Raw genomic sequence first — 82,993 nt, 5'->3', positions numbered from 1 at the left:
GTGGGCTTCAGCCCACCGCCTTCCGCAAGCTTGCCGGTGGGCTGAAGCCCACCCTACGGGGCCGCGACGACATCTCCGCAACCGCTAGCCGTACCTCGAGCCCCGGAACCGAGTCCCCGGATAGCCGTCCGCCAAACGCCTACAGCAACGTTTCGCTGCATTGCAGCAGCGTTTGCCGTATCCTTTCGCGCCTCGCTTTTTCGTTCCCCCGAAGGATTCCCATGGGTCTGCATCACGTCCCCGCCGGCCGCAACGTGCCGGACGAAATCAACGTCGTCATCGAAATTCCCAAGGACGCCGAGCCGGTCAAGTACGAAGTGGACAAGGAAAGCGACGCGATCTTCGTCGACCGCATCCTGTCCACGCCGATGCGCTACCCGTGCAACTACGGCTACGTGCCGGGCACCCTCGGCGGCGACGGCGATCCGCTGGACGCGCTGGTGATCCTGCCCCTGCCGCTGATTCCCGCTTCGGTGATCCGCTGCGTGCCGGTAGGCATGCTCAGGATGAGCGACGAGGCCGGCAGCGACGAGAAGCTGATCGTGATCCCGGCGCCGAAGATCTTCCCGGGCTACGCGCACATCAGCGACATCAAGGGCGTCTCGCCGCACTGGCTCGAGCGCATCGGCCACTTCTTCGAGCACTACAAGGACCTGGAGAAGGGCAAGTGGGTCAAGGTCGACGGCTGGGTCGGCGCCGACGAGGCCAAGGCCGAGATCCTGGCTGGCGTCGAGCGCTACAAGGCTTCCAAGTAAGCCGCGCTCCTGCAGGGGCGCGTCGCCAGCGATGGCGGCGCGCCCTTTTTTCATGCTGCGCGCTCATGTCTGCGCCCCGCGCTCCCACGGTGGCACTTCGCCGAACCGCTCGGCGAGGAAGTCGATGAAGGCGCGCACGCGCGGCGGCATCAGCCGGCGCTGCGGCATTACCGCGTAGATGCCGCTCTCGGGCAGCGTGTAGTCCGGCAGTACCACCTCCAGACGGCCTGCTCGCAGCTCCTCGTGCACGTGCCAGTGCGAGTGCAGCGCGATGCCCTGGCCGGCCAGCGCCGCGTCGCGCACCAGCTCGCCGAGCGTGGTCTCGAAGCGGCCCTGCACGCGCACCACGTGCTCGCGCCCGCGGCGGTCGGTGAGTCGCCAGGTGTCCTGGCGGCCGTCGCGGCCGCTGAGCAGCACGCACTCGTGCTGCGCCAGATCGGCCGGCGTGCGTGGACGGCCATGCCGGCGCAGGTAATCCGGCGAGGCGCACAGCATCCGGCGGTTCGAAGCGAGCCGGCGCGCCACCAGGCTGGAGTCGCCCAGCGTGCCGATGCGGATGGCCAGGTCGTAGCCCGCGCCGACCAGGTCCTGCATTTCATCGCTCAGGTGCGCGAACAGGCGCAGCTTCGGGTAGCGCGCCAGGAATTCGGGCAGCAGCGGCGAGATGTAATGGCGCCCGAAGGCCGCCGACAGCGTCATGCGCAACGTGCCCGACACGCTGGCGGCGCTCTGGCGCAGGTCGGTGGTGAGCGCGTCGAGGTCTTCCACCAGCGCGCGGCCCTGCTCGGCCAGTAGGCGCCCTTCCGGCGTGGGATGCAGGCGGCGCGTGGTCCGCTGCAGCAGCCGCACGCCCAGGCCACGCTCCAGCCGCTTCAGGCGCTGGCTGGCCACTGCCACGGACAGGTCCAGGCTGCGCGCGGCGGCGCTGATCGAGCCCAGGTCCAGCACGCGCAGGAACAGCAACAGGTCGTCGAGGCGGTCCATGATTATCAACCGTTCTTTGAAAGCGATTCGCCATCCTGATGGTTTCTGGCGAAAGTGCAAGCGCCTAGCCTGCGCGCTTTCCGATCGGAACCCGAGCCGTGAATCCTGCTTCCCCCCGCATGCCCGTGGCGCTCTACGCACTGGCCGCCGGCGCCTTCGGCATCGGCACCACCGAATTCGTGATCATGGGCCTGCTGCTGCAGGTCGCCGGCGATCTGCACGTGGGCCTCGCCGCCGCGGGCCTGCTGATTTCCGGCTACGCGCTGGGTGTGTTCGTCGGCGCGCCGCTGCTCACCGCGGCTACCGGGCGGCTGCCGCGCAAGACCGTACTGCTCGGGTTGATGGCGATCTTCACCCTGGGCAACCTGGCCTGCGCGCTGGCGCCCAACTATGGCGTGCTGATGGCAGCGCGCGTGCTCACCTCGCTGGCGCACGGCACCTTCTTCGGCGTCGGCTCGGTAGTGGCGACCGGGCTGGTGGCGGCCGACCGGCGCGCCTCGGCGATCTCGCTGATGTTCACCGGCCTGACCCTGGCGACCCTGCTTGGCGTGCCGGCCGGCACCTGGCTCGGCCACCTGGCCGGCTGGCGCGCCACGTTCTGGGCGGTGGCGGCGATCGGCGTGGTGGCGCTGGTGGTGATCGCCGTACTGGTGCCGGCGGAGCGTGACCGGCAGGAGGCGACGCCGCTGCGCGCCGAGTTGCAGGCCATCGCGCAGCCGGCGGTGATGCTCGGCCTAGCGACCACGGTGCTGGGCTTCGGCGGCGTGTTCACCGTGTTCACCTACGTCCAGCCCCTGCTCACGCGCGTCAGCGGCTTTGTCGACAGCGCGGTGTCGCCGCTGCTGCTGGTGCTCGGCGTGGGCCTGATCGTCGGCAACCTGCTGGGCGGACGCCTGGCCGACCGCCGCCTCGCGACCGCCCTGGTCGGCAGCCTGCTGGCGCTGGCCGCGGTGCTCGCAGTGACCGGCGTGGCGCTGCACGCCCGGCTGCCGGCGATGCTGGCGATGGCGCTGTTCGGCATCGCCGCCTTCGCCACCGTGGCGCCGCTGCAGCTCTGGGTGCTGCACAAGGCGGCCGGCGCCCCCAACCTGGCCTCCAGCCTGAACATCGGCGCCTTCAACCTTGGCAACGCGCTCGGCGCCTGGCTTGGCGGCGTGGTCATCGAACACGGCCCCGGGCTGGCCGCGGTGCCTTACGCCGGCGCCTTGCTCACCCTCGCCGGCGCGGCGGTCGCCGTGGCCGGCCTTCGCGCGGCACGCCCCGCGCCGGTGCGGCTCGCTGCCTGCGAGCGCTGATCGTTACCTCCAACCGCAAGGATCCCCGTCATGGAATACCGCTTTCTCGGTGCCTCCGGCTTCAAGGTGCCCGCGCTCGGCTTCGGCGCCGGCACGTTCGGCGGCAAGGGCCCGCTGTTCGCCGCCTGGGGCGCGACCGACACCGCCGAGGCGCGGCGCCTGGTCGACCTGTGCCTGGAGGCCGGCGCCAACCTGTTCGACACCGCGGACGTCTATTCCGACGGCGCCTCGGAGGATATCCTCGGCGCCGCGCTGAAGGGCCGGCGCGAGCAGGCCATCATCTCCACCAAGCTGACCTTGCGCGCCGGCGACGGCCCGAACGACGTCGGCGCCTCGCGCCACCACCTGCTCGGCGGCGTGGAGCGCGCGCTCAGGCGGCTGGGCACCGACTACATCGACCTGCTGCAACTGCACCACTTCGACGCGATGACGCCGGTGGACGAGGTGATGGCCACGCTGGACGGCCTGGTGCGCGCCGGCAAGGTGCGCTACCTGGGCGCGTCCAACTTCTCCGGCTGGCAACTGATGAAGTCGCAGGCGGCGGCCGAGCGCCATGGCCGCGCGCGCTTCGTCGCCAACCAGGCCTACTACTCGCTGATCGGCCGCGACTACGAATGGGAGCTGATGCCGCTGGGCCTGGACCAGGGCCTGGGCGCGGTGGTGTGGAGCCCGCTCGGCTGGGGCCGGCTCACCGGCAAGGTCCGCCGCGGCCAGCCGCTGCCGCCCGGCAGCCGCCTGCACGAGACCGCGCAGTTCGCGCCGCCGGTGGACGAGGAGCGGCTGTACCGCGTGGTCGACGCGCTGGATGCGGTTGCCGCCGAGACCGGCCGCAGCGTGCCGCAGGTGGCGATCCGCTGGCTGCTGCAGCGGCCGACCGTCGCCACCGTGCTGATCGGCGCGCGCAACGAGGCGCAGCTGAAGGACAACCTCGGCGCGGTCGGCTGGTCGCTGGACGAGGCCCAGATGGCGCGGCTGGATGCTGCCAGCGCGGTGATGCCGCCCTATCCCTACTACCCGTACTGGAACGGCATGTTCGCCGAGCGCAATCCGCCGCCGGTGCCGGCCAGCCTGCCTGCCGGGGGAGATCCCGCATGAAAGCCGTCGCGCTGACCCGCTACCTGCCGATCGACGATCCCGAATCGCTGCTCGACGTGGAACTGCCGATGCCCGCCTTCGGCGAGCACGACCTGCGCGTACGCGTGGAGGCGGTCTCGGTGAATCCGGTCGACACCAAGCTGCGCGCGCCGAAACCGCAGGCCGAGGTCCACCCGCGCGTGCTCGGCTTCGACGCCGCCGGCACCGTGGAATCCGTCGGCGCCCGCGTGCAGGGTTTCGCGCCCGGCGACCGTGTGTACTACGCCGGCGATGCGACGCGCCCGGGCAGCAACGCGCAGTTCCAGGCGGTGGATGCGCGCCTCGCCGCGCACGCACCGCGCTCGCTCGATGCCGCGCAGGCGGCCGCGCTGCCGCTGGTCTCGCTGACCGCATGGGAGCTGCTGTTCCAGCGCATGCCCTACGACAGCGAACGGGGCGGCGAAGGCCGCACGCTGCTGGTGATCGCCGGCGCCGGCGGCGTCGGCTCGATGGCGATCCAGCTCGCGCGGCGTGCCGGCTTCAGGGTGATCGCGACCGCGTCGCGACCGGATACCGTCGAATGGTGCCGCCAACTGGGCGCAGCCGAGGTCATCGACCATCGCCAACCGCTGGCGCCGCAACTGGCGGCGCTCGGGATCGCGCAGGTCGACGCGGCGGTCAACCTGGCCGATACCGACGCCTACTGGGAGGCGCTGGGCGAACTGCTGGCGCCGCAAGGCCACGTCGGCCTGATCGTCGAACCGCGCGGGCCGCTGCCGCTGGGCGGCGCGTACAAGGCCAAGTCGATCGGCATCCATTGGGAATCGATGTTCACCCGGTCGCGCGAAGGCACCGCGGACCTGGCCGAGCAAGGGCGCATCCTCGCGCGCGTGGCGAAACTCGTCGACGCGGGCGAGCTGCGCGGCATCGCACGCGAGACGCTTTCGCCCATCGATGCCGCGAACCTGCGCGAAGCCCATCGACGGGTCGAATCGGGCCGAGGCATCGGCAAACTGGTGCTGGGCGGCTGGTAGAGGTCAGACCGCGCGTTGCCGGTCCAGGCGCTGGCTGCGCAGTCTCGCCTGCAGGCGCTTGAGGTCGCTGCTGCGCAGTTCGTCACGCAATTCGCGCGGCGAACGCCCGAACTGCTGCCGGAACGCGGCGCTCATGTGGCTGTGGCTGCTGAAGCCCAGGTCGCAGGCCAGCGCGGCGAGGTCGTCCTCGCCATCGGCGAGTCGGCCCAGCGCGGTGCCGAGGCGCTGCTGCAGGCGGAACCGGCGCAGGGACTGCCCGGTCCTCGCGCGGAACAGGCGGCACAGGTGGAACGGCGAGCAACCGGCCAGCGCCGCCAGTTGTCCGACGTGCAGGTTCTCGCCGGCCTGGCCGATGATCGCCTCCTCCACCCGCGCCAGCCGGCGCGAGGTACCGGAGGAGCGGCGCAGCCGCATCGACGCGGCGTTGCTGAGCAGGCAGCCGAGCGCGTCGTAGAGCAGTTCCTCCGGGTCGTCCGCATCGGCGGAGCCGTGGCGCAAGCCCAGCCACATCTCCACGTGCGCCTGCTGGAACTCCAGGTCGTGCGGCAGCTCGCGGCAGGCCGGCGGCGTGGCCAGGCCGAGCGCATCGAGCACCGCATCGTCGACCCGCACGTCGGTGCAGCAGTCGCATCCGGCCGCGTCCGGGTGCGCGACGCGGTAGTCGGCGTTCCGCTGCACCAGCACCGCCTGGCCCGGGCGCGCGTAGCACACGCGGCTGCCCACGCTCACCGCGAACGCACCGCGGCGGGTGAACAGGAAGTGTGCCGGCTCGTCGCCGTTGGGGCCGCCGCAGTTCACCCGCGGCGGCCGGCACACCTGGTCTATCACCAGGAACGACGGCGACCGCAACATGGTCTGCATGATCGACATGGCGCGGCTCCAGCAGCAGCCTGCCAGGAATCATACGCCCGCCCCGCGACTGCCGATCGCGCGAAAAGGCAATCCGTGCGCACGTTTCTGAAAGCGCGGCGATGCGATTCGTGCAGGGCCGGGTGGCGTCCGCGCGGCGCGCACGTTTCTGAAAGCATCCCGTCGTCGCCCGCGCCACGCTGGCAACGCATCCCGTCGAAGGATGCCAGGTATCCGGCGGCTCCCCCACTTCGACCGGACCTGTCGATTGGCATGCTGAGGAGATACGGCGATGACCAAGACACTGTGCACCCTGCTCGCCGCCTGCTGCGTCGCCGGTGCGGCGCACGCGGCGCAGCCCGCGTCCGTGCGGGACTGGCTCAATCCGATGCTCTATCCGAAGGATTCGCAGCCCTTCGGCAAGAGCATCTCCACCTGGGCCGAACTCAACTGGCAATGGATCTATGCCCAGCCGTTCGAGCACAACCCGTTCCTGGACACCAGCGGCGCGGACTGCGGCGTCGGCCAGAGCGGCCCGGTATGGCAGCTGGCGCCGATCGCATCGATGATGTCGGGTACCTCCACCCGCCACTGCACGATCCCGCGCGGCAAGGCGCTGATGCTCAACATCGGCAGCGTCAACGACGACTGGCCGTGCCCGGATCCGAACTTCCGCCCGCAGCCGGGGCAGTCGCTGTACGACTTCCTGGTGGCCGACGCGCTGACCTACAACATGGTCACCGAGCTCGACGTGAAGCTCGACGGACGGCCGATCTTCGACCCGATGCGCTACATCTACACCTCGGAGAACCTGTACGCGCTCAAGGGCGACCCGAGCGAGGTGCAGTTCGATCCGTGCATCACCGGCCACTGGCAGCCCAGTGTGGTCTACGGCTACTTCATGATGTTCCGGCCGCTGTCGCCGGGCGAGCACACCATCGTGCGGCACAACCACGACAGCAACGGCACCGACATGACCTACATCTATCGGCTGACCGTGCAGTAGCGGCGAGCCGCCCCGGGCGCCCGCATGGTCGGGCGCCCGACCGGATCAGTGCGCGCGGCCGGTGCGCGGACCGGCCTGGGTCTTCATCTGCGCCGGCCGTGCCGGCTCGCCCTTCTTGCCGAGCTGCTCGAGCAGGGTCGCCATGTCCTCGGCGTGTTCCTCTTCCTGTGCCAGCACTTCCTCCATGACGCGGCGGGTGGTCGGGTCGTCGCCGCCGATGTACTCGACGATGGCGCGGTAGGTGTCGATGGCGATGCGCTCGGCCACCAGGTCTTCCTTGATCATGTCGACCAGGTCCACGCCCTCGGCATAGTCGGCGTGGGCGCGGCTGACCAGGCCGTCAGGGTTGAAGTTCGGTTTGCCGTCGAGCTGCGTGATGCGCTCGGCGATGCGGTCGGCATGTTCCTGTTCCTGCTGCGCGTGCTCGAGGAACTCCGCCTTGACCGCCTGCGAGTTGATCCCCGAGGCCATGTAGTAGTGGTACTTGTAGCGCAGCGTGCAGACGATCTCGGTGGCCAGCGCCTCGTTGAGCAGCTTGATCACGGTCTCGCGGTCGGCGCTGTAGCCGGCGGTGATCGCGCCCTGGTCGATGTGCTCGCGGGCGCGCTTGCGGATGGCTTCGATATCGGTCAGGAACGGCTTGTTTGCCATGTCTGTCCCTCGGTGGTGGCGACCCGGGGCAGGCTAGTGGCGGCGGCGCGAAACCATGGTGAAGCGAGGGCGGCGGGGTTCCGTCGCGTGGGCTTCAGCCCACTTGGATCATGCCGGCAGGTTCGACGGCGGGCTGAAGCCCACCCATGTCCTCAGCGCGGCAGGTAGGCGCGCAGGAACATCTTCACGCCCGAGCGGGCGGTCGCCTCGATCTCGGCGGCGTAGCTGTCCGGGCATTCGCAGCAGCCGAACATCTGCCGCATCATCAGGTTGCCCTTGATCAGCGTGAGGAACTGCACGCAGGCGCGCGGCACGTCGTCGATCTCAAGCTTGCCGGCGTCAACCGCCTGCTGCAGCAGGCGTTCCATCAGGCCATGCGTACGGGTGGCGCCCTCTTCCCACATCAGCCGGCCATAGCGGGGATTGCCCTGGCGGCAGTCGGAAAGGATCGCGCGGAAGGTGCCGACGGTTTCGGCGTTGCAGTCGAGCTTCGCGTGGGTCAGCGCCACGCGCAGCAGCGTGTCGGCGATGTCCTCGCGCGGATCGAAGTGGTAGGTCTCCTCCGGCAGCAGGTCCTGCACGCGGGCGCGGATCACTTCGCGGAAGAGGTTGTCCTTGTCGCCGAAGTGGCTGTAGACGGTGAGCTTGGATACGCCCGCCTCGGCCGCCACCGCGTCCATGCTGGTGCCGGCGAAGGCATTGCGGATGAACAGCGCCTTGGCCGCCTCCAGGATCGCCGCGCGCTTCTCCATGTCCTTCGGGCGACCGGGACCGGGAGTCTTGGCGTGGGCGGGACAATTCATGGTGACACCTTGGACGGGAGCGGCTTCACAGGACGAGCGAAGAACTTTATTATACGGATCGGTTCAATTATTTCCAGTTCCCTTGGAAGTGAGCATGTCTTCGACCGCTGCGGGGCATTCCTTGAGCGCAGTGTACCGCCACGGGCGGTCCAGCCGGGTTGAGGCCGCCCGTGCGGCAGGCGCGAGTGTCCGCGGACACCGCGCCACGCATGACTTCCGTCAATCCGGCGCGATGACTTCCGGCACTTCGGGCACCCGCCTCCAGGCCGCAGGCTAAACGCACTGTCGCGGCGGCCTCCGAACGCTTATCCTTTTGATCTTTTTGATTCTTGCGGACGTAAGACCATGGCGATGAATTTCGAACAGGCACGGCAGAACATGGTCGAGAACCAGGTGCGCCCCTGGGACGTGCTCGATGTGCGTGTGCTCGATGCGCTGGCGCAGGTGCGCCGCGAGGATTTCGTGGCGCCGGCGCATCGCCGCCTGGCGTTCGCCGACGCCTGCCTGCCGATCGGCCACGGCCAGGTGATGATGAAGCCGGTGATCGAGGGACGCGTGCTGCAGGCGCTGGACCTCAAGCCCACCGACCGCGTGCTGGAGATCGGCACCGGTTCGGGCTTCCTTACCGCCTGCATGGCCAAGCTCGCCGCGCACGTGACCAGCGTGGACGTGCATGGCGATTTCACCGCCGCCGCGCAGCCGCGCCTGGAGGCGGCCGGTGTCGCCAACGCCAGCCTGGTCACCGCCGATGCGATGCAGGACTGGCAGCCGCAGGAACAGTTCGACGCCATCGTGGTGACCGGCGCGGTGTGGCAGGTCCCGCAGCGCTTCCTCGGCTGGCTCAAGCCGGGCGGCCGGCTGCTGGCCATCCGCGGCGAATCACCCGCGCAACAGGCGGTGCTGCTGACCCAGGCCGGTGCCGGCGGTTACCGCGAGGACTACCTGTTCGAGACCGACCTGCCGTACCTGCTCCACGCCGAGCCCCCCCGGCGTTTCGTTTTCTAATCTCCCAATCGATTGCATGAGGCAACCCACGATGCGCTTGAAGCTTCTGACCCTGGCCCTGGCCCTGTCGGCAGTCTCGCTGCCCGGCCACGGCGAGGACCTGATGGATGCCTACCGCCAAGCGCGCGCCAATGACCCGGTGCTGTCGCAGGCGGAGGCGACGCGCCTGTCGGTGGGCGAGGGCGTGACCCAGGCCCGCGCCACGCTGCTGCCGGAATTGTCCGGCCGCGCCACCTTCAGCCAGTCCAGCGGCGCCGACACGCAGACCACCACGACAGGTGGCGCGCCGATCAACGCCGGGCACCTGCGCAGCCGCGACGAGTCGCTGGAACTGAGCCAGACCATCCTGGACCTCAGCAAGATCGCCAACCTGCACGCCGCCGAGTCGCAGTCCGAGGCACAGGACGCGCAGTACAACGCCGCGTTGCAGGAGCTGTTCGTGCGCGTGACGGCCGCCTACTTCGGCGTGCTCACCAGTCAGGACGAACTGGCCTACGCCAAAGCCAACGAGGACGCCTTCCGGCAGTCCTACGAGCAGGCCGAGCAGCGCTTCAACGTGGGCCTGTCGGCGGTGACCGACGTCTACCAGGCCAAGTCCTACTACGAGTTGGCCAAGGCGCAGACGGTCGCCGCGAACAACGCGCTCAACGACGCGCGCGAGGCGCTGGCGCAGATCACCGGCAAGCCGGTCGGCGACCTCAAGAAACTGCGCGACGACCTGCCGATGGTGGCGCCCAAGCCGGCCGATCCGAACGCCTGGGTGACCGAAGCGCTCAAGAGCAACCCCAACGTGGCGGCGCAGCAGTACAACGTCGAAGCGGCCTCGCACAGCGTCAACGCCGCGCGTGCCGGCCACCTGCCGACGATCAACGCCTCGGTCAGCCGCGGCACCTCGGCCAACTGGCTGGAGAACCGACCCGGTGCCTTCGCCGCCTCCAACGGCCGCTACGGCACCACCGTGGGCATCACCCTGACCGTGCCGATCTTCTCCGGCTTCGCCACGCAGTCGCGGGTGCGCCAGTCGATCTACGAGCGTGACGCCGCCGAGGATTCGCTGGAAGCGCAGCGCCGCCAGGTCACCCGCGACACGCTCAACTTCTACCGCTCGGTGATCGCCGGCATCAGCCAGGTCGAGGCCAACAAGGCTTCGGTCGAGTCGGGCCAGAAGGCGCTGGAAGCGACCCGCGCCGGCTTCGACGTGGGCACGCAGACCATGCTCAACGTGCTGAACGCGATCCAGACCCTGACCCAGGCCGAGAGCAGCTACTCGCAATCGCGCCACGCGCTGATCCTGGACCAGCTGCAGCTGAAGCAGGCGGCCGGCACGATCGACGTGAAGGACATCGAAGCGGTCAACGCGCTGCTGCAGTAAGCGGCTCAGCGTTCCCCCGGCGCCGGCCGGGGGAACGGCTTCTCCCACCGCGCTACTCCTCCAGGACGCGGTCGATAAGCTCCATCACCCGCCCCACCGCACCGCGCTCGCTGTCGAACACTCGCCGTGCGTGCTTTCCCATGCGCTCGCGCTGGCGCTCGTCGCGCAGCAGAGCGAGCACGTCGTGGCCGAGCTGGTCCACCTGCGCCACGCGGCTGGCGCCGCCCTCGCGGATCAGCGTGAGGGTGATCTCCTCGAAATTGAAGGTATGCGGGCCGACCAGCACCGGTCGCGCCAGCGCGGCCGGCTCCAGTACGTTGTGCCCGCCGATCGGCACCAGGCTGCCGCCGACGAAGGCCAGGTCGGAAGCCGCGTAGAACGGCATCAATTCGCCCATCGCGTCGATCACGAATACCTGGTGCGCGCCCGGCACGCGCTCGACGCTGCGCGTGGCCACGGAAAAGCCAAGGCTGCGCGCCGAGTGCTCCACCAGCTTGAAACGCTCCGGATGCCGCGGCGCGATCAGCAGCAACGCGTCGGGCAAGCGCCGCAGGACGTCGAGGTGCGCCTCGAGCACCGCCAGTTCCTCGCCCTCGTGCGTGCTGGCCGCGATCCATACCGGGCGCCGCGGGCCCCACTGCGCGCGCAACGCCGCGCCCTTGTCCACTGCGCCGTCGGGCACCGGCATGTCGAACTTCAGGTTGCCGCTGACCACCAGTTGCGAGGGCTCGGCGCCCAGCAGTCGGTAACGCGCCGCGTCGGTGCGCGACTGCGCGGCGATCTGGCGCACGCTGCGCAAGGCCGCGCGCACCAGCGGCAGCAACGGGCGGTAGCCGCGCATCGAGCGCTCGGACAGGCGCGCATTGACGATCATCAGGGGGATGCCCCGATGCCGGCAGGCGAAGTACAGGTTCGGCCAGATCTCCGTTTCCACGATCAGCGCCAGCCGCGGCCGTACCCGCTTGAGGAAGCGGTGCACCGCGAACGGCAGGTCGTAGGGCAGGTAGACGTGGAACACGCTGTCGCCGAACAGCTGGTGCACGCGCGCCGAACCGGTCGGCGTCACGGTGGTGACCACCAGCGGCGCATTGGGGTAGTCGCGCCGAAGCGCCTTGATCAGCGGTTCGGCCGCATTGACCTCGCCCACCGACACCGCATGCACCCACAGGCTGCCGCTGAATTCCGGCTTCTGGAACAGGCCGAAACGCTCCGGCCAGCGCCGATGGTAATTGCCGTAGCGCGCGCCACGGATCAGCAGGCGCAGCACGATCAGCGGCGTCGCCAGGTACATCACGAAGGTGTAGAGGTAGCGCAACGGGAGGCCAGCCGGGAGGAATGGCGGGAAGTATAGGCCGTGCCCTTGCTCGCTCCCCTTCCCGGAAGGCGCCGGAGCGAGGAGACCAGGGCTGCGGGGAAGACGACGGCCGATGCATTCCCGCGAGCCCGCCTCCTCATTCCGGAGGGGACAGGGCCCCGGAGCCCGTACAATCCCCCGGATGCCCGGCATGCCCCGCCCTTCCTTCGATCCTTCGCTGCTCGCTCCGCGCCACTGGCCTGCCTGGCTTGGCGTGGGCGTCATCTGGCTGATCGCGCGCCTGCCCTATCCGCTGCTGATGGGGCTGGGCAGGCTGCTCGGCGCACTGATCCGCCACGTGCCCTCGCGCCGGCGCGGCATCGCCGAGGCGAACATCGCGCTGTGTTTTCCGGAGCTGGACGCGAAGTCGCAGGCTGCTCTGGTCGATGCGCACCTGACCGACATCGGCCTGATGCTGGTGGAGTTCGCGCTGGGCTGGATGGGCTCGAACCGGGCGATCGCACGCATCCCGACCCGGGTCGAAGGCCTGGAACACCTGGAGGCGGCACGCGCGCAGGGCCAGGGCGTGCTGCTGGTGGGCGGGCATTTCTCGCATCTGGAGCTGTGCGCGCGGCTGATCTCGCGACGCATCCCGATTGCCGGCATGTACCGGCGCATGGACTCGGCGGTGTTCGAGTGGACCGTGCTGCGCGCGCGGCTGCACTACGCGGCGGCGATGTTCGAGAAGGACGACATCCGCGGCACGGTGAAGTACCTGCGCGGCGGCGGCACGGTGTGGTACGCGCCCGACCAGGACATGCGCAGCAAGGAAAGCGTGTTCGTGCCGTTCTTCGGCGTGCCGGCGGCGACCATCACCGCGACCCACCACCTGGCGCGCATGGGCCAGGCGCAGGTGATCCCGTTCTTCCACCATCGCCTGCCCGAGGGCGGCTATGCGATGCGCCTGGGCGCGCCGCTGCCGATGGGTGGCGATGCGGCGGCCGACACGGCGCAGGTCAACGCCAGCATCGAGCAGATGGTGCGCGTGGCGCCGGCGCAATACCTGTGGGTGCACAAGCGCTTCAAGACACGCCCACCCGGCGCGCCGGAGGTCTACCGCTGACGCGGATGGCGCGGCGCGCCCTGTGCGGCACGCACGCGCGCCTCGTGCAGCTTGGCGTACTTGAGGAACGCGTAGAAGGCGTGCACGCGCGCGGCGATGAAGCCCGCCCAGCCGGCGCGCCAGTGTCCGCGCAAGAGGTAGTAGCGCAGGAACGCGATCGTCGGATAGGCGACCAGCCGCCAGCCCAGCCGGGCGCGCTGGCGACGGGCATCCTCCTTCGCCTGCAATGACGAATAGCGGTTGGCCTTGTCCACGCGGCCGGCGATGTCCGGCTCGCCGTAATGGTCGAGCACCACCTCCAGCCGGGCCACCGGTCCGTCGACGTGCACCGATTCGTGCACGCTGTGTCCGCTCATGCGCGCACGCTCGCGGTCGAACAGGCGCACGTAGTGGTTGAGCCGCGCGCGCGGCGACTGCCAGCGCCAGAACACCCATTCGCGCCGCCATAGCTGGTAGCCCGCGCAGGAGGGCGATTCGAGCGCGCGCTGGATGGTTGCAACGGCACCCGGCGGCAATGCCTCGTCCGAATCGAGCAGCAGCACCCAGCGGTGCCGGGCCAGGTCGATCGCCGCCTGCTTCTGCGTGCTGTAGCCGGCGAACGACTGCACCTGCACGCGCGCGCCGTGGCGACGCGCGATCTCGGCGGTGGCATCGGTCGAGCCCGAGTCGAGCACCACGATCTCGTCCGCCCAGCCCACCGAGGCCAGGCAGGCGTCCAGCGTGTCCTCGTTGTTGTACGTGGTGACGACCACCGACAACGGCTCACGCATCGCCTTCCTCCACGACGTACAGGGCCGCGCACCACAGTCCCAGCAGCCAGGCGAACAGCAGGCCCCACCAGGCCGAATAGAAGGCCAGGTGGGTGTTGAGCGGGAACAGCATCACGACCAGCGCCACCGTGGCAGGAAAGGCCCGCGCACGCTCGGGTCCATCGCGCCGATGCCAGGCACGGCAGGCCAGCACAGTGCCGGCCAGCCACAGCAGCAGCCCGAGCGTGCCGGTCTCGCTCAGCACTTCCAGCACCAGCTGGTGTGCATGACAGGCACCCTCGCCCACGCCGCAGGCCTCGGCGACCAGGAAATGGTCGTTGGCCGGCGCGTAATCCGGATAGGCGTAGCGGAAGCCGCGCACGCCCACGCCGTTCCACGGGTGGTCGGCGATCATCCGCGCGCTGGCGCGCCAGATCGCCGGGCGGCCGGTCAGTGCCTCGTCCAGCCCCTGCGGATCGCCGGCGAACACGGCCAGCGTGCGCTCCATCCGGTCGTGGAAACGGCCCGAGGTCTGCCAGGCCAGCGCGCCGGCCAGCACCACCAGCAGCCCGCCCAGGCCGAACCAGGGCAGGAAGCGCCGCGCCGAGCCGGCCTCGCGCCAGGCGAAGGCGAGCCCGGCCAGGCCGTAGCAGAGCCAGCCTGCGCGCGAGCCCGCCAGCAGCACCGGCCCCAGCAAGGCCAGGAAAGCCAGCACGAGGCCTGGCCGGCCCCAACGCCCGCGCGCCGCCCACAGTGCGAACGGCGCGAGCACGGCCAGGGTGGGACCGAGCTTGAGGTTGTCCGCACCGAAGATGCCGGAAATGCGTTCGGCTTCGGCATGTCCGCCCAGGCTCCAGCCGGTGAGCGCCTGCAGCCAGGCATCGGCGCCCCACAGGCCGATCACGATCGCCACCGCGCCATACAGCGCCCGCAGCCTGGACTCCCGGCGCAGCGCGAAGCAGGCATACAACCCCAGCGGAACGAAGCGCAGCAGGCCCGCCGTGCTGCCCCAGCTCTTGCCGGGCGCCACCGCATCGATCGAAGACAGCAGCGCCGCGCCCACGTAGCAGGCCAGCAACACCAGCAACAGGCGCGCGCCGGCGTGTCCCTGCAGCGCGTGCGGGTGGCGCACGAACAGCAGGAGGGTGCCGAGCAGGCACAGCAGCGTACCCAGTTCCGAGCTGCGCCCGAACGGCAGCAGCGCGATTACCAGCCAGAACGGCAGCAGCGGTGAGCGCAGGGCGTCGGCAAGCGGGCGGATGAGGCGCATCCGGACATTGTAGGGAGGCGCTGGAGGTTCCCGCGAGAGGCGGCAGTCCGGTCCTCCCTAGCAAGGGTTCGTGGGAGTGCTGCACCCCCAGGCGTTCCCGCGAGAGCGCCACTCAACCCAACCCTTTCCACGGGAAGGATGAGGAGGCGGTGCGGTCAGCCCGCGACTTCGCCGTACAGCGCCAGCACCGCCTCCTGCATGTCCGACAACCGGTAGCTCTGCAGCATCGGGATCGGCGGCGCGACGCGCAGCAGTTCGGCCGCGCGCTCGACCAGTTTCTCGCGGTCGCCCAGCGGCACGCGGCCGGCCGGGTACAACTCGGCCAGCAGCTCGCCCACGCCGCCATGGGCGTAGCCCAGCACCGGACGGCACAGCGAGAGCGCCTCGACCACGGTGCGTCCGAAGGACTCGGGCTTGACGGACAACTGCAGGATCAGCGCGGACACTGCGTAGATGTCGCGCACGTCGTTGCGCGCGGGGGTCAGCACCACTTGTGCCTCGACGCCACGATCGCGGATCAGTTGCCGGAGCTCTTCCACATAGGCCTCGCGGCCCGGCTCGATCACGCCCAGCAGCAGCAGTCGCGCCTCGATGCCGCGGCGCTTGAGCTCGGCGATCAGTTCGATCGCCTCGTGGTGCCCCTTGAGCCGCGTGCCGCGGGCCGGCAAGGTCAGCAGCGGCGCGCCGGCCAATTGCGGATACTCGGCGAAAAAGGTCTTCTGCCAGGCGTCGTCCGGACGGTGCCCATACGGGAAGGCTTCCGGATCGATGCCGCGCGGGATCACCCGCACGCGTGCGGGATCCATCCAGGGATAGTGGCTGAGCACGTAGTCGCGCATGGTCTGCGATACCGCGATCACCCGCTCGCCGCGCAGCATGATGCCGCTGTACATCCCGGGCGAATTGAGTCCGTGCACGGTGGTGACGAAATGCGGGCGCGGCGTCATTCCCTTCAACGCCCACCAGCCCAGCCATGCCGGCAGGCGCGAACGGGCGTGCACGATGTCCGGCTGCAGCTCGCGCAACCGCCGGCGCAACGCACCGAGGCGGAACAGCGTGCGCGGCGTCTTGCTGCCGATGTCCAGGCTGATGTGCTCGCTGCCTTCGGCTTCCAGTTGGGCCACCAGACGGCCACCGGCGGAGACCACGATCGAGCGGTGCCCCGCAGCCACCAGCGCGCGGGCCACCTCCAGCGTGGAACGCTCCGCCCCTCCCGAATTCAGCGCCGGGATCAGCTGTACGACAACCAGACGCCGGGGGGAGGTGACGACGGCAGACATGAGGGGTTGCTGGGTGGCCTTCATCCAAAAAAACAAGCAGCGATCGTGCCGATCGCCGCTCGTTCAGGTTCCGGCCACGGGCGCCGGCTAGTCGCGCAGGACGTAATGCGCGCCGCAGTAGGGACAGACGGACTCGCCGCCGTCCTCGACGATCGGCAGATACACCTTCGGATGCGAGTTCCACAGGGACATGGCCGGCATCGGACAGGACAAGGGAAGGTCCCTGCGCGTCACTTCGTAACGATTTTCGGCATTCGCCGGGATCGGCGCGGCCTCGGGCAGGGGGCGCGACATGGCAGGCTCCAGGAAGGGTATCGAAACCGCGCATGGTAGCAGGGGCACCCGCACGGGGCGCACTGGACTTCACCGCGCAGTTGGCCTCAACTGTACGCCGGCGGCGCCCGGAGGGGCGGGCGCCGCCATGGGAGGACGACCGTGGATGGGCAGGCCGCCGGGCTGACGGCCGTGGCCTGGCCGACGGCATCCGTCGCCAATCATCCTGTCGCAAGGGGAAAATCATGGACTTCGGAAAAACCATCGCGCGCGCCAAAGCCATCCTCGCCACACCCCGGACGGAGTGGCCGGTCGCCGCCGCCGAGCCGGCCAGCGTCGGCAGCCTGTACGCCGGCTACATCGTCTGGATCGCCGCGCTGCCCGCCATCGCCGCGTTCATCAAGGAGAGCCTGATCGGCACCGGCTTCCTGGGCGTGGTCGTACGCGTGCCGATCGGCGCGGGCATCGGTGGCATGGTGCTCAAGTACGTGCTGTCGCTGGTGGTGGCCTATCTCGTGGCGCTGATCATCAATGCGCTGGCCGGCACCTTCAACGGCCAGAAGGACATGGTGCAGGCGCTCAAGACCGTGGCCTACGCGTGGACCGCCACCTGGATCGCCGGCATCGCCGTGATCATCCCGTGGATCGGCTGGCTGATCGCCATCGCCGGCATCGTCTACGGCATCTACCTGCTGTACCTGGGCCTGCCCTTCACCATGAAGTGCCCGCCCGAAAAGGCCGGCGGCTACACGGCGCTGACCGTGGTGATCGCCATCGTGCTGAGCTGGATCGTCGCGATGATCGTCGCCGGCGTGATCGGCACCGCCGCCTATACCGGCGCCGCCATGACCGGCGCGCACCTGGGCAGCACCAGCGGGGACGACGTCACCGTCGATCCCAACAGCGCGCTGGGCAAGCTGGCCGCGATGGGCGAACGCGCCGAGCAGGCCAGCAAGGAGCTGGAGGCGGCGCAGAAATCCGGCGACACCGCCGCGCAGCACGCCGCCATGGGCAAGATGATGGGCGCGGCGATGGGCAACGACGGCAGCGTGCAGGCGCTGTCCACCGAGCAGGTCAAGGCGTTCCTGCCGGAGACCCTGCTCGGCCTCACGCGCACCAGCAGCTCGGCCCAGCGCAACAACGCGATGGGCATGCAGGTCACCGAGGCGCATGCCGAATACGGCGACGGCAACGGTCGCAACGTCACGCTGGAAGTCACCGACATGGGCACCGCCAAGGGCCTGATGGCAATGGCCGGCGCCATGTCGCCGGAGGAAGAGCGCAGCACCGACCACGGCTACGAGAAGACCTACACCGCCGATGGCCGGCTGACTCATGAGGCCTGGGACGACCAGTCCAAGAGCGGCGAGTACAGCGTGGTGGTCGGCCAGCGTTTCACGGTCAAGGCGCAGGGCGCGGCCGGCAGCATCGACGATCTCAAGCAGGCCGTGGCCAGCGTGGACCTGGCCAGGCTCGAGGCCATGCGCGAGGAAGGCGTGACCCGCAACTGACGCGCCGCCCACCCTGCAAAAGACAAAGCCCGCGCCATCACGGCGCGGGCTTTTTTTCACGTAGCGGCACCGCCTACTTTTCCACCGAACCCTCGGTGGTGATCTGCAGGCTGATCTCGTCGCTGACATTGGGCACGTACGCCGACACGCCGAAGTCCGAGCGCTTGAGCGTTCCGGTGGCGTTGAAGCCGATCGACGGCTTGCCGCTCATCGGATGCTTGCCGATCCGGTTGAGCGTGGCGTCGAGCACCACCGGCCGGGTCACGCCGTGCACGGTGAGGTCGCCGGTGACGCGGAAGCGGTCCTTGCCCAGCGGCTCGACCTTGGTGCTCTTGTAGGTCACCAGCGGGTACTTGGCGGCATCGAGGAAATCGGGCTTGGCCAGGTGCTCGTCCAGCGCCGGCACGTGCGTGTCCAGCCCGGACATGGGCAGCGTCACCTCGACGCGGGCCTGTTCCGGATGTTGCGGATCGAACACCAGCGTGCCCTGCCCCAGGCCCAGCTCCGCGGTCGGATGGGAGAAACCGAAGTGGCTCCAGCTGAACAGCACCATCGTGTGGTGCGGGTCGAGCGTGTAGGTGGCCGGTGCCGCCTGGACGAGCGCCGCGGCGCCGAGCAGGCCGGCGAAAAGTAGGGCTTTGAACGTACGCATGCGTGACTCCTGTGGGGTTTTTCAGACGATGCGGCAGGCTTCGTCGAACGCGAAGCGCTCTTCGCGCGGCCGCAGCACGGCGGGGTTGCCGTAGCCGATGTTGATGAGGAAGTTGGAGCGCACCTGCGTGCCGGCGAAGAAGGTCTCGTCCAGCATCGCGTTGTCGAAGCCCGACATCGGCCCGCAATCCAGGCCCAACGCGCGCGCGGCCATGATCAGGTAGGCGCCCTGCAGGCTGGAGTTGCGGAAAGCGGTGGCCTCGATCACCGCCGGGTTGCCGGCGAACCAGCCGATCGCGTCGGGAGATTCCTTGTACAGCCGCGGCAGGTGCTCGTAGAAGGCGTGGTCGGCGGCGACGATCACCGTCACCGGCGCGGCCATGGTCTGCGCCAGGTTGCCGCGGTTGAGCGCGGGCTCCAGCTTCGCCTTGCCCTCGGGCGAGCGCACGAAGACGAAACGCGCCGGCGAGGAATTGGCGCTGGTGGGCGCCAGCTTGGCCAGGTCATAGATCGCGTGCAACTGCGCATCGGTGACCGGCTTGTCCAGCCAGGCCTCGGCCGAACGCCGGTAGGTGCGCGCGGCGCGGAACAGCTGGTCGAGGGCGGCCTCGGAAAGCACTTCGCTCATGGTTATCCTTTGCGTCATGGCGCGCCGTCCGGCGCGGGCGATCCGCAAGTGTAAGCCCATGGGCGCGGGTGGTCGGGTGAGGAACGGAGAACCCAGCGTGCAGATTTCGCCAACAATCGCCCGGGCTGCATCCGCATGAGCGGATCGCGCGAGGAATGCTGGGCGATCACCGACGCCGCCGCCGGCAACCAGCGCCAGGCTCTCGCGCTGGCCGAGCGGCTTGGCCTGCCGGTACGGCCACTGGTGCTCGAACCGCGCGGGCCGTGGGCATGGCTGGCGCCGCGGCTGATCCTCGGCGGCGAGTGGGCGCTGCCGCCGGCCGAACGCGCGCGCTTCGCGGCGCCGTGGCCGCGGCTGGCGGTCGGCTGCGGACGCGCCGCGGCGCTGTTCACGCGGATGCTGCGGCCGTGGTCGGGCGGTGGCTGTCGCACCGTGCAGATCCTCGACCCGCGCATCGATCCGAAGCACTGGGATCTCGTCGTCGCGCCCCGCCATGACGGCCTGGCCGGCTCCAACGTGCTTACCCCGCTGGGTTCGCTCAACCCGGTCGACGCGGAATGGCTGGCCGATGCGCGCGACGCCTGGCCGCAACTGGCCGAGCTGCCCTCCCCGCGCATCGGCGTGCTGCTCGGCGGTCCGCGCCATGGCATCGCCATGGACGGCGCCTGGACACAGGCCTTCGTCAACGGCCTGCGCACCATGCACGAGCAACGCGGCGGCAGCCTGCTGACACTGGCCTCGCGCCGCACGCCACCCCGACTGGCCGGCGCCTTGCGCGAAGCCCTGGACGACGTGCCAGGCCTGCACTGGCAGGGCCGCGCCGATGGCCCCAACCCTTATCCGGGCGTGCTCGCCTGGGCCGACCGGCTGGTCGCCACGCCCGATTCGGTCAACATGCTCTCGGAGGCCTGCGCCGTCGGTTGCGCGGTACACACCTTCGCGCCGGAGCCGCTGCCGGACAAACTCGCCCGCTTCCATCGCACGCTGCGCGAGGCTGGCCTGCTGCATCCCTTGAATGCCGACGCGCCCGACCACCAGCCACCGCTGCGCGAAACCGAGCGCATCGCGGCGACCGTGCGGCAACGGCTTGGGGGGCGATAGCGCGTTTCGCTTTGCGCAGCACTGAGGCGAGCCCCGTCCCCTCACCCCAACCCTCTCCCCGGAAGCGAGAGGGAGCCGGTGCGCGGCACACGCTCATCACCCGCTAGCGCCCGCTTTTCGCTCTTGGCTCTGGCTTTTTCGCTCTTGGTTTTCCGCTCGGGCCTTGGCTCTTCTGAAAAGTGCGCGCGGGAAGCGCGCTGCCCTACCCGGGGCCCCTGGCGCGGCGGGCGGGTGGCGGAAAAGCCCGAAGGGTGGCCGGCAGGACGCCGGCCAGCTTTTCGTCGGGGCTTCGAGCCCCGTCGAAAAACCCCGCCATCCGCCCGCGCACCCGGAGGGCAGGATGCCCGCAGGGCGCGCCAATCGGGGTGCCCTTCTCTTTGGTTACTTTCTCTTGGGCAAGAGAAAGTGACTCGGCCGCCGACAGGCAACCGAAAGCTCTTCTCTCACCAGAGTTCCAGGCGAGCCCCGGCCCCTCACCCCAACCCTCTCCCCGGAGGGGAGAGGGAGCAGGAAAGGGTCAGGCGAAATCGAAACCCAGGGCGGCGGTCACCGCACGCACCTCGGCACACAGGGCTTCCAACGCCGGCTCGCGCGGCGCAATGCGTGGCCGCAAGTCGAGCGTGCATGCCAGTGCGCGCTCCAGCAGATCCGCGTGCACGCGTGCCAAGCTAGCCGCCTGCCCGTCTTCGAGCAGACCGACGCGTCGGCACGCCTCGATCAACGACGCATTGGCCGTCTGCGCGAGCAGTTGCGGATGCGCCGCCGCATGCGCCAGCACCAGCCCCTGCAGCGCAAACTCGATGTCCAGCAAACCACCCTGCCCCTGCTTGAGATCGAACCGCGCCGCATCCGAACGATCCCGCTCGGCCCGCCAGCGCTGGCGCATCTGGCCGACCTCGGCAAGCACCGCCGTACGCTCGCGGGGCACCGCCAGCACCTCGCGACGAACCTCCCCCAGCGCCTGGCCGAGCGCAGCATCGCCGGCCACCGCCCGCGCGCGCAGCAGCGCCTGGTGTTCCCAGGTCCAAGCGCGGCTGCGCTGGTACGCATCGAACGCTTCCAGGCTGCTCACCAGCAGGCCCTTGGAACCGTCCGGGCGCAGCCGCGTGTCGACTTCGTACAGGCGTCCCGCGCGGGTGAGCAGGGTCAGCCAGTTCATCACGCGCTGGGCGAGGCGCTGGTACCAGCGCGCGCCATCGATCGGACGGCCGCCGTCGCTGGTCAGTTGCGTGCGCGCGCCGTCGAAGACGAACACCAAGTCCAGATCCGAGGCGAAACCCAGTTCCTCGCCACCGAGGCTGCCGTAGCCGAGCACGGCGAAGCCCGAGCCCTCGCCGGGCAGGCGGCCGTGCTGCGCGGCGAGCTCGCGCTCGGCCAGCGCGGTGACGGCCTCCACCACCGAGCCGGCCAGCGCCGCCAGGCGGCGCGCGGTCGACACCGCGTCGGCGCGGCCGTCGTTGAAGGCCAGGCCGAGGCGGAAGGCGATGCTCGCCTTGAACTCGTTGATGCGCTCGAGCTCGGCCTCGGCCTCGCGCTCGTCCAGCGTCGCCAGCACGCGGCTGATCTCGGCGCTGATGTCGGCGCGCTTGAGCGGCAACTGGTCGATGCGTGGGTCGAGCACGTCGTCCAGCAGCAGTGGCTGGGCGATCACCCGCTCGGCCAGGAAGGCGCTGTCGGCGAACAGCCGCGCCAGGCGCGCGCGCGCGGCGGGCTGCTCTTCCAGCAGGGCGAGATAGGCCGAACGCCGCGCCACCGCCTGCACCAGCCGGCACAGCCGCAGCAGGCAGGGCAGCGGTGCGGCGCTGGCACGGGCCGCGGCGATCAAATGCGGCATCAGGCGGTCCAGCCGCTCGCGCGAGCGCGGCGACATGGCACGCACCGAAGCCGCCTGCGGCAGCTTGGCCAGCGCCTCGGCCGCCTCGATGCCGGGCACGAAGCCGGCCGCCTCCAGCGCACCGGGCTCGGGCGTGCCGTCGCAGGCCTGCCGCCACAGGGTCGTGTCGGCCACCGCCACGCGCGCCGCGCGCCCACTGGCCGGCATCAGCACGCTGGCGAACTCCTCGCTGACGATGCCGCGGTGGTGCGCCAGCTCGGCTTCCAGCGCCTCCCAGTGCTCGTGGCCCAGGCCGCGGGCGATGCGCTCGCGGCTGAGCGCGTCGTCGGGGATGTCGTGGGTCTGCGCGTCGCGCAGCATCTGCACGCGGTTCTCCACCCGGCGCAGGCAACGGTAGGCCTCGCGCAGCGCCTTGGCGCGCGCCGCGCCGATATGGCCGCGCGCCTCGCAGGCGGCCAGCGCCGGCAGCAGGCCGCGTACGCGCAAGGAGGGCTCACGGCCGCCGCGGATCAGCTGCTCCAGTTGCACGATGAACTCGATCTCGCGGATGCCGCCGGGACCGAGCTTGAGATTGTCCGCGAGGTCCTTGCGCGCGACCTCCGCATCGATCAGCGCCTTCATCTCGCGCAGGCCGGCGAAGGCCGTGTAGTCGAGGTATTTGCGGTAGACGAACGGGCGCAGCAACTCCTGCAATTGCTTGCCGGCGGCGCGGTCGCCGGCCACCGGGCGCGCCTTGATCCAGGCGTAGCGTTCCCAGTCGCGGCCCTCGACCTGGTAGTACTGCTCCATCGCGGCGAAGGACAGCGCCAGCCGCCCGGCGTTGCCGAACGGGCGCAGGCGCAGGTCCACGCGCGCGCAGATGCCTTCGTCGGTCGGCTCGTTGAGCAGCCGCACGAGCTGGCGGCCCAGCCGCACGAAGTATTCGCTGTTGTCCAACGGACGCGCGCCGTCGCTGTGACCGCCCTGCGGATAGGCCAGCACCAGGTCGATGTCCGAGGAGAAATTGAGTTCGGCGCCACCGAGCTTGCCGAAGCCGATCACCACCAGCCGCTGCAGCGCACCCTCGTTGTTGCGCGCCTGCCCGTAGCGCGCGCCCAACGCTCGCTCGGACCAGCCCAGCGCTGCGCCCAGCAGCGCCTCGTAGAGCACGCTGGTGGCCGACAGCGTTTCGGCCAGGTCGTCCAGCCCGTTGACGTCGCGGAACACCAGCCGCAGCGCCTCGGCCTGGCGGAACCGGCGCAGCGCGGCGAGCGTGGTGGCCTCGTCCTCCGGCAACGCCAGCGCGCCGACGCGGACGCCGGCGTCGCCGGCCGCACGCAGGCGCTCCAGGCCCGCCGGCGCCAACAATTGCGGCTGGCGCCGCCAGGCCTCGAAGGCGAAGTCGCTGGCGGCGAGCGTGCGGCGGATGCGCTCGGCCACGCCGGCGTCGTCGTGCAGCGCGATGCCGGCAGCGCGGCAGCGGGCGGCCAGTTCGGCGTAGCGGTCGTCGATCAGCGCGCGCAGCGCCGGGCTTTCGGGGGCGATCATCCGGGCATTGTGCCGCAGCAAAAGGCGCATGAACCGCCAGCAACCACCGCCGGCGGACCCAACGTATGATTCATTTCCGGCCAATTACAGTCACCTTCCCCTCACGCAGAGCCGGCGGACCTTCCCTCGCATGCCCTTCTTGAACCGTCCCACGCCCGGACCGTGGCGTCCGCTCGGCGGCCGTGTCCTGGCCGTGGCGCTGATGAGCCTCGTGTTCGTGCTCTTGACCGGCCTGCTCGATGGCGGCGTGGGCGTGGTCCCGTTGCGGGCCATCGACCAGTTCCGCTATCCCCTGGCCAACGCCCTGCCCGGCCTGCTGGCGGCATGGGCGTTGCTGGCCTTCAGCCGCCGGCTGGTGTTCTCGTTCGGGCTGGTGTTCCTGTTCGAGGCGCTGATCTACCAGGTCAACGCGCTGAAGGTCGCGAATCTCGGCAATCCGCTGATGCCGGCGGATTTCCTTATGGTCGACCAGCTCACCAAGGGCGGCGCGCACCTGCTGGTCGGCTACCTGCCGCACAGTCCGTGGCCTTACCTCGGGCTGCTTGCCGGCATCGCCCTGATCGTGGCGATGTGGCGCCTGGAGCCGCCGCTGTTCGCGCGTGGCGCCTACGGCAAGCGGCTGGTCGGCGGCGGTATCGCGGTGCTGTTGCTGGGCAGCCTGCTCGGCGGCGCGGCGGCCTGGAGCAAGGTCTACAACGCCCGTGTGCTGTGGCTGGAGCCGTGGTCGCCGAGCGTGACCGCGAACCACTCCGGCCTGTTCAGTTCGCTGATGCTGTTCCATCTGCAATACGGCCACGGCGGGCACAAGGCCGACCCGGCCGCCGCCAAGGCACTCATCGCCCAGTCGCAACAGGCGTTGCAGCAACGCCTGCAGGCCACCCAGCCGATGAGCGGCGAGCGGCCGGACATCGTGGTGGTGCAGAGCGAGTCGTTCTTCGACCCGGGCATCATGCGCGGCTACGAGAACAACCGCTTCACGCCCAACCTGCATCGCCTCGAGAAGCACGCCGCCAGCGGCCCGCTGCACGTGCCGACCTTCGGCGGCGGCACCATCCGCACCGAGTTCGAGGTGCTCACCGGCCTGTCGCTGCGCTACTTCGACGAACTGCAGTTCCCGTATCTGACGCTGGAGCAGAAGGTGGTGCCCAGCGTGGTGCGCACGCTGCGCGCGCATGGCTATGCGACCACCGCCATCCACGGCAACGACCCGGCGTTCTGGAACCGCGCAGCCGCCTTCAGGAAGATCGGCTTCGACCGTTTCGTCTCGCAGTCGGCGTTCCCGAAGAACGCGCCCAACGACGGCAAGTACATGGCCGACAGCGCGATGACCGACGAGATCATGCGGCAGCTGAAGGACAGCGGCCCACCGCAGTTCCTGTTCGCCATCAGCATCGAGGCGCACGGCCCCTACGACGTGCCGCCGGCCAACCTCGCCGCCCGCGATGCGATTCCGGTGCCGCCCGGCATCGCCGGCCGGGACAAGGTCGAACTGCAGACCTACCTCTACCACGCCGAGCACGCCGACGCGGAGCTCGGCCGGCTGGCCAAGCTGCTGGCCCAACGCGATCGTCCGACGCTGCTGCTGTTCTACGGCGACCACCTGCCGGCGCTGACCAACAGTTTCAACGCCACCGGTTTCGTCGACGGCGGCGACATGCTGAGCGAACCGGGCGTGTGGCTGCTGCTCGACCCGCGCAATCCCGGCCCGGCCACGCACGAGAGCCTGGCCTCGTGGATGCTGCCGGGCAAGCTGCTGGAGACGGCGGGCATCCGCGGCGATCCCTACTTCGCGCTGACCCAGGTATTGGCGCCGCAGGTGGCCGCGCTCACCCGTGCACCCGGCGCGCCGCAGCCGGAGATGACGGCCGAACAGAAGGTGATCGACCAGGACCTGGCCAGCGTCGCGATGCTGCGCCTGAAGGGCAAGCTCGATGCGCTGCTGCCGCCGCAGCTCGCAGCGATGGGAACCGCCGCAGCCGAGCAGGCGCCGGCACCGGTGGGCGCCCACGGCGCCCACCCTTGAGCGCGCGCGATGGCGCGCACCTTCATCCCGCGCTGACAGGAAAGCATTCAGCCATCTGTCCGTCCGCTTAAGCGGACGCGGGCGTGTTCAGAGTGAGGTAGGGAACGCCTGCCTACGGTCGGGGCAACCGCGAAGCGTATTCGCGGCTTTCCACGACTGGAGGCATCCCATGCGTAAGACTCTGCTTGCTGCTTTGATTGGTGCCAGCGTGTTCGCCGTGCTGCCCGCGCTGGCTCAGGTCAGCCTCGGCGGCGCCGGCCACGTCGGCGCAGGCGTGACCGCCGGCGCCAACGGTGCCGTGGGCGCCACCGCCGGCCAGGTCGGCACCCGCGCAGGCGACGCCCTGCAGCGCGCCGACCGTCAAACGCGCCATGCCGCCGACCGGACCATGGAGCGCAGCCATCGCACGCTCGACCGCCATGGCAGGGCCGACGCGGATCTCGGCGCGCAAGGCTCGGCCGCGGCCGCGACCGGCGAGCACCGCGCCGATGCGAACGCAGGTGTCCGCGCGGGCGCCAGCGTGGACGCCGGCGCCGCCGTCGACCATGCCAGCGGCACCGCGCGCGGGATCGGCGGCCAGGTCAGCGACAGCGCGCACACGGCCATCGACAGCACCAGCCGCACGGCCGGCTCGGTGGGCGACACGGTCCGGCAAACCGCTACCGGAACCTCGGTAGGCGCCGATGCGAAGGTTCGCGCCAAGGCCGACGGGCGCGGTCACTGAGCCAACCCGCGCAAGCCGATGGAGAGCCCCGCCCTGCGGGGCTCTTTCTTTTCTGATGCTGCAATTGCACAGTTCGCTTGGAATGCCTTCGCAAGCGTTCCTTTTAGTCGCGCCGGTGCATTCCATCATCACTGGTGGCCGAGATCACCCATAAATTTCCTGCCTTTCGGCGTCCGCCGGTCAGGCGCGACCCGGCGTCGGCTGCCTGCATGGCTCGCGAACGCCAATCCCTATTGGACGTCTAGCCGTCCATGTTTGACGCATCGCAACATTTGTGCTCAAGTGGGACCGTTCGCGCATGTCCTGCCGGATGGGTGGCGCATGCGTGCCTTTTCGCCAAGGCCGAGCAGGTGCCATGCCAGAGTCTCGCGTCGCCTCCCTCTACGATCCCGCCTTCGAGCACGACAGCTGCGGTTTCGGACTCGTCGCACAGATCGACGGCCGCGCCACTGCCGCCCTGGTCGATACCGCGTTCACCGCGCTGGCGCGGCTGTCGCACCGCGGCGGCGTCAATGCCGACGGCATCAGCGGGGATGGCTGCGGCGTACTGATACGGCAGCCGACGGCCTGGCTGCGTGCCCTGGCCGCCGAGGCCGGATTGGCGCCGGCCGAGCGTTTCGCCGCGGGTTTGGTGTTCCTCGATCCCGTCGAGGCCCGCGGCGCCGACGTGCTGGAAACGCAACTGACCGAGGTAGGGCTGCACGTGGCCGGCTGGCGCGAGGTGCCGGTCGACCCGCAGGCCTGCGGTCCGCTCGCCGCCGCAGCGCAGCCGCGGGTGCGCCAGCTGTTCGTGGATGCTGCGCCGGAGATGGACGCCGACGCCTTCGAACGCGCGCTGTTCCGCGCGCGCCGGCGCGCCGAACTGGCGCTGAGTGGCGATCCGCATTTCTACGTGGTCAGCCTGTCGGCGCAGGTGATCGGCTACAAGGCGATGGCCGCGCCCGGCCGCCTGCGCGAGGTGTACGCCGACCTTCGCCACCCTGCGCTGGCCAGCGACGCGGTGGTGTTCCACCAGCGCTTTTCCACCAACACCACGCCGCAGTGGCGGCTGGCGCAGCCGTTCCGGCTGCTCGCGCACAACGGCGAGATCAATACGATCCGCGGCAACCGTCGCTGGATGCAGGCGCGCGCGGCGGTGCTGCGCTCGCCGCGGCTGGAGCTGTCGGACCTCGGCCCGCTGGTGCGCCAGGACGGTTCCGATTCGGAGAGCCTGGACAACGCGCTGGAGGTGCTGCTCGCCGGCGGCCTGGACCTGCTCGCGGCCATGCGCGTGCTGGTGCCGCCGGCGTTCGCCGCGCGCGAGAACCTGGACGAGGACCTGGCCGGCTTCTACGAGTACTACGCGCTGCACAGCGAGCCCTGGGACGGCCCCGCCGGCCTGGTGATGTGCGACGGCCGCTACGCCGCCTGCACGCTGGACCGCAACGGCCTGCGGCCCGCGCGCTGGGCGCTGTCGGACGACAACCACCTGATCGTCGCCTCCGAGGCCGGCTTGTGGGACCTGCCCGCCTCGCGCATCGTCGCCAAGGGCCGGCTCGGGCCGGGAGAGATGCTGGCGGTGGACTTCGCCCAGCACCGCCTGCTGCACGACGCCGACATCGATGCGATCAACCGCGCGCGCGCCCCGTTCCGCGACTGGCTGCGCGCCGGCGTGAGCTATCTCGAATCGGACCTGATCGATCCCTCGCTCGCCGCCGAGCCGTTGCCGCCGGACGAGCTGCACCGCTACCAGAAGCTCTACGGCCTGACCCGCGAGGAACGCGAGAGCGTGCTCAAGGTGATCGCCGAGCTGGAAGCCGAGGCCACCGGCTCGATGGGCGACGACACGCCGATCGCCGCCATGTCGCACCAGGTGCGCCCGCTGTTCGACCGCTTCCGCCAGGCCTTCGCGCAGGTCACCAACCCGCCGATCGACCCGCTGCGCGAGAAGCTGGTGATGTCGCTGGTGACCCAGTTCGGGCCCGAGGGCAACGTGCTGGAGCTGAAGTCCGAGAACGCGCGGCAGGTGCTGGTCAATTCGCCGGTCCTCTCGCAGCGCAAGCTGCGCCAGTTGCTGGCGCTGCCGCAGTTCGAGGACACGCCGCGCTTCGACCTGCAGTACGCGCCGGAGGAAGGCCTGGAAGCGGCGCTGCGCCGCCTGTGCCGCGAAACCGCCGAGGCGGTACGCGCCGGCCATGCGCTGGTTTTCCTGAGCGACCGCTACCCCGCGCGCGACACGCTGCCGATCCATGCCCTGCTCGCGGTCGGCGCCGTGCATGCGCACCTGGTCGAAGAGGGCCTGCGCTGCCAGTGCAACCTGCTGGTGGAGACCGCCACGCCGCGCGACCCGCACCAGTTCGCCTGCCTGGTCGGCTTCGGCGCCACTGCGATCTATCCGTGGCTGGCCTACCAGAGCCTGTTCGAGCTCGGCCGCGAAGGGCGCATCGGTGCCGACCGGCAGGAGCTCGGGCGCAGCTATCGCCGCGGCGTCCGCAAGGGCCTTTTGAAAATCCTCTCCAAGATGGGCATCTCGACCATCGCCGGCTACCGCGGTGCGCAGTTGTTCGAGATCGTGGGTCTGGCACGCGAGGTGGTGGATCTGTGCTTCCCCGGCACGCCCTCGCGCATCGGCGGCGCCGGCTTCGCCGAGCTGGAGGCGGACCAGCGCGTGCTCGCCGCCGAGGCGTGGGAACAGGCGCGCCCGCTGCGCGTCGGCGGGCTATACAAGTTCGTCCACGGCGGCGAGTACCACATGTACAACCCGGACGTGATCGGCACGCTGCAGAAGGCGGTGCGCAGCGGCCGCACGGAGGACTGGCGCGCGTATGCCGACGCGGTCGACCGTCGCCCGCCCTCCGCGCTGCGCGACCTGCTCGCGCCGCAGCCGCTGGACGCGCCGCTTGCGCTGGACGAGGTGGAACCGGCCGAGGCGATCCTCAAGCGTTTCGATTCGGCCGGCATGTCGCTGGGCGCGCTCTCGCCCGAGGCGCACGAGGCGCTGGCGATCGCGATGAACCGTCTCGGTGCGCGCAGCAACTCCGGCGAAGGTGGCGAGGATCCGGCGCGCTACGGCACCGAGAAGATGTCGAAGATCAAGCAGGTCGCTTCCGGCCGCTTCGGCGTGACGCCCGCCTACCTGGTCAACGCCGAGGTGCTGCAGATCAAGATCGCCCAGGGCGCCAAGCCCGGCGAAGGCGGCCAGTTGCCCGGCCACAAGGTCGACGCCACCATCGCGCGGCTGCGCTACGCCAAGCCGGGCATCGGGCTGATCTCGCCGCCGCCGCACCACGACATCTACTCGATCGAGGACCTGGCGCAGCTGATCCATGACCTGAAGGAGGTCAACCCGCACGCGCTGGTCTCGGTGAAGCTGGTGAGCCATGCCGGCGTCGGTACGGTGGCCGCGGGCGTGGTCAAGGCGGGCGCCGACCTCATCACCGTCAGCGGCCACGACGGCGGTACCGGCGCCAGCCCGCTCAGCTCGATCAAGTACGCCGGCACGCCGTGGGAACTGGGCCTGGCCGAGACGCAGCAGACCCTGCGCCGCAACGACCTGCGCGGCCGCGTGCGGCTGCAGACCGACGGTGGCCTGAAGACCGGGCTGGACGTGGTCAAGGCGGCGCTGCTCGGCGCCGAGAGCTTCGGTTTCGGCACCGGCCCGATGGTGGCGCTGGGCTGCAAGTACCTGCGCCTGTGCCACCTCAACAACTGCGCCACCGGCGTGGCGACGCAGCACCCGGTGCTGCGCGCGGAGCACTTCACCGGGCTGCCGGAGATGGTGGCGAATTATTTCCGCCTGCTCGCCGAGGACGTGCGCGCGCATCTGGCGCGACTGGGGGCACGATCGCTGGGCGAGATCGTCGGGCGCACCGAGCTGCTCGCGCAGTTGGAAGGCCATACGCCGGTACAGCGGCGGCTGGATCTCGCGCCCTTGCTCGGTGGCCTGGATGCCGGCGTGGACAGCGCCTGCGTGCTGCCGCGCAATCCGCAGCGCGACGAGGCCACACTCGCGCGACAGATCGAAACCGACACCGCGCCGCTGGTCGAACTGGGCGCCGGCGGCTGCTTCAGGTACGCCGTCGCCAACACCGACCGCGCCATCGGTGCGCGCCTGTCCGGCGCCATCGCGCGGCGCTGGGGCGATGCGGGCCTGGCCGAACCCATCACGCTGGAACTGGAGGGCAGCGCCGGGCAGAGCCTGGGCGCGTGGAACGCGCGCGGCCTGCACATCGCGCTGACCGGCGAGGCCAACGACGGCGTCGGCAAGGGCATGGCCGGCGGGCGCATCGTGGTCAGGCCGCCGACCGATGCGGCGTTCGCCAGCCAGGACGCGGCGATCCTCGGCAACACCTGCCTGTACGGCGCCACCGACGGCGAGCTGTTCGCCGCCGGCCGCGCCGGCGAGCGCTTCGCCGTGCGCAACTCCGGCGCGCTGGCGGTGGTGGAAGGCGCCGGCGACCACTGCTGCGAGTACATGACCGGCGGCGTGGTGGTGGTGCTCGGCAAGGTCGGCCTCAACTTCGGCGCCGGCATGACCGGCGGCTTCGCCTACGTGCTGGACATCGAGCGCGACTTCGTCGACTGCTACAACCACGAACTGGTGGATCTCTTGCGCATCTCGCCGGAGGGCATGGAGCACCACATGCAGCACCTGCGCCGGCTGATCGAGCGGCACGTGGCGCATACCGGAAGCACCTGGGGCGAACGCATCCTGCGCGACTTCCGCGGGCTGCAGTACAAGTTCTGGCTGGTCAAGCCCAAGGCCGCGAGCCTGGCCGCGCTGGCCGACGAACTGCGGAGCGCGGCATGACCCCGCCGTTATCCAATAACGGCTTTTCGCGTTCGCCCCCTCTCCCCTCCGGGGAGAGGGTTGGGGTGAGGGGCCGGGGCTCGCCGCAATGCGCGCTTTCCCTGCACCGTCGCCGTCGACACGCAAACCGGAGGAGCACCCCATGACCGACAAGCTCTTCCAGTTCCTCGACCTCCCCCGCCAACCGCCACGCACCGTGCCGGTGACCATCCGCGTGCTCGGCTACGGCGAGATCGCCGGCGAGTTCGCCCCGCCCGAGGCCGCCGCGCAGGCCGGCCGCTGCATCGACTGCGGCAACCCGTACTGCGCGCACGCCTGCCCGGTGCACAACCACATCCCGCAATGGCTCAAGCTGGTGCAGGAAGGCCGCATCCTCGACGCCGCCACGCTGATGTACGAAACCAACCCGTTGCCGGAAATCTGCGGCCGCGTTTGCCCGCAGGACCGCCTGTGCGAAGGCGCCTGCACGTTGGAGCAGACCGCCTTCGGCGCGGTGACCATCGGCAGCGTGGAGCGCTGGGTCACCGACGAGGCGTTGCGCCTGGGCTGGCGGCCGGATCTCTCGCACGTGCGCGAGACCGGCCACCGCGTGGCGGTGGTCGGTGCCGGCCCCGCGGGACTGGCCTGCGCCGACCGTCTGCGCCGTGCCGGGGTAGCGGTGGACGTGTTCGACCGCCAGCGCGAGATCGGCGGCCTGCTCACCTTCGGCATTCCGCCGTTCAAGCTGGACAAGGCGGTGGTGCGCACGCGGCGCGCGCTGCTCGAAGGCATGGGCGTGCGCTTCCACCTCGGCGTCGAGATCGGCAACGGCATTCCCTTCGGCGAACTGCTGGCCGACTACGACGCGGTGTTCCTCGGCACCGGCGCCTACGCGTTCGTCGACGGCGCCCTGCCCGGGCGCGATCTGGCCGGCGTGCACGACGCGCTGCCGTTCCTTATCGCCAACGTCGAGCGGCTGCTCGAGGACGCGCCGCTGCCGTCGGCGCTGGACCTGTCCGGCAGGCACGTGGTGGTGCTCGGCGGCGGCGACACCGGTATGGACTGCAACCGCACCGCGCTGCGCCTGGGCGCCGCTTCGGTCACCTGCGTCTACCGCCGCGACGAGGCCAGCATGCCCGGCTCCGCGCGCGAGGTCGGCTACAGCCGCGAAGAAGGCGTGCGCTTCCTGTTCCAGCGCCAGCCGATGGAGTTGCTGGGCGAGGGCGGACGCGTGCGCGCGGTGCGCGTGGTGACCACCGAGCTGGCCGACGACGGCCGTGGTCGCCTGGCGCCGCGCAACGTGCCCGGCACGGAAACCGACCTGCGCGCCGACGTGGTGATCCAGGCCTTCGGCTTCCGCCCCAGCCCACCCGCATGGTGCGCGTCGCACGGCCTCGCCTTGCACGGCGACGGCCGGCTGGTGGTCGGCGGCGACGATCGCCTGCCGTTCCAGACCACCCATCCGCGCGTGTTCGCCGGCGGCGACAACGTACGCGGGGCCGATCTGGTGGTGCGCGCCGTGCACGACGGACGCGAGGCGGCCGTGGCCATTGCGCATGCCTTGCAGGCGACCGTGCGCGACCTCGAAACGGCATAGCGCGCGGGCGGTTCCCGGCCAACTGCCGGCCGGCGGCAAGCGGTGCCGAACGCAGATCGCTGCGTGCTTCACCACCGGTCGACAACCCGGCGTTCAGCCTTCTGTCCGCCCGCTTAAGCGACACCGCGCCGATTCAGAATGCGCTCGGGCAGATCGGCCTAGTGTCGGGATCACCTATCCGCCGGAGCCATCCCATGCGCACGATCCTGTTTGCCGCCTTTGCCGCCGCCAGCGTGCTTGCCCTCCCGGCCTTCACCCAGGTCGTGCCGACCGGCACCGGCACCAGCGCCGGGGGCTCGGCCCACGCCGGCGTATCCACCACCGGCGCGCTTTCGAACGCGGGCGCGGGTGGCAGCACGACGGATGCCGGCGCCAGCGTCAGCGGCGACACGACCAGCACGTCGAACCTGGGCCTTGGCGGCCTGCTCAAGCAGACCCAGGCGGCCGAGTCCTCCACCAGACTCGACGGCAGCGCCACGCTGACCAACCCGTCGGACGTCAAGGCCCTCGAGAAAAAAGCCCGCGCGCACGGACACTGAGTCCTTCGAACGGGAAACCCATCGGCGCCTTCCCGCCCCGCGGAAAGGCGCCGATCCGTGCGCCGGCTAGGCCAGCGCATCCTCCGCCGCCACGAAGCCGCCGGTCTGGCGCTCCCACAGCCGTGCGTACAGACCGCCGTGCGCGATCAGCTGCGCATGCGTGCCGCTCTCCACGATGCGCCCCTTGTCCAGCACCACCAGCCGGTCCATCCGCGCGATGGTGGAAAGCCGGTGCGCGATGGCGATGACGGTCTTGCCCTGCATCAGCAGGTCCAGGCTTTCCTGGATCGCCGCTTCTGCTTCCGAATCGAGCGCGCTGGTGGCCTCGTCCAGCACCAGGATCGGCGCGTCCTTGAGCAGCACCCGGGCGATCGCGATGCGCTGGCGCTGGCCGCCGGATAGCTTGACGCCGCGCTCGCCCACGTAGGCGTCGTAGCCCTGCCGGCCTTCGCCGTCGGAGAGCGTCGGGATGAACTCGTCTGCGCGCGCCTTGCGCACCGCCTCGGCGATCTGCGACGCGCTCGCGTCCGGGCGGCCGTAGAGCAGGTTGTCGCGGATCGAGCGGTGCAGCAGCGAGGTGTCCTGGGTGACCACGCCGATCTGCGAGCGCAGGCTCTCCTGGGTGACGTGGGCGATGTCCTGCCCGTCGACGAGGATGCGCCCGCCCTCCAGGTCGTACAGCCGCAGCAGCACGTTCACCAGCGTGGACTTGCCCGCGCCGGAAGGACCGACCAGGCCGATCTTCTCGCCGGCGTGCACGACCAGGTCGAGTCCCGCGATCACGCCGCCGGCCTTGCCGTAGTGGAAATGGATGTCCTGGAAGCGCACGTCGCCGCGCGTGACGGCGAGCGGCGTGGCGCCGGGCGCGTCCTGCACCGTGCGCGGCTGCGCGATGGTTTCCATGCCGTCCTGCACCGTGCCGATGTTCTCGAAGATGCCGTTGACCACCCACATGATCCAGCCGGACATGTTGTTGATGCGGATCACCAGGCCGGTCGACAGCGCGATCGCACCGACCGTGACCTGGCCGCGGCTCCACAGCCACAGCGCCAGACCCGAGGTGCCGACGATCAGGAAGCCGTTGAGCGTGGTGATGGTGGCGTCCATCGCCGTGGTCTGGCGGGTCATCGCGCGCGTCTTGTCGACCTGCTCGTGCAGCGCGTCGGCCACGTAGGCTTCCTCGCGCCGCGTGTGCGCGAAGAGCTTGAGCGTGAGGATGTTGCTGTAGCCGTCGACGATGCGGCCCATCAGCTTCGAGCGCGCCTCGGAGGCCTTCCATGAACGCTGCCGCGTGCGCGGGATGAAGAACGCCAGCGTGGCGACGTAGAGCAGCAGCCACAGCACCAGCGGCGCGGCCAGCCAGGCGTCGGCCTGGGCGAACATCACGATGGCGCTGCCGGTGTAGATCGCCACGTACCAGATCGCATCGACGATCTGCACCGCCGATTCGCGCAGCGAGCTGCCGGTCTGCATGATGCGGTTGGCGATGCGTCCGGCGAAATCGTTCTGGAAGAACGCGAGGCTCTGGCGGATCACGTAGCGATGGTTCTGCCAGCGGATGCGCGCCGTCACGTTCGGCACGATCGCCTGGTTGACCAGCAGGTCGTGCATCGCGTTGAACAGCGGCCGCGCGACCAGCGCCACGAACGCCATCCAGGCCAGCTCGCGCCCATGCTGGCGGAAGAACGCCGCGCCCTCGGCGACCTTGGCCATGTCCACCAGCCGACCGATGAAGGCGAACAGCGACACCTCGATGACCGAGACGAAGAAGCCGACCACCAGCACAGCCACGAACATCGGCCACACCTGGCGCAGGTAGAACAGATAGAAGCGACCGACCGGCCGCGGCGGCATGGTGTCCACCGGTTCCTTGAACGGGTCGATCAGGGATTCGAACCAGCGGAAGAGCATGGGAGAGCATCGCCTTCGGGGAGCGGGCATTGTGGACCAGCCACCGGCACGGTTGCAGTGAATGGCCGTTCTCGCACGCATCCCCGCGAGCCCCGGCCCCTCACCCCAACCCTCTCCCCGGAGGGGAGAGGGAGCAGAGCGTCGCACGCCTGCAGGCATCGGTCTCGATACGTACAACTGCGCACCGCTCGCGCACGAGCCCACATGCCTCCCTTGCCTCAGCTCCCGAGCGCCCGCGATATAGCGGCGGCAGCTCCTCTAAGAGCAATAGAGGTACTCAGCAAGGCGTAAGGGCACCTAGCTTTTATCTCACCCTGGGCTGAGCAGGCCGTTTCTTTTGGTTACTTTTCTTTGGGCCAGCAAAGAAAAGTGACCCGAGCGCCGACAGGCGGTCGGAAGCCCGCCGCAGGCGAGCCCAGTCGCGTGGAGCCCACGTTAGAGCCGCCCAGAACTATCGACGAAGCCCAATCGCCCCAAGCACCGGAGCTCCAACAGGTGCCCCCGCCACAGAAAAGGAAAACCCCGCACGCGGCGGGGTTTTCTCGGTACTGCGGGGGAAGCGGTGACTTAGAAGTCCATGCCGCCCATGCCACCCATGCCGCCGGGTGCGCCGCCGTGGTTGTGCTCTTCCTTCTTCGGAAGCTCGGCGACGATCGCCTCGGTGGTGATCGCCAGGCCGGCGACCGAGGAGGCGTGCTGCAGCGCGGTACGGGTCACCTTGGTCGGGTCCAGGATGCCCATGCCGACCATGTCGCCGAACTCGCCGGTGGCCGCGTTGTAACCGAAGTTGCCCGAACCGTCCTTGACCTTGTTGAGGATCACGGAGGGCTCCTCGCCGGCATTGGCGACGATCGCGCGCAGCGGCGCTTCCAGCGCGCGGCGGGTGATGGCGATGCCGAGGTTCTGGTCCTCGTTGTCGCCCTTGATGCCTTCGACGGCCTTGAGCGCACGGATCAGGGCGACACCGCCGCCCGGCACCACGCCTTCCTCGACCGCCGCACGGGTCGCGTGCAGGGCGTCTTCGACGCGGGCCTTCTTCTCCTTCATCTCGACCTCGGTGGCGGCACCGACCTTGATGACGGCCACGCCGCCGGCCAGCTTGGCCACGCGCTCCTGCAGCTTCTCGCGGTCGTAGTCGGAGGAGGTCTCCTCGATCTGCGCCTTGATCTGGCTGATGCGCGACTGGATGCGCTCGGCTTCGCCGGCGCCGTCGATGATCGTGGTGTTTTCCTTGGTGATCACCACGCGCTTGGCGCGGCCCAGGTCGTTGATGGTGGCCTTCTCCAGCTGCAGGCCGACTTCCTCGGAGATCACCTGGCCGTTGGTCAGGATCGCGATGTCCTCGAGGATCGCCTTGCGGCGGTCACCGAAGCCCGGCGCCTTGACGGCGGCGACCTTGACGATGCCGCGGATGGTGTTGACCACCAGCGTGGCCAGCGCCTCGCCCTCGACTTCCTCGGCGACGATCAGCAGCGGCTTGCCGGCCTTGGCGACGCCTTCGAGGATCGGCAGCAGCTCGCGGACGTTGGAGATCTTCTTGTCGTGGATCAGGATGAACGGATCGTCCAGTTCGACCTGCTGCGACTGCTGGTTGTTGATGAAGTACGGCGACAGGTAGCCGCGGTCGAACTGCATGCCTTCGACGACGTCGAGCTCGTTCTCCAAGCCCGAGCCCTCCTCGACGGTGATCACGCCTTCCTTGCCGACCTTCTTCATCGCGGTGGCGATGATGTCGCCGATGTTGGAATCGGAGTTGGCCGAGATCGTGCCGACCTGCGCGATCGCCTTGTCGTCGGCGGTCGGGTTCGACAGCTTCTTGAGCTCGCCGACGGCCGCAACCACGGCCTTGTCGATGCCGCGCTTCAGATCCATCGGGTTCATGCCGGCGGCGACGGCCTTGAGGCCTTCCTGGATGAACGCCTGCGCCAGCACGGTGGCGGTGGTGGTGCCGTCACCGGCGACGTCGGAGGTCTTGGAGGCGGCTTCCTTGACGATCTGCGCGCCGAGGTTCTCGTACTTGTCGGCCAGCTCGATCTCCTTGGCGACGGACACGCCGTCCTTGGTGATCGTCGGGGCGCCGAAGCTCTTCTCGAGCACGACGTTGCGGCCCTTCGGGCCGAGGGTGACCTTGACCGCGTTGGCCAGGGTGTTCACGCCCTTGAGGATGCGCGAGCGGGCGTCTTCGCCGAAGCGGACTTCTTTGGCTGACATGAATTTTTTTCCTCGAAAAAAATTGAAATAGGTACGGAAAATTCCGCGGGATGCGTTCAGAAGGAGCCGGAGGCGACTGGCGTGCGCGCTTGTTTTCCGCGCTCAGCCAGTCTGTCGATCAACCCTCGATCACCGCCACGATGTCGTCTTCCTTCAGGAAGACCAGCTCTTCGCCGTCGATCTTGATTTCCTGGCCGGCGTACTTGCCGAACAGGACCACGTCGCCTTCCTTCAGGCTCATCGGGCGCACGTTGCCGTCTTCCAGGATGCGGCCGGTGCCGGCGGCGATGACCTTGCCGCGGGTCGGCTTCTCGGTGGCGCTGTCGGGGATGACGATGCCGCCGGCGGAGACGCGCTCCTCTTCCAGGCGCTTGACGATGACGCGATCGTGCAGCGGACGCAGTTTGCTCATGGACGGAACTCCACTAGTTCGGGTTGAAAGAAAGCGAGGATCACCGAGCTGCTGTTAGCACTCGGTGACGGTGAGTGCCAATTCTAGCGACGCGGCCGGCCCCTGCAAGAGGCTGGACCGCGAATGGCCTTGCAGGTGGGGTGGTGCCCGCGGCGTTTCAAGGCTTGGCCTGGCGCGAAGCGATCCGGCCAGCTTCGACGGCCGGGGCGCGGGAGGGGCTACCATGCCGCGCCATGCCCGAACCCGTCCTGCTCTGCTACTGCACCTGCCCCGATGCCGACAGCGCCCGGCGCATCGCCGAGGCGCTGGTCGCCGAGCGCCTGGCCGCCTGCGTGAACCAGTTGCCCGGCATCGCCTCGACCTATCGCTGGCAGGGCAAGGTGACCACCGATGCCGAGCACCTGCTGCTGATCAAGACCACCGCCGCCCGCTTCGAGGCCCTGCGCACGCGCCTGCTGGCGCTGCATCCGTACGACCTGCCCGAGCTCATCGCGGTGCCGGTCGAGCACGCGCATCCTCCCTACCTGGCCTGGGTCCGCGAGGCGACGGCCGAGGCGCCGCAAGACTGCTGACAGCCGTTGTCAGTGGCACTGCCGCAAACTCGCATCTCCCCCTTCCCGCCCGCCCCAAGATGAAGAAGATCGACTACGCTGTCCTGCTTTCGCTGGGCGCCCTGTGGGGCGGCTCGTTCCTGTTCATGCGCATGGGCGCCGGCGCCTTCGGTGCCTGGCCGCTGGCCGGGCTGCGCGCCATCGGCGCGGCGCTGTGCTTCCTGCCGCTGCTGCTCTCGCGGGCGCGGTTGGCCGAATGGCGGGCGCACTGGAAACCCATCGCCGTGGTCGGCCTGGTCAATTCGGCGCTGCCCTTCGCCCTGTTCACCTTCGCCACGCGCAGCCTGCCGGCCGGACTGGCCTCGATCATCGACGGACTGACGCCGATGTTCGCCGCCGTGGTCGGCTGGCTGTGGCTGGGCCAGCGGCTCGATGGCTGGCGCATCGTCGGACTGCTGGCCGGCTTCGCCGGGGTGGCCTGGCTGGCCGAGGGCAGCCTGGCGCTGGGGCCGGGTGCGGGCACGGCACTGCTCGCCGGCGTGGTCGCCACCATGCTTTACGGCTACGTGGTGCACTACACGCACCTGCGCCTGGCCAGCGTCAATCCGCTGGTGGTGACCGTCGGCAGCCACATGGTGGCGGCGCTGGTGCTGCTGCCGCCGACGGTACTGGCCTGGCCGGCGCAGTCGCCGCCGCTGCAGGCATGGCTGGCGGCGGCGGGGTTGGCCGTGCTGTGCACCGCGCTGGCCTACGTGCTGTTCTTCTGGGTGCTGGCCCGGGTCGGCGCCACGCGGATCATGGTGATCCCCTACCTGATCCCGGCCTTCGGCGTGCTGTGGGGCGCGCTGCTGCTGCACGAGCCGGTGACCGCCGGCATGCTCGGCGGCTGCGCGGCGATCCTGCTGGGCACAGCGCTCACTACCGGGCTGGTCGGCGCGTGGCGCGGGACGTCGCGCCTGGCCGCCGAAGAAGGCTGAGGCGCAACAACCGCCGTCACTTCGCTGGATCCTTCGGCCGATCGGATGACACCTCGGGCACGCTGAGCGGCGCACCAGGCGCGGCCACGAACACCACCAGCAGACGCGCCGGCTCGCGGTCGCTGGCATTGGCGCTGATCCGGTGATGCGCGCCCGGCGGCTCGAACCAGCTCTCGCCAGCGCGATAGACGCGCGGGCGCTGCCCCGCCAATGCGCTGCGCACGCGCCCTTCGAGCACGTAGACGAAGGCTGCGCCGGGATGCCGGTGCGCGCGGGAGGACTCGCCCGGCGCGTAGCGCACGGTGATCGCGGTCAGTTGCCGGCCCGGCGCATTCGCCAGCGGCGTATCCAGCAGGCGGTGCTCGCTGGCGCCGCCGGCGAATGTCGTCAGCGGCAAGCACAGCACCCACGCCCAGGCCAGCCGGCGCATCAATGCGCCTTGCCCGCGCCGAGCAACGGCCGCAGCGCGGCGGCGAGATCGGCCTGTCCGTCCAGCCGCCGCACGATGCGCCCCTGCGCGTCCGCCAGCAGCACGGTCGGCACGTGCATCACGCCGAAGCGGCGGAACAGCGCGCCGTCGGTATCCAGCGCCAGCGGTATCGCCACGGCGTGCTTGCGGCCCCAGGCCTCCACGTCGGCGCGCTCGGCCCACAGGCCCGAGGCGATGCCCAGCCAGCGCACGCCCGGCGCGGCGGACAGCGACGCCACCTGCTCGCGCATGCGCCGGCAGGCCGCCGCGACGGCGGGACGGCTGTCGGCCAGGTAGCTCTCACACCAGGGCGAAACGAACACCAGCACAGTCGGCTGCGCCGGTGCGCCGGCGCCGATCCGGAAGCGGCCGCCATCGAGCGTATCGATCGCCAGCGTCGGCAGGCGTTCGTCCGTGTCGCGATGGGTGGGCACTTCCGTCGACGGCGCGACCGGGGGCGCCGCATCGGCGTGCCGCGCGGCGACCAGCGCATGTTCCAGCGCATCGTTGACCTCGTGGCCGACGAAGGCGATGCGCCCGTCGCGGCCGATCACCACGTGCTGCGGCGTCACGCGCAGGCGGAACGCTTCGCCCAGCGTGCCGTCCGTGTCGAACACGATCGGCATCTTCAGGCCCATCTCGCGGCGGTACTTGCGCACCTGTTCCACGCTGTCCTCGAAACCGACGTCGACGGCGATCACTTCCAGGTCGGACCCGGCCTGTTCGAAGGTACGTTCGAAGTGCGGCATCTGCTCGCGGCAGGGCACGCACCAGGTGGCCCAGAACTTCAGGTAGACCGCCTTGCGGCCGTACAGCTTGCCCAGGTCGATGGTCTGGCCATCGATGGTCGTGAGCCGCAGCCGCGGCGCCGGCGTACCGACCAGGCTGCGGCCGGCGGCCACGGCACGCTGCTGGCCGGAATCGGCCCACGACGGGAGGGCAAGCATCCACAGGCAGAGCAGGAGCAGGCGGCGCATGGAAGGTTCCGATGGAGAGAGGCCTCCATGCTGGTCCGCGCCCTTGGAGCGGATAAGAGCCAATCGCCGGCAAAACAGGGGAACCACCGTTCCGGGGCTCGGGAATCAACCGAGCAACCGCGCGATCCGCCGCACCGCCTCGTCGATCGTAGCCTCTTCCACCCGCCCGAAGCCGAAGGCCAGACCGTTGGGCGCCGGTCGGCCCAACGCATAGCCCCCGAGCGCCTCCAGGTGAATGCCCTGCGCCGCCGCCTGCGCGACCAGCTCGCACGCGCGCACCCCGCGCGGCAGCCGCGCCGCCAGGTGCAGGCCGGCGCTGGAGGGCCAGACCTCCAGGCGGCCGCGGCCATGGCGATCGAGCGCCTCCAGCAGCCGCTCGCGCCGTTGCGCGTAGACGCGCCGCATGCGTCGCACGTGCCGCGCCAGATGCCCCTCGGCGATGAACGCGGCGAGCGTCTCCTGCGCAGCCGGATCGCCGTAGCCGTCCGCCAGCCGCCGGGCCCGGGCCAGCGCCGGGGCGAGCCACGCCGGTGCCACTGCGTAGCCCAGCCGCAGCGCCGGGAACAGGCACTTGGAAAAGGTGCCGACGTAGCAGACCGTGCCGGCGCGATCGAGCGTCTGCAGCGCGTCGAGCGGGCGTTCGCCGTAGCGGAACTCGCTGTCGTAGTCGTCCTCGATCACGGTGGCGCCGTGTGCCTGGGCGAAGGCCAGCAGCGCCGCGCGGCGCCGCGGCGACAGGGTGACGCCGAGCGGGAACTGGTGCGAGGGCGTCACGTAGATCACCCGCGCCTGCGCGGGCAGGCGCTCGACCACCAACCCCTCGGCGTCCACCGGCACGCCGACCAGTTTCGCCCCGGCCGCCGCGAAAGCCTCGCGCAGCGGCGGATAGCCTGGCTCCTCCACCGCGACCACCGTGCGACCCGGCGTCACCAGCACGCGCGCGAGCAGGTCGAACGCCTGCTGCGCGCCGCGGGTGACGATCACGTCGTCCGGGCCGCAGGCCACCGCGCGGGCGAACGCCACGTGATGAGCAATCGCCTCGCGCAGCGCCGGCTGTCCCTGCGGCGCGCCGTACACGGGCGCCGCGCGCGAGGCCGCGCGCCAGGCGCGCATCGACAAGCGCCGCCATACGTCGAAGGGAAACGGCCGCGCGTCCGGGCTGCCCAGGCGGAAGTCGCAGGGCACCGTGGCCGGCGTCGGCGGCGGCGGCGGAGCGATGCCGCGCCAGGGTGCCGCGAGCCGGCGGTCGGTGCCGTCGGCGGCGGGCGCCGATGGGCGCGGCGTACCCAGCGCCGCCACGAAATTGCCGGCGCCCTGGCGCGCCTCGAGGTAGCCCTCGCTGAGCAGCCGCTCGTAGGCGGCGACCACGGTGTTGCGCGAGAGCCCCAACGCGGTGGCCAGTTCGCGCGTGGCCGGCAGGCGCAGGCCGGCGGCGAGGCGCCCGTCCAGAATCGCCGCGCGCAGTTGCGCGTGCAGCGCGTGCAGGCGCTGGCGCGAGCCGCGCGGAGGCAGTTCCAGCGGGAACTCGAACGGATGCACGCGCCCTCCAGCCGGGAAAATTGGACCAAGAGACTTGCCTCATTGTGGATCTTTTGCAAGTCCAGCACGCCACCTAGCCTGAGCCCATTCCACGCGCCGGAGCTGCCGATGAAACGCCTCGACCTGGCCATGCTGTTGCTGCTCGGCGCGCTGTGGGGCGCCTCGTTCCTGTTCATGCGGATGGGCGCGGACGCCTTCGGCGGCATGGCGCTGGCGGGCCTGCGGGCGATCGGCGCCTCGCTGTGCTTCCTGCCACTGCTGGCCAGCGCCGGCCGTCGCGCCGAATTGCGCCGGCACGCCTGGCCGATCGCGGTGGTCGGCGTGAGCAACGGCGCGTTGCCCTACGTGCTCTTCTCGTTCGCGGCACGCAGCCTGCCGGCGGGCCTGTCGGCGATCTTCGACGCGCTCACGCCGCTGCTGGTGGCCGCCTCCGGCTGGCTGTGGCTGGGCCAGAAGCTCGACGGGATGCGCCTGGCCGGTCTGCTGGTCGGGTTGGCCGGCGTGCTGTGGCTGATCGGCGGCAGCGCCGGGAACACGCACGGCGGCGCGGGCAGCGGCTGGGCGATCGCGGCCTGCCTCGGCGCGGTGGCCTGCTATGCCTTCACCGCGCACTACAGCGAACGCCGGCTGCCGGCGGTGTCGTCGCTGACCGCCGCGGCCGGCGGGCAGTTCGTCTCCGCCCTGCTGCTGGCGCCCGCGACGCTCGCGTACTGGCCGGCGCGGCCGCCCGGCGCGGAGGCATGGGCCGCCATGGCCGGCCTGGCGGTGCTGTGCACGGCGGTGGCCTACGTGCTGTTCTTCCAACTGATCGCGCGCACCGGCGCGGCGCGCACGATGGTGGTGCTGTACCTGATCCCCGCCTTCGCGGTGCTGTGGGGCGCGCTGTTCCTCGGCGAACGGGTGACCCTGGCGATGGCCGGCGGTTGCATCGTGATCCTGTTCGGCGTGGCACTCACCACCGGCGTGCTGCGTCCACGGCCGACGACGCGGCCGGCATAAGGCCGCAGCCATCGGCGGCGCGGCGCAAGCCGCGCCATAATCCCTTCAACCCACCCAGGGTCCCCATGATGCGATCGATGTTTTCCGGCCGGCTGGCCGCCTTCGCCCTGCTTCTGCTGGGCCTGCTGTTCACGCTTCCCGCGACGGCGCAGGAGGACGATGGCCTGCTGCCCGTCACCGAGGCCTACAAGCTCAGCGCCGACGCCTCCACGCCGGGCGTGCTCAAGCTGCACTGGGAAATCGCGCCGGACTACTACCTCTACCGCGGCCGCATGAAGTTCAAGCCGGCCGACGGCGTGACGCTGGGCGAGCCGACCTTTCCCGACGGCGAGAAGCACCACGACGAGTACCTGGGCGACGTGGAGATCTACCACCACGCGATCGACGCCAGCGTGCCGTACACGGTGGCGCCGGGCACCACGCGGCTGCGCCTGGGCGTGCAGTTCCAGGGCTGCCACGAGGTCGATCCGAAGATCTGCTATCCGCCGCATACCGAGCAACTGGACCTGCCGCTGCCCGCGGCCGGCGCCGCGGCCGGGGGCGGATCGCTCGGCGCCGCGCTGCAGAGCCTGGGCGCCACCCACGGTTCCACCGGCGGCGATACCCCGCTCCCCGCCGAGCAGGCGTTCAGGCTCGAAGCGGTGGCGCAGGACCCTCAGCACCTGCTGCTGCGCTGGACGATGCCGCCCGGCTACTACCTGTACCGCGACCAGACCCGGCTGCAGTTGCGCGACGGCAAGGGCCTGGCGCTGGCGCCGCAGTGGCCGGCCGGCACGCGCAAGGACGATCCGCACTTCGGCGACGTCACCGTCTACTTCAACGAGCTGGACCTGCCGGTGACCGTCACGGGCGACGCGGGCGGACGCACGCGTCTGGTGCTGGAAGCCAGCTTCCAGGGCTGCCAGGACGGCGGCCTGTGCTATCCGATGATGACCCGCGTGCTGGACGTCGACCTCGGCGGCGCACCGGCGACCGGTACGCCCACGGCCACCGCCCCGGAAGCGCCGCCGACGTCCGCGACGCAGGGTCCGCTACAGACCAGCCTTTGGCTCGCCCTGCTGCTCGCCCTCGGCGGCGGTCTGGTGCTGAACCTGATGCCGTGCGTGCTGCCGGTGCTGTCGATCAAGGCGGTGGGCCTCCTGGAAAGCGGCGAGAGTCCGGCGCGCGCGCGCGCGCATGCGCTGGCCTACACGGCCGGCGTGCTGCTGAGCTTCGTGGCGCTGGGCCTGGGCATCCTCGCCTTGCGCTCGGCCGGCCACGCGCTGGGCTGGGGCACGCAGTTGCAGCAGCCGCTGCTGGTCGGCGTGCTGGCGCTGGTGATGCTCGCGGTGGGCCTGTCGATGTCCGGGCTGGTGCAGTTCGGCGCCTCGCTGGGCAACACCGGCGCCGGGCTGGCCACGCGCGGCGGCGCGGCCGGCGACTTCTTCACCGGCGTGCTGGCGGTGGTGGTGGCCAGCCCCTGCACGGCGCCGTTCATGGGCAGCGCGCTGGCCTATGCCTTCGCCGCGCCGGCCGTGCACGCACTGCTGGTATTCGTGGCGCTCGGCATCGGCCTGGCGCTGCCGTTCCTGCTGGTCGGTTTCGTGCCGGCCCTGGCGCGGCGGCTGCCGCGGCCGGGCCGCTGGATGGAAACGCTCAAGCAGTTCCTGGCCTTCCCGATGTACCTCACCGCCGCCTGGCTCGCCTGGGTGCTGGCCAACCAGCGCGGCGCCGACGCGGTGGGCCTGCTGCTGGTCGCTGGCGTGTTCCTGGCGCTGGCCCTGTGGTGGTTCGAGCGCAGCCGTGGCCGCGGCGGCCTGGTTCGCGCGCCGGTGCTGCTGGCGCTGCTGGCTACCGCGGCGCCGCTGTATGCCTTGTCGCAGTTGCCCCCGCCGATGCGTGCGGCGCAGGCCGGCGACGGCGTGGTCGCCTACAGCCCGGAAAAGCTGGCCGAGCTGCGCGCCGCCGGCACCCCGGTGTTCGTCGACATGACTGCCGACTGGTGCGTCACCTGCAAGGCCAACGAGCACACGGTGCTGGACACGGCGGCCTTCCGCGACCTGCTCCAGCGCACCGGCACGGTCTACATGAAGGGCGACTGGACCGACGTGAACCCGACCATCGCCGCCTTCCTCGAGCAGTACCACTCGCCCGGCGTGCCGCTCTACGTGGTGTTCCCGCACGGCGGCGGCGAGGGACGCAAGCTGCCCACCGTACTCACCTCGGGCCTAGTCGAACAGGCGTTGACCCAGGCGGCGCGCTGACATGATGACCCGCGCGAGCTGGCTGATCCTCGCCCTGGCGGTGCTTGCCGCCGTGGCGGGCGGCTGGCTGCAGCACGCCTCGCGCGTGCGGCGCGGTGCCGACCTGGTCGGCCAGCCGGCGCCGGCGATGCGCCTGCCCGACCTGGACGGGCGCGAGCATGCGCTGTCCGACTACGCGGGACGGCGCGTGCTGGTCAACTTCTGGGCCACCTGGTGCGGGCCGTGCCGGAAGGAGATGCCGGCGCTGGCCGCGGCACAGGCGCGGTTCGGCGGCGATCGTCCGGTGGTGGTGGGCATTGCCATGGATACGCCCGACAACGTGCGCGCCTACCTGAAGGCCTATCCGGTCAACTACCCGATCCTGATGGGCCGGCTGGACGACCCGGACAGTGCGCGGCAACTGGGCGACGGCGCCGGCGTGCTGCCCTACAGCGTGCTCCTCAATGCCGACGGCTCGGTGCTGGCCAGCCATGCGGGCGTGCTGGATGGGGCGACGCTGGAAGGCTGGCTTGGAGGCGGAGCGAGTCCTCCATAAGGATTGCTCCCCGCAAGGCCGCCCCCATCCGCCCTTCGGGCACCTTCCCCCGCAAGCGGGGGAAGGATCGGATGCTGCGAGGTGGGCCTTCCCCGCAAGCGGGGAAGGATCGGATGCTGCGAGGTGGGCCTTCCCGCAAGCGGGGGAAGGATCGGATGCTGCGAGGTGGGCCTTCCCGCAAGCGGGGGAAGGATCGGATGCTGCGAGGTGAGCCTTCCCCCGCCCGGCGGGGGAAGGTGCCGAAGGCGGATGGGGGCGCTCTTCGCCGACACCCCACCCATACGCCCACGCACGGTTTGTGCGCCAGTTCTCCGTCAAACATCGCCGAACTGCGCCGAAGTGGACAACATCGATCCGGGCGCGCACACTTCGCCCCCTCGCCGGGTCCGCCCGGCTGGCTGCAAGGTGTGGCGTGGCGAAACTGCTGGTCCTGCACGGGCCCAACCTCAACCTGCTGGGCTCGCGCGAGCCGGAGGTCTACGGGCGCGACACGCTCGCGGACATCGACGCGCGGCTGGCCGCGCAGGCGCAGGCGGCCGGGCACCAGTTGGCGAGCTTCCAGTCCAATGCCGAGCACGCCCTGGTCGAGCGCGTCCAGCAGGCGCGCGATGAGGCCATCGACTGGATCCTGATCAACCCGGCCGCCTTCACCCACACCAGCATCGCGCTGCGCGACGCGCTGGCGGCGGTGGCGATTCCGTTCATCGAGGTGCACCTGTCCAACGTGCACGCGCGCGAGCCGTTCCGCCGGCACTCCTACCTGTCCGACCTGGCGGTGGGCGTGGTGTGCGGCTTCGGCGCCGACAGCTACACGCTGGCGCTCCAGGCCGCCCTGCGGCGGCTGGCGCCGGCCTGACCCTTTTTCAGAACCGACCGGCCGCCGCGTGCGGCCCCGAACAAGAAGGCACTCCCATGGATCTGCGCAAGATCAAGAAGCTGATCGACCTGCTCGAGGAATCCAACCTCGCGGAACTGGAAATCAAGGAAGGCGAGGAAGTGGTGCGCCTGTCGCGCGTGCCCACCGGCGGCATGGCCGTCGCCGCGGCGCCGGTCGCGCTGCAGGCCGCCCCGCTCGCTCCCGTCGCGGCCCCGGCCGCCGCACCGGCCGCCGCCGAAGCCCCCGCCGCCACGCCCGGCCTGCCCGATGGCCACGTGGTCAAGGCGCCGATGGTCGGCACCTTCTACGCCTCCGCCACGCCGGGCGCGGCCGCCTTCGTCAAGGTCGGCCAGCAGGTCAAGGCCGGCGAGACGCTGGGCATCATCGAGGCGATGAAGATGTTCAACCAGATCGAGGCCGACGTCGCCGGCACCGTGCAGGCGATCCTGGTCGAGAACGGGCAGCCGGTCGAGTTCGACCAGCCGATGTTCGTGATTGCGTGATTAGTCCGGGAACAGGGAACAGGGAACGGGGAACGGGGAAAACCAGGAGCTGCGATATCGCGCTTTTGCTCTTCACCGTTCCCCGTTCCCCGTTCTCCGTTCCCGGCTCCTTGGAGCCCTTCCCATGCTAGAAAAAGTCGTCATTGCCAACCGCGGTGAGATCGCGCTGCGCGTGCTGCGCGCGTGCCACAGCCTTGGCATCAAGACGGTCGCGGTGCATTCCACCGCCGACCGCAACCTCAAGCACGTGGGCCTGGCCGACGAGGCGATCTGCATCGGCCCGGCGCCGTCGGTCGACAGCTACCTCAACATCCCGCGCATCATCGCGGCGGCGGAGATCACCGACGCCCAGGCGATCCATCCGGGCTACGGCTTCCTCTCCGAGCGCGCCGACTTCGCCGAGCAGGTCGAGCAGTCCGGCTTCATCTTCATCGGCCCGACCGCCGACGTGATCCGCCTGATGGGCGACAAGGTCGAGGCGATCAAGGCGATGAAGGCCGCCGGCGTGCCGTGCGTGCCGGGCTCCGGTGGCCCGCTGGGCGACAACACCGACGAAAACATCCGCATCGCCCGCGAGATCGGTTATCCGGTGATCATCAAGGCCGCCGGCGGTGGCGGCGGCCGCGGCATGCGCGTGGTGCGCACCGAGGCGCACCTGGCCAACGCGATCACCATGACCAAGCAGGAGGCCAAGGCGGCCTTCGGCAACGACATGGTGTACATGGAGAAATTCCTGGAGAACCCGCGCCACGTGGAGATCCAGGTGCTCGCCGACGGCCAGGGCAACGCGATCCACCTGGGCGAGCGCGACTGCTCGATGCAGCGCCGCCACCAGAAGGTGGTCGAGGAAGCCCCGGCGCCGGGCATCACGCCGGAACTGCGTGCGCAGATCGGCAAGGTCTGCGTGGAAGCCTGCCTGCGCATCGGTTACCGCGGCGCCGGCACGTTCGAGTTCCTGTTCGAAAACGGCCGCTTCTACTTCATCGAGATGAATACCCGCATCCAGGTCGAGCACCCGGTGACCGAGTTCATCACCGGCGTGGACCTGGTGCGCGAACAGTTGCTGATCGCCGGCGGCGAGAAGCTCTCGATCAAGCAGGAAGACGTGCAGATCCGCGGCCACGCCATCGAATGCCGTATCAACGCCGAGGACCCGGACACCTTCATGCCGAGCCCCGGCGTGGTGAAGCGTTTCGAGGCCCCGGGCGGCCCGGGCGTGCGCGTGGACACGCACCTGTACGACGGCTACCGCATTCCGCCCAACTACGATTCGATGATCGGCAAGCTGATCGTCTACGGCCCCGATCGCGAGACCGCGATCTGCCGCATGCGCCTGGCCCTGGCCGAGACGGTGATCGAGGGCGTCAAGTGCAACATCCCGCTGCAGCAGCGCATCATGGCCGACGCCGGCTTCCATCATGGCGGCCAGAACATCCACTACCTGGAAAAGCGCATGGCCGAGCAGAAGGAACAGAAGGCCAGCGGCGAGTAGTTGCCCGCCGCGCGCGTACCTGCGCAAGCCCGCTCGCGGCGATGCCGGCGCGAGCGGGTGGTTACGTTGAACCCATGACCGGACGCTATGCCCTGGCTTGAACTCGCCCTCACCCTCCGCGCCGAGCAGCAGCCGCGCGTGGAGGAAGCCCTCGACGACCTGGGCGCCCTTTCGATCACTCTGCGCGACGCCGATGCCGAGACGCCCGACGAACAGGCGATCTTCGAGCCGGGCGTGGGCGAGCTGCCGCTGTGGCCGACGATCACGCTCGACGCGCTGTTCGAAGCGGGCACCGACCGCCGCGGCCTGGTCGAAGCGCTGGGCGAGTTGCTGCCCTGGCTGGAACCGGACCAGCTCGCCTTCCGCGACGTCGCCGACGAGGACTGGGAACGCGCCTGGATGGACCAGTTCAAGCCGATGCCGTTCGGCCGGCGGCTGTGGATCTATCCATGGAACATCGAGCCGCCCGCCGGCGAGGACATCGTGGTCGTGCGGCTGGATCCCGGCCTGGCTTTCGGCAGCGGCACCCATCCGACCACGGCGCTGTGCCTGGAGTGGCTCGACGGGCTGGACCTGGCCGGCAGGCAGGTGACCGACTACGGCTGCGGCTCGGGCATCCTCGCCATCGCCGCGCTCAAGCTCGGCGCCGCACGTGCGATCGGCGTGGACAACGACCCGCAGGCGCTGACCGCCTCGAACGACAATGCCGCACGCAATGGCGTGGCCGACCGCCTCGCCGTGTTCCTGCCGGGTGAAGAGCCGGACTCGCCCGCCGACGTGTTCGTCGCCAACATCCTGGCCGGTCCGCTCGGCGAGCTGGCATCCACTTTCGCCGCCGCCTGCAAGCGTGGCGCGCCGTTCGCTATCTCGGGCATCCTGGCCGGCCAGCAGGACGAGCTGCTGGCGCGCTACGGCGAATGGTTCGACGACCTGCGCGTGGACACGCGCGAGGACTGGGTGCGCATCAGCGGCTACCGTCGCTGAGTCTTCCCTGCGGAAGCGTGCTTGGGCGCGACCGCGATGCACGGCCGCCGCGGCCCGATCACCCACGACAACGTGCACTCGCGCACATGCGCCGGCCCGACAAAACGCCGGCTTACGCTTTACTCTTGCGTGCATGTACACCCAGTGCCCCGACTGCCGCACGGTCTTCTCGCTCGACGCGAGCGTGCTGGCGCATGCGCGCGGGGCAGTGATCTGCGGTAATTGCGAGACCCTGTTCGACGCGCTGGACACACTGGCCGAACAGTTGCCGCCGGAACCGTTCCGGTTGCTGCCGGGGCACGCCCGCTCGGAGGAGGCGCCCAAGCTCGAACTGGCGGTCTACCGACCGCGCGAGGACGTGCCGGTCGCCGAACCGGTGCCCGCGGCCCCGGCCTTCACCCCGCGCTTCGTGCACGAGCGCCGCGCGCCGCGCCGGCGCCCGCGGCGCTGGCCCTGGGTCGCCACCTGCACGCTGCTGACCCTGCTGCTGGCGGCGCAGGTGGCCTGGGCCAAGCGCGACATGCTGGTCGCCGACCCGGCGATCGGCGCCTGGCTGCGCCAGGCCTGCGCCTCGCTCGGCTGCCGCCTGCCGCTGGTGCGCGACGTGCATCGGTTGCACCTGGTCGCGCGCGACGTGCAGGCGCACCCGAGCGTGCCGGGCGCGTTGATGATCAGCGCCACCGTGCGCAACGACGCGCCGTTCGCGCAGCCCTACCCGGTGGTCTCGCTGACCCTGTCCGATGCCGACGGCCATCGCGTGGCGATGCGCCGCCTGCATCCTTCCGAATACCTCGACGACGACGCCGCCTTGCGCGCCGGCCTGGCGCCGGGCGCCAGCGCCGCCCTGCTGATCGAGGTGGCCGATCCGGGCAACCGCGCGGTGGCGTTCGAGTTCGGTTTCGAGTGAAACCAACGCGCAAGCACTTAATTTTGTCGGCGCGCAACGGTACACTCGACCCTTCGCGCATGCACTTCGTTGCATGCCAAGCGCGCCACGCCGGCGCAGATTCGCCATAACCATTGCAGCGGCCCACGCAGCCGCCTGCGTCGCTCGTGAGGTAGTGCCTGTGAACGCCGTCCGATTGCCTGTCACCGAGGCCGTCAGGGAGCCCCAGTCGTCGCAGAGCGCGCTGGGCGAGTGCGTCAGCCGTACCGTGCGCCGCTACCTGGCGGACATCGGCGATACCGAATGCGCCGAGGGCCTGCACGCGCTGGTGATCCGCGAGGTCGAAGGCCCGTTGCTGCGCGAAGTGCTGGCCTTCCACGATGGCAACCAGAGCCGCGCCGCCGCCGTGCTCGGCATCAACCGCGCCACGCTGCGCAAGAAGCTGGCCGCGCACGGCCTGCTGTAGCCGCGGCGCCCGTTCCTCCCCGCCAGCAAGCGCGGACCACGCCGGCGGTTCCGCCCGCCACCGGACTTTGGACGTCTGGCCGTCCAAACAAGCGTGCTTCGCACTCGGGTTATAATTGCCGGCTTCCCCCATCCTGGAAGCCGCCATGCCTGTCGTCACCCCGATCCGCCGCGCCCTGCTCAGCGTCTCCGACAAGACCGGGCTGATCGATCTCGGCCGGCGCCTCGCCGCCGCCGGCGTGCAGTTGCTCTCCACCGGCGGCAGCGCCAAGGCGCTGCGCGATGCCGGCATCGCGGTGACCGACGTCAGCGAACTCACCGGCTTCCCGGAAATCATGGACGGCCGCGTCAAGACGCTGCACCCGAAGGTGCACGGCGGCCTGCTCGGCCGGCGCGGCACCGACGATGCAGTGATGGCCGAGCTCGGCATCCAGCCGATCGACCTGCTGGTGCTCAACCTGTACCCGTTCGAGCAGACCGTCGCCAAACCCGATTGCACGCTGGAGCAGGCGATCGAGAACATCGACATCGGCGGACCGGCGATGCTGCGTTCTGCGGCGAAGAACTGGGCGGACGTGGCGGTGCTCACCGCACCGGACCAGTATGAAGACGCGCTCGCCGAGATCGAGCGCGACGGCGGCCTCTCGCGCGCCACCCGCTTCAGGCTCGCGGTGGCCGCGTTCAACCGCGTGTCCGACTACGACGGCGCGATCAGCGACTACCTCTCCTCCCTCAAGCTCAACGAGGCGCACGACGCCATCGCCGGCCACGAGACCTTCGGCGGCCAGGCCAACGGCCGCTTCGTCAAGCTGATGGACCTGCGCTACGGCGAGAACCCGCACCAGCAGGCCGCGTTCTACCGCGACCTGTACCCGGCGCCGGGCACGCTGGCTTGCTTCCGCCAGCTGCAGGGCAAGGAGCTTTCGTTCAACAACATCGCCGACGCCGACGCGGCATGGGAGTGCGTGCGCAGCTTCGTCAAGCCGGCCTGCGTGATCGTCAAGCACGCCAATCCCTGCGGCGTCGCGGTGAGCCTGGACGGGACGGCCAAGGCCTACGACCTGGCCTTCCAGACCGATCCCACCTCGGCCTTCGGCGGCATCATCGCGTTCAACCGCGAAGTGGACGGCGCCACCGCGCGCGCCATCGTCGAGCGGCAGTTCGTCGAGGTGGTGCTGGCGCCCGGCTACGCCGACGACGCGCTGAAGGCATTCGCGAAGAAGGGCAACGTGCGCGTGCTGGAAATCCCGCCGCCGGCGGACGGTGACCTGCGCGCCCCGCACCCGGGCATGAACGTCAAGCGCGTGGGCTCGGGCCTGCTGATCCAAACCGCCGACACCGGCATGATCGGCGCCGCCGACCTCAAGGTCGTCACCAAGCGTGCGCCCACGCCCGAGCAGATCGACGATCTGATCTTCGCCTGGAAGGTGGCCAAGTTCGTCAAGTCCAACGCGATCGTCTACGCGAAGCACCGCCAGACCATCGGCATCGGCGCCGGCCAGATGAGCCGCGTCTACAGCGCGAAGATCGCCGGCATCAAGGCCGCCGACGAGAAGCTCGAAGTGCGCGGCTCGGTGATGGCGAGCGATGCGTTCTTCCCGTTCCGCGACGGCATCGACGCCGCCGCCGAAGCCGGCATCGCCGCGGTGATCCAGCCGGGCGGCTCGATGCGCGACGCCGAAGTGATCGCTGCCGCCGACGAGCACGACATGGCGATGGTGTTCACCGGCATGCGCCACTTCCGCCACTGAGCTGGAGACCCGTTTCCCCGGGAGAGGAATCGGGATTCGCGCGCGGCTGAAGCCACGCGGCGGGTACGAGCCTTCAGCCGTACCCGCTCGCGAGTCGCGAACGCTACACGAAGCGCTCGAGCAGATGCCGCCATTCGGCCTCGAGCGATTCCTCGCAGAACGGCAGCCCGGCGCGGCGGTACCAGTAGCCGGCATTGTCCAGGTCGCCTTCGAGACGATGCACGTGCGCGTGGATAGCGGCGGCCCCGGCATCGTCCAGCAACTGCACCAGGTGGTGCGCGCGTTCGGGCTCGCCGTGGCGCAACCACCACAACGCCTGCAGGTGGTCGGACAGCCCGTCCGGTGGACGGCTGTCGGCGAGCGACGCTTCGAATGGGGCACGTCGGTCCATGGCCCCGATTGTGCGCCCTCACGGCGCCTTGTGGTGTCGATTGCGAGGCTTGGCGGGTCACGCGGAGCCCGAGCCATGACCTACGAGCTTTACTACTGGACCGGCATCCAGGGGCGCGGCGAATTCGTCCGCCTTGCGCTGGAGGATGCCGGCGCCGATTACGTGGACGTCGCGCGCCATCGCGGCGACGCGGTGATGGATCCCTTCCTCGCCGGCGACGCCACCGAGGACGCGCTGCCGTTCGCCCCGCCGATCCTGCGCGCCGGCCACCTGCTGATCGCGCAGACCGCCGCCATCCTGGCCTACCTGGGCCAGCACCTGCGGCTGGTGCCCGAAGGCGAGGCTCGGCGCGTCTATGCCAGCCAGCTGCAGCTGACCATCGCCGACCTGGTCGCCGAAGTGCACGACAGCCACCACCCGGTCGCCGCCAGCCTGTACTACGAGGACCAGCGGCGGGAAGCGAAGCGCCGGGCGGAGGACCTGCGCAAGCACCGCCTGCCCAAATACCTCAGGTACTTCGAGCAGGTGCTGGCGCGTTCGGACGGCCGCCATGCGCTGGGCGAGCACTCCTACGTGGATCTCTCGCTGTTCCAGCTGATGGCCGGCCTGGACTACGCCTTCCCCAACGCCATGCGCAGCTTGCGCAAGGGCGTGCCGCGGCTGTGTGCACTGGCCGACGAAGTCGCCCGCCGCCCGCGCATCGCCGCCTACCTCGATTCGCCGCGCCGTCTGCCGTTCAACGAGAACGGCATCTTCCGCCACTACCCGGAACTGGACGATCCCGCCTGAGGGCGCGTCGGCCCGCCGCCCTCAGGACAAGGCGATGACCACTGCACCGGCGACGATCAGGCCGCCGCCCAGCAGCAGCGGCAGGCTCGGCTTCTCGCCGAGGAACACCAGCCCGAGCACGATCACGATCGCCACGCTGAGCTTGTCGATCGGCGCTACCTTGCTGACGGGCCCGAGCTGCAGCGCGCGGTAGTAGCACAGCCAGGACAGGCCGGTGGCGATGCCTGACAGCACCAGGAACACCCAGCTGTGCCAGGGCAGGCCGGCGGGCCGCGCCCATTCACCGCGCAGGCTGAGGATGCCCGCGGTGACCACGAGGATCACCAGCGTGCGGATGAAGGTGGCCAGGTTGGAGTTGATCCCGGCCACGCCGAGCTTGCCGAACAGCGCGGTGAGCGCGGCAAAGAACGCCGAGCCCAGCGCGAACAGCAGCCAGCTCTGGCGCAGGTCCATGGCGCGCGCTCAGTCGCCGGAAGTGGATGCCGGCGCGGGCTTGGACTTGCCCCACTCCAGGATCTTGTACATCACCGGCCGCGCGGGCTTCTGGCCGTGTTCGTCCACCAGCCGGCCGCTCGGATCGACCATGTAGGTCTGCGCGATGCCGCTCGGCGGCGTCACCACCACCATGTAGAGCTGGCCGTTGCGGCGGTACTCCTGCACGGTGTTCTCGCCTTGCTGGTGCACGCTGACCTCGGGCATCGGCTCGCCCGAGCGGATCGGCTCGGGCTTGCGCGGTTGCAGCGAGCTGCCTTCCTGCGCCGGCGCCGACGCCGCGGCGGGGGCCTGGGCCGGAGCGGCTTGCGGCGCCGCCTTGACGCCCGGATCGTTCATGCCCGGCGGCGGCGGCACGTTCGCCGGCGACCTGGATTGCGCGAAGGCAGGCGCTGCAAGGAGGGCGGGCACGAGGACGAACGCGGCAGAAAGCTTCATGGCGGGCTCCGGCGGTTTGGCCTGCGAGCATAGCAGCGGCCCCGGCGCCGCCCGGTGAACCGCGACCTCATGGCACGCATGCGAGAATGCCCGGATGGCACAGCTCATCCTGATCGACGGCTCCTCCTACCTCTACCGCGCCTTCCATGCGCTGCCGCCGCTGACCAACGCGCGCGGCGAGCCCACCGGCGCGCTGTTCGGCGTGGTCAACATGCTGCGCGCGACGCTGAAGGCGCAGCCGGACTACCTGGCCTTCGTCTGCGACGCCCCCGGGCGCACCTTCCGCGACGACATCTACACCGAATACAAGGCCAACCGCCCGCCGATGCCCGACGACCTGCGCGCGCAGGTCGAGCCGATGATGGCGATCGTCGGCGCGCTGGGCTTCCCGATCCTGTGCATTCCCGGCGTGGAAGCGGACGACGTGATCGGCACGCTGGCCCGCGCCGCCGCGGTGCAGGGCATCGACGTGACGATCTCCACCGGCGACAAGGACCTGGCCCAGCTGGTCGATCCGCGCGTGACGCTGGTCAACACCATGACCAACACCACGCTGGACATCGCCGGCGTCACCGAGAAGTTCGGCGTGCCGCCGGAGCGCATCGTCGATTTCCTCTCGCTCACCGGCGACAGCATCGACAACGTGCCGGGCGTGACCAAGTGCGGCCCGAAAACGGCGGCCAAATGGCTGGCCGAATACGGCTCGCTGGATGGCGTGATCGCCAACGCGGACAAGGTCGGCGGCAAGATCGGCGAATACCTGCGCGAGGCGCTGCCGAAGCTGCCGCTCTCGCGCGAGCTGGTGACCATCCGCACCGACGTGGCACTGGAGCAGGGCCCGACCGACCTCAGCCTGCGCGAGCGCGACACCGCCGCGCTGCGCGAGCTGTTCACCCGCTACGAGTTCAAGGCGGCGCTGAAGGAGCTGGACGCCGAGACCCTGGGCGAGCCCGGCCCGGCGCCCGTCGCCGCCGTCGCCCCCGCGCCGGTCACCCCCGCGCCGGCCGCCGCGCGGCCGGGCGAGTACGAGCTGGTCACCACGCCCGAGCGCTTCGAGCACTGGCTGGCGCAGCTGCGCAAGGCGCCGCTGATCGCCTTCGACACCGAGACCAGCGACATCGACGCCATGCGCGCCGAGCTGATCGGCCTGTCCTTCGCGGTCGAGTCCGGCAGGGCCTGCTACATCCCGGTCGCGCACGACTATCCCGGCGCGCCGTGGCAACTGGACCGCGACCAGGTGCTGCACGCGCTCAAGCCGGTGTTCGAGGATCCGACGATCCCCAAGCTCGGCCAGCACGCCAAGTACGACATCAACGTGCTCTCGCACTACGGCATCGGCGTGCAGGGCCTCAAGCACGATTCGATGCTCGCCTCGTACGTGTGGAACGCCACCGCCACGCGCCACGACATGGATTCGCTGGCCAGCCGCTACCTCAACTACCAGACCATCAAGTACGAAGAGGTCGCCGGCAAGGGTGCCAGGCAGATCCCGTTCTCGCAGGTGGACCTGGACACCGCCTGCCGCTATGCCGCCGAGGACGCCGACATCACCTTGCGCCTGCACGAGGCGCTCCAGCCGATGCTCGCAGGCGTGCCGGCGCTCAGGCGCGTGTACGAGGAGATCGAGGTGCCGCTGGTGCCGATCCTGGCCGGCATGGAGCGCAAGGGCGTGCTGATCGACGTCGACGAGCTGCGCCGGCAGAGCCAGGAGCTGGGCAAGCGCATGCTGGAAGTGCAGCAGCAGGCCTATGCGCACGCCGGGCGCGATTTCAGCCTGGACTCGCCCAAGCAGTTGCAGTCGATCCTGTTCGACGAGCTGGGCCTGCGCGCCAAGCTGAAGACGCCCAAGGGCCAGCCCTCGACCAACGAGGAGGCGCTGGAGGCGATTGCCGACGACCACGCGCTGCCGCGGCTGATCCTCGACTACCGGGGCCTGGCCAAGCTGCGTTCCACCTACACCGATAAATTGGCCTCGATGGTCAACCCGCGCACCGGCCGCGTGCACACCTGCTACCACCAGGCGTCGGTGGCGACCGGGCGCATCTCCTCGTCGGACCCGAACCTGCAGAACATCCCGGTGCGCACCGACGAGGGCCGGCGCATCCGTGCCGCCTTCGTGGCGCCGCCCGGCTGGGTGGTGATGGCGGCCGACTACTCGCAGATCGAGCTGCGCATCATGGCGCACCTGTCCGGCGACGAGGCGCTGCTGCGCGCGTTCAGGAGCGGCGGCGACGTGCATCGCGCCACCGCCGCCGAAGTGTTCGGCGTGGCGCCCGAGGACATCACGCTCAACCAGCGCCGCGCGGCCAAGGCGATCAACTTCGGCCTGATGTACGGCATGAGCGCGTTCGGCCTGGCGCGGCAGCTCGGCATCGACCGCGGCGAGGCCAGCGACTACATGGCGCGCTACTTCTCGCGTTTCGCCGGCGTGCGCGCCTTCATGGACGCCACCCGCGAACAGGCGCACCGCGACGGCTACGTCGAGACCATCTTCGGCCGGCGGCTGTACCTGGAAAACCTCAAGGCGCGCAACCAGGCGCTGCGCGCCGGCGCCGAGCGCGCAGCGGTCAACGCGCCGATGCAGGGCAGCGCGGCGGACATCATCAAGCGCGCGATGATCGCGATGGGCGCCTACCTCTGCGAGCGCACCGACGCGCACATGCTGATGCAAGTGCACGACGAACTGGTGTTCGAGGTGCAGGAAGACGCCGTGGAGTCCATGCGCCAGGCGGTGACCGAGCGGATGTCGGGCGCCGCCGAGCTGGCCGTGCCGCTGGTGGTGGACGTGGGCGTCGGGGCGAACTGGGAGCAGGCGCACTAGCGCTCACCTGAGCCCTCTTCCCCGCTACCCATCAAGGATGGGGGAGAGGGTTGGGTGAGGGGCTGGGCTCGCGAAAGAGTTAAAAGGACGTCTGGCCCAGATTCGCTTCCCCGCGAGTCCCACCCCTCACCCCAGCCCTTTCCCCGGAGGGGAGAGGGAGCAAGATCGTGCGCATGAACGGATCCTGACCTGTTCCGGCCACCGCGAACGCTTCCCTTGAAACTTTCCCATCCCGGACGCATCCAAGGTTCCGGATGCACGCAACGGCATCCTCGGCCCGTCCACCTCCCTGAGCGGGCCACCTGGATGCGAACCTCTCCCCTGGGCTTCGCATCCACCCCCGGCCCCGAAGGTTCCCCCTAGCCTTCGGGGCTTTTTTTCGCCCGTTCACGGCCGTGCTCGCTATGATCGGGCGCACACCAACCGAGGAGGCGGCTCATGCGTGCAGGACTCATCATCGTCGGCATCATCCTGCTGGTCGCAGGCATCTGGGTGACCCTAGGCAACGGCAGCTACAAGCAGACCGATACCGTGGCACAGCTTGGGCCCGCCAAGATCGAGGCCACGCACGACAAGGCCGTGCCGCAATGGATCGGCATCGCCGGCATCGTGGTCGGCGGCCTGCTGACCATCGGCGGCTTCGTCAAGAAAGGCTGATCTCCAACCGCGCCGCGTTCGCGCGGCGCGGTCGACATGCACCGGTACAATCGGTGGATGGATGTTTCGTACCTGATCGACTCGCTCAACGACGCGCAGCGCGAAGCCGTCTGCGCCCCGCCCGGCCACTACCTGGTGCTGGCCGGCGCCGGTTCCGGCAAGACCCGCGTACTGACCCACCGCATCGGCTGGCTGACCCAGGTCGAGCGCGTGCCGCCATGGGCGATCCTGGCGGTCACCTTCACCAACAAGGCCGCCGGCGAGATGCGCGCGCGGCTGGACCAGTTGATCCCCGGCGGCACCACCGGCCTCACCGTCGGCACCTTCCACGGCATCGCCCACCGCCTGCTGCGCCGGCACTGGCGCGAAGCCGGGCTGCCGGAAGGCTTCCAGATCCTCGATGCCGACGACCAGCAGCGGCTGGTCAAGCGCGTGGTGGCCGGGCTCGGCCTGGACGAGGCACGCTTCCCGCCGCGCCAGGCGACCTGGCAGATCAACGGCTGGAAGGACGAGGGCAAGCGCCCGGACGCCATCGAGCACGGCAACCACCCGGTCACCCGCACGCTGGTGCAGATCTACAGCGCCTATGAGGACGCCTGCCGCCGCGCCGGCCTGGTCGACTTCGCCGAACTGCTGCTGCGCGCGCACGAGCTGTGGCTGAAGAACCCGGCCGTGCTGGAGCATTACCAGCAGCGCTGGCGCCACCTGCTGATCGACGAGTTCCAGGACACCAACGCACTGCAGTACGCATGGATCCGCGTGCTCGCCGGGAACGTCGGGAAAGTCTTCGCCGTGGGCGACGACGACCAGTCGATCTACGGCTGGCGCGGCGCCAAGGTGGAGAACATGCAGCAGTTCCTGCGCGATTTCCCCGGCGCGCGCACGATCAAGCTGGAGCAGAACTACCGCTCCACCGCCACCATCCTGAAAGCCGCCAACAGCGTGATCGCGCGCAACGGCGGCCGCCTGGGCAAGCAGCTCTGGACCGCCGGCGAGGCGGGCGAGCGCATCGCGCTGTACGCCGCGTACAACGAGCAGGACGAGGCGCGCTTCGTGATCGAGCGTATCCGCGAATACGTCAACGAGCACGGCAGCGCGAAGGACTGCGCGATCCTCTACCGCTCCAACGCGCAGTCGCGCAACTTCGAGGAACAGCTCAGCCAGCGCAACATCAAGTACCGCGTCTACGGCGGCCTGCGCTTCTTCGAGCGCGCCGAGATCAAGGACGCGCTGGCCTACCTGCGGCTGACCGCCAACCGCCACGACGATGCCGCCTTCGAGCGTGCGGTGAACACGCCGCCGCGCGGCATCGGCGACCGCACGCTGGATGTGCTGCGCCGGCGCGCGCGGGCGGAGGGCAGCTCGATGTGGGAGGCGGCGCTGGGCGAGCTGACCGATGGGCGGGAGCTGGCTGGTCGCGCCAAGAACGCGGTGAAGGCGTTCCTTGCGTTGATCGACCAGATGGCGCGTGATTTTGCTCCCTCTCCCCTCCGGGGAGAGGGCTGGGGTGAGGGGCCGCCCGAAGCGGAAACTTCAGGCCAACCCAGCCCCTCACCCAACCCTCTCCCCCATCCTTATTCTCATTCGGGGGAGAGGGCTCAGAATCACGAGAGCCTCACCCTCGCCGAACAGGTCGACCACGCCATCACCCACACCGGCCTGCGCGACCACTACGAGAAGCACAGCCGTGGCAACGGCGAAGCGCGCGTGGAAAACCTCGACGAACTGGTCAACGTCGCCAGCCGCTTCGCCATGACGCCGGAAGACCTCGAGGCGGGCCTCACCGAACTCTCCGCCTTCCTGTCGCACGCCGCGCTCGAGGCGGGCGAGGGCCAGGGCGAAGCCTGGGACGACTGCGTGCAACTGATGACACTGCACTCGGCCAAGGGCCTGGAGTTCCCGCTGGTGTTCCTGGTCGGCATGGAGGAAGGCCTGTTCCCCAGCCAGCGCTCGACCGAGGACGAGAGCCGGCTGGAGGAGGAACGCCGGCTGGCCTACGTGGGCATCACCCGCGCGCGCGAGCGGCTGGTGGTGACCCATGCCGAGTCGCGCCGCATGCACGGCACCGAGATGCTCGCCCGCCCCTCGCGCTTCCTTGCCGAGATGCCCGCCGAGCTGATCGACGAGGTGCGCCCGCGCGTGCAGCTCAGCCGTCCGCTCTACGCCGGCCGCTACGCCGACACCTCCACGCTGGAGGAAAGCCTGCCGGTGAAGCTCGGCCAGCGCGTCAGCCACCCGAGCTTCGGCGAAGGCGTGGTGGTGAGCGCCGAGGGCAGCGGCGCGCACACGCGGCTGCAGGTGAACTTCGCCGGCGCGGGCAGCAAGTGGCTGGTGGCCGCCTACGCCAACCTCACGCCGCTGTAGCCGCCTGCGCAGGAGCCGTCAGCGCGTCGCCAGGGCGAGGCGCTGCAGCCGCGCGACGGCCGCGGCCGCATCGACCTGCAACCCGTCGGCGGTGCGCTTGCTGCTTGCCAGCAGCAGTCGCCGCACCGCGTCCGCACTCAGTCGCGGATCGAGCGTGAGCAGCAACGCGACGATGCCGCTCACGTGGGCGGCGGCCATCGAGGAACCGGAGCTGAAGTCGTAGCCCCCGCCCGGTTCGGTACTGAGAATGTCGTGCCCGGGCGCGCTCAGCACGCCCGCTGGCGCCGGCGTGCCCGCGGTGACGCGGACCACCAGCACGCCCGGCCGGTTGTCTGGGAACCCGCCCAGGCCGCCGCCGGGCGGCATCGCGGCGACCACGATGCGGCCCTGCTCCAGCAACTGCCCGAGCAGTTGCCCCAGCAGCGGATCAGCCGGCCCGCCCAGGCTCAGGTTGACGATGCGCGCGTCGGTGTCGAGGATCGCCGCCAGCGCCTTGGCCAGGGTGAAAGAGTTGCAGCGCGCGCCGCGTGCGTCGGCGCCGGGATACCAGCAGGCCTTGTACACGCTGATCGCCGCGTCGGGCGCGATGCCCACGATGCCCTGATGATTGTTCCCGGTGGCGGCGATGATGCCGGCCACCTCGGTGCCGTGGCGATCGTTGTTGAAGGCCTGCGCGTCATCGTCGACCAGGTTCTGCGTCGCGCGGATGTGTCCCTCCAGTTCCGGGTGAGCCAGGTCGGCGCCGGTGTCGACCACCGCGACCCCGGCGCCTTTCCCCTGGCTGACGCTGTGCGCGAGTGCCGCGTCGGTCTCGACGAAGCCGCGCTGCAGTTCTGCGTAGGGATCGTTGTAGCGCTGCGCGCGCGGCTGTTGGTCTGCATAGGTGGCGTAATCGTGCAGCGGCTCGGCCAGGGCCACGCGCGCGTCCTTGCCCAGCGCCTGCAGCATCGCCTCGCGGCTGGTGCCCGGCGCCGGCCGCAACACGATGCAGTAGAGCTTGAGTGACTTGATCGGCCAGCCAGCCACCTCGCTCCAGCCGTAATGCTGCTGCAGCTCGTCGAGCGTGGCGGCGGCGCGCCGGCCGGCACCGTAATGCGCCGGCGCCGCGTAGCCGAGCAGGCTGGAGCCGGCATGCATGGCCGGCGGTTCGATCGGGTTGGCCACCGCCAGCACGATGTCGCGCGCGCTGTCCATCGACGCCACGTCGGCCTGGACCGCCGCCGGCTGGCGCGTGGCCGGCCGCACCGGCGCGCACGCGGCCAGGCCGAGCGCAAGCACGATCAACAGCAGCGTGGCCGGCTTCATGGCGCCTCGCGTCATGGACGCGCGTCGACGGGCTCGGCCAGGCGGATGCCCTGCGTCGCGCGCAGGCGCTTGACGGTGTCCTGCGCCGAGCCGCGCGTGGCGACCACGGTGTAGGCGCCCACGTCGTTGGGTCCGTCGACCACCTGCAGGCCCAGGCCGCGCAGCAGCGCGTCCCAGTCGGCCAGTTTCATGCCGGCGTCCGGCACCACGTGGATGGCGCCGCGCACGGCCGGCGCCGTGTCCTGGCTCAACGTGCGATAGGCCGGCGCCGGGTTCTCCCACCACAGCTTGGCGCCGAGGATGCCGATGCCGAGCGCCTGCACCAGCACCGCGGCCGCCAGCGCCCGGCTCAGCCATGGGCTGGTCCGCACGGACTGCGGCGGCTCGGCCGGTTCGGGCTGGTCCAGCCGCGCCATCAGCCGGTCCAGGCCGGCGTTCGGATCGAGCCCGACATCCGCCGGCAGCGACAGCGCCAGCCGCAGCCGGCTCTGCTGTTCGAACTCGGCGCGGCAAGCCTCGCACTGCGCCAGGTGCTGCGTCAGCCACTCGTTGTCTTGCGGCGCCGCGGTGCCCTGCAGGACCCAGGGCATGGCCTCCCAGGCACGGGCGCACCTGTTCGGAAAGGTCATGGCACGTTCTCTTGATGCGGAATGGATTCGCCCGCCAGCGCCGGCAGCACGTTGCGCAGCTTCACGCGCGCATAGAACAGCCGTGCCTTCACCGTGCCCACCGGGCATTGCATGATCACCGCGACGTCATCGAGGCTGTGGCCCACGCCATAGACCAGTTCGACCACCACGCGCTGGTCGACCGACAGCCGCTCCAGGCCCTTGGCGAGCCAGTCGCGCAGTTCGCGATCCTCGCCCGGGTCGTGCGCCGAGGCGCGCTCGTCGCGTACCGGGTCGTCTTCGATCGGTTCGTCGCCATGCTGGCGCAGGGCCTTCAGTCCGCAACGGTAGGCGATGCCCATGATCCAGGTCGACACCCGCGAATCGCCGCGGAAGCCGGCGGCCTTCTGCCAGGCGATCCAGAAGCAGTCGTTGATGACTTCCTCGATGACGTCCGGGCGGCGGGTCAGGCGCGAGAGAAAGCGGCACAGCCGGCCGTGGTAGCTGCGATAGAGCACCGCCAGCGCGCCGCGATCGCCCGCGGCCATGCGCTGGAGCAGCATGCGGTCGGTGTCGTCGTCGTGGGTGTCGGCATCGTTCATGGCTGTCGGAAGGCGACCGTTTGCCCGGTAGGTGCGCATTCGGTGGGAAAAGGTTGCTCCAGGCGGGTCAGAAGGACCAGGACACCGAGGCCAGCCAGGGCGACAACCCGCCGGTGCCGCGCCGCGACCGGGGCGCGTCGCGGGTGGCGATACGGTCGAGCTCGACGTGCCAGCGGCCCGCGCTCCATGCCAGTCCCACCTGGCCGTAACGGTAATACTCCGAATACTGCTCCCCGTAGTAGCCGTAGGAGCCGTGCTGGAACCGCGCCACACCCACGCCCGCCAGCAGCGAGAGATGGCTTGAGAGCGGCCAGCGCAGGTTGGCCTCGGCCGCGGGGTTGGTGCGGCCGGCGCGGCTGCCGAGCGGGCGCAGCGCCGCCAGGTTGAGGGTGAACACGTCGCGGTAGATCCAGGCCAGATCCGCCTCGGCCCGCCGGTAAGACCGCGCCCGCCCGCGCCGCGGCGCGTCGTAGTAGAGCAGGCTCGCCTGCATCTGCCAGTTGGCCGACAGCGGCCAGGAATAGGCCGCGTGCAGCATGCCCTCGGCCAGCCGCGGCGAGCGCAGTTCGCTGGCGCCCGCCGCACCCAGCGACCAGCCGCCCGGCGAGTCCCAGCGCAGCGCGGCCTGCAGCACCGGCGTGGTGGCGGTGATGGGCAGGCCGCGATCGACCAGTTGCGAGGTCAGCGCCACCGACCCGCCCAGCGGGGCGGACTGGGCGTGCAGCCGGCCGTGCAGGCAGGCCATGGAGAACAGCACGAAGACGGCGCACGGGACGCGCACGCGCGAACGGGCAGGCCGCGGCAACGGCCCGCCCGAGCCCCGGGAGGCGTCAGTGCAACGTGCCCAGGAAACTGATGAGATCGTCTCGCTGTTCGGCGTCATCCAGACCATCGTATTTCATTCGCGTGCCGGGATTGGCTTGCCTGGCCGGCTGCGACAGATACCACTGCAACTTCTGTGGCGTCCATGTCCAGCCCGCCTGCTTGAGCGCGTCCGTGTAGCGGTAGTCCGGTAGCGATCCGGCATGCCGTCCCACGATGCCGAACAGGCTCGGGCCCTTCTTGTTGCGGCCCTCGCGGAGGCTGTGGCATTCGCTGCATTCGGAACGGAACACGTCCTTGCCGGCGGAGGGGTCGCCGGCAAAGGCCGGCCGCGGGCCGACGATCGGGCCGAGCAGGAGCGCAGCCGCGGCGAGGAGCGGCAGGCGCCGCAGGAACAGCTTGGTCACGTGGAACTCCCGGTCGGTCGCTGCAGTGCCGCTAGAACATCACGCTGGCGGAGACGAAGAAGGCGTCCAGGTCCGACGCATCGGTGGCCGGCGCGCCCGGCGGGGCGCCGAAGATGTTCGAACGGCGGCCGTTGAACCGGGTGAAGCGGAACCAGCTGGCGGCCAGCTTGAGATTGGCGGTGGACGTCCACGAGTCGTCCTTGCCGAACGGCGTCCAGTACAGGCTGAACAGGTTGCTGGTGGTGGCCGGATCGCCCGGCGGACCATAGCGCAGCGGATCGCGCGAACCGGTGCTCATCAGGTGGGCGGCGCTGATGCCGTAGCTCTGCCGGAAGGTGTAGCTGGCGCTGATGACCTGGTCGCGCGCCGTGGCGCGCGATGGTGCGACCCGCCCGGGAACCACCGGCGCGCTGCCGTAGTGCCGTCGCTCCATGATGTTCACGTAGCCCAGCTGCACGATGTGGTCGCGGTTGCCCAGGTACTGCCAGGTGAAGTCGTAGCCCAGGTCGGTGATGTCGTCGGACGGCGCGCTGCGCGGCCGTTGCCGCTGGGTGGTCAGGGCCACCACGCCGGCCGAGAAGAACTGGCGCCCGAGGTCCTTCATCCAGGCCAGTCGCAGGTAGCCCGTGCCGCTGAGCCTGCCCGGGTCGCCCAACGGCGAGTAACCCAGATCGTCCTGCTGCGAGGCGGACAGCGAACGGTAGCTGCCGGCCTCGGCGTACCACTGAGCGTCGTAGAAGCCGTAGACGCCGGCGCCGATCACGCGGTGGGCCAGCGAACCCGGGCTGGAGGGATTGAGCAGCGTGCCGGTCACCCCCGGCGGCGCGAGGTAGGCCGGGGCCGGCAGCGCACCGAGCGGGTCGTCGAAGCCCGGGCTGTTGTTCACGCTCACGCCCAGCACCAGGTCGCGCCCGCGGAGCTTGAGGTCGTGCGCCACGTAGCGCAGGTCGACGTTGCTGAGCTTGGTGGCGTAGCCGCCATCGCCCTGGTGGTCGGCCTCCACCTTCACGAAGCCGCCCACGTGGTCGGTCAGCCTGCCGGCCAGGTACAGGTCCGCCTCGGTGAGGTTGGTGCTGCTGTCGCCACGCACCGGACGGGCGTACTGGGCCAGCACCTGGGCGGCCAGCGGCAGTTTGGTGCCCTCGCCGTTTGTCTCGGTGAAGCCGTTGATCTTGAAGCGCATGCCGTAGGGCGTGAGCGCCGGTCCGTAGGCGGCGGCATGGCAGTCGGCGCAGGCCGATCCGGTCTGCCGCGCGAACGCCGCGGTCGCCTGCACCGAAGTGGCGGCGGCCAGCAGCAACAACGCCAGGATCCAGGCCGGAAGCAGCGGCACTCGCCGCCGTTTCGGTCGATCGGGAAGCAACGACATGGATACTCCTTGGGGTTTCTTGGGACAGGCAGGAATCAGCGCCGCACCGGCCACATGCCGCGGAGCACCGCGTCACGCAGCACGAAGTGGTGCCAGAGGGCGGCGAGCAGGTGCAGCAGGACCAGCGCCAGCAATGCCCAGGCGGCTTCCCGGTGCCACGCCTGCAGTTGGTCGGCCAGGTCGAAGTCCGGCTGCACCAGGCGCGGCAGGGCGAGGCCGAAGAAACGCACCGGCTTGTCCTGCGCGTCGCTGAGCATCCAGCCGAGCAGCGGCAGCACCAGGATCGAGGCGTACAGCCCCGCGTGGGTGAGCGCCGCCGCCGCACGCATCGGCCAGCCCGGACGGGCCGCGTCGGGCAGGCCGCCGGAGCGCAGGCGCGAGGCGACGCGCAGCGCGAACAGCAGCAGCACGCACAGGCCAAGGTGGCGATGAACGTCCAGCAATCCATGGCGCAGCGGGCGGCCGTCGACCTGGGTGCGCGCGAGGATCACCGCCGCGGCGAGCAGCAGGCACAGCACGGTCAGCCAGTGCAGCACCACCAGCGTGCGCGGGCGCGCCGGCACGGCACCGGCGAGGGCGGCATCTTCTACGGTCGGGTCGGTTGGTTCACTGCCGTCGATGCGCGCCCCGTCGTTCACCACTGCCATGTGTCCCCGGCCCCTCCGCGTTTCGGTTACAGGCGGATGAGTGCCGGAGCGCGCGCAAAAGGTTGAGGCCGCCACGCCGCGCGACCTGCTCCCTCTCCCGCGTTACTCATCAAAGATGGGGGGAGGGTTGGGGTGAGGGGTCGCTCTAGCGACACACTCACCTACAACGCATGTGCTGCTTTCAATAAAAAGGCGAGCAACTCACCTTCCCCGCGAGCCCGGCCCCTCACCCAACCCTCTCCCCCGTTACCCATCAAGGATGGGGGAGAGGGCTCATGTGGGCCGCGGCGCCGCCATCCGCCACAACCTTCCGCCAACCACCCGGCACTCAGCCAGGTGAGTCGTCGACGCATCGGTTGGCCCAGGCATGGACATCAAGCGCATCCAGTTGCAGTCGCACGGAGACCACCGGGGCATGCTCATCGCCCTGGAGCCGGAGCGGAACGTGCCGTTCCCGATCCGCCGCGTGTACTACCTGTTCGCCACCCGCCAGAACGTGCACCGCGGACGCCATGCGCACCGCCACCTCAACCAGTTGGCGATCACCGTGCGCGGCTCGGTGAAGTTCCTGCTCGACGACGGCAACGGGCCGACCGAGGTGGTACTCGACGATCCCTCGCAGGGCCTGCTGCTCGGGCGCATGGTCTGGCGCGAGCTGTACGACTTCAGCGACGACTGCGTGCTGATGGTGCTGGCCGACCAGCCCTACGATCCGGACGACTACATCACCGACTACGACCTCTTCCTCAAGGAGGTCCACGCCGAGCTCTACCCGGCGGGGCTGGTGGCATGTCTCGACCGCTAGTCCTCGTCGGCGCCGGCGAGTTCGCGCAGATCGCCTGCGAATACTTCCAGCACGACAGCGACTACGACGTGCTCGCCTTCAGTGTGGAGCGCGAGTACCTCGTGCAGCCGCAACTGGCTGACCGCCCGGTGCTGCCGTGGGAGACGCTGGAACAGCACTACCCGCCCGGCGAGGTGGAGCTGTTCGTGGCGATCCCGGCCAGCCAGCTCAACCGTCTGCGTCGGCGCTTCTACCTGGACGCCAAGCGGCGCGGCTACCGGCTCGCCAGCTACGTCAGTTCGCGCGCCTTCGTCTGGCGCAACGCCGAGATCGGCGAGCACTGCTTCATCTTCGAGAACAACGTGATCCAGCCGTTCGTGCGCGTGGGCGACGACTGCGTGCTGTGGAGCGGCAACCACGTCGGCCACCGCACGGTGATCGAGGACCACGTGTTCGTCTCCTCGCACGCGGTGATCTCCGGCTACTGCCGCATCGGCGAGGGCAGCTTCATCGGCGTCAACGCGACCTTCAACGACGCCGTGAAGGTGGCGCCGTACAACGTGATCGGCGCCGGGTCGCTGGTCACCCGCGACACCGAGCCCGGCCGTGTCTACGTGGGCTCGCCGGCGAAGGCGTTGCCCAACCGCGCCAGCTTCGGCGTGAGGCTGTGAACGGCCATGTTCGCCTGGCACAAGAAAGGCCTGGTGTTCGACACCGCGCGGCGCAGCGTGGGCGCCTGGATGCGCCACTCCGCGCTGACCCCCACGCCGGTGGCGCTGGACGATGAGCGCATCCGCGTCTACGCCGGCTTCCGCGATACCGAAGGCGTCAGCCGCATCGGCTACGTCGACGTGCGCGCGGACGATCCGACCCAGGTGATCCGGGTCAGCCGCGAGCCGGTGCTCGAGGTCGGCCGCGGTGGCTGCTTCGACGACAACGGCATGATCCTGGGTGACGTCGTGCAGGGTCCGGGCGGCCTGCACCTGTTCTACGTCGGCTTCCAGCGCGTGGCGCGCGCGAAGTTCCTGGCCTTCACCGGCCTGGCCGTTTCCGGCGATGGCGGCGAGCACTTCCGCCGCGTGCAGGAGACGCCGATCCTCGACCGCGCACCCGGCCGCAGCACCATCGCCGCGGTGCACTCGGCGCATTACGAGGAGGGCCGCTGGCGGCTCTGGTATGCCGCCGGCGACGACTGGGAAACCATCGGCGGCAAACCTTTCCCGCGCTACCACATCCGCCACGCGGAAACGGCCCGCCTGGACGCGATCCCGCGCGTCGACCAGGCCTGCCTGCTGCCGCGCGGCAGCGAGTACCGCATCGGCCGGCCGCGGGTGTACCGGCTGGACGGCCGCTACGTGATGTACTTCACCCGCGGCAACCGCACCGGCGAATACTTCCCCGGCGTGGCGACCAGCGAGGACGGCCTCGCCTGGGAACGCCACGACGACAGCCTGGGCCTGGCGCTCTCCGAGCGCGGCTGGGACTCGCGCACGATCTGCTATCCGGCGCTGCTGGCCCAGCCCGACCGGCTGCTGATGTTCTACAACGGCAACGACATGGGCGTGGACGGCTTCGGCGTTGCCGAGGCACGCCTGCATGCGCCGGCGGGGGCCGCCCATGCTCACGCTTAGGCCCTACGTGCCGGCCGACGCGGCAGCATGGGACGCGCTGGTGGCGCGCTCGCGCACCGGCAACCTGCTGCACCGGCGCGGCTACATGGACTACCACGCCGACCGCTACACCGACTGCTCGCTGGTGGTCGAGCGCGAGGGCGAAGCAGTGGCGGTCTTCCCGGCCAGTAGCAGCGGCCGCGCAGTGACCAGCCACGGCGGCCTCACCTATGCGGGCCTGCTCTCGACCGCCGCGCTGCGCGCCGAGGCCACGCTGGAGGTGTTCACGCAGATGGCGGCGCACTACCGCGCCGCCGGCATGCGCCGCGTGCTCTACAAGGCCGTGCCGCGGGTCTTCCACAGCTACCCGGCCGAGGAAGACCTGTACGCGCTGCACCGCCTCGGTGCGCGGCTGGTGCGGCGCGACCTCTCCTCGGTGGTCGCGCTGCGCGAGGGCTACCGCTTTTCCGCCGAGCGCCAGCGCGACATCCGCCACGCCCGCCAGGCCGGCGTGCGCGTCGAAACCGGCGGCGACCTGGCCGCCTTCCACGCGCTGCTCACCGAGGTGCTTCAGCGGCACGACGCCACGCCCACGCACAGCCTCGACGAGCTGCGCCTGCTGCAAAGCCGCTTCCCGCAGCAGATCGTGCTGCACACCGCCTACGTGGCCGACACGCTGCAGGCCGGCGCGCTGGTCTACGACTTCGGCCGCACGGTGCACACGCAATACCTGGCCGCGTCCGACGAGGGCCGGCGCCACGATGCGCTGAGCCTGCTGCTGGGCGAACTGGTCGGCAACGTGTACGCGGACCGGCACTACTTCAGCTTCGGCATCTCCACCGAGCAAGAGGGCCGTGTACTCAACGGCGGCCTGGTGACGCAGAAGGAACGGTTCGGCGCTCGCGCCGTCGTGCACGACTTTTACGAGTGGACGCTGTGATGGAGATGCCGCGCGTGGAAGTGCCGTTCCTGAGCCTCGAGGCGGTCAACGCCCGCCATGCGGACGAGCTCAAGGCCGCGGCGGCGCGGGTGATCGACTCGGGCTGGTACGTGCTGGGCGAGGAAGTGGCCGCGTTCGAGGCCGAGTTCGCCGCCTGGTGTGGCGTGCGCCATGCGATCGGCGTGGGCAACGGGCTCGATGCGCTGGCGCTGCTGCTGCGCGGCTACCTGGAGCTGGGCCGGCTGGCCGAGGGCGACGAGGTGATCCTGCCCGGCAACACCTTCATCGCCAGCTTCCTGGCGATCAGCGCGAACCGGTTGGTGCCGGTGCCGGTGGAACCGGACCCGGCCAGCTTCAACCTCGACCCGGCGCACGTGGAAGCGGCGATCGGGCCGCGCACGCGCGCGATCATGGCCGTGCATTTGTACGGCCAGCTCGCCGACATGCCGTCACTGCACGCGCTGGCCGAGCGGCACGGCCTGCTGCTGGTCGAGGACGCCGCGCAGGCACACGGTGCCGCATGGAACGACCGGCGCGCCGGCGCCTTCGGCGACGCCGCCGGCTTCAGCTTCTTCCCGGCCAAGAACCTCGGCGCGCTCGGCGACGCGGGCGCGGTGACCACCGACGACGACGCGCTGGCGCAGTGCGTGCGGGCGCTGCGCAACTACGGCTCGGAGGTGAAGTACCAGCACCGCCTGCGCGGCACCAACTCGCGCCTGGACGAGCTGCAGGCCGCGCTGCTGCGGGTCAAGCTCAGGTACGTCGACGAGGACACCCGCCTGCGCCGCCGCGTGGCGACGCGCTACCTGGACGGCATCCGCCATCCGCAGATCGTCCTGCCCTCCGTGGGGCGCGAGGAGGCGCACGCCTGGCACCTGTTCGTGCTGCGCTGCCGCCATCGCGACGCGCTGCAGCGCCACCTGCTCGCCTGCGGCATCCAGACCCAGGTGCATTACCCGGTGCCGCCGCACCGCCAGCCGGCCTACGCGGGATTGCTCGACGTGCACCTGCCGCTGACCGAACGGCTGCACGAGGAAGTGCTCAGCCTGCCGCTCTCCCCGACCCTCGCCGACGCCGACGTCGGGCGCGTGATCGCCGCGGTCAACGCATTCCGGAGTCCGGCATGAACATCGCGCGCGCCAGCCTCTATTCCACCGCCGCCACCGCGGCGCGGCTGGTCGCGGCGCTGGTGGTGGTCAAGCTGGTCGCCTCGTTCGCCGGGCCCGCAGGCATCGGCAAGCTCGGCCAGTTCATGAGCCTGATGTCGCTGCTGGCGGTGCTCGCCGGCGGCGGCATCAGCGCGGGCCTGGTGAAGTACGTGGCCGAGTACCGCGAGGATCCGGCCAAGCTCTCGCGCCTGCTCGCCTCGGCGCTGTGGTACGCGCTGTGCGCCTCCTGCCTGATCGGCTGCCTGGCGCTGCTGTGCAGCCGGCCGCTGGCGCTGTGGCTGCTCGACGACGCGCGTTACCAGGGCCTGATCCGCACGCTGGCCGTGGCGCAGCTGGGCATCGCGCTGGTCAATTACCTGCTGGCCGTGATCAACGGCTTCATGGACGTGCAGCGGCTGGCGCTAGTGCAGGTGCTGGGCTCGGCGGTCAGCATCACCGCCGCTCTGCTGCTGTCGGCGTGGCTGCACCTGTACGGTGCGCTGCTGGCGCTGGTGCTGGGCCAGGTGCTGTGGCTGGCGATCGGGCTGCCGGCGTTCCGGCGCAGCCCGTACTTCCAGCCCGGCATGTGGCGGGCGCGCTTCGACCGCGAGATGACCGCGCGGCTGGCGACCTTCTCGATCATGACGCTGAGTTCGGCGGTGCTCTCGCCGCTGGTCAACATCGCGGTGCGCTCGCACCTGGCCGCGCAGTTCGGCTGGGAGGAAACCGGCTACTGGCAGGCGGTGACGCGCGTGTCGGACGCCTACCTGCTGTTCCTCACCGCGGCGATCAACATCTACTACCTGCCCAAGCTCGCCGCCACGCACGAGCGTGACGCGCTGGCGCACGAGTTGCTGCAGGGCTGGCGCTTCCTGATGCCGGTGGTCGTCGTGCTGGCCGCCGCCATCTGGCTGGCGCGCGGCTGGATCACCCGCTTCCTGTTCACCAGCGACTTCGCGCTGGCCAATGCGCTGTACGGGCCGCAGCTGGTCGGCGACGTCATCAAGATCGCCTCGTTCGTGCCCTCCTACGTGATGCTGGCCAAGGCGATGACGCGGCTGTTCGTCGTTTCCGAATGCGTGTTCGCGGTGTCCTACCTGGTGCTGGTGTACCTGTTCACCGCGCGCTTCGGGCTGGTCGGCGCGGTCTACGCCTTCACCGCCAACTACGCGCTGTACCTGGGTTTCACCCTGGTGGTGGCGCACCGCTACCTGGAGCGGCTGTGAACGCGCCGCTGGTCTCGATCCTGATCCCCGCGTTCAACCACGAGCGCTTCGTGCAGCGCTGCCTGGACAGCGTGCTGGAAGACCCGTGGCCGGCCAAGGAACTGGTGATCATCGACGACGGCTCGACCGATGCCACCGGCGAGCGCATCGCCGCCTGGGTGACCGCCCACCGCGAGCGGATCCCCGTGCGCTTCCTGCAGCGCGCGAACAGGGGCGTGGCCGCCACCCTCAACGAACTGGCCGCGATGGCGCAGGGCGAGTTCCTGCGCCTGGGCGCCAGCGACGACTACTTCCTGCCGGGCGGCCTGGAGGCGCAGGTGCGTTATCTGCAGGCGCATCCGGACAAGCAGGCAGTGGTCGGCGACTCGATCGTGGTCGACCCGCACGACCGCCTGCTGCACGACAGCGGCATGTGCGGCCTGCACCGCGCCGACAAGCGGCTCTACCGCACCGACGAGGGCATCCGCCGCGCGGTGATCGGACGCTGGGCAGTCGGCGGCGCGGTGGCTCTGCTGCGGCGCGAGGCGCTGGCGCAACTGGGCGGCTGGACCGAAGGGCTGCGCATCGACGACTGGGACTTCTTCCTGCGCCTGGCCGCACGCGACGCGCTGGGTTTCGTCGACGTGCGCGTGTGCGCCTACCGCATGCACGCGGCCAATCTCAGCAAGACCCGGCACGTGGCCACGCGCGTGATGCACCTGGACGAATCGCGCCGCGTGGCGTTACGGCGTACGGCGCTGTTCGAGGGCGCCGACCGCACCCTGCTCGAGGCGCAGGTGCACTACATCGGCGCCAAGATCGCCTTCTTGCGTCGGCGGCCCTTCGCGCTCGCGGCGCACATGGCCGCCTACCTCGCCCTGGCCGCGTTCGCGCGCACCGGCCTGCCCGCACCCACCACCTTCGCGAGGCACACATGAGGCTGCTGCGCCTTCCTTCGCTCTGGCTCGCACCGCCGCTGCTGTTCGCCTGCGCGGTGACCTGGCTCACCTACGACCTGCCGGACGGCTATGGCGAGGGCATCGCACTGCTGGTCGGCTGCGCCGGCGCGGTGCTGCTGCTCGACCTGGTAGCCGGCAACCGGCTGCCGCCGCTGGATCGCTTTCGCCTGCGCAGCTACGCCGGCACGCGCGAGGCGTTCGTGGCGCTCGCTTTCGCCCTCGCGGTGCTGGCGTTCTGCCTGCTGGACCTGGCGCTGTTCCCGGTCGCGCTGGTGGACGATCCCCGCGCCTATGCCACGATGGAAGGCGGGCGCGAGCACATCCGGCACATCTCGGACATGTGCTGGGTGCTGCCGCCAGTCGGCCTGCTGTGCGCGCGCAGCCGCGGGCTGCGCTGGTCGCTGGTGATCGCGGGGCTGGTGTTCCCGGTGCTGGTGATCGACCGCAACCGGCTGCTCAACGGCCTGTTCGCGCTGGCGCTGGTGATCGTGCTGCGCCGCGATGCGCGGGCGCCGCTGCCGTGGAAGCGGATCGTGCTGATCGCGCTGGCCGGCGCCAGCGTGTTTTCCGTGCTGGGCATGCTGCGTTCCGGTCCGCTGGAGGGGCTGACGCTGCCCTTCGGCGGCCTCTACCGCGATGCGCCGCAGGGCATCAAGTGGCTGCTGCTCTACGTCAGCGCGGGGCCGTACAACTTCGCCTCGATCGAGGCCAAGCACTACGTCGACGCCAGCTTCCTGATCCACCAGGTGGTGCCGCTGAGCGGTTCGGTCGCCACCGCTGGCACCGGCATCCCGCTCGATTCGCCGACGGTCAACGTCGGCACCGAATTCTTTCCCTTCCTGATGGCCTGGGGCCCGGCCGGCGCCGCGGCGGCGGTGTTCGCGCTGTACCTCTGGCTGCACTGGAGCGTGCGCCGGCTGTGGCCGAACGTGCCGCTGTTCGGCTTGCTGATCTTTCTGCGCATGGCCTACGTCTGCCTGATGGCGCCCTTCGCGCCGCAGGCCTTCATCTGGACCAACGTCGACTTCATCGCGCTGTGCCTGCTGATGCAGCTCTTCGCCGCGTGGCTGCCCGCCCGCGTGCCCGCGCTTTCCACCACCCCGACCTGAGTGCATGCCCATGGAACACGACGAGATCTACCTGATCGACCTGTGGCGAATCCTGCGCCGCGAATGGCGCTGGTTCGTCGCCGTGCTGGCGGTGGTGCTGGGCGCGGCGATCTTCTTCGCGCAGGCGGCGCATCCGCGCTGGGAGGCGGTGGCGTGGATCCGGCCCGGGCAGCTGGCGCCGGTGCCAACGGGACTGGATCCGCGCGTGGAGCCCTTCCAGCGCGTGGTCGAACGCATGCAGACGGTCGAGTTCCAGCAGGGCGTACTGCACGACCTCGGCATCTCGCCGCGTTCGCGCGAAGGGCACCTGTACCGCGGCAGCTTCGACCTCGACCCCTCGCCCTATGCCGGATTGATCAAGCTCACCGTGCGCGGGTATTCGCCGCAGCAGGCGCAGCGCTTCGTACAGGCCACGTTCGACCACCTGCACCGGCTGCACGCGGGGCTGATGGCCGAACCGCTGGACCTGGCCGAAGCCCGCCTGCACCGGGCCCAGGCGCAACTGGGCGATGCCACCGCCGAGCGCGACCGCCTGCGCCAGGCGATCGCACCAGCGCAGGGCGGAGCCGTGCCGAACCGGCAGGACCTGCTGCTCGCCAGCATGGTGCTGAGCAACAGCAACCAGGAGGTACGCGAGCTGCAGCAGACGGTCGGCGAACTGAAGGCGCTGCTCACCGCGAGCTACTCCTACGAAACCACCCTGGCCTGGCCGGTCTACGTGCCCGACCACGCGGTCTACCCCAACCGCCTGCTGATCTGGGGCGCCGGCCTGGTGCTCGGGTTCGGGCTCGGGCTCGTCGCGGCGGTCGCGCGCAACGCCTACCGGCGTGCCGCGGCGGGGGCGTGGACCGCAGCACCGGCGACGCCAGTGCTGCGTGCCGATGTCCGGGACGAGCGGGGTTCGGGCGAACACGCGCCGGCACCGCGCTAGCGGAAGGCGCAACGCGTGTCGCGCCGGGCGCGAGGTCCGGCGCGACATGCAACCCCGGGTTCAACCGCGCCGCGTACACCACGCACTCACGGTCGAGCTACGGAACGCCATCGGCTTCCACCCATGGCGACGCGAGGACAGCATGACCCGGCCACACCCACTCGATCCGACCGACGGCACCGCGACCGCCACCCGCCGCGTACCGCAGCCGACACTGAGCGAAGCGCAACTGCTCGACACCCAGCGCGCCTTCGACAGCGTGGCAGTCGACTACGACGGCCCGCGCGGCAACAACGAGCTGATCCAGCGCATGCGCGTGCAGCTATGGGACACGGTGCAGCGCGAACTCCCCATCGGCTCGCGCCTGCTCGACCTCGGCTGCGGCACCGGCCTGGACGCGGTCGAATTCGCGCGCCGCGGCTACGGCGTGCTGGCCACCGACTGGTCGCCGCAGATGGTCGAGCGCACCCGTGCCCGCGCCGCCTTCAGCGGCCTGGCCAGCCAGGTCGCCACCGCCCACTTGGGCGTGCAGCAGCTCGACCGCCTGAGCGGCGAGTTCGACGGCATCTATTCCAACTTCGGCCCGCTCAACTGCGCGCCCGACCTGCGTGCGGTGGCCGACGAATGCGCCCGCCTGCTGCGCCCCGGCGGCAAGCTGCTGTTCTCGGTGATCGGCCGGCTGTGCCCGTGGGAACTGGCGCACTACGCGGTGCGCGGGCGCTTCCGCCGCGCCGCGGTGCGCTGGGCGCGCAAGCCGATGGCGGTGGGCATGAACCGCCACACGATCTGGACGCGCTACTACCTGCCGCGCGAGTTCCATCGCGCCTTCGCCGCGCACTTCACGCTGTCCTCCCGCCGCGCGCTGAGCCTGTTCCTGCCGCCGCCCTACCTGGTCGAGTTCTACCACCGCCACCCGCGCGGGTGCGCATGGCTCGGCCGCGTCGACGACCGCCTCGGCCACTGGCCGCTGCTGCGTGACATGGGCGATCACTTCCTGATCGTGATGCAACGGCGCTGACGATGGACGCGCGCCGCGACACGCTGCTGCTCGCCGCCGGCTGGTGGACCGGCAGCGGCTTCGCGCGCGGCACGCTGGCGATCCACGACGAGCGCATGGCAGCAGCCGCCTGGTCGCCCGCACTGCGCATCGACCTGCGCGACCACCTGGTCTTCCCTGGCCTGATCAACGCGCACGACCACTTGCACGTCAACGCCGTGCCGCCGCTGCGCACGGGCGCGCCGTTCCCGAACAGCTACGCCTGGATCGAGGCCTTCCGCGCGCACTTCGCCGAGCCGGCGGTGATCGCCGCGCTGGCGCTGCCCAAGGCCTTGCGCCTGCGCCACGGCGCGCTGAAGAACCTGCTCGCCGGCAGCACCTGCGTAGTGCATCACGATCCGTGGCACGCCGCGCTCGACGCGCCGGACTTCCCGGTCGCCCTGTTGCGCGACTTCGGCTGGAGCTATGCGCTCGCCGGCCCCGGTTACGGCCCGCCGGTGTGCGCGAGCTTCCTCGCCACGCCGCACCATCGGCCATGGATGATCCACCTGGCCGAAGGCACCGATGCCACCGCCCGCGCCGAACTGGCCGAACTGGACCGGCTCGGCTGCCTGGCCGCCAACAGCGTGCTGGTGCACGGCGTGGGCCTGGGCGCCCGCGACATCGAGCGCGTCATCGCCGCCGGCGCCGCGGTGGCGTGGTGCCCGGGCAGCAACCGCACGCTGCTCGGCCGCACGCTCGATCCGCGCCGGCTGTGCGAGGCCGGGAGGCTGCTGCTGGGCAGCGATTCGCGCCTGAGCGGCGAACGCGACCTGCTGGAGGAGTTGCGCCTCGCGCTCGACCGCTACGGCCTCACCCCCGCGCAACTGCTCGGCCTGGTCACGCGCGACGCCGCACGCATTCTCGGCCTGCCCGGTTGCGGCCGCCTGTCGCCGGGCGCGCACGCGGACCTGCTGGTCGTGGAGGACCGCGGTGGCGATCCGGTGCGCAGTCTGCTCGGGATCGACCGCAGCGACATCCGCGCGGTGGTACGCGACGGCCGGCCGCGGATCGCCGATCCGGAGTTCGCGCACTGGTTCGCCGCGCTGGACATCGACACCGTGTCGGTCACGCTGGACGGCCGCCCCAAACTGATCGACCGCCGGCTGGCCGACGCGCCGCTGCTGGAACTCGAACCGGGCCTGGCCACCGACGCCATGGCCGGCGCACTGTTCCTCGCCGCCGCGGGAGCGCACTGATGTCGCGGCCGCCCGTGCTCGATCCGCTCACCGCCTACGCGCTGTGGGCACCGGAGTACCCCGCGCACGCACACAACCCGGTGATGCAGGCCGAGGAGCGCGCGATGCTCGAATTGATGCCCGCCGACCTGCAAGGCATGGCCGTGCTCGACGCCGGCTGTGGCAGCGGGCGCTACATGCGCCACGCGCTGCATCGGGGCGCCGCCCGCGTGGCCGGCGTCGACCTCTCCCCGGCGATGCTGCGCCGCGCCGCCGCTGCGCCCTGTGCGGGCAACACGTTGCAGGTCGCCCAGGCCCGCCTCACCGCGCTGCCGCTGCCCGACGCGTTCGCCGACCTCACCGTCTGCGGCCTGGTTATCGGCCACCTCGAAGCGCTCGGCCCGGCGCTCGCGGAACTGCGCCGCGTGACCCGCCCCGGCGGCGCGCTGCTGGTCAGCGACATCCACCCGATCGGTCCCGCGCTCGGCTGGCTGCGCGACTTCAAGGCCGGCGGCCAGCGCTACGCCGTGCGCCACACGCAGCACCTGTACAGCCACTGGCACGCCGCCTGCGCGGCGCTCGACCTGGCCATCGAGGAGGTGCGCGAACCGATGCTCGATCCCACCCGCATCCCCGACGGCGCGCACTTCGACCCCGTCGCGCTCGAGGTGCCGGTGGCGCTGGTGTTCCGTCTGCGCCGCCGTCCCCTGCCCTCCACGGTAGACGCGCCATGACCCGCCCGCCCCGCACGCTGCTGATCAACCCGACCATCGCCTCGCGCCACAGCGCGCGTTTCCCGCTGCCGCTGCTCAACCTGGCCGCCGCGCTCGACCATCACGGCGAAAGCCGCATCCTGGACGGCAACATCGAGCGCGACACCGTGCCCGAGGTGCTGCGCGCGCTGGACCACGAATCCTTCGACGCGGTCGGCATGACCGTGATGGGCGGCCCGCACGTGCCCGAGGCGATCAAGCTCTCCAAGGCGATCCGCGAACATTCGCCGGACCTGCCGATCGTGTGGGGCAGCTACTTCCCCACGCTGTTCACCGATGCCGCGCTGAACGCGCCCTACGTCGACTACGCCGTGCGCGGCCAGGGCGAGGAGACCCTGGTCGAGCTGGTCTCCGCGCTGACCGGCCAGGGGCCGCCGCTGGGCGCGATCGCCGGGCTGTCGTGGAAGGACAACGGGCGCATCGTGCACAACCCGGCACGGCGCTTCTCGCGCGGCAACCCGCCGCCGCTGCTGCCGTACGAAAAGCTCGGCGATCCGCGCAAGTACCTCGCGCGCACCTTCCTCGGCCAGCGCACCGTGGCACACCAGGCCGCACTCGGCTGCCGCTACCACTGCACCTTCTGCGGCGTGGCGGCGATGTTCGGCGGCGCCACCGCACTGCCTACCGCGGCGCGGCTGGAGCGCGAGCTCGGCTACCTGAAGCACGAGCTCGGCGCCGATTCGGTGCAGTTCTTCGACCACAACTTCTTCGACCGCGAGGCGGAGATGGTGCCGCTGCTGGAAGTGCTGGCGCGGCTGGAACTGCCCTGGTGGTGCTTCGCGCGCGCCGATGCGCTGATCAACCTGTCCGAGGCGAGCTGGAAGCTGGTGCGCAAGAGCCGCCTGCGCATGGCCTACATCGGCGCCGAGTCGCCCGACGGACAGATGCTCAAGGAAATCCGCAAGGGCACGCGCCCCGACCAGACGCTGCAGGTGGCGGAGGTGTGCCGGCGCCACGGCGTGATCCCGGAGTTCTCCTTCATGGTCGCGCCGCCCACGCATACCGAGGATGAAACCGAGCAGACCTTCGAGTTCATCCGCCAGTTGAAGCGGGTCAATCCCGCCTGCGAGATCGTCATCTACATCTACACGCCGCTGCCGGAAAGCTCGATGCACGAGAAGGACCGCGGCCGCCACCGCGCGACGCCCTTGTTCGACTTGCGCGGCAAGCCGGTGGTGTTCCCTTCCTCGCCCGACGAATGGGCGCAGCCGCAATGGGTGAACTACGCCTGCCATGCGGACGCGCCGTGGCTGGACGAGCGTCTGCGCCGGCGCATCGACGACTTCGTGACCGTATTGCGCTGCCGCTACCCCACCGTGCAGGACATGCGCGCGCCGCACTGGGCCAAGCGTGGCTTGAGCGCGATGGCCGCCTGGCGCTACCGCATCGGCCACTACGACCGCCCGTGGGAACTGCGCCTGGCCAACCGCTTCGTGCAACTGCGCCTGCCGCAGGTGCAGGGACTCTAGCGATGTCGCCGCACGTGGCGCAGGTGAGCTTCCTGCCCGCGCCGGCCGGGCTGACCGGCGCACAGGTGCTCGAGCGCTGGCCCTCACTGGCCGACATCGCCGAGGCAGCGGCCAGCGCCGGCACGCGCATCTCGGTGGTGCAGGCCGCCGCGCACGTGGAGCGGCTGAGCCGCAACGGCGTCGACTATCACTTCGTCGACGTGCGCGGCATGCGCCGCCGCGAGCATGGCCAGCGCATCGGCGACGTGCTCGGCATGCTCGGCGTGGAGCTGGCGCACGTGCACGGCCTGGGCTTTCCCGAGGAATCGTTCGCCCTGTCGCAACGTTTGCCGCATCTGCCCCTGCTGTTCCAGGACCACGCCGACCGGCCACCGCGGCGATGGTGGCGCCGCTGGCAATGGCGGCACCGCTACCGCGGGCTCCATGCCGTTTCCTTCACCGCGCCGGAACTGGCCTGGCCCTTCGCCGCGAGCGGCGTGCTGCGGCCGTCCACGCGGCTGTTCGCCATTCCCGAATCCAGCAGCCGCTTCCGGCCGGGCGACCACGCGCAGGCACGCATGGAGACCGGCCTGCACGGCCACCCGGCGGTGCTGTGGGTGGGCCACCTGCAGGAGGGCAAGGATCCACTCACCGCGCTCGACGGTGTGGCGCTGGCGGCGCAACGGCTGCCGGGCCTGCAACTGTGGTGCGCCTTCGGCCGTGCGCCGCTGCTGGCGAAGCTGCGCACGCGCATCGAGCGCGACCCGTGGCTCGCCGGCCGCGTGCACCTGCTCGGCCAGGTGCCGCACGCGGGCGTCGAGACGCTGATGCAGGCGGCCGACCTGTTCGTCTCCGCGAGCCGAGCGGAGAGCTGCGGCTTTGCCGCGCTCGAGGCGATGGCCTGCGGCACCGTGCCGGTGCTCACCGACATCCCGTCCTTCCGCGCACTGACCGGCGATGCGCGCGTCGGCCGGCTGTGGCCGTGCGGCGACGCCCGCGCGCTGGCCGACGCGCTGGTCGCCGCCACGCTGGAACAGATGCCGGCCGAACAGGTGCGCGGGCACTTCGACGCCACGCTGTCGTTCGCCGCGGTGGGCCGGCGCTGGCGCGAGGCCTACCTGCAACTGCTGCAGGGCCGCCGCGATGCCTACACGCAGGCAATCGCCAGCCGGCCCGGGAGCCTGGCGTGAAACTCGCCCTCGTCGTGCCCGGCGGCGTCGACCGCGGCGGCGAACGCCGCGTCATTCCCGCGCTGCTGCATTTCATCGCGCGGCTGGCGCAGGCGCACGAGGTGCACGTCTTCGCGCTGCGCCAGGAAGCGAAGCCCGCACGCTGGCCGCTGGCCGGCGCCACCATCCACAACGTCGGCGAAGGCTGGACGCGCTGGCGCGCGATCCGCGCCATCGCCGCCGAACACCGCCGCGCGCCGTTCGACCGCATCCACGCGATCTTCTCCGGCCCCTGCGGCCAGGTCGCCGTCGCCGCAGGGCTGTGGCTGCACTGCCCGACCCTGGTGCACATCGCCGGCGGCGAGCTCGTCGCGCTGCGCGACATCCGCTACGGCGGACGCCAGAACTGGCGTGGCCGCCTGTGCGAAGCACTGGTGCTGCGTTGTGCCGATCAGGTCACCGCCGCCAGCGCACCGATCATCGACATCCTGCACCGGCTCGGCATCGACGCCCAGCGCGTACCGCTCGGCGTCGACCTCGCCGCGTGGCCGCCGCAATCTCCGCGCCGTCGCCCTGCAGGGCCGGCCCGCCTGATCCACGTCGCCAGCCTCAACCGCGTCAAGGACCAGCACACCCTGCTGCACGCCCTCGCCGCGCTGAAGGGGCGAGGCATCGAGTTCACGATGGACGTCGTCGGCGTCGATACCCTCGCCGGCCAGATCCAGCGCCTCGCCACCACGCTCGGACTGGCTTCCCACGTCCGCTTCCTGGGCTTCCGCACCCAGCGCGAACTGCGCCCGCTGATGTGCGCCGCACACCTGCTGGTGATGTCCTCCCGCCACGAAGCCGGCCCCCTGGTGCTGCTGGAGGCTGCCGTCGCCGGCATCCCCACCGTCGGCACCGCCGTCGGCCACCTCGCCGAGTGGTCGCCAGCCGCGGCTCTCACCGCGCCGCCGGGCGACTGGATTGCGCTGGCCGACGCCATCGAACACGTCCTCGCTGACGAAGACCTGCGCCTGCAACTGGCCTGGTCCGCCCAACGCCGCGCCATGCGCGAAGATGCCGACCACACCGCCCGCGCGTTCGAGGCCCTTTACCTCTCGGTGCGAGACGCGCCAGCGTTGCCGGTCAGGCTGCGGCGCTAGACCTGCCGAGGGAGTGCGGCCATACCGACACGATGCGCTCGCGTCGCATCTTTGCGCGAGTGATCTCGGTCCCGGAAAAAGATCGCCCGATTAGGCTGCGGGATTAGGCTGCACGCACGGGTGCAAGCTGTTGTTTAGAGCGGGCACAAGGCTCCCGGCAAGCAAGGGCCGCCTAGATGGACTGCCGGATTAGACTCCATAATGAAACCTACTTTGAGTTAGGCCCTTGCTGGGCTGTTCTCTCGCAGCGTGTGCTTCGGTCAAGCCTTCGCCAGCGTGCAGCCCTCCGCACTTGGTCAATGCCCTTGCAGCGCTGCGGCAAGCCATGGGCATCCAAAGCTGCT

General features: G+C 70.3%; 74 protein-coding genes. 46 read left to right on the top strand and 28 right to left on the bottom strand.

The features are described 5' to 3' along the window. The first annotated feature begins 221 nt into the window (after positions 1-221). On the top strand, positions 222-755 hold the full coding sequence (gene ppa, locus AAIL17_RS10915) for an inorganic diphosphatase (protein ID WP_424682867.1): 534 nt from the start codon (positions 222-224) through the stop codon (positions 753-755). A 63-nt stretch (positions 756-818) separates the two neighbouring features. Here the strand turns inward: ppa and AAIL17_RS10910 are convergent, their stop codons facing one another. Next, the gene (locus AAIL17_RS10910) at positions 819-1,739 is read right to left on the bottom strand and encodes a LysR family transcriptional regulator (protein ID WP_424682866.1); all 921 of its coding nucleotides are present in this window, start codon (positions 1,737-1,739) and stop codon (positions 819-821) included. 119 nt (positions 1,740-1,858) lie between these two features. On the opposite strand from AAIL17_RS10910, the gene AAIL17_RS10905 reads away from it, so the two are divergent. From AAIL17_RS10905 to AAIL17_RS10895, 3 genes are read left to right on the top strand one after another with little or no spacing between them, the layout of a single operon-like run. Then, a complete protein-coding gene (locus AAIL17_RS10905) occupies positions 1,859-3,034 on the top strand; it encodes an MFS transporter (protein ID WP_424682873.1) in 1,176 nt (391 codons plus the stop codon). A 30-nt stretch (positions 3,035-3,064) separates the two neighbouring features. Beyond that, on the top strand, positions 3,065-4,129 hold the full coding sequence (locus AAIL17_RS10900; protein WP_424682865.1) for an aldo/keto reductase: 1,065 nt from the start codon (positions 3,065-3,067) through the stop codon (positions 4,127-4,129). Beyond that, complete coding sequence (locus AAIL17_RS10895) at positions 4,126-5,142, top strand: zinc-binding alcohol dehydrogenase family protein (RefSeq protein WP_424682864.1); 1,017 nt, start codon at positions 4,126-4,128, stop codon at positions 5,140-5,142. The genes AAIL17_RS10900 and AAIL17_RS10895 overlap by 4 nt, the downstream gene beginning before the upstream one ends. A gap of 3 nt (positions 5,143-5,145) precedes the next feature. Here the strand turns inward: AAIL17_RS10895 and AAIL17_RS10890 are convergent, their stop codons facing one another. Further along, positions 5,146-6,012 carry a helix-turn-helix transcriptional regulator gene (locus AAIL17_RS10890; protein WP_424682863.1) on the bottom strand — a complete coding sequence of 289 codons (867 nt, stop codon included), beginning with the start codon at positions 6,010-6,012 and terminating at the stop codon, positions 5,146-5,148. 271 nt (positions 6,013-6,283) lie between these two features. On the opposite strand from AAIL17_RS10890, the gene AAIL17_RS10885 reads away from it, so the two are divergent. Beyond that, positions 6,284-6,997, top strand: coding sequence for a hypothetical protein (locus AAIL17_RS10885; RefSeq protein WP_424682862.1), 714 nt, complete (start codon positions 6,284-6,286; stop codon positions 6,995-6,997). A 45-nt stretch (positions 6,998-7,042) separates the two neighbouring features. On the opposite strand, the gene AAIL17_RS10880 is transcribed toward AAIL17_RS10885, so the two are convergent. Then, positions 7,043-7,648: a ferritin-like domain-containing protein gene (locus AAIL17_RS10880; protein WP_424682861.1), complete on the bottom strand. Its 606-nt coding sequence runs from the start codon at positions 7,646-7,648 to the stop codon at positions 7,043-7,045. Positions 7,649-7,800: 152 nt separating this feature from the next. Beyond that, a complete protein-coding gene (locus AAIL17_RS10875; protein ID WP_424682860.1) occupies positions 7,801-8,451 on the bottom strand; it encodes a TetR/AcrR family transcriptional regulator in 651 nt (216 codons plus the stop codon). A 345-nt stretch (positions 8,452-8,796) separates the two neighbouring features. Here AAIL17_RS10875 and AAIL17_RS10870 point away from each other — a divergent pair, with 345 nt between their 5' ends. Both AAIL17_RS10870 and AAIL17_RS10865 read left to right on the top strand, forming a co-directional pair. After that, positions 8,797-9,456 carry a protein-L-isoaspartate O-methyltransferase family protein gene (locus tag AAIL17_RS10870; RefSeq protein ID WP_424682859.1) on the top strand — a complete coding sequence of 220 codons (660 nt, stop codon included), beginning with the start codon at positions 8,797-8,799 and terminating at the stop codon, positions 9,454-9,456. 31 nt (positions 9,457-9,487) lie between these two features. Then, positions 9,488-10,828: a TolC family outer membrane protein gene (locus AAIL17_RS10865; protein WP_424682858.1), complete on the top strand. Its 1,341-nt coding sequence runs from the start codon at positions 9,488-9,490 to the stop codon at positions 10,826-10,828. A 52-nt stretch (positions 10,829-10,880) separates the two neighbouring features. Here AAIL17_RS10865 and waaA read toward each other — a convergent pair whose 3' ends face one another. Further along, the gene (gene waaA / locus AAIL17_RS10860; protein WP_424682857.1) at positions 10,881-12,143 is read right to left on the bottom strand and encodes a lipid IV(A) 3-deoxy-D-manno-octulosonic acid transferase; all 1,263 of its coding nucleotides are present in this window, start codon (positions 12,141-12,143) and stop codon (positions 10,881-10,883) included. Between the two features lie 190 nt (positions 12,144-12,333). On the opposite strand from waaA, the gene lpxL reads away from it, so the two are divergent. Next, a complete protein-coding gene (gene lpxL, locus AAIL17_RS10855; RefSeq protein WP_424682856.1) occupies positions 12,334-13,245 on the top strand; it encodes an LpxL/LpxP family Kdo(2)-lipid IV(A) lauroyl/palmitoleoyl acyltransferase in 912 nt (303 codons plus the stop codon). Here the strand turns inward: lpxL and AAIL17_RS10850 are convergent. The 4 genes from AAIL17_RS10850 to AAIL17_RS10835 form a co-directional block, all read right to left on the bottom strand. Further along, a complete protein-coding gene (locus AAIL17_RS10850; protein WP_424682855.1) occupies positions 13,236-14,015 on the bottom strand; it encodes a glycosyltransferase family 2 protein in 780 nt (259 codons plus the stop codon). The genes lpxL and AAIL17_RS10850 overlap by 10 nt on opposite strands. Further along, positions 14,008-15,264, bottom strand: coding sequence for an O-antigen ligase family protein (locus tag AAIL17_RS10845; protein ID WP_424682854.1), 1,257 nt, complete (start codon positions 15,262-15,264; stop codon positions 14,008-14,010). The genes AAIL17_RS10850 and AAIL17_RS10845 overlap by 8 nt, the downstream gene beginning before the upstream one ends. 155 nt (positions 15,265-15,419) lie before the next feature. Further along, positions 15,420-16,544, bottom strand: a complete 1,125-nt coding sequence (locus tag AAIL17_RS10840) for a glycosyltransferase (RefSeq protein WP_424682853.1) — start codon at positions 16,542-16,544, stop codon at positions 15,420-15,422. Between the two features lie 87 nt (positions 16,545-16,631). Next, entirely contained in the window at positions 16,632-16,838 is a 207-nt protein-coding gene (locus AAIL17_RS10835; RefSeq protein ID WP_424682852.1) for a zinc-finger domain-containing protein, read from the bottom strand. Positions 16,839-17,062: 224 nt separating this feature from the next. On the opposite strand from AAIL17_RS10835, the gene AAIL17_RS10830 reads away from it, so the two are divergent. Further along, positions 17,063-18,328 carry a Yip1 family protein gene (locus AAIL17_RS10830; protein WP_424682851.1) on the top strand — a complete coding sequence of 422 codons (1,266 nt, stop codon included), beginning with the start codon at positions 17,063-17,065 and terminating at the stop codon, positions 18,326-18,328. A 73-nt stretch (positions 18,329-18,401) separates the two neighbouring features. On the opposite strand, the gene AAIL17_RS10825 is transcribed toward AAIL17_RS10830, so the two are convergent. Beyond that, complete coding sequence (locus AAIL17_RS10825; protein WP_424682850.1) at positions 18,402-18,980, bottom strand: YceI family protein; 579 nt, start codon at positions 18,978-18,980, stop codon at positions 18,402-18,404. A gap of 21 nt (positions 18,981-19,001) precedes the next feature. Continuing rightward, complete coding sequence (locus AAIL17_RS10820; RefSeq protein ID WP_424682849.1) at positions 19,002-19,607, bottom strand: malonic semialdehyde reductase; 606 nt, start codon at positions 19,605-19,607, stop codon at positions 19,002-19,004. A 135-nt stretch (positions 19,608-19,742) separates the two neighbouring features. On the opposite strand from AAIL17_RS10820, the gene AAIL17_RS10815 reads away from it, so the two are divergent. Further along, a complete protein-coding gene (locus tag AAIL17_RS10815) occupies positions 19,743-20,708 on the top strand; it encodes a mitochondrial fission ELM1 family protein (RefSeq protein ID WP_424682848.1) in 966 nt (321 codons plus the stop codon). Between the two features lie 517 nt (positions 20,709-21,225). Here AAIL17_RS10815 and glnE read toward each other — a convergent pair. Further along, on the bottom strand, positions 21,226-24,069 hold the full coding sequence (glnE, locus tag AAIL17_RS10810) for a bifunctional [glutamate--ammonia ligase]-adenylyl-L-tyrosine phosphorylase/[glutamate--ammonia-ligase] adenylyltransferase (RefSeq protein ID WP_424682847.1): 2,844 nt from the start codon (positions 24,067-24,069) through the stop codon (positions 21,226-21,228). Positions 24,070-24,199: 130 nt separating this feature from the next. Here glnE and AAIL17_RS10805 point away from each other — a divergent pair, with 130 nt between their 5' ends. The 5 genes from AAIL17_RS10805 to AAIL17_RS10785 all read left to right on the top strand — a co-directional run bounded on the left by AAIL17_RS10805 (position 24,200) and on the right by AAIL17_RS10785 (position 33,720). Further along, on the top strand, positions 24,200-26,092 hold the full coding sequence (locus AAIL17_RS10805) for an LTA synthase family protein (RefSeq protein WP_424682846.1): 1,893 nt from the start codon (positions 24,200-24,202) through the stop codon (positions 26,090-26,092). Between the two features lie 169 nt (positions 26,093-26,261). Then, positions 26,262-26,816, top strand: coding sequence for a hypothetical protein (locus AAIL17_RS10800; protein WP_424682845.1), 555 nt, complete (start codon positions 26,262-26,264; stop codon positions 26,814-26,816). A 355-nt stretch (positions 26,817-27,171) separates the two neighbouring features. Beyond that, positions 27,172-31,605: a glutamate synthase large subunit gene (gene gltB, locus AAIL17_RS10795; protein WP_424682844.1), complete on the top strand. Its 4,434-nt coding sequence runs from the start codon at positions 27,172-27,174 to the stop codon at positions 31,603-31,605. Positions 31,606-31,747: 142 nt separating this feature from the next. Continuing rightward, positions 31,748-33,181 (top strand): FAD-dependent oxidoreductase, encoded by a 1,434-nt coding sequence (locus tag AAIL17_RS10790; RefSeq protein WP_424682843.1) that lies wholly within the window; start codon positions 31,748-31,750, stop codon positions 33,179-33,181. A 194-nt stretch (positions 33,182-33,375) separates the two neighbouring features. After that, positions 33,376-33,720 carry a hypothetical protein gene (locus AAIL17_RS10785; protein ID WP_424682842.1) on the top strand — a complete coding sequence of 115 codons (345 nt, stop codon included), beginning with the start codon at positions 33,376-33,378 and terminating at the stop codon, positions 33,718-33,720. Positions 33,721-33,786: 66 nt separating this feature from the next. On the opposite strand, the gene AAIL17_RS10780 is transcribed toward AAIL17_RS10785, so the two are convergent. From AAIL17_RS10780 to groES, 3 genes are all read right to left on the bottom strand, one after another. After that, positions 33,787-35,631 (bottom strand): ABC transporter ATP-binding protein, encoded by a 1,845-nt coding sequence (locus AAIL17_RS10780; RefSeq protein ID WP_424682841.1) that lies wholly within the window; start codon positions 35,629-35,631, stop codon positions 33,787-33,789. Positions 35,632-36,198: 567 nt separating this feature from the next. Beyond that, complete coding sequence (groL, locus tag AAIL17_RS10775; protein WP_424682840.1) at positions 36,199-37,842, bottom strand: chaperonin GroEL; 1,644 nt, start codon at positions 37,840-37,842, stop codon at positions 36,199-36,201. Between the two features lie 118 nt (positions 37,843-37,960). Then, positions 37,961-38,254: a co-chaperone GroES gene (groES, locus tag AAIL17_RS10770; protein ID WP_049623107.1), complete on the bottom strand. Its 294-nt coding sequence runs from the start codon at positions 38,252-38,254 to the stop codon at positions 37,961-37,963. Between the two features lie 233 nt (positions 38,255-38,487). On the opposite strand from groES, the gene cutA reads away from it, so the two are divergent. Both cutA and AAIL17_RS10760 read left to right on the top strand, forming a co-directional pair. After that, complete coding sequence (cutA, locus tag AAIL17_RS10765) at positions 38,488-38,826, top strand: divalent-cation tolerance protein CutA (protein WP_424682839.1); 339 nt, start codon at positions 38,488-38,490, stop codon at positions 38,824-38,826. Positions 38,827-38,885: 59 nt separating this feature from the next. Beyond that, positions 38,886-39,782, top strand: a complete 897-nt coding sequence (locus tag AAIL17_RS10760) for a DMT family transporter (RefSeq protein WP_424682838.1) — start codon at positions 38,886-38,888, stop codon at positions 39,780-39,782. 16 nt (positions 39,783-39,798) lie between these two features. On the opposite strand, the gene AAIL17_RS10755 is transcribed toward AAIL17_RS10760, so the two are convergent. The 3 genes from AAIL17_RS10755 to AAIL17_RS10745 all read right to left on the bottom strand — a co-directional run bounded on the left by AAIL17_RS10755 (position 39,799) and on the right by AAIL17_RS10745 (position 42,767). Then, a complete protein-coding gene (locus AAIL17_RS10755; RefSeq protein ID WP_424682837.1) occupies positions 39,799-40,212 on the bottom strand; it encodes a cupin domain-containing protein in 414 nt (137 codons plus the stop codon). Beyond that, entirely contained in the window at positions 40,212-41,228 is a 1,017-nt protein-coding gene (locus AAIL17_RS10750) for a TlpA family protein disulfide reductase (protein ID WP_424682836.1), read from the bottom strand. The genes AAIL17_RS10755 and AAIL17_RS10750 overlap by 1 nt, the downstream gene beginning before the upstream one ends. 105 nt (positions 41,229-41,333) lie before the next feature. Next, positions 41,334-42,767 (bottom strand): PLP-dependent aminotransferase family protein, encoded by a 1,434-nt coding sequence (locus AAIL17_RS10745; protein WP_424682835.1) that lies wholly within the window; start codon positions 42,765-42,767, stop codon positions 41,334-41,336. Positions 42,768-42,875: 108 nt separating this feature from the next. Here AAIL17_RS10745 and AAIL17_RS10740 point away from each other — a divergent pair, with 108 nt between their 5' ends. The 10 genes from AAIL17_RS10740 to purH all read left to right on the top strand — a co-directional run bounded on the left by AAIL17_RS10740 (position 42,876) and on the right by purH (position 53,502). Then, the gene (locus AAIL17_RS10740) at positions 42,876-43,766 is read left to right on the top strand and encodes a DMT family transporter (protein WP_424682834.1); all 891 of its coding nucleotides are present in this window, start codon (positions 42,876-42,878) and stop codon (positions 43,764-43,766) included. A gap of 68 nt (positions 43,767-43,834) precedes the next feature. Then, positions 43,835-46,009: a protein-disulfide reductase DsbD family protein gene (locus AAIL17_RS10735; protein ID WP_424682872.1), complete on the top strand. Its 2,175-nt coding sequence runs from the start codon at positions 43,835-43,837 to the stop codon at positions 46,007-46,009. 1 nt (position 46,010) lies between these two features. Beyond that, positions 46,011-46,544 (top strand): TlpA family protein disulfide reductase, encoded by a 534-nt coding sequence (locus AAIL17_RS10730; RefSeq protein ID WP_424682833.1) that lies wholly within the window; start codon positions 46,011-46,013, stop codon positions 46,542-46,544. Between the two features lie 412 nt (positions 46,545-46,956). After that, the gene (gene aroQ, locus AAIL17_RS10725) at positions 46,957-47,400 is read left to right on the top strand and encodes a type II 3-dehydroquinate dehydratase (RefSeq protein ID WP_424682832.1); all 444 of its coding nucleotides are present in this window, start codon (positions 46,957-46,959) and stop codon (positions 47,398-47,400) included. Positions 47,401-47,456: 56 nt separating this feature from the next. After that, positions 47,457-47,924, top strand: a complete 468-nt coding sequence (gene accB, locus AAIL17_RS10720) for an acetyl-CoA carboxylase biotin carboxyl carrier protein (protein ID WP_424682831.1) — start codon at positions 47,457-47,459, stop codon at positions 47,922-47,924. Between the two features lie 124 nt (positions 47,925-48,048). Further along, positions 48,049-49,416, top strand: a complete 1,368-nt coding sequence (gene accC / locus AAIL17_RS10715; RefSeq protein WP_424682830.1) for an acetyl-CoA carboxylase biotin carboxylase subunit — start codon at positions 48,049-48,051, stop codon at positions 49,414-49,416. Between the two features lie 87 nt (positions 49,417-49,503). Continuing rightward, positions 49,504-50,400 carry a 50S ribosomal protein L11 methyltransferase gene (gene prmA, locus AAIL17_RS10710; protein ID WP_424682829.1) on the top strand — a complete coding sequence of 299 codons (897 nt, stop codon included), beginning with the start codon at positions 49,504-49,506 and terminating at the stop codon, positions 50,398-50,400. A 133-nt stretch (positions 50,401-50,533) separates the two neighbouring features. Beyond that, a complete protein-coding gene (locus AAIL17_RS10705; protein WP_424682828.1) occupies positions 50,534-51,307 on the top strand; it encodes a zinc-ribbon and DUF3426 domain-containing protein in 774 nt (257 codons plus the stop codon). A 154-nt stretch (positions 51,308-51,461) separates the two neighbouring features. Continuing rightward, positions 51,462-51,752, top strand: coding sequence for a helix-turn-helix domain-containing protein (locus AAIL17_RS10700; RefSeq protein WP_424682827.1), 291 nt, complete (start codon positions 51,462-51,464; stop codon positions 51,750-51,752). A gap of 145 nt (positions 51,753-51,897) precedes the next feature. Further along, positions 51,898-53,502: a bifunctional phosphoribosylaminoimidazolecarboxamide formyltransferase/IMP cyclohydrolase gene (gene purH, locus AAIL17_RS10695; protein WP_424682826.1), complete on the top strand. Its 1,605-nt coding sequence runs from the start codon at positions 51,898-51,900 to the stop codon at positions 53,500-53,502. A 103-nt stretch (positions 53,503-53,605) separates the two neighbouring features. Here purH and AAIL17_RS10690 read toward each other — a convergent pair whose 3' ends face one another. Then, the gene (locus AAIL17_RS10690) at positions 53,606-53,893 is read right to left on the bottom strand and encodes a hypothetical protein (RefSeq protein ID WP_424682825.1); all 288 of its coding nucleotides are present in this window, start codon (positions 53,891-53,893) and stop codon (positions 53,606-53,608) included. A 75-nt stretch (positions 53,894-53,968) separates the two neighbouring features. Here AAIL17_RS10690 and AAIL17_RS10685 point away from each other — a divergent pair, with 75 nt between their 5' ends. After that, the gene (locus AAIL17_RS10685; RefSeq protein ID WP_424682824.1) at positions 53,969-54,682 is read left to right on the top strand and encodes a glutathione S-transferase; all 714 of its coding nucleotides are present in this window, start codon (positions 53,969-53,971) and stop codon (positions 54,680-54,682) included. Between the two features lie 21 nt (positions 54,683-54,703). Here AAIL17_RS10685 and AAIL17_RS10680 read toward each other — a convergent pair whose 3' ends face one another. Both AAIL17_RS10680 and AAIL17_RS10675 read right to left on the bottom strand, forming a co-directional pair. Then, entirely contained in the window at positions 54,704-55,135 is a 432-nt protein-coding gene (locus AAIL17_RS10680; protein ID WP_424682823.1) for an EamA family transporter, read from the bottom strand. A 9-nt stretch (positions 55,136-55,144) separates the two neighbouring features. Next, positions 55,145-55,612, bottom strand: coding sequence for a DUF2782 domain-containing protein (locus AAIL17_RS10675; RefSeq protein WP_424682822.1), 468 nt, complete (start codon positions 55,610-55,612; stop codon positions 55,145-55,147). Between the two features lie 94 nt (positions 55,613-55,706). Between AAIL17_RS10675 and polA the strand changes: the two genes are divergently transcribed. From polA to AAIL17_RS10660, 3 genes are all read left to right on the top strand, one after another. After that, complete coding sequence (polA, locus tag AAIL17_RS10670; RefSeq protein ID WP_424682821.1) at positions 55,707-58,433, top strand: DNA polymerase I; 2,727 nt, start codon at positions 55,707-55,709, stop codon at positions 58,431-58,433. Positions 58,434-58,871: 438 nt separating this feature from the next. Continuing rightward, on the top strand, positions 58,872-59,090 hold the full coding sequence (locus tag AAIL17_RS10665; protein WP_424682820.1) for a hypothetical protein: 219 nt from the start codon (positions 58,872-58,874) through the stop codon (positions 59,088-59,090). A 57-nt stretch (positions 59,091-59,147) separates the two neighbouring features. Next, positions 59,148-61,454 (top strand): 3'-5' exonuclease, encoded by a 2,307-nt coding sequence (locus AAIL17_RS10660; protein WP_424682819.1) that lies wholly within the window; start codon positions 59,148-59,150, stop codon positions 61,452-61,454. 18 nt (positions 61,455-61,472) lie between these two features. Here AAIL17_RS10660 and AAIL17_RS10655 read toward each other — a convergent pair whose 3' ends face one another. From AAIL17_RS10655 to AAIL17_RS10625, 7 genes are all read right to left on the bottom strand, one after another. Continuing rightward, positions 61,473-62,759, bottom strand: a complete 1,287-nt coding sequence (locus tag AAIL17_RS10655; RefSeq protein WP_424682818.1) for a S8 family serine peptidase — start codon at positions 62,757-62,759, stop codon at positions 61,473-61,475. A gap of 11 nt (positions 62,760-62,770) precedes the next feature. Then, complete coding sequence (locus AAIL17_RS10650) at positions 62,771-63,388, bottom strand: anti-sigma factor family protein (protein WP_424682817.1); 618 nt, start codon at positions 63,386-63,388, stop codon at positions 62,771-62,773. Beyond that, positions 63,385-63,969 carry an RNA polymerase sigma factor gene (locus AAIL17_RS10645; RefSeq protein WP_424682816.1) on the bottom strand — a complete coding sequence of 195 codons (585 nt, stop codon included), beginning with the start codon at positions 63,967-63,969 and terminating at the stop codon, positions 63,385-63,387. Before AAIL17_RS10645 ends, AAIL17_RS10650 begins: the two co-directional genes overlap by 4 nt. 67 nt (positions 63,970-64,036) lie before the next feature. Continuing rightward, a complete protein-coding gene (locus AAIL17_RS10640; RefSeq protein WP_424682815.1) occupies positions 64,037-64,750 on the bottom strand; it encodes a hypothetical protein in 714 nt (237 codons plus the stop codon). Between the two features lie 49 nt (positions 64,751-64,799). After that, on the bottom strand, positions 64,800-65,189 hold the full coding sequence (locus AAIL17_RS10635) for a c-type cytochrome (RefSeq protein WP_424682871.1): 390 nt from the start codon (positions 65,187-65,189) through the stop codon (positions 64,800-64,802). Between the two features lie 40 nt (positions 65,190-65,229). Beyond that, entirely contained in the window at positions 65,230-66,567 is a 1,338-nt protein-coding gene (locus AAIL17_RS10630) for a cytochrome C (protein WP_424682814.1), read from the bottom strand. A gap of 35 nt (positions 66,568-66,602) precedes the next feature. Beyond that, positions 66,603-67,214, bottom strand: coding sequence for a cytochrome b (locus tag AAIL17_RS10625; RefSeq protein ID WP_424682813.1), 612 nt, complete (start codon positions 67,212-67,214; stop codon positions 66,603-66,605). A 367-nt stretch (positions 67,215-67,581) separates the two neighbouring features. Here AAIL17_RS10625 and AAIL17_RS10620 point away from each other — a divergent pair, with 367 nt between their 5' ends. The 15 genes from AAIL17_RS10620 (at position 67,582) to AAIL17_RS10550 (ending at position 82,649) form a co-directional block, all read left to right on the top strand. Continuing rightward, entirely contained in the window at positions 67,582-68,019 is a 438-nt protein-coding gene (locus AAIL17_RS10620) for a sugar 3,4-ketoisomerase (RefSeq protein WP_424682812.1), read from the top strand. Continuing rightward, the gene (locus AAIL17_RS10615) at positions 68,004-68,669 is read left to right on the top strand and encodes an acetyltransferase (RefSeq protein ID WP_424682811.1); all 666 of its coding nucleotides are present in this window, start codon (positions 68,004-68,006) and stop codon (positions 68,667-68,669) included. The genes AAIL17_RS10620 and AAIL17_RS10615 overlap by 16 nt, the downstream gene beginning before the upstream one ends. A 6-nt stretch (positions 68,670-68,675) precedes the next feature. Beyond that, on the top strand, positions 68,676-69,629 hold the full coding sequence (locus AAIL17_RS10610; RefSeq protein ID WP_424682810.1) for a hypothetical protein: 954 nt from the start codon (positions 68,676-68,678) through the stop codon (positions 69,627-69,629). Next, positions 69,616-70,548, top strand: a complete 933-nt coding sequence (locus AAIL17_RS10605) for a GNAT family N-acetyltransferase (RefSeq protein ID WP_424682809.1) — start codon at positions 69,616-69,618, stop codon at positions 70,546-70,548. Before AAIL17_RS10610 ends, AAIL17_RS10605 begins: the two co-directional genes overlap by 14 nt. 14 nt (positions 70,549-70,562) lie before the next feature. Next, positions 70,563-71,675, top strand: a complete 1,113-nt coding sequence (locus AAIL17_RS10600; RefSeq protein WP_424682870.1) for a DegT/DnrJ/EryC1/StrS family aminotransferase — start codon at positions 70,563-70,565, stop codon at positions 71,673-71,675. After that, a complete protein-coding gene (locus tag AAIL17_RS10595) occupies positions 71,672-72,922 on the top strand; it encodes an O-antigen translocase (RefSeq protein WP_424682808.1) in 1,251 nt (416 codons plus the stop codon). The genes AAIL17_RS10600 and AAIL17_RS10595 overlap by 4 nt, the downstream gene beginning before the upstream one ends. Further along, entirely contained in the window at positions 72,919-73,839 is a 921-nt protein-coding gene (locus AAIL17_RS10590) for a glycosyltransferase (RefSeq protein ID WP_424682807.1), read from the top strand. Before AAIL17_RS10595 ends, AAIL17_RS10590 begins: the two co-directional genes overlap by 4 nt. After that, positions 73,836-74,969 (top strand): hypothetical protein, encoded by a 1,134-nt coding sequence (locus tag AAIL17_RS10585; protein WP_424682806.1) that lies wholly within the window; start codon positions 73,836-73,838, stop codon positions 74,967-74,969. Before AAIL17_RS10590 ends, AAIL17_RS10585 begins: the two co-directional genes overlap by 4 nt. A 4-nt stretch (positions 74,970-74,973) precedes the next feature. Further along, positions 74,974-75,900 carry a Wzz/FepE/Etk N-terminal domain-containing protein gene (locus AAIL17_RS10580; RefSeq protein ID WP_424682805.1) on the top strand — a complete coding sequence of 309 codons (927 nt, stop codon included), beginning with the start codon at positions 74,974-74,976 and terminating at the stop codon, positions 75,898-75,900. A gap of 214 nt (positions 75,901-76,114) precedes the next feature. Beyond that, positions 76,115-76,918, top strand: a complete 804-nt coding sequence (locus AAIL17_RS10575) for a class I SAM-dependent methyltransferase (protein WP_424682869.1) — start codon at positions 76,115-76,117, stop codon at positions 76,916-76,918. 95 nt (positions 76,919-77,013) lie between these two features. Next, a complete protein-coding gene (locus AAIL17_RS10570) occupies positions 77,014-78,135 on the top strand; it encodes an amidohydrolase family protein (protein WP_424682868.1) in 1,122 nt (373 codons plus the stop codon). Then, positions 78,135-78,848 carry a class I SAM-dependent methyltransferase gene (locus tag AAIL17_RS10565; protein ID WP_424682804.1) on the top strand — a complete coding sequence of 238 codons (714 nt, stop codon included), beginning with the start codon at positions 78,135-78,137 and terminating at the stop codon, positions 78,846-78,848. The genes AAIL17_RS10570 and AAIL17_RS10565 overlap by 1 nt, the downstream gene beginning before the upstream one ends. Next, on the top strand, positions 78,845-80,356 hold the full coding sequence (locus AAIL17_RS10560; RefSeq protein ID WP_424682803.1) for a B12-binding domain-containing radical SAM protein: 1,512 nt from the start codon (positions 78,845-78,847) through the stop codon (positions 80,354-80,356). Before AAIL17_RS10565 ends, AAIL17_RS10560 begins: the two co-directional genes overlap by 4 nt. A gap of 2 nt (positions 80,357-80,358) precedes the next feature. Beyond that, positions 80,359-81,525 (top strand): glycosyltransferase family 4 protein, encoded by a 1,167-nt coding sequence (locus AAIL17_RS10555; protein ID WP_424682802.1) that lies wholly within the window; start codon positions 80,359-80,361, stop codon positions 81,523-81,525. Then, positions 81,522-82,649 carry a glycosyltransferase family 4 protein gene (locus tag AAIL17_RS10550; RefSeq protein ID WP_424682801.1) on the top strand — a complete coding sequence of 376 codons (1,128 nt, stop codon included), beginning with the start codon at positions 81,522-81,524 and terminating at the stop codon, positions 82,647-82,649. Before AAIL17_RS10555 ends, AAIL17_RS10550 begins: the two co-directional genes overlap by 4 nt. Positions 82,650-82,993: the final 344 nt, after the last annotated feature.

The organism is Frateuria sp. YIM B11624, from assembly GCF_049727805.1.
GTDB lineage: Bacteria > Pseudomonadota > Gammaproteobacteria > Xanthomonadales > Rhodanobacteraceae > Frateuria_A.
This window is presented reverse-complemented; position numbering and strand designations above follow the sequence as displayed.

Coding starts and splice junctions, on each gene's coding strand:
- ppa (WP_424682867.1), top strand. CDS start 222: ATGGGTCTGCATCACGTCCCCGCCGGCCGCAACGTGCCGGACGAAATC.
- AAIL17_RS10910 (WP_424682866.1), bottom strand. CDS start 1,739: ATGGACCGCCTCGACGACCTGTTGCTGTTCCTGCGCGTGCTGGACCTG.
- AAIL17_RS10905 (WP_424682873.1), top strand. CDS start 1,859: ATGCCCGTGGCGCTCTACGCACTGGCCGCCGGCGCCTTCGGCATCGGC.
- AAIL17_RS10900 (WP_424682865.1), top strand. CDS start 3,065: ATGGAATACCGCTTTCTCGGTGCCTCCGGCTTCAAGGTGCCCGCGCTC.
- AAIL17_RS10895 (WP_424682864.1), top strand. CDS start 4,126: ATGAAAGCCGTCGCGCTGACCCGCTACCTGCCGATCGACGATCCCGAA.
- AAIL17_RS10890 (WP_424682863.1), bottom strand. CDS start 6,012: ATGTCGATCATGCAGACCATGTTGCGGTCGCCGTCGTTCCTGGTGATA.
- AAIL17_RS10885 (WP_424682862.1), top strand. CDS start 6,284: ATGACCAAGACACTGTGCACCCTGCTCGCCGCCTGCTGCGTCGCCGGT.
- AAIL17_RS10880 (WP_424682861.1), bottom strand. CDS start 7,648: ATGGCAAACAAGCCGTTCCTGACCGATATCGAAGCCATCCGCAAGCGC.
- AAIL17_RS10875 (WP_424682860.1), bottom strand. CDS start 8,451: ATGAATTGTCCCGCCCACGCCAAGACTCCCGGTCCCGGTCGCCCGAAG.
- AAIL17_RS10870 (WP_424682859.1), top strand. CDS start 8,797: ATGGCGATGAATTTCGAACAGGCACGGCAGAACATGGTCGAGAACCAG.
- AAIL17_RS10865 (WP_424682858.1), top strand. CDS start 9,488: ATGCGCTTGAAGCTTCTGACCCTGGCCCTGGCCCTGTCGGCAGTCTCG.
- lpxL (WP_424682856.1), top strand. CDS start 12,334: ATGCCCCGCCCTTCCTTCGATCCTTCGCTGCTCGCTCCGCGCCACTGG.
- AAIL17_RS10850 (WP_424682855.1), bottom strand. CDS start 14,015: ATGCGTGAGCCGTTGTCGGTGGTCGTCACCACGTACAACAACGAGGAC.
- AAIL17_RS10845 (WP_424682854.1), bottom strand. CDS start 15,264: ATGCGCCTCATCCGCCCGCTTGCCGACGCCCTGCGCTCACCGCTGCTG.
- AAIL17_RS10840 (WP_424682853.1), bottom strand. CDS start 16,544: ATGTCTGCCGTCGTCACCTCCCCCCGGCGTCTGGTTGTCGTACAGCTG.
- AAIL17_RS10835 (WP_424682852.1), bottom strand. CDS start 16,838: ATGTCGCGCCCCCTGCCCGAGGCCGCGCCGATCCCGGCGAATGCCGAA.
- AAIL17_RS10830 (WP_424682851.1), top strand. CDS start 17,063: ATGGACTTCGGAAAAACCATCGCGCGCGCCAAAGCCATCCTCGCCACA.
- AAIL17_RS10825 (WP_424682850.1), bottom strand. CDS start 18,980: ATGCGTACGTTCAAAGCCCTACTTTTCGCCGGCCTGCTCGGCGCCGCG.
- AAIL17_RS10820 (WP_424682849.1), bottom strand. CDS start 19,607: ATGAGCGAAGTGCTTTCCGAGGCCGCCCTCGACCAGCTGTTCCGCGCC.
- AAIL17_RS10815 (WP_424682848.1), top strand. CDS start 19,743: ATGAGCGGATCGCGCGAGGAATGCTGGGCGATCACCGACGCCGCCGCC.
- glnE (WP_424682847.1), bottom strand. CDS start 24,069: ATGATCGCCCCCGAAAGCCCGGCGCTGCGCGCGCTGATCGACGACCGC.
- AAIL17_RS10805 (WP_424682846.1), top strand. CDS start 24,200: ATGCCCTTCTTGAACCGTCCCACGCCCGGACCGTGGCGTCCGCTCGGC.
- AAIL17_RS10800 (WP_424682845.1), top strand. CDS start 26,262: ATGCGTAAGACTCTGCTTGCTGCTTTGATTGGTGCCAGCGTGTTCGCC.
- gltB (WP_424682844.1), top strand. CDS start 27,172: ATGCCAGAGTCTCGCGTCGCCTCCCTCTACGATCCCGCCTTCGAGCAC.
- AAIL17_RS10790 (WP_424682843.1), top strand. CDS start 31,748: ATGACCGACAAGCTCTTCCAGTTCCTCGACCTCCCCCGCCAACCGCCA.
- AAIL17_RS10785 (WP_424682842.1), top strand. CDS start 33,376: ATGCGCACGATCCTGTTTGCCGCCTTTGCCGCCGCCAGCGTGCTTGCC.
- AAIL17_RS10780 (WP_424682841.1), bottom strand. CDS start 35,631: ATGCTCTTCCGCTGGTTCGAATCCCTGATCGACCCGTTCAAGGAACCG.
- groL (WP_424682840.1), bottom strand. CDS start 37,842: ATGTCAGCCAAAGAAGTCCGCTTCGGCGAAGACGCCCGCTCGCGCATC.
- groES (WP_049623107.1), bottom strand. CDS start 38,254: ATGAGCAAACTGCGTCCGCTGCACGATCGCGTCATCGTCAAGCGCCTG.
- cutA (WP_424682839.1), top strand. CDS start 38,488: ATGCCCGAACCCGTCCTGCTCTGCTACTGCACCTGCCCCGATGCCGAC.
- AAIL17_RS10760 (WP_424682838.1), top strand. CDS start 38,886: ATGAAGAAGATCGACTACGCTGTCCTGCTTTCGCTGGGCGCCCTGTGG.
- AAIL17_RS10755 (WP_424682837.1), bottom strand. CDS start 40,212: ATGCGCCGGCTGGCCTGGGCGTGGGTGCTGTGCTTGCCGCTGACGACA.
- AAIL17_RS10750 (WP_424682836.1), bottom strand. CDS start 41,228: ATGCGCCGCCTGCTCCTGCTCTGCCTGTGGATGCTTGCCCTCCCGTCG.
- AAIL17_RS10740 (WP_424682834.1), top strand. CDS start 42,876: ATGAAACGCCTCGACCTGGCCATGCTGTTGCTGCTCGGCGCGCTGTGG.
- AAIL17_RS10735 (WP_424682872.1), top strand. CDS start 43,835: ATGCGATCGATGTTTTCCGGCCGGCTGGCCGCCTTCGCCCTGCTTCTG.
- AAIL17_RS10730 (WP_424682833.1), top strand. CDS start 46,011: ATGATGACCCGCGCGAGCTGGCTGATCCTCGCCCTGGCGGTGCTTGCC.
- accB (WP_424682831.1), top strand. CDS start 47,457: ATGGATCTGCGCAAGATCAAGAAGCTGATCGACCTGCTCGAGGAATCC.
- accC (WP_424682830.1), top strand. CDS start 48,049: ATGCTAGAAAAAGTCGTCATTGCCAACCGCGGTGAGATCGCGCTGCGC.
- prmA (WP_424682829.1), top strand. CDS start 49,504: ATGCCCTGGCTTGAACTCGCCCTCACCCTCCGCGCCGAGCAGCAGCCG.
- AAIL17_RS10705 (WP_424682828.1), top strand. CDS start 50,534: ATGTACACCCAGTGCCCCGACTGCCGCACGGTCTTCTCGCTCGACGCG.
- purH (WP_424682826.1), top strand. CDS start 51,898: ATGCCTGTCGTCACCCCGATCCGCCGCGCCCTGCTCAGCGTCTCCGAC.
- AAIL17_RS10690 (WP_424682825.1), bottom strand. CDS start 53,893: ATGGACCGACGTGCCCCATTCGAAGCGTCGCTCGCCGACAGCCGTCCA.
- AAIL17_RS10685 (WP_424682824.1), top strand. CDS start 53,969: ATGACCTACGAGCTTTACTACTGGACCGGCATCCAGGGGCGCGGCGAA.
- AAIL17_RS10680 (WP_424682823.1), bottom strand. CDS start 55,135: ATGGACCTGCGCCAGAGCTGGCTGCTGTTCGCGCTGGGCTCGGCGTTC.
- AAIL17_RS10675 (WP_424682822.1), bottom strand. CDS start 55,612: ATGAAGCTTTCTGCCGCGTTCGTCCTCGTGCCCGCCCTCCTTGCAGCG.
- polA (WP_424682821.1), top strand. CDS start 55,707: ATGGCACAGCTCATCCTGATCGACGGCTCCTCCTACCTCTACCGCGCC.
- AAIL17_RS10665 (WP_424682820.1), top strand. CDS start 58,872: ATGCGTGCAGGACTCATCATCGTCGGCATCATCCTGCTGGTCGCAGGC.
- AAIL17_RS10660 (WP_424682819.1), top strand. CDS start 59,148: ATGGATGTTTCGTACCTGATCGACTCGCTCAACGACGCGCAGCGCGAA.
- AAIL17_RS10655 (WP_424682818.1), bottom strand. CDS start 62,759: ATGAAGCCGGCCACGCTGCTGTTGATCGTGCTTGCGCTCGGCCTGGCC.
- AAIL17_RS10650 (WP_424682817.1), bottom strand. CDS start 63,388: ATGACCTTTCCGAACAGGTGCGCCCGTGCCTGGGAGGCCATGCCCTGG.
- AAIL17_RS10645 (WP_424682816.1), bottom strand. CDS start 63,969: ATGAACGATGCCGACACCCACGACGACGACACCGACCGCATGCTGCTC.
- AAIL17_RS10630 (WP_424682814.1), bottom strand. CDS start 66,567: ATGTCGTTGCTTCCCGATCGACCGAAACGGCGGCGAGTGCCGCTGCTT.
- AAIL17_RS10625 (WP_424682813.1), bottom strand. CDS start 67,214: ATGGCAGTGGTGAACGACGGGGCGCGCATCGACGGCAGTGAACCAACC.
- AAIL17_RS10620 (WP_424682812.1), top strand. CDS start 67,582: ATGGACATCAAGCGCATCCAGTTGCAGTCGCACGGAGACCACCGGGGC.
- AAIL17_RS10615 (WP_424682811.1), top strand. CDS start 68,004: ATGTCTCGACCGCTAGTCCTCGTCGGCGCCGGCGAGTTCGCGCAGATC.
- AAIL17_RS10610 (WP_424682810.1), top strand. CDS start 68,676: ATGTTCGCCTGGCACAAGAAAGGCCTGGTGTTCGACACCGCGCGGCGC.
- AAIL17_RS10605 (WP_424682809.1), top strand. CDS start 69,616: ATGCTCACGCTTAGGCCCTACGTGCCGGCCGACGCGGCAGCATGGGAC.
- AAIL17_RS10595 (WP_424682808.1), top strand. CDS start 71,672: ATGAACATCGCGCGCGCCAGCCTCTATTCCACCGCCGCCACCGCGGCG.
- AAIL17_RS10585 (WP_424682806.1), top strand. CDS start 73,836: ATGAGGCTGCTGCGCCTTCCTTCGCTCTGGCTCGCACCGCCGCTGCTG.
- AAIL17_RS10580 (WP_424682805.1), top strand. CDS start 74,974: ATGCCCATGGAACACGACGAGATCTACCTGATCGACCTGTGGCGAATC.
- AAIL17_RS10570 (WP_424682868.1), top strand. CDS start 77,014: ATGGCAGCAGCCGCCTGGTCGCCCGCACTGCGCATCGACCTGCGCGAC.
- AAIL17_RS10565 (WP_424682804.1), top strand. CDS start 78,135: ATGTCGCGGCCGCCCGTGCTCGATCCGCTCACCGCCTACGCGCTGTGG.
- AAIL17_RS10560 (WP_424682803.1), top strand. CDS start 78,845: ATGACCCGCCCGCCCCGCACGCTGCTGATCAACCCGACCATCGCCTCG.
- AAIL17_RS10555 (WP_424682802.1), top strand. CDS start 80,359: ATGTCGCCGCACGTGGCGCAGGTGAGCTTCCTGCCCGCGCCGGCCGGG.